General features: G+C 72.2%; 111 protein-coding genes and 3 pseudogenes (2 of these 114 running past the window's edge). 56 read left to right on the forward strand and 58 right to left on the reverse strand.

Annotated elements, in window-relative coordinates; translation table 11 throughout:
- Positions 1-1827: the 5' portion of a SpoIIE family protein phosphatase gene (locus ACQPXS_RS07405; RefSeq protein WP_433448134.1), read on the reverse strand. 714 nt of this gene lie to the left of the window's left edge; 1827 of the gene's 2541 nt are visible here — the first part of the coding sequence; the start codon lies at positions 1825-1827; the stop codon falls past the left edge of the window.
- Between the two features lie 287 nt (positions 1828-2114).
- On the opposite strand from ACQPXS_RS07405, the gene ACQPXS_RS07410 reads away from it, so the two are divergent.
- The 7 genes from ACQPXS_RS07410 to ACQPXS_RS07440 all read left to right on the forward strand — a co-directional run bounded on the left by ACQPXS_RS07410 (position 2115) and on the right by ACQPXS_RS07440 (position 9110).
- Positions 2115-3197 (forward strand): substrate-binding domain-containing protein, encoded by a 1083-nt coding sequence (locus ACQPXS_RS07410; protein WP_433448136.1) that lies wholly within the window; start codon positions 2115-2117, stop codon positions 3195-3197.
- Between the two features lie 40 nt (positions 3198-3237).
- Positions 3238-4008, forward strand: a complete 771-nt coding sequence (locus ACQPXS_RS07415; RefSeq protein ID WP_433448139.1) for an ATP-binding cassette domain-containing protein — start codon at positions 3238-3240, stop codon at positions 4006-4008.
- A 5-nt stretch (positions 4009-4013) separates the two neighbouring features.
- On the forward strand, positions 4014-5285 hold the full coding sequence (locus tag ACQPXS_RS07420; RefSeq protein ID WP_433448141.1) for a sugar ABC transporter permease: 1272 nt from the start codon (positions 4014-4016) through the stop codon (positions 5283-5285).
- Positions 5286-5542: 257 nt separating this feature from the next.
- On the forward strand, positions 5543-6610 hold the full coding sequence (locus tag ACQPXS_RS07425) for a sugar ABC transporter substrate-binding protein (RefSeq protein WP_433448143.1): 1068 nt from the start codon (positions 5543-5545) through the stop codon (positions 6608-6610).
- 427 nt (positions 6611-7037) lie between these two features.
- A complete protein-coding gene (gene dhaK, locus ACQPXS_RS07430) occupies positions 7038-8030 on the forward strand; it encodes a dihydroxyacetone kinase subunit DhaK (RefSeq protein ID WP_356308178.1) in 993 nt (330 codons plus the stop codon).
- 67 nt (positions 8031-8097) lie between these two features.
- Positions 8098-8703: a dihydroxyacetone kinase subunit DhaL gene (dhaL, locus tag ACQPXS_RS07435; protein ID WP_356308176.1), complete on the forward strand. Its 606-nt coding sequence runs from the start codon at positions 8098-8100 to the stop codon at positions 8701-8703.
- Positions 8700-9110: a PTS-dependent dihydroxyacetone kinase phosphotransferase subunit DhaM gene (locus tag ACQPXS_RS07440; protein WP_356308174.1), complete on the forward strand. Its 411-nt coding sequence runs from the start codon at positions 8700-8702 to the stop codon at positions 9108-9110. The genes dhaL and ACQPXS_RS07440 overlap by 4 nt, the downstream gene beginning before the upstream one ends.
- A 23-nt stretch (positions 9111-9133) precedes the next feature.
- Here the strand turns inward: ACQPXS_RS07440 and ACQPXS_RS07445 are convergent, their stop codons facing one another.
- Positions 9134-9907: a glycoside hydrolase family 75 protein gene (locus tag ACQPXS_RS07445; protein ID WP_433455742.1), complete on the reverse strand. Its 774-nt coding sequence runs from the start codon at positions 9905-9907 to the stop codon at positions 9134-9136.
- A 435-nt stretch (positions 9908-10342) separates the two neighbouring features.
- Between ACQPXS_RS07445 and ACQPXS_RS07450 the strand changes: the two genes are divergently transcribed.
- Positions 10343-11317: a fibronectin type III domain-containing protein gene (locus tag ACQPXS_RS07450; RefSeq protein ID WP_433448147.1), complete on the forward strand. Its 975-nt coding sequence runs from the start codon at positions 10343-10345 to the stop codon at positions 11315-11317.
- A gap of 265 nt (positions 11318-11582) precedes the next feature.
- Complete coding sequence (locus ACQPXS_RS07455) at positions 11583-12086, forward strand: hypothetical protein (protein WP_433448149.1); 504 nt, start codon at positions 11583-11585, stop codon at positions 12084-12086.
- A gap of 21 nt (positions 12087-12107) precedes the next feature.
- Here the strand turns inward: ACQPXS_RS07455 and ACQPXS_RS07460 are convergent, their stop codons facing one another.
- Positions 12108-12653: a PadR family transcriptional regulator gene (locus tag ACQPXS_RS07460; protein WP_433448152.1), complete on the reverse strand. Its 546-nt coding sequence runs from the start codon at positions 12651-12653 to the stop codon at positions 12108-12110.
- Positions 12654-12684: 31 nt separating this feature from the next.
- A complete protein-coding gene (locus tag ACQPXS_RS07465; protein WP_433448155.1) occupies positions 12685-14700 on the reverse strand; it encodes an FAD-dependent oxidoreductase in 2016 nt (671 codons plus the stop codon).
- A 162-nt stretch (positions 14701-14862) separates the two neighbouring features.
- Between ACQPXS_RS07465 and ACQPXS_RS07470 the strand changes: the two genes are divergently transcribed.
- Positions 14863-15276: a tautomerase family protein gene (locus ACQPXS_RS07470; RefSeq protein WP_433448157.1), complete on the forward strand. Its 414-nt coding sequence runs from the start codon at positions 14863-14865 to the stop codon at positions 15274-15276.
- A 10-nt stretch (positions 15277-15286) separates the two neighbouring features.
- Here the strand turns inward: ACQPXS_RS07470 and ACQPXS_RS07475 are convergent, their stop codons facing one another.
- Together ACQPXS_RS07475 and ACQPXS_RS07480 are read right to left on the reverse strand one after the other, a co-directional pair.
- Complete coding sequence (locus ACQPXS_RS07475; RefSeq protein WP_351604009.1) at positions 15287-15658, reverse strand: hypothetical protein; 372 nt, start codon at positions 15656-15658, stop codon at positions 15287-15289.
- Positions 15659-15762: 104 nt separating this feature from the next.
- On the reverse strand, positions 15763-16644 hold the full coding sequence (locus tag ACQPXS_RS07480; protein WP_433448161.1) for a hypothetical protein: 882 nt from the start codon (positions 16642-16644) through the stop codon (positions 15763-15765).
- Positions 16645-16959: 315 nt separating this feature from the next.
- Between ACQPXS_RS07480 and ACQPXS_RS07485 the strand changes: the two genes are divergently transcribed.
- Complete coding sequence (locus ACQPXS_RS07485; RefSeq protein ID WP_433448163.1) at positions 16960-19038, forward strand: SpoIIE family protein phosphatase; 2079 nt, start codon at positions 16960-16962, stop codon at positions 19036-19038.
- Between the two features lie 3 nt (positions 19039-19041).
- Here ACQPXS_RS07485 and ACQPXS_RS07490 read toward each other — a convergent pair whose 3' ends face one another.
- A complete protein-coding gene (locus ACQPXS_RS07490) occupies positions 19042-19845 on the reverse strand; it encodes a putative protein N(5)-glutamine methyltransferase (RefSeq protein ID WP_433448165.1) in 804 nt (267 codons plus the stop codon).
- Between the two features lie 223 nt (positions 19846-20068).
- Between ACQPXS_RS07490 and ACQPXS_RS07495 the strand changes: the two genes are divergently transcribed.
- The 3 genes from ACQPXS_RS07495 to ACQPXS_RS07505 are packed head-to-tail and all read left to right on the forward strand — an operon-like array spanning position 20069 to position 24178.
- The gene (locus ACQPXS_RS07495) at positions 20069-21658 is read left to right on the forward strand and encodes a hypothetical protein (protein ID WP_433448167.1); all 1590 of its coding nucleotides are present in this window, start codon (positions 20069-20071) and stop codon (positions 21656-21658) included.
- 55 nt (positions 21659-21713) lie between these two features.
- Positions 21714-22940 carry an AAA family ATPase gene (locus tag ACQPXS_RS07500; RefSeq protein ID WP_433448169.1) on the forward strand — a complete coding sequence of 409 codons (1227 nt, stop codon included), beginning with the start codon at positions 21714-21716 and terminating at the stop codon, positions 22938-22940.
- Complete coding sequence (locus ACQPXS_RS07505) at positions 22937-24178, forward strand: vWA domain-containing protein (protein ID WP_433448171.1); 1242 nt, start codon at positions 22937-22939, stop codon at positions 24176-24178. Before ACQPXS_RS07500 ends, ACQPXS_RS07505 begins: the two co-directional genes overlap by 4 nt.
- A gap of 51 nt (positions 24179-24229) precedes the next feature.
- On the opposite strand, the gene ACQPXS_RS07510 is transcribed toward ACQPXS_RS07505, so the two are convergent.
- On the reverse strand, positions 24230-25333 hold the full coding sequence (locus ACQPXS_RS07510) for a hypothetical protein (RefSeq protein ID WP_433448173.1): 1104 nt from the start codon (positions 25331-25333) through the stop codon (positions 24230-24232).
- Between the two features lie 126 nt (positions 25334-25459).
- On the opposite strand from ACQPXS_RS07510, the gene ACQPXS_RS07515 reads away from it, so the two are divergent.
- Positions 25460-25858, forward strand: coding sequence for a MarR family winged helix-turn-helix transcriptional regulator (locus ACQPXS_RS07515; RefSeq protein WP_433455744.1), 399 nt, complete (start codon positions 25460-25462; stop codon positions 25856-25858).
- 38 nt (positions 25859-25896) lie between these two features.
- Here the strand turns inward: ACQPXS_RS07515 and ACQPXS_RS07520 are convergent, their stop codons facing one another.
- Both ACQPXS_RS07520 and ACQPXS_RS07525 read right to left on the reverse strand, forming a co-directional pair.
- Positions 25897-26658 carry a GNAT family N-acetyltransferase gene (locus ACQPXS_RS07520; RefSeq protein ID WP_433448175.1) on the reverse strand — a complete coding sequence of 254 codons (762 nt, stop codon included), beginning with the start codon at positions 26656-26658 and terminating at the stop codon, positions 25897-25899.
- On the reverse strand, positions 26655-27578 hold the full coding sequence (locus ACQPXS_RS07525; protein ID WP_433448177.1) for an NADP-dependent oxidoreductase: 924 nt from the start codon (positions 27576-27578) through the stop codon (positions 26655-26657). Before ACQPXS_RS07525 ends, ACQPXS_RS07520 begins: the two co-directional genes overlap by 4 nt.
- 179 nt (positions 27579-27757) lie before the next feature.
- On the opposite strand from ACQPXS_RS07525, the gene ACQPXS_RS07530 reads away from it, so the two are divergent.
- The 6 genes from ACQPXS_RS07530 to ACQPXS_RS07555 all read left to right on the forward strand — a co-directional run bounded on the left by ACQPXS_RS07530 (position 27758) and on the right by ACQPXS_RS07555 (position 33235).
- Positions 27758-28363 (forward strand): sulfite oxidase-like oxidoreductase, encoded by a 606-nt coding sequence (locus ACQPXS_RS07530; RefSeq protein ID WP_351805008.1) that lies wholly within the window; start codon positions 27758-27760, stop codon positions 28361-28363.
- A 58-nt stretch (positions 28364-28421) separates the two neighbouring features.
- Entirely contained in the window at positions 28422-29180 is a 759-nt protein-coding gene (locus ACQPXS_RS07535; protein ID WP_433448179.1) for a ferredoxin reductase, read from the forward strand.
- Between the two features lie 218 nt (positions 29181-29398).
- Positions 29399-29983, forward strand: a complete 585-nt coding sequence (locus tag ACQPXS_RS07540; RefSeq protein WP_433448181.1) for an Rv1733c family protein — start codon at positions 29399-29401, stop codon at positions 29981-29983.
- A gap of 102 nt (positions 29984-30085) precedes the next feature.
- Positions 30086-31054 carry an acetylxylan esterase gene (locus ACQPXS_RS07545; RefSeq protein WP_433448183.1) on the forward strand — a complete coding sequence of 323 codons (969 nt, stop codon included), beginning with the start codon at positions 30086-30088 and terminating at the stop codon, positions 31052-31054.
- A 118-nt stretch (positions 31055-31172) separates the two neighbouring features.
- Positions 31173-32339 (forward strand): serine hydrolase domain-containing protein, encoded by a 1167-nt coding sequence (locus ACQPXS_RS07550; protein ID WP_433448185.1) that lies wholly within the window; start codon positions 31173-31175, stop codon positions 32337-32339.
- Between the two features lie 152 nt (positions 32340-32491).
- Entirely contained in the window at positions 32492-33235 is a 744-nt protein-coding gene (locus ACQPXS_RS07555) for a GntR family transcriptional regulator (protein ID WP_365326143.1), read from the forward strand.
- On the opposite strand, the gene ACQPXS_RS07560 is transcribed toward ACQPXS_RS07555, so the two are convergent.
- Positions 33205-33957 (reverse strand): class I SAM-dependent methyltransferase, encoded by a 753-nt coding sequence (locus ACQPXS_RS07560; RefSeq protein ID WP_433448187.1) that lies wholly within the window; start codon positions 33955-33957, stop codon positions 33205-33207. The two genes, ACQPXS_RS07555 and ACQPXS_RS07560, sit on opposite strands and share 31 nt — an antisense overlap.
- A gap of 4 nt (positions 33958-33961) precedes the next feature.
- Positions 33962-34525 (reverse strand): PadR family transcriptional regulator, encoded by a 564-nt coding sequence (locus ACQPXS_RS07565; protein WP_365326139.1) that lies wholly within the window; start codon positions 34523-34525, stop codon positions 33962-33964.
- A 94-nt stretch (positions 34526-34619) separates the two neighbouring features.
- Between ACQPXS_RS07565 and ACQPXS_RS07570 the strand changes: the two genes are divergently transcribed.
- Entirely contained in the window at positions 34620-35018 is a 399-nt protein-coding gene (locus ACQPXS_RS07570; RefSeq protein ID WP_351804993.1) for a nuclear transport factor 2 family protein, read from the forward strand.
- A 67-nt stretch (positions 35019-35085) separates the two neighbouring features.
- Here the strand turns inward: ACQPXS_RS07570 and ACQPXS_RS07575 are convergent, their stop codons facing one another.
- Complete coding sequence (locus ACQPXS_RS07575; protein WP_433448190.1) at positions 35086-36351, reverse strand: cytochrome P450 family protein; 1266 nt, start codon at positions 36349-36351, stop codon at positions 35086-35088.
- A gap of 365 nt (positions 36352-36716) precedes the next feature.
- Between ACQPXS_RS07575 and rho the strand changes: the two genes are divergently transcribed.
- Both rho and ACQPXS_RS07585 read left to right on the forward strand, forming a co-directional pair.
- Positions 36717-37865 carry a transcription termination factor Rho gene (rho, locus tag ACQPXS_RS07580; protein ID WP_433448192.1) on the forward strand — a complete coding sequence of 383 codons (1149 nt, stop codon included), beginning with the start codon at positions 36717-36719 and terminating at the stop codon, positions 37863-37865.
- A gap of 238 nt (positions 37866-38103) precedes the next feature.
- Positions 38104-38799: pseudogene (locus tag ACQPXS_RS07585) on the forward strand (D-alanyl-D-alanine carboxypeptidase family protein); the annotation flags it as partial.
- 59 nt (positions 38800-38858) lie between these two features.
- Here the strand turns inward: ACQPXS_RS07585 and ACQPXS_RS07590 are convergent.
- The 14 genes and pseudogenes from ACQPXS_RS07590 to ACQPXS_RS07655 form a co-directional block, all read right to left on the reverse strand.
- Positions 38859-40262: a glycosyltransferase family 87 protein gene (locus tag ACQPXS_RS07590; RefSeq protein WP_433448194.1), complete on the reverse strand. Its 1404-nt coding sequence runs from the start codon at positions 40260-40262 to the stop codon at positions 38859-38861.
- A complete protein-coding gene (gene mptB / locus ACQPXS_RS07595) occupies positions 40259-41662 on the reverse strand; it encodes a polyprenol phosphomannose-dependent alpha 1,6 mannosyltransferase MptB (RefSeq protein WP_433448196.1) in 1404 nt (467 codons plus the stop codon). The genes ACQPXS_RS07590 and mptB overlap by 4 nt, the downstream gene beginning before the upstream one ends.
- A 407-nt stretch (positions 41663-42069) precedes the next feature.
- Entirely contained in the window at positions 42070-43008 is a 939-nt protein-coding gene (locus ACQPXS_RS07600) for a glutaminase (RefSeq protein WP_433448198.1), read from the reverse strand.
- Positions 43009-43072: 64 nt separating this feature from the next.
- Entirely contained in the window at positions 43073-44485 is a 1413-nt protein-coding gene (aspA, locus tag ACQPXS_RS07605) for an aspartate ammonia-lyase (protein WP_433448200.1), read from the reverse strand.
- A gap of 156 nt (positions 44486-44641) precedes the next feature.
- A complete protein-coding gene (locus tag ACQPXS_RS07610; protein ID WP_433448202.1) occupies positions 44642-45658 on the reverse strand; it encodes an asparaginase in 1017 nt (338 codons plus the stop codon).
- A gap of 41 nt (positions 45659-45699) precedes the next feature.
- The gene (locus ACQPXS_RS07615) at positions 45700-47139 is read right to left on the reverse strand and encodes an amino acid permease (RefSeq protein ID WP_433448204.1); all 1440 of its coding nucleotides are present in this window, start codon (positions 47137-47139) and stop codon (positions 45700-45702) included.
- Positions 47136-47816 (reverse strand): FadR/GntR family transcriptional regulator, encoded by a 681-nt coding sequence (locus ACQPXS_RS07620; RefSeq protein ID WP_351805107.1) that lies wholly within the window; start codon positions 47814-47816, stop codon positions 47136-47138. Before ACQPXS_RS07620 ends, ACQPXS_RS07615 begins: the two co-directional genes overlap by 4 nt.
- A gap of 172 nt (positions 47817-47988) precedes the next feature.
- Positions 47989-48825: an undecaprenyl-diphosphate phosphatase gene (locus tag ACQPXS_RS07625; protein ID WP_365326125.1), complete on the reverse strand. Its 837-nt coding sequence runs from the start codon at positions 48823-48825 to the stop codon at positions 47989-47991.
- Between the two features lie 75 nt (positions 48826-48900).
- Positions 48901-49275: a fluoride efflux transporter CrcB gene (gene crcB / locus ACQPXS_RS07630; protein WP_433448206.1), complete on the reverse strand. Its 375-nt coding sequence runs from the start codon at positions 49273-49275 to the stop codon at positions 48901-48903.
- Complete coding sequence (locus tag ACQPXS_RS07635) at positions 49272-49652, reverse strand: DUF190 domain-containing protein (protein ID WP_433448208.1); 381 nt, start codon at positions 49650-49652, stop codon at positions 49272-49274. Before ACQPXS_RS07635 ends, crcB (ACQPXS_RS07630) begins: the two co-directional genes overlap by 4 nt.
- Positions 49649-50110, reverse strand: a complete 462-nt coding sequence (gene crcB / locus ACQPXS_RS07640; protein ID WP_433448210.1) for a fluoride efflux transporter CrcB — start codon at positions 50108-50110, stop codon at positions 49649-49651. The genes ACQPXS_RS07635 and crcB (ACQPXS_RS07640) overlap by 4 nt, the downstream gene beginning before the upstream one ends.
- Positions 50111-50177: 67 nt before the next feature.
- Positions 50178-51146 carry an SMP-30/gluconolactonase/LRE family protein gene (locus ACQPXS_RS07645; RefSeq protein ID WP_433448212.1) on the reverse strand — a complete coding sequence of 323 codons (969 nt, stop codon included), beginning with the start codon at positions 51144-51146 and terminating at the stop codon, positions 50178-50180.
- Between the two features lie 48 nt (positions 51147-51194).
- Positions 51195-51482, reverse strand: coding sequence for an ArsR family transcriptional regulator (locus ACQPXS_RS07650; RefSeq protein ID WP_433448214.1), 288 nt, complete (start codon positions 51480-51482; stop codon positions 51195-51197).
- A gap of 189 nt (positions 51483-51671) precedes the next feature.
- Positions 51672-51938 (reverse strand): annotated as a pseudogene (locus ACQPXS_RS07655) (glycosyl hydrolase 53 family protein); the annotation flags it as partial.
- A 41-nt stretch (positions 51939-51979) separates the two neighbouring features.
- Here ACQPXS_RS07655 and ACQPXS_RS07660 point away from each other — a divergent pair.
- Complete coding sequence (locus ACQPXS_RS07660; RefSeq protein ID WP_433448216.1) at positions 51980-52960, forward strand: LacI family DNA-binding transcriptional regulator; 981 nt, start codon at positions 51980-51982, stop codon at positions 52958-52960.
- A gap of 63 nt (positions 52961-53023) precedes the next feature.
- Here the strand turns inward: ACQPXS_RS07660 and ACQPXS_RS07665 are convergent, their stop codons facing one another.
- Together ACQPXS_RS07665 and ACQPXS_RS07670 are read right to left on the reverse strand one after the other, a co-directional pair.
- Positions 53024-53707, reverse strand: coding sequence for a response regulator (locus tag ACQPXS_RS07665; RefSeq protein WP_433448218.1), 684 nt, complete (start codon positions 53705-53707; stop codon positions 53024-53026).
- Positions 53704-54555 carry a sensor histidine kinase gene (locus ACQPXS_RS07670; RefSeq protein ID WP_433448220.1) on the reverse strand — a complete coding sequence of 284 codons (852 nt, stop codon included), beginning with the start codon at positions 54553-54555 and terminating at the stop codon, positions 53704-53706. Before ACQPXS_RS07670 ends, ACQPXS_RS07665 begins: the two co-directional genes overlap by 4 nt.
- Before the next feature lie 140 nt (positions 54556-54695).
- Here ACQPXS_RS07670 and ACQPXS_RS07675 point away from each other — a divergent pair, with 140 nt between their 5' ends.
- The 4 genes from ACQPXS_RS07675 to ACQPXS_RS07690 all read left to right on the forward strand — a co-directional run bounded on the left by ACQPXS_RS07675 (position 54696) and on the right by ACQPXS_RS07690 (position 58675).
- Positions 54696-55403, forward strand: coding sequence for an ABC transporter ATP-binding protein (locus tag ACQPXS_RS07675; RefSeq protein ID WP_433448222.1), 708 nt, complete (start codon positions 54696-54698; stop codon positions 55401-55403).
- On the forward strand, positions 55400-57712 hold the full coding sequence (locus ACQPXS_RS07680; RefSeq protein WP_433448224.1) for an FtsX-like permease family protein: 2313 nt from the start codon (positions 55400-55402) through the stop codon (positions 57710-57712). The genes ACQPXS_RS07675 and ACQPXS_RS07680 overlap by 4 nt, the downstream gene beginning before the upstream one ends.
- A gap of 118 nt (positions 57713-57830) precedes the next feature.
- Positions 57831-58181 (forward strand): VOC family protein, encoded by a 351-nt coding sequence (locus ACQPXS_RS07685; RefSeq protein ID WP_433448226.1) that lies wholly within the window; start codon positions 57831-57833, stop codon positions 58179-58181.
- 74 nt (positions 58182-58255) lie between these two features.
- On the forward strand, positions 58256-58675 hold the full coding sequence (locus ACQPXS_RS07690) for a MarR family winged helix-turn-helix transcriptional regulator (protein ID WP_356308106.1): 420 nt from the start codon (positions 58256-58258) through the stop codon (positions 58673-58675).
- Here ACQPXS_RS07690 and pqqB read toward each other — a convergent pair.
- The 3 genes from pqqB to ACQPXS_RS07705 form a co-directional block, all read right to left on the reverse strand.
- Positions 58672-59562 carry a pyrroloquinoline quinone biosynthesis protein PqqB gene (gene pqqB / locus ACQPXS_RS07695; protein ID WP_433448228.1) on the reverse strand — a complete coding sequence of 297 codons (891 nt, stop codon included), beginning with the start codon at positions 59560-59562 and terminating at the stop codon, positions 58672-58674. The genes ACQPXS_RS07690 and pqqB overlap by 4 nt on opposite strands.
- A 65-nt stretch (positions 59563-59627) precedes the next feature.
- Positions 59628-60740, reverse strand: coding sequence for a hypothetical protein (locus ACQPXS_RS07700; protein WP_433448230.1), 1113 nt, complete (start codon positions 60738-60740; stop codon positions 59628-59630).
- 105 nt (positions 60741-60845) lie between these two features.
- Positions 60846-61244, reverse strand: coding sequence for an SseB family protein (locus tag ACQPXS_RS07705; protein ID WP_351804949.1), 399 nt, complete (start codon positions 61242-61244; stop codon positions 60846-60848).
- Positions 61245-61468: 224 nt separating this feature from the next.
- Here ACQPXS_RS07705 and ACQPXS_RS07710 point away from each other — a divergent pair.
- Positions 61469-62723 (forward strand): annotated as a pseudogene (locus ACQPXS_RS07710) (alpha-L-fucosidase).
- 18 nt (positions 62724-62741) lie between these two features.
- Here the strand turns inward: ACQPXS_RS07710 and ACQPXS_RS07715 are convergent.
- The 5 genes from ACQPXS_RS07715 to ACQPXS_RS07735 all read right to left on the reverse strand — a co-directional run bounded on the left by ACQPXS_RS07715 (position 62742) and on the right by ACQPXS_RS07735 (position 66089).
- Positions 62742-63449, reverse strand: a complete 708-nt coding sequence (locus ACQPXS_RS07715) for a GntR family transcriptional regulator (protein ID WP_433448233.1) — start codon at positions 63447-63449, stop codon at positions 62742-62744.
- Positions 63446-63997: a cysteine hydrolase family protein gene (locus ACQPXS_RS07720; protein WP_433448235.1), complete on the reverse strand. Its 552-nt coding sequence runs from the start codon at positions 63995-63997 to the stop codon at positions 63446-63448. The genes ACQPXS_RS07715 and ACQPXS_RS07720 overlap by 4 nt, the downstream gene beginning before the upstream one ends.
- Complete coding sequence (locus tag ACQPXS_RS07725; RefSeq protein WP_433448237.1) at positions 63994-65508, reverse strand: purine-cytosine permease family protein; 1515 nt, start codon at positions 65506-65508, stop codon at positions 63994-63996. The genes ACQPXS_RS07720 and ACQPXS_RS07725 overlap by 4 nt, the downstream gene beginning before the upstream one ends.
- Before the next feature lie 103 nt (positions 65509-65611).
- Positions 65612-65935: a DUF2795 domain-containing protein gene (locus ACQPXS_RS07730; RefSeq protein WP_351804941.1), complete on the reverse strand. Its 324-nt coding sequence runs from the start codon at positions 65933-65935 to the stop codon at positions 65612-65614.
- 10 nt (positions 65936-65945) lie between these two features.
- Positions 65946-66089 (reverse strand): hypothetical protein, encoded by a 144-nt coding sequence (locus ACQPXS_RS07735; protein ID WP_433448239.1) that lies wholly within the window; start codon positions 66087-66089, stop codon positions 65946-65948.
- 205 nt (positions 66090-66294) lie between these two features.
- Here ACQPXS_RS07735 and ACQPXS_RS07740 point away from each other — a divergent pair, with 205 nt between their 5' ends.
- Positions 66295-66489, forward strand: a complete 195-nt coding sequence (locus tag ACQPXS_RS07740; RefSeq protein ID WP_433448241.1) for a DUF2795 domain-containing protein — start codon at positions 66295-66297, stop codon at positions 66487-66489.
- Positions 66490-66558: 69 nt separating this feature from the next.
- Here ACQPXS_RS07740 and ACQPXS_RS07745 read toward each other — a convergent pair whose 3' ends face one another.
- The gene (locus tag ACQPXS_RS07745; protein WP_433448243.1) at positions 66559-68265 is read right to left on the reverse strand and encodes a purine-cytosine permease family protein; all 1707 of its coding nucleotides are present in this window, start codon (positions 68263-68265) and stop codon (positions 66559-66561) included.
- A gap of 606 nt (positions 68266-68871) precedes the next feature.
- Between ACQPXS_RS07745 and ACQPXS_RS07750 the strand changes: the two genes are divergently transcribed.
- Both ACQPXS_RS07750 and ACQPXS_RS07755 read left to right on the forward strand, forming a co-directional pair.
- Entirely contained in the window at positions 68872-69945 is a 1074-nt protein-coding gene (locus tag ACQPXS_RS07750; protein ID WP_433448245.1) for an NAD(+)/NADH kinase, read from the forward strand.
- Between the two features lie 81 nt (positions 69946-70026).
- The gene (locus tag ACQPXS_RS07755) at positions 70027-70317 is read left to right on the forward strand and encodes a glycohydrolase toxin TNT-related protein (protein WP_433448247.1); all 291 of its coding nucleotides are present in this window, start codon (positions 70027-70029) and stop codon (positions 70315-70317) included.
- Here ACQPXS_RS07755 and msrA read toward each other — a convergent pair.
- Positions 70251-70772, reverse strand: coding sequence for a peptide-methionine (S)-S-oxide reductase MsrA (msrA, locus tag ACQPXS_RS07760; protein WP_351804933.1), 522 nt, complete (start codon positions 70770-70772; stop codon positions 70251-70253). The genes ACQPXS_RS07755 and msrA overlap by 67 nt on opposite strands.
- A 260-nt stretch (positions 70773-71032) precedes the next feature.
- On the opposite strand from msrA, the gene ACQPXS_RS07765 reads away from it, so the two are divergent.
- Together ACQPXS_RS07765 and ACQPXS_RS07770 are read left to right on the forward strand one after the other, a co-directional pair.
- Entirely contained in the window at positions 71033-72751 is a 1719-nt protein-coding gene (locus ACQPXS_RS07765; protein WP_433448249.1) for a carbohydrate binding domain-containing protein, read from the forward strand.
- A gap of 144 nt (positions 72752-72895) precedes the next feature.
- Positions 72896-73669, forward strand: coding sequence for an alpha/beta fold hydrolase (locus ACQPXS_RS07770; RefSeq protein WP_433448251.1), 774 nt, complete (start codon positions 72896-72898; stop codon positions 73667-73669).
- 13 nt (positions 73670-73682) lie between these two features.
- Here the strand turns inward: ACQPXS_RS07770 and ACQPXS_RS07775 are convergent, their stop codons facing one another.
- Positions 73683-74594, reverse strand: a complete 912-nt coding sequence (locus tag ACQPXS_RS07775; protein ID WP_433455746.1) for an SDR family oxidoreductase — start codon at positions 74592-74594, stop codon at positions 73683-73685.
- A gap of 42 nt (positions 74595-74636) precedes the next feature.
- A complete protein-coding gene (locus tag ACQPXS_RS07780) occupies positions 74637-75413 on the reverse strand; it encodes an SDR family oxidoreductase (protein WP_433448253.1) in 777 nt (258 codons plus the stop codon).
- Between the two features lie 79 nt (positions 75414-75492).
- On the opposite strand from ACQPXS_RS07780, the gene ACQPXS_RS07785 reads away from it, so the two are divergent.
- From ACQPXS_RS07785 to ACQPXS_RS07800, 4 genes are read left to right on the forward strand one after another with little or no spacing between them, the layout of a single operon-like run.
- Positions 75493-76269: an enoyl-CoA hydratase family protein gene (locus ACQPXS_RS07785; RefSeq protein WP_433448255.1), complete on the forward strand. Its 777-nt coding sequence runs from the start codon at positions 75493-75495 to the stop codon at positions 76267-76269.
- Between the two features lie 14 nt (positions 76270-76283).
- Positions 76284-77138 carry a CoA transferase subunit A gene (locus ACQPXS_RS07790; RefSeq protein WP_433455748.1) on the forward strand — a complete coding sequence of 285 codons (855 nt, stop codon included), beginning with the start codon at positions 76284-76286 and terminating at the stop codon, positions 77136-77138.
- The gene (locus ACQPXS_RS07795; RefSeq protein ID WP_433448257.1) at positions 77135-77908 is read left to right on the forward strand and encodes a CoA-transferase subunit beta; all 774 of its coding nucleotides are present in this window, start codon (positions 77135-77137) and stop codon (positions 77906-77908) included. Before ACQPXS_RS07790 ends, ACQPXS_RS07795 begins: the two co-directional genes overlap by 4 nt.
- Positions 77909-77919: 11 nt before the next feature.
- On the forward strand, positions 77920-78966 hold the full coding sequence (locus tag ACQPXS_RS07800; protein WP_433455750.1) for an NAD(P)H-dependent flavin oxidoreductase: 1047 nt from the start codon (positions 77920-77922) through the stop codon (positions 78964-78966).
- 88 nt (positions 78967-79054) lie between these two features.
- On the opposite strand, the gene ACQPXS_RS07805 is transcribed toward ACQPXS_RS07800, so the two are convergent.
- The gene (locus ACQPXS_RS07805; RefSeq protein WP_433448259.1) at positions 79055-80212 is read right to left on the reverse strand and encodes an acetyl-CoA C-acetyltransferase; all 1158 of its coding nucleotides are present in this window, start codon (positions 80210-80212) and stop codon (positions 79055-79057) included.
- A 99-nt stretch (positions 80213-80311) separates the two neighbouring features.
- Positions 80312-81100, reverse strand: coding sequence for an SDR family oxidoreductase (locus ACQPXS_RS07810; RefSeq protein WP_433448261.1), 789 nt, complete (start codon positions 81098-81100; stop codon positions 80312-80314).
- 159 nt (positions 81101-81259) lie between these two features.
- On the opposite strand from ACQPXS_RS07810, the gene ACQPXS_RS07815 reads away from it, so the two are divergent.
- Both ACQPXS_RS07815 and ACQPXS_RS07820 read left to right on the forward strand, forming a co-directional pair.
- A complete protein-coding gene (locus ACQPXS_RS07815; RefSeq protein WP_433448263.1) occupies positions 81260-82429 on the forward strand; it encodes an acyl-CoA dehydrogenase family protein in 1170 nt (389 codons plus the stop codon).
- Positions 82429-83418, forward strand: a complete 990-nt coding sequence (locus tag ACQPXS_RS07820; RefSeq protein WP_433448265.1) for an acyl-CoA dehydrogenase family protein — start codon at positions 82429-82431, stop codon at positions 83416-83418. The genes ACQPXS_RS07815 and ACQPXS_RS07820 overlap by 1 nt, the downstream gene beginning before the upstream one ends.
- Positions 83419-83479: 61 nt before the next feature.
- Here ACQPXS_RS07820 and ACQPXS_RS07825 read toward each other — a convergent pair whose 3' ends face one another.
- The gene (locus tag ACQPXS_RS07825; RefSeq protein ID WP_365326072.1) at positions 83480-83905 is read right to left on the reverse strand and encodes a CBS domain-containing protein; all 426 of its coding nucleotides are present in this window, start codon (positions 83903-83905) and stop codon (positions 83480-83482) included.
- Between the two features lie 184 nt (positions 83906-84089).
- Between ACQPXS_RS07825 and ACQPXS_RS07830 the strand changes: the two genes are divergently transcribed.
- Positions 84090-84548 (forward strand): archease, encoded by a 459-nt coding sequence (locus ACQPXS_RS07830; protein ID WP_351804911.1) that lies wholly within the window; start codon positions 84090-84092, stop codon positions 84546-84548.
- A gap of 67 nt (positions 84549-84615) precedes the next feature.
- Here ACQPXS_RS07830 and ACQPXS_RS07835 read toward each other — a convergent pair whose 3' ends face one another.
- Both ACQPXS_RS07835 and ACQPXS_RS07840 read right to left on the reverse strand, forming a co-directional pair.
- A complete protein-coding gene (locus ACQPXS_RS07835; protein WP_433448268.1) occupies positions 84616-86028 on the reverse strand; it encodes an RtcB family protein in 1413 nt (470 codons plus the stop codon).
- A gap of 34 nt (positions 86029-86062) precedes the next feature.
- Positions 86063-86704: a phosphoribosyltransferase gene (locus ACQPXS_RS07840; protein ID WP_351804907.1), complete on the reverse strand. Its 642-nt coding sequence runs from the start codon at positions 86702-86704 to the stop codon at positions 86063-86065.
- A gap of 289 nt (positions 86705-86993) precedes the next feature.
- Between ACQPXS_RS07840 and ACQPXS_RS07845 the strand changes: the two genes are divergently transcribed.
- Complete coding sequence (locus ACQPXS_RS07845) at positions 86994-87473, forward strand: hypothetical protein (RefSeq protein ID WP_433448270.1); 480 nt, start codon at positions 86994-86996, stop codon at positions 87471-87473.
- A gap of 40 nt (positions 87474-87513) precedes the next feature.
- Here ACQPXS_RS07845 and ACQPXS_RS07850 read toward each other — a convergent pair whose 3' ends face one another.
- Positions 87514-88467 carry a LysR family transcriptional regulator gene (locus tag ACQPXS_RS07850; RefSeq protein WP_433448272.1) on the reverse strand — a complete coding sequence of 318 codons (954 nt, stop codon included), beginning with the start codon at positions 88465-88467 and terminating at the stop codon, positions 87514-87516.
- 114 nt (positions 88468-88581) lie between these two features.
- Here ACQPXS_RS07850 and ACQPXS_RS07855 point away from each other — a divergent pair, with 114 nt between their 5' ends.
- Positions 88582-89277 (forward strand): type 1 glutamine amidotransferase domain-containing protein, encoded by a 696-nt coding sequence (locus ACQPXS_RS07855; RefSeq protein WP_433448274.1) that lies wholly within the window; start codon positions 88582-88584, stop codon positions 89275-89277.
- Between the two features lie 144 nt (positions 89278-89421).
- Here the strand turns inward: ACQPXS_RS07855 and ACQPXS_RS07860 are convergent, their stop codons facing one another.
- Complete coding sequence (locus tag ACQPXS_RS07860; protein WP_433448276.1) at positions 89422-91134, reverse strand: MFS transporter; 1713 nt, start codon at positions 91132-91134, stop codon at positions 89422-89424.
- Between the two features lie 238 nt (positions 91135-91372).
- Between ACQPXS_RS07860 and ACQPXS_RS07865 the strand changes: the two genes are divergently transcribed.
- Entirely contained in the window at positions 91373-92332 is a 960-nt protein-coding gene (locus ACQPXS_RS07865; RefSeq protein ID WP_433448278.1) for a phosphotriesterase family protein, read from the forward strand.
- Between the two features lie 48 nt (positions 92333-92380).
- On the opposite strand, the gene ACQPXS_RS07870 is transcribed toward ACQPXS_RS07865, so the two are convergent.
- Positions 92381-93601 carry an acyl-CoA dehydrogenase family protein gene (locus tag ACQPXS_RS07870; RefSeq protein WP_356308054.1) on the reverse strand — a complete coding sequence of 407 codons (1221 nt, stop codon included), beginning with the start codon at positions 93599-93601 and terminating at the stop codon, positions 92381-92383.
- A 41-nt stretch (positions 93602-93642) separates the two neighbouring features.
- Positions 93643-94290, reverse strand: a complete 648-nt coding sequence (locus ACQPXS_RS07875) for an HAD family hydrolase (protein WP_433448280.1) — start codon at positions 94288-94290, stop codon at positions 93643-93645.
- Between the two features lie 138 nt (positions 94291-94428).
- Here ACQPXS_RS07875 and ACQPXS_RS07880 point away from each other — a divergent pair, with 138 nt between their 5' ends.
- Together ACQPXS_RS07880 and ACQPXS_RS07885 are read left to right on the forward strand one after the other, a co-directional pair.
- Positions 94429-95379, forward strand: coding sequence for an alpha/beta fold hydrolase (locus ACQPXS_RS07880; RefSeq protein WP_433448282.1), 951 nt, complete (start codon positions 94429-94431; stop codon positions 95377-95379).
- A gap of 84 nt (positions 95380-95463) precedes the next feature.
- Positions 95464-96114, forward strand: a complete 651-nt coding sequence (locus tag ACQPXS_RS07885; protein ID WP_433448284.1) for a TetR/AcrR family transcriptional regulator — start codon at positions 95464-95466, stop codon at positions 96112-96114.
- A gap of 49 nt (positions 96115-96163) precedes the next feature.
- On the opposite strand, the gene ACQPXS_RS07890 is transcribed toward ACQPXS_RS07885, so the two are convergent.
- Together ACQPXS_RS07890 and ACQPXS_RS07895 are read right to left on the reverse strand one after the other, a co-directional pair.
- Positions 96164-96640 carry a (2Fe-2S)-binding protein gene (locus tag ACQPXS_RS07890; RefSeq protein ID WP_351804889.1) on the reverse strand — a complete coding sequence of 159 codons (477 nt, stop codon included), beginning with the start codon at positions 96638-96640 and terminating at the stop codon, positions 96164-96166.
- Between the two features lie 9 nt (positions 96641-96649).
- A complete protein-coding gene (locus ACQPXS_RS07895) occupies positions 96650-98968 on the reverse strand; it encodes a molybdopterin cofactor-binding domain-containing protein (protein ID WP_433448287.1) in 2319 nt (772 codons plus the stop codon).
- A gap of 173 nt (positions 98969-99141) precedes the next feature.
- Between ACQPXS_RS07895 and ACQPXS_RS07900 the strand changes: the two genes are divergently transcribed.
- Positions 99142-100356: a PucR family transcriptional regulator gene (locus tag ACQPXS_RS07900; RefSeq protein ID WP_433448289.1), complete on the forward strand. Its 1215-nt coding sequence runs from the start codon at positions 99142-99144 to the stop codon at positions 100354-100356.
- Positions 100357-100431: 75 nt separating this feature from the next.
- Here the strand turns inward: ACQPXS_RS07900 and ACQPXS_RS07905 are convergent, their stop codons facing one another.
- Positions 100432-100755, reverse strand: coding sequence for a hypothetical protein (locus ACQPXS_RS07905; RefSeq protein WP_433448291.1), 324 nt, complete (start codon positions 100753-100755; stop codon positions 100432-100434).
- Positions 100756-100822: 67 nt separating this feature from the next.
- Between ACQPXS_RS07905 and ACQPXS_RS07910 the strand changes: the two genes are divergently transcribed.
- Together ACQPXS_RS07910 and ACQPXS_RS07915 are read left to right on the forward strand one after the other, a co-directional pair.
- Positions 100823-101554 carry a hypothetical protein gene (locus ACQPXS_RS07910; protein ID WP_365326042.1) on the forward strand — a complete coding sequence of 244 codons (732 nt, stop codon included), beginning with the start codon at positions 100823-100825 and terminating at the stop codon, positions 101552-101554.
- A 609-nt stretch (positions 101555-102163) separates the two neighbouring features.
- Positions 102164-102901 carry a flavodoxin family protein gene (locus ACQPXS_RS07915; RefSeq protein ID WP_433448293.1) on the forward strand — a complete coding sequence of 246 codons (738 nt, stop codon included), beginning with the start codon at positions 102164-102166 and terminating at the stop codon, positions 102899-102901.
- Between the two features lie 68 nt (positions 102902-102969).
- Here the strand turns inward: ACQPXS_RS07915 and ACQPXS_RS07920 are convergent, their stop codons facing one another.
- The 4 genes from ACQPXS_RS07920 to ACQPXS_RS07935 form a co-directional block, all read right to left on the reverse strand.
- The gene (locus tag ACQPXS_RS07920; protein ID WP_433448295.1) at positions 102970-103299 is read right to left on the reverse strand and encodes a TfoX/Sxy family protein; all 330 of its coding nucleotides are present in this window, start codon (positions 103297-103299) and stop codon (positions 102970-102972) included.
- A complete protein-coding gene (locus ACQPXS_RS07925; protein WP_433448297.1) occupies positions 103299-103757 on the reverse strand; it encodes an SRPBCC family protein in 459 nt (152 codons plus the stop codon). The genes ACQPXS_RS07920 and ACQPXS_RS07925 overlap by 1 nt, the downstream gene beginning before the upstream one ends.
- 80 nt (positions 103758-103837) lie before the next feature.
- Positions 103838-104455 carry a TetR/AcrR family transcriptional regulator gene (locus ACQPXS_RS07930; RefSeq protein WP_433448299.1) on the reverse strand — a complete coding sequence of 206 codons (618 nt, stop codon included), beginning with the start codon at positions 104453-104455 and terminating at the stop codon, positions 103838-103840.
- An 80-nt stretch (positions 104456-104535) separates the two neighbouring features.
- Positions 104536-105249: an SDR family NAD(P)-dependent oxidoreductase gene (locus tag ACQPXS_RS07935; RefSeq protein WP_433448301.1), complete on the reverse strand. Its 714-nt coding sequence runs from the start codon at positions 105247-105249 to the stop codon at positions 104536-104538.
- A gap of 243 nt (positions 105250-105492) precedes the next feature.
- On the opposite strand from ACQPXS_RS07935, the gene ACQPXS_RS07940 reads away from it, so the two are divergent.
- From ACQPXS_RS07940 to ACQPXS_RS07965, 6 genes are all read left to right on the forward strand, one after another.
- Complete coding sequence (locus ACQPXS_RS07940) at positions 105493-106416, forward strand: LysR family transcriptional regulator (protein ID WP_433448303.1); 924 nt, start codon at positions 105493-105495, stop codon at positions 106414-106416.
- Positions 106400-106711, forward strand: a complete 312-nt coding sequence (locus ACQPXS_RS07945) for an aldo/keto reductase (protein WP_433455752.1) — start codon at positions 106400-106402, stop codon at positions 106709-106711. Before ACQPXS_RS07940 ends, ACQPXS_RS07945 begins: the two co-directional genes overlap by 17 nt.
- Positions 106712-107111: 400 nt before the next feature.
- A complete protein-coding gene (locus ACQPXS_RS07950; RefSeq protein ID WP_433455754.1) occupies positions 107112-108296 on the forward strand; it encodes a YbfB/YjiJ family MFS transporter in 1185 nt (394 codons plus the stop codon).
- 151 nt (positions 108297-108447) lie between these two features.
- Positions 108448-109059: an NAD(P)H:quinone oxidoreductase gene (gene wrbA, locus ACQPXS_RS07955; protein WP_433455756.1), complete on the forward strand. Its 612-nt coding sequence runs from the start codon at positions 108448-108450 to the stop codon at positions 109057-109059.
- Positions 109060-109175: 116 nt separating this feature from the next.
- Positions 109176-109478, forward strand: coding sequence for a muconolactone Delta-isomerase family protein (locus ACQPXS_RS07960; protein ID WP_433448305.1), 303 nt, complete (start codon positions 109176-109178; stop codon positions 109476-109478).
- A 64-nt stretch (positions 109479-109542) separates the two neighbouring features.
- Positions 109543-109914, forward strand: a complete 372-nt coding sequence (locus tag ACQPXS_RS07965) for an SgcJ/EcaC family oxidoreductase (RefSeq protein WP_433448307.1) — start codon at positions 109543-109545, stop codon at positions 109912-109914.
- Positions 109915-109948: 34 nt separating this feature from the next.
- Here the strand turns inward: ACQPXS_RS07965 and ACQPXS_RS07970 are convergent, their stop codons facing one another.
- Positions 109949-110377 carry the 3' portion of a hypothetical protein gene (locus ACQPXS_RS07970; RefSeq protein WP_433448309.1) on the reverse strand. It continues 378 nt past the right edge of the window, so 429 of the gene's 807 nt are visible here — the last part of the coding sequence; the start codon falls outside the window, past its right edge; the stop codon is at positions 109949-109951.

The following is a 110377-nucleotide window of genomic DNA, read 5'->3' on the forward strand; positions in this document are numbered from 1 at the left end:
CTCGGCCTCGACCTCCTCGGTGCTGCCGTCGGGATGGCGCAGCAGCGGTGCGAGGTGCCCGGCCCGGACGAACAGGACGTCGCCCTCGTCCATGTTCAGTTCGGCGTAGCAGCAGGTGGCGAAGAGATCCGTCTCCATACCGACAAGGAGGCGGTTGGCGTGCGAGACGACCACGTCGGGCGGATGACCCTCCACCGCGTACGCCCTGACCGCGGTACGCATCTGGCCCATGATCGTCGCGGCTGCGGCGCTGTGGCCCTGCACGTCGCCGATGACCAGCGCCACCCGGTCCTCGGAGAGGGCGATCACGTCGTACCAGTCGCCGCCCACCTGCAGTCCCCGCCGGGCGGGAAGATAGCGGGCGACGGCGATCCCGCCGGGAAGCTCGGGCAGACGTCGCGGCAGCAGGCTGCGCTGCAGCATCGTCGCGAGTTCCTGTTCGGCGTCGTAGGCGTGGGCGCGAGTGAGGGCCTGGCCGGCCAGTGAGGCGGTGGCGGTCAGCAGCGAACGTTGCTCGGGGACGAACTCGTGCGGCCGGTCCCAGCCGATCAGGCACACGCCGACGACCCGGCCCCTGGCGGGCAGCGGCAGGACCGCAAGGCCTCCGGGGCCGATGCCGTCGAGTCCCGGTTCGAAGGCGGTGCCTGTCTGCCACAGGTCCATGCGTCCGTCGCGCAGGGCCAGCTGCAGGGTGGGCAGGGCACCGAGGGGTGCGTCGGGCCACTCCGAACGCCAGTGGGGACGCCATGACTGCGGCCAGGCAGCGGGCTGCGGCGGGTCGAGCAGGGTGAACTGGAGCCGTTCGTGCTGCAGCTCGGCGAGCGCCACCCGGTCGGCGCTCAGGGATTCGCGCAGGGCGGTGACCACCACCTGGCTGACGTCGCGCACGGTGGTGGCCTTGTCGAGTGCGGCGGTCAGCCACTGGATCCTGGAGACGTCGGCGGCGCCCCGTTGCAGGACCGAGGTGGCCGTCACCACGCCCAGCACCCGCTCCGGCCGGTCGTCGGCACCCGCCGCGACGCGGCACCACAGTCTCAGCCAGCGCATCTCACCGTCGGGGCAGCGGACGCGGAAGTCCAGTCCCCGTCGGCCGAACGAACGGGTGGACGGCTCCAGCACCGACATCAGCGCGTGCAAGTCCTCCGGCAGTGCGTGCGCGAGCAGGGAGTCCGCCATGCCGTCGAAGTCGTCCGGCCCGATGCCGACCAGTTCGCGCAGCGTCTCGTCCGCGTCGATCACGCCGGTTTCCGGCACCAGGACGAAGGAGCCGACGCGCATTCGGCGCAGTGCGGAACTCAAGGGTGCCGGCGGCGCCCCTCCCCCGGCCCCGGCCTCCAGTACGTCGGCGACCGCGTCGGCATAGCATTCCAGGAAGCGCTGTTGCTCGGCATCGAAGCCGTTCTCACCGGCGCCGACGACGACGAGGCAGCCGAGCCGTCTGCCCTCGGCGCCGAGGGGCAACGCACCGAGCGATGTCCGAGCTCGCAGCGGCGCCGGACATCCCTCGGGGTAGGAGGCGAGTGCCGCGGGGGTCAGCCACACGGGATGGGGGGCACGGAAGGCGTGAGCCGCAGGCGAGCCGCCGGACAGGGCCAGGCGCTCCGGCAGTCCGTACTCGGCAGGGGCGCATCCGGCCGTGTCCGCCGATCGAAGGTCGTCAGAACCTGCGCCGGGCACATAGAGCACTGCCGACTCGACTCCGGCGAACGTCAGGGCGCGGACGCTCGCAGGGCTCTCCGGCTCCGGTGGTGAGCCGGTCTCCGCGACGCCGACCTCGGCTGTCCCCGGCTGCGAGAGTCCGGCCCGGGCACTGCCGTCGTGAGGCATGTCCGCATCTACCTCCCGTACGTGCCGGGGTGCCGACCGGCTGCCGCTGGGAACTCCCCCTACCAGAATCGCACAGAGGCACGAACCGGACAGATCGGCGTCGCGGCGGCTACGCGGCACCGAGTTCGCAGTTCACCATGGCCGGTGTCACACTGACGACGTGGTCGTTCTGCCACTTTCACCTGGTCCGGGCGGGTGCGGGCCGAGCCCCGGCGGCGCCCCGGTGAGCTGCGCTGTTGCACCCCGGTCGCAGCCGCGTGGCTCCAGGGAGGAGGGAGGCCTCGCGCATGAAAGTCTGCGTTCGGGACACCGCCCTCGCCCTGGCCGCGGTCTCGACGGCCGTGTCCCTCACCGCCTGCGGATCGGACGCCGGGAACACCTCAGGGAGCGCGCGGAAGATCGGCGTGCTGCTGCCGGACTCCACCACCGCACGCTGGGAGACGCGCGACAGGCCCCTGCTGGAGCAGAAGATCCGGCAGCTGTGCGGCGACTGCACGATCGAGCACGCCAACGCCAAAGGTGACGTGGCCATCCAGCAGGAACAGATGGACTCGTCGATCGCCAACGGAGTCGATGCCATCGTGCTGGCGGCCGTCGATGCCAGGGCCATGGGCGCCTCGGTCGGAAAAGCAGCTGCCGCACACGTCCCGGTCATCGCCTACGACCGCCTCGCCGAGGGCCCGATCTCGGGCTACGTCTCCTTCGACGGCCAGGAGATCGGCAGGCTCCAGGGCAAGGCGCTGCTGACGGGCATGAGCGCCAGGGCGCACGGCAGCCGGATCGTGATGATGAACGGCGACCCCGGCGACCCCAACGCGCTGTCGTTCAAGCAGGGCGCACTGTCCGAACTCCAGGGGAAAGTGACGATCGCCAAGGAGTACGACACACCCCAGTGGAGCACGGAGGCGGCGAACCTGAACATGTCCGGAGCCATCTCCGCCCTGGGCGCCGGCAGCATCGACGGCGTCTACGCCGCCAACGACGGCCTCGCCGCCGGCAGCATCGCCGCCCTCAAGGCCAACAAGGTGAGCCCGCTGCCCCCCGTCACCGGGCAGGACGCCGAGCTCGCAGCCGTACGGCGCATTGTCAGCGGCGATCAGTACATGACGGTCTACAAGCCGTTCGGACCCGAGGCTGCCGCCGGCGGCGCCATGGCCGTGGCCGCCGCCCGTGGTCAGCGCCTCGACGGAGTGACCACCAGGCGGATGAAAACGCGCGGCGGCGCGGAGGTTCCGGCCGTGCTGCTCACCCCGGTGCCCGTGACGCTTGCCACCATCAAGGACACCTTGGTCAAGGACGGCGTGTACACGCTCGAACAGATCTGCACCCCGCCACTCGCGGGCGACTGCCACAAGGCCCGGCTGACCTGACGGGCGAGGCCGGCCCAGGCTCGGGAAGGAGGTGATCCTCTTGCCGCCCCCCTTGCTCGCCCTGCACGGCGTGTGCAAGCGCTTCGGCGTCATAGAGGCCCTCCGGGACATCGAGCTGGAGATCCACGCCGGCCAGGTCCTCGCCCTGCTCGGCGACAACGGAGCCGGCAAGTCCACCCTGGTCAAGGTGATCTCCGGGGTCGCTCCCGCGGACAAGGGGACCATCGAGTGGGAGGGCCGGCCCGTTGACATACGGCGTCCCCAAGAAGCCCGGGACCTCGGCATCGCCACCGTCTACCAGGACCTGGCGCTGTGCGGAGGCCTCGACGTCGTCGGCAACCTCTTCCTCGGCCGAGAGCTCCGCAGGTTCGGCTTCCTCGACGAGGTGGAGATGGAGCGCCGCACCGGGCAACTGCTGGAGCGCCTGACCCGGAGCGTCCCCGATCTGCGCGCCCCCCTGGTGTCACTGTCCAGCGGTCAGCGGCAGACCGTCGCCGTCGCCCGCTCGCTCCTCGGCGACCCGCGCGTCCTTCTTCTGGACGAACCGACCGCGGCGCTCGGGTTCGAGCAGACCACCGAAGTCCTCGACCTCGTCGACCGTCTCCGGGATCAGGGCCTGGGGATCCTGCTCATCAGCCACAACATGGGCGATGTGAAGGCCCTCGCGGACCGGGCCGCCGTGCTGCGGCTCGGCCGCAACAACGGCTTCTTCGACGTGAGCACCGCCCCCCAGGAGCAGATCATCTCCTCCATCACGGGCGCCACGGACAACGCGCCCCGCCGGCCGGCCCACCCCGAGGCCGAGTGGTGAAAGGGATGCGTAACATGCCGGACGAGATGCGGGCCGATCCCGCGGCAGTCACCGCAGAAGCCCCTCAGCGCCGCGCCGGGCGGGCCGTCACCCGTGCCATGGCGCGCTGGATCGCCGTCCGGCGGCGCAGGCTGAGCGCCGGTGAGCTGGGCTACCTTCCCGTCACCCTCGTCCTCGCCGCGGTCTGGATCACCTTCCAGTGCATCAACTCCACGTTCCTCTCGCCCCGTAACCTGTCCAACCTCAGCGTGGACATCGTGGGCACGGGCCTCATCGCGGTCGGCATCGTCTTCGTGCTGCTGCTCGGTGAACTCGACCTGTCGGTCGGCTCGATCAGCGGGCTCGCCGCCGCAGTCTTCGCCGTGCTCAGCGTCAACAACGGCGTGCCGGAATGGCTTGCCCTGCTCGCCGCCGTGCTGACGGGCACCGTGGCAGGAGCCCTCCAGGGGTACTCCGTCGCCAGAACCCGGGTGCCTGCCTTCGTGGTCACCCTCGCCGGGCTGCTGACATGGAACGGCCTCATGCTCGCCATCCTCGGCACCAGCGGCACCGTCAACCTCGACGAGAACGGGCTCGTCGCCCAGCTGACCAGCTACTACTTCAGCAACGCCGGCGTCGCCTACGCGGTAGCGGGACTCGCCACAGCTCTGGTCTTCCTCGCCTCCTACCTGAACAGGCGCCGTCGCATGGCCGTCGGCATGCCACACCATCCGCTGCCCACCATCGGGGTGCGCACGGGAGTGGTGGCGGTGATCGCCTTCGCCTCCGCCTATCTGCTGAACCAGTTCCAGGGCCTTCCGCTGGCTCTGCTCATCTTCCTCGCCGTGGTGGCGGGCCTCGACATCATGCTGCGTCGCACGCCCTACGGACGGCAGGTCTACGCGCTGGGGAGCAGCGTGGAGGCGGCCCGTCGCGCCAGTCTCAACGTGACCGGCGTACAGACGGCCGTGCTCGCAGTCTCCGGCACCCTGGCAGCGACCGGCGGCCTGATCCTGGCGTCGCGCATCACGTCGGTGAGCCAGAACTCCGGCTCCGGCGTCCTGCTGCTCAACGCCATCGCTGCCGCCGTCATCGGCGGCACCAGCCTGTTCGGAGGACGCGGTACGACCTGGTCCGCAGTGCTCGGCATACTGGTCATCCAGTCGATCGCCTCGGGCATGGCCCTCACCGAGACGCCCACAGCCGTCCAGTTGGTGATCACAGGCGGGGTGCTCTTCACCGCGGTGGTCATCGACTCCCTGTCCCGGCACAAGCTGCAGGCGCACGGGCGTGCCTGACACTTGCACGGGCGGAACAGGTATGCAAAGACAACGGCTAGATATAATGAGAACGTTTCCGCCGTATGCATATTAGATAAAGAGGCAATTTGGTGTCGGTCGGATGTGGATCAAAATTTCGACACGATTGATGAGATGTGGCTCCCGCCCAAGTGAGCCCGCCACCATCCCCTGGCCCGGCTGAGCCGGGATTTCACAGTCGGCCTTTCCGAGGGGTAGACGGCAGGCGCTTCGGGACCCAGCGCGAGGAAATACCGATGAGGCTCAGATCCGTCCTCTGCTGCACTGCCTCCGCCCTCTCCGCACTGGTGCTGCTCAGCGCCTGCAGCGGCGGCGCCGGCATCACGGCCACGTCGAGCGACGACAAGCCGCTGGTCGGCGTCGACTACCCGCGCTCCGACACCGATTTCTGGAACGCGTACATCAAGTACACGCCAGACTACGCCAAGCAACTCGGCCTCTCGCTCAAGACCACCAACTCGCAGAACGATGTCGCCAAACTCGCCGCCAACGCACAGACACTCATCCTCCAGGGCGTCAAGGGCATCGCGATGGCCCCGCAGAGCACATTTGCCATCGCGCCGATCCTGGCGCAGTTGCAGGCGGCGAAGATCCCGGTCGTCACCATCGACACCCGCCCCGACACCGGCAAGGTCTACATGGTGGTCCGCGCCGACAACCGCGCCTACGGCGAGAAGGCATGCAGGTACCTGGGCACCAAGCTGGACGGCAAGGGCAAGCTCGTGATGCTCCAGGGCGACCTCGCATCGATCAACGGCCGTGACCGGACCGAGGGATTCAACGACTGCATGAGGAAGAACTACCCGGGCATCAAGGTGTTCGGCGAGGCCACCAACTGGGACGGCGCCGTCGCCGCGCAGAAGCTCCAGAACGACCTGACAGCCCACCCGGACATCAAGGGCATCTACCTGCAGTCCAGCCTGGCCCTGTCCGGCACGCTCCACGTGCTCAAGCGGGAAGGGCTGTTGGCCGGGCCCAAGGACAAGAAGCACGTGTTCGTCGTCTCCAACGACGGCATCCCCAGGGAACTCAAGAGCATCTCCAACGGCACCATCGACGCCACCGTGTCCCAGCCGGCCAACCTTTACGCCAAGTACGCCCTGTACTACCTGAAGGCCGCGATAGCCGGGAAGACGTTCAAGCCCGGCAAGACCGACCACGACAGCACCATCGTGCGGGCCCGCGACGGACTTCTGGAAGACCAGCTCTCCGCCCCGCTCGTCACCGCCGACGGCGGCACGTACGGTGGCGTCCCCAGCCTCAAGAGCACCGACACGTCCCTGTGGGGCAACAGCCTCGGCTGACACCGCGTCCGACCGCTGCGTGAACCGCCGGGTCTTCGGCCACCAGCGGTCGAGGGCAGCGGCAAGCCGCCTGGCCAGGTTCTCCTCGGCGATCCACGCCGTCAGCAGAAGATCACTCGTAGTGCCGACACCGACCTGCGACCGGCCGACGACACCAGTAGGCACTCGCAGGCATCCGCTCCACTCCACGTGACCTTCGCTGCTGCAAGGTCGATACTGCCGACAGCAGGATTTCGACCACAGGGCCGCCGATCACCGAAGGTTGCCTGACGCTTCGTCAGGCAAGTCGGCATCAAGTCAGCATCAGGACCGTCAGAACCCGCTTCCACTCACCATGGACCGCCAAGATCGATAACCGACCTTACCCAGCCTGACCAGCAAAGACATGCGTCAGAGGCCCATCTGTCAACCTCACCAGGAGGCACCCATGAAGATGCTGATCAACGTCCCGGAGACCGTCGTGGCGGACGCGCTGCGCGGGATGGCGGCCGCGTATCCCGATCTGACCGTGGACGTGGAGAACCGGGTCATCGTCCGGCGGGACGCTCCGGTGGCCGGGCAGGTCGCGCTGGTGTCCGGTGGCGGGTCGGGGCACGAGCCGCTGCACGGCGGGTTCGTCGGCCCGGGCATGCTCTCCGCCGCCTGTCCCGGAGAGGTGTTCACCTCCCCGGTGCCGGACCAGATGGTGCGGGCCGCCGCGGCCGTGGACAGCGGCGCGGGTGTGCTGTTCGTCGTGAAGAACTACACCGGCGACGTGCTGAACTTCGACATGGCGGCCGAACTGGCCGAGGACGAGGGCATCCAGGTCGCCAAGGTGCTGGTCAACGATGATGTGGCGGTCACGGACAGTCTCTACACGGCCGGACGGCGCGGCACCGGTGCGACGCTGTTCGTGGAGAAGATCGCGGGTGCCGCCGCGGCCGAGGGGCAGCCGCTGGAGCGGGTCGAGTCCATCGGGCGTCAGGTGAACGAGAACTCCCGGAGTTTCGGTGTGGCGCTCAGCGCCTGTACGACCCCGGCGAAGGGCAGCCCCACCTTCGATCTGCCGGACGGAGAACTGGAGTTGGGCATCGGCATCCACGGCGAGCCGGGCCGGGAACGGCGGCCGATGATGACCTCCGGGGAGATCGCCGACTTCGCGGTGAACGCGGTCCTGGAGGACATGCCGCCGCGCAGCCCCGTGCTGGTGCTGGTCAACGGCATGGGCGCCACGCCGCTGCTGGAGCTGTACGGCTTCAACGCCGAGGTGCAGCGGGTGCTGCGCGAGCGCGGGGTCGCCGTGGCCCGCACGCTCGTCGGCAACTACGTCACCTCCCTGGACATGGCGGGCGCGTCGGTGACGCTCTGCCAGGCCGACGAGGAACTGCTGCGGCTGTGGGACGCGCCGGTGAAGACTCCTGCGCTGCGGTGGGGGATGTGATACGGCGGACGAGGCGACCATCACCCGTAGCACGCCGGTCATCACCCCTACCACGCAAGGAGATCCAGTGCTCGACGCCGACTTCTTCCGCCGTTGGATGGCGGCGACCGCCGCGTCCGTGGACCGTGAGGCGGAGCGGCTCACCGCCCTCGACTCGGCCATCGGGGACGCCGACCACGGCAGCAATCTGCAGCGCGGCTTCACCGCCGTGCAGGCCGCCCTGGAGAAGGAGGCGCCGGACACCCCGGGCGCGGTTCTGGTGCTCGCCGGGCGGCTGCTCATCTCCACGGTCGGCGGCGCGTCCGGGCCCCTGTACGGCACGCTGCTGCGCCGGACCGGCAAGGCCCTCGGCGACGCCGCCGAGGTCAGCGAGGAGCAGCTGGCGGAGGCGCTGCGCGCGGGCGTGGACGGGGTGATGGCGCTGGGCGGGGCGGCCCCCGGCGACAAGACGATGATCGACGCCCTGGTGCCGGCCGTGGACGCGCTCGGCGACGGCTTCGCCGCCGCGCGGGCCGCCGCCGAGGAGGGCGCGGTGGCCACCACCCCGCTGCAGGCCCGCAAGGGCCGGGCCAGCTACCTCGGCGAGCGCAGCATCGGGCACCAGGACCCGGGGGCGACCTCGTCGGCGCTGCTCGTCGCCGGTCTCGAAGAGGCGGCGGAGGGCGGACGGTGAGTCAGGAGAAGGTGGTCGGCATCGTGCTGGTGTCGCACAGCGCGGAAGTGGCCGCCTCGGTCGCCGAGTTGGCGAAGGGCCTGGCGGGCGGGGCCCCGGCGGTGCCCGTGGCCCCGGCGGGCGGCACCGAGGGCGGCGGGATGGGCACGAGCGCCGAGCTGATCTCCGCCGCGGCGGCCTCGGTGGACCGGGGCGCCGGGGTGGCGGTGCTCACCGATCTCGGCAGCGCCGTGCTCACCGTGAAGGCGCTGATCGCCGAGGGTGACGAACTGCCGGACGGCGCCCGGCTGGTGGACGCGCCGTTCGTCGAGGGAGCGGTGGCGGCGGTGGTCACCGCCGCCACCGGGGCCGACCTGGACGCGGTGGAGGCCGCGGCGACGGAGGCGTACGGCTACCGCAAGGTGTGACACGGCCGCGGCAGGCCGGCTGGTCATCTGTTCGCGACGAACAGCCTGGCCAGCCGGACTCCTGCGGCGGCGGCCGCCGTGTGGTCCTCGATGGGGCGCACCCGGGAGTGCTTGAAGACGATGTAGGTGACCCCGGAGGGCACCCCGCCGCTGCGCGGGTTGGCCCGGATGCCGAGGGCCCGGGCGGTGGCGTAGGAGGCCTCGCCGATGATGTCGCGCGGGCCGGTGTCGCCGACCACGGCGTACTGCACCCGGCCCCGGTAGACCACGGCGGCGACCGAGCCGCCCCGTACGCCGTGCTCGCGGGGGTTCCAGATGCGGCTGGGGGCCGGGACGACGATGTAGGGCAGGGCCGCGGCGTTGAGATGCCGGCCGTCGGACTGCCGGTAGGCGGTCATGGTGGCGAACTGCGGGTCGGTGCGGCGGTTGCAGCGGGCGGTGGAGCGTCCGTCGCAGTCGATGTCCAGGTCGGCCTTCCAGAAGACGGCGTCCCCGGTGCCGCAGACGGGCACGGTCGCGGGTCTGGCGGCGTCGGTGCGGTACCGGCCGCGGGAGATCTGGTGGCATTCGCCCAGCCGGGCCAGCAGCGCGGTGGCGGCCACCGCGCTCCGGCCGGCGGTCGCGGGCCGGTCCCTGGGCGGGGCGACGGCAGCCGGGTGGTGGAGTGCGGCCGGGTCGTGCAGGGCGGCCGGGTGGTGCAGTTCGGCCGGGGCGTTCAGTGCGGTCGGGACGTGCAGGGCAGCCGGGGCGAGCAGGGCGACGCCGGCCAGGGCAGGCGTCAGCGACGGGACACGCACGATGAGGGGACCCTCTCGTCGGGGACGGGCGGACATCCAGCACACTCTGGTGCGGGTCCCGGCGTCCGTGCGTACCGGTCGCCCGGAAGGGGCTGGATGGAGCACGCTTCTGACGCCTGATGAGGGACAAAAGAACAGATCAGGACAACAGGGGCCGGGGATCGGGAACGAAGCCCGCCCCCGATCCCCCGGCCACCCGCGTCGGCGCGGCTTCGGCGACGACAGCGTGTCCGCGCCAGCGGCATGAACTCCCCTGCCCTCTCGGGAAGTTCAGCCGTAAGGAAGCTCAGCATACGAAACTTTCCGGCATGGTCACCATCGCGGGCCCCACAGGTCACCCGTGCGGCCCTCTTGCCGCATCCGCACCCGCCACGCCATATTGGTCCGGACCTTTACGTGATTGCCCATGCCGCCGGCCCCCGGGGAGGCAGAGCCGTGCGACGCGTTCCGTGGCCGCTCGTGCCGGTCTGCGGGGCCCTGCTGCTGGTCGCGTCCTGCGCCTTGGGCCAGGGCGGCGAAGCCGACGAGGGCCGGGCACCCGGGGCTCCGACCGGGGTCACCGCGCAGGCGGGCAGCGCCACCAGCGTGCACGTGATGTGGAATGCGGTGCCGGACAGCCCCGGTGTCCGCACTTACGAGGTGTACAGCGGCACCAGGAAAGTGCAGGACGTGCCGGGTTCGCGGCACATGGTGGACGTCACCAGGCTCAGGCCGTCCACCGTGTATGCCTTCACCGTGCGGGCCCGGGACACCGAGGGGCGGCTCGGGCCGCCGAGCCGTTCCGTGCGGGCGCGGACCCCGCCCGGCGCGACGGCGGACCGCTCGGCGCCCACCCGGCCGTCGCATCCCGCCGGGCGGGTGCTCGGCGCCCGGGAGGTCCAGCTGTCCTGGAGCGCCTCCCGCGACGACCGGGGCGTGGTGTCGTACGACGTGTACCAGGGCGGGGCGAAGATCCACAGCGTCGGCGGGAGCCAGACCGCGACCGTGGTCACCGGCCTGCGCCCCGGCACCGGCTACGTCTTCACGGTGCGGGCCCGCGACGCCGCCGACAACCTCTCCCCCGCGAGCGCCCCGGTCCGCCTCACGACCCCGGGCACCGACGACGGGCGGGACACCGCGCCCACCGGCTTCACCGCACAGACCCACCGGGCCGGCGGGGCGTACTACCTCGACCTGTCCTGGGATCCGCCGCGCACGGACGGCGTGATCACCGAGTACCAGATCCGGCTGGACGGCGCCGCGGCGACCTCGCTGGTGTGGGGCGGCACTCCCCCGCCCGGGCGGGCGGCCTACAGCTTCTACGTCGGCCGGGCCTCCGGGGACGAGCACCGGGTGCGGCTGCGGGCACGGCTGCCGGACGGCACGTGGGGCGGGTGGTCGCCGGAGCGAACGGTGACCACGGGCGGCTGACGGGCGCAGCAGCCACCCCAGGGGCGCGGGAACCGCGCGACCAGCCACGGACCATGCGCAGACCATGCGCACCCGCCGACACACGGCTCCCGGCAGACGAGTGGGCGACCTCCGCCGCCCGAAGGAAACCGTCACCTGACCGGCCGCCTCCCGGGTGCGGGCACCCCCGTCGCCCCGTTGGCTGCTGCCCAGGCAGCACGGACGCTTCCCGATCCCCGGCGGCGCATGGGACGTTCCGCCGACCGTGCCGCCGGAAGGCCGACCCATGCACACCTCGCCCCTCCTCGTCCGCTGCGGTCTGACCCTGGCGGCCGCCGCGGCGCTCCCGGCCGCCCTCGCCGTGCCGTCCGCCGCGGCCTCGGGCATCTCCGTCAGCACCACCGGGTCGGCCGTCTCGGTGGTCACCGGCGCGTGCTCCGAGATCAACGGCACCTGGGGCAACGCGGCCCTGCTCACCAGCAGGCAGGCGAACTTCTCCCAGGGCCGGCAGTCCGCCTTGTCGGGCACGACCGTCAGCCAGTCCGCGGCCTGGACGGGAGTGCGGCCGGGCACGTACACCGTGGTCGCGTCGGGCTCGGGCTCGGGTTCGGAACCGACGACCTCCTCCACGGCCTCGCCGGCGCCCTCCCGGGGTGTGCTGGGCGGCCTCGGCGGTGCCGCCCGGGACTACGGCACGCTGACGCTGGGCATCGGCGCGGCCCTGGTGAGCACCGGGGCCGTCGTCACGGGCTGGTATCTGCGCCGGCGTTCGAAGCCGCACCGGCTCTGAGGGACCGGCCGCGGGCCCGGTTCAGTGGCGCTCGGGCAGTTCGGGGAACTCCGCCAGGGCGTGGGTGAGCCACTGGGTCCAGAAGGTCTCCAGATCGATGCCGGCCCGCAGCACGAGATGGCGCAGCCGGTCCTCGGGGGCGTCGCGGTCCGGTGGGAAGTCGCGCTGCTCGATCTCCCGGTACTCGGCCAACTGCCGCCGGTGCAGCTCGAGATGGCGGCGCAGGTCCGTCTCCAGGCCCGCCGTGCCGACCACCGCCGCGGCCCGCAGCCGCAGCAGGAGCGTGTCCCGCAGCGGCTTGGGGTCCTGCCCGGCGGCGGTCCAGCGGGCCAGTTCGGCACGGCCCGCGGGCAGGACCTCGTAGCTCTTCTTCTGCCCGCGGGCCGGTGCCTGCGCCGGCAGGGTGCGGATGAGGCCGTCGGCCTCCAGCTTTCCCAGCTCGCGATAGATCTGCTGGTGCGTCGCCGACCAGAAGTAGCCGATCGACTTGTCGAACCGGCGGGTCAGCTCCAGCCCCGACGACGGCTTTTCCAGCAGGGCGGTGAGGATCGCGTGCGGGAGTGACATGGCCTCATCCTAGGGATCGCCCGTACGGGGCCTACAGCGCCGACGCCAGCTCCGTGCCCTGCTTGATGGCCCGCTTGGCGTCCAGCTCGGCCGCGACGTCCGCGCCGCCGATCAGATGGACGCTGCGCCCGGCGGCGGCCAGCTCCTCGTACAGGTCACGGCGCGGCTCCTGGCCGGTGCACAGCACCACCGTGTCGACCTCCAGCACGGTGCTCTCCTCGCCGACGGTGATGTGCAGGCCGGCGTCGTCGATCCGGTCGTAGCGGACGCCCGGGACCATGGTCACGCCGCGGTGCTTGAGCTCGGTGCGGTGGATCCAGCCGGTGGTCTTGCCGAGGCCCGCGCCGACCTTGGTGGTCTTGCGCTGGAGCAGGTGGACCTGGCGGGGCGGGGTGGGCCGCTGCGGCGCGGCGAGGCCGCCCGGAGCCTGGTAGTCCATGTCGACGCCCCAGTTGCGGAAGTACGTCCGGGGGTCCTCGCTCGCCTTGTCCCCGCCGTCGGTGAGGTACTCGGCGACGTCGAAGCCGATACCGCCGGCGCCGAGGATGGCGACCCGGTCGCCGACGGGCGCGCCGTCCCGCAGCACGTCGAGGTAGCCGAGGACGCGCGGGTGGTCGGCGCCGGGGATGTCCGGGGTGCGCGGGGTGACACCGGTGGCGACCACGACCTCGTCGTAGCCGGCCACGGTCTCGGCGGTGACCCAGGTGTCGAGGCGTACGTCGACCCCGTGGGCGTCGAGCTGGTGGCGGAAGTAGCGCAGCGTCTCGTCGAACTCCTGCTTGCCGGGGACCTTGCGGGCGACATTGAGCTGGCCGCCGATCTCGCTCGCGGCGTCGAAGAGCGTGACCTCGTGGCCGCGCTCGGCGGCGCTCACCGCGCAGGCGAGGCCCGCGGGTCCCGCGCCGACGACGGCGACGCGCTTCCTCAGCCGGGTCGGGGAGAGCTCCAGCTCGGTCTCGTGGCAGGCGCGCGGGTTGACCAGGCAGGAGGTGATCTTCCCGCTGAAGGTGTGGTCGAGGCAGGCCTGGTTGCAGCCGATGCAGGTGTTGATGGCCTCGGGCGTCCCGGCGGCCGCCTTGGCGACGAAGTCGGGGTCGGCGAGCATGGGGCGGGCCATGGAGACCATGTCCGCGTAGCCGCCGGCCAGCAACTCCTCGGCGAGTTCCGGGGTGTTGATGCGGTTGGTGGTCACCAGCGGCACGGACACCTCGCCCATGAGCTTCTTGGTGACCCAGGTGTAGGCGCCGCGCGGGACGGAGGTGGCGATGGTGGGGATACGGGCCTCGTGCCAGCCGATGCCGGTGTTGATGATCGTCGCCCCGGCGGCCTCGACCGCCTTGCCCAGGGTGATCACCTCCTCCAGGGAGGAGCCGCCCGGGACCAGGTCGAGCATGGAGAGCCGGTATATGACGATGAAGTCCTCGCCGACGGCCTCGCGCACCCGCTTGACGATCTCGACGGGGAAGCGCATCCGGTTCTCGTAGGAGCCGCCCCAGCGGTCGGTGCGCCGGTTGGTCTGCGCGGCGATGAACTCGTTGATGAGGTAGCCCTCGGAGCCCATGATCTCCACGCCGTCGTAGCCGGCCTGGCGGGCGAGGCGGGCGGCGCGGGCGTAGTCGTCGATGGTCCGCTCGACGTCGGCGTCGGTGAGTTCGCGCGGCACGAAGGGGCTGATCGGCGCCTGCAGCGGGCTGGGTGCGACGAGGTCCTGGTGGTAGGCGTACCGCCCGAAGTGCAGGATCTGCATCGCGATCCGGCCGCCCTCGCGGTGCACGGCCTCGGTGACCACCTTGTGCTGCTCGGCCTCCGCCTCGGTGGTGAGCCTGGCGCCGCCCTCGTACGGCCGGCCCTCGTCGTTGGGCGCGATGCCGCCGGTGACGATGAGACCCACGCCGCCGCGGGCGCGGGCCGCGTAGAACGCCGCCATGCGCTCGAAGCCGCGCTCGGCCTCCTCCAGGCCGACGTGCATGGAGCCCATCAGCACGCGGTTGGGCAGGGTGGTGAAGCCCAGGTCGAGCGGGGTCATCAGATGCGGGTAACGGCTCATCGGGCCCTCCGTGCGCGGTGTCGTCGCCTCTTGTTGTAGAGGACGCGAGAGCCTTTATGCAACTAGTTGCACAACCGTCGAGGGGTGACACCGGCCACTCTGTACCTACTAGTATGTACAGCACGAGCCCGATCCCTGCCCGCCCCGAAAGGACTCCACACCATGCCCTTCGTCCGCATCGACGCGCTCGGCTCCGACCCCGCCCGGCTCGACGCGCTCGGCCAGGCCGTCCAGGACGCCCTGGGGGAGACGCTCGGCGTCCCGCCCGAAGACCGCTTCCAGGTGCTGACCGGCCACGACGGCACCACGAGCACCCTGCGTTACGGCGACCACCTGGGCGTGCGCAAGGACGACGCGGTGGTGTTCGTGGCCGTCACCATGCGCTCGGGGCGCTCCCCGGAGCAGAAGCGCGCGCTCTACCGGCGGATCGCCGAGCTGGTGCACGAGCGCACCGGCACCGCGCCGCGCAATGTCGTCGTCACCGTCACCGAGAACACGTCCGCCGACTGGTCCTTCGGCAACGGCGAGGCGCAGTACGCCCCGGCCGGCGGGGAGCCGGCCGGGGCGTACTCGTAGCGCGAGAGGGTCAGCGGCTGCGCAGCCGCAGATGCAGGTCCCTCTCCTGGTCGCCGGAGGCCGTACAGGTCTCCTCGACGGTGAACATCGAGTCCAGGGTGTGCCGGAACCGGTCCACGGCCCAGTAGCCGCCCTGCACGTCCGCCTGGACGGACGCGTCGAGGTGGACCGGCGGGCAGCCCGGCCCCCGGGCGTCCGCGACGTCGTACGTGCCGAGCCAGACCATCGGCCGGACCTCGTGGAGCTGCTGAGGGATCTCGTCCGCGCCCCGGTCGGAGGCGAAGCAGGACCCCAGCGCGTCGAAGACGAGGCGGGCGTCCTCCTTGGAACCACTGATCTCCACCGTGACGGTTTCGGGATGCGACCGCTCCGTGTGTGCCATTGATCGCTCCTTTCGTGGCGCGCCGCGGTGGAAGGGAGTACCCCGCCGAACCGCGTCCACCCCCAGGAAAGCACCACCTGCCGGTCGGCACACCCCAGCCGGGCTCAGCCGCGGGAGAACTTGTAGGTCTTGCTGTCCGTCAGGATGCAGAAGCCCGGCGACATCACGATCACGCGCAGGATCCCGGTACGGCGGTCGTAGTCGATGCCCTCCGCCTCGAAGGTGCCGGAGCAGGAGCTGCGCAGCGGCAGCTGGCGCAGGGCGGTGACGTGGCCGGTGACGTCCCCGGTGCCGTTCGGCGGGGCGGACAGGTCGATCTGGAGCAGCGGCTTGGTGAGGCCGAAGAGATTGCCGTCCGGGTCGTCGGAGGAGCACAGCAGGGTGGTGGGGCCGGAGAAGTCGCAGCCCTGGACGTCGCGGACGGCGTGGTCGAGGTCGACCGCGGACACCTGCGGGAGGTTCGCCGACGGCGAGGTGGACGGGTTGACGCCGGGGGTGGGGAAGACCAGCAGCCGGTTCATCGTGCCCCACTCGCCCGAGAGCATCCACTGGCCGTCGGGCGAGACGGCGTCCCAGGAGTTGTTCAGGGCCTCGCCCGGGCTCAGCGTGTGGACGTACTCCGACCAGGTGCCGTCGGGCGCCTGCACGCGGTACATCTTCGAGTTGCCGGAGTCCTGCTGGTAGGGCTCGATGTAGTAGCCGTTGTACGAGGCGTCGGGATCGCCGACGTGGTTCCAGCCGCGGCTGGAGACACCGAGGGGAATGGTGCCGATACCGGTGTAGCGGTTGGGACTGTTCGCGGGGACCTCCACGGAGGTCAGTCCCTGGCTCTCGTCCAGCGGCCGGGCGCGGTCGGAGCCGGTCTCCGTCCAGGTGCCGGCGGCGGAGGCGGGCGCGGGTGCGGCGAGGGACACGACGGCGGCGGTGGCGAGGGTGACGAGTCCGCAGAGGACTGCGTGACAACGTTGCCGGGCGGACGCGGGCATGGCCGACTCCTTGGGCGGGGTGCGGGGGGCGGGAACCACTCGGTCGGCGGACAGTCTGGCGTGGCGCGTTAGTCATGTACAGGCCAATGCAGCAACATGAGCGTGAACTCTCCCCGTCCGCCGAACGGGCGTGCAGGATGTCCGGGACAGGAGTTCGGTCCCGGCGTGACGGCTTCGGCGGACGCGCACGGCTGTGGTGAGAGATGGTGGAGGTAACCGGCACGGCGTCGGAGAGTCGGGTGTGAGCGCGGTGGATCAAGGGGAGTCGGCACGGGGGACGGCGTGCCGTGCGGACGGGCGAAGGCGGTGCATGGCATGAGTGCAGCCGAGGCTCCGGTGACGGACGGCGGCGAGCCCGTGCGCGGGCCGGTGCGGCCGGGCGGCCTGCTCGACGTGCTCGGCGTGGCCTCGGTGGTGCTGGACACCACCGGGCGGATCGTGCTGTGGAGCCCGCAGGCGGAGGAGCTGTTCGGGTACAGCGCGGGCGAGGCCCTCGGACAGTACGCGGCCCGGCTCATGGTCCACGAACGCCATTTCGAGCTGGTCGGCAAGCTCTTCGCCGATGTCATGCGCACCGGGCAGAGCTGGGCCGGCGGCTTCCCGATCCGGCACAAGGACGGCAGCACCCGCCTGGTGGAGTTCCGCAACATGCGGCTGCTGGACGACCACGGTGACGTGTACGCCCTCGGTCTCTGCGCCGACCAGTCGACCGTACGGCGCCTCGAGCAGGACGTGGCGCTGTCCGAGCGGATGGTGAAGCAGTCGCCGATCGGTTACGCCGTCCTGGACACCGAGCTGCGGTTCGTCTCGGTCAACCCGGCCCTGGAGCAGATCAACGGGGTGCCGGCCGCCGAGCACGTGGGACGGACGATGCGCGAGGTCCTGCCCATGCTGGACTCCGAGCCGGTGGAGGCCGGCGCCCGGCGGGTGCTGGACACCGGCGTGCCGGTCATCGACAGCACGCTGGTCGGCCGCACCCCCGCCGACCCGGACGAGGACCACACCTGGGCGCACTCGCTGTACCGGCTCGACGACGCCATGGGCAATGTGCTCGGCGTCGCGGTCTCGGTCGTCGACATCACCGAGCAGCACCGGGCCTCCCTGGAGGCGGAGGCCGCACGGCGCCGGCTCGCGGTCATCGCCGACGCATCCGCCCGGATCGGTACGACGCTCGACCTGGACCGCACCGCCTGCGAACTGGCCGAGGTCGCCGTACCGGAACTCGCCGACGTGGCCGCCGTGGACCTGCTCGACTCGGTGGTGGACGGCCGGCGCAGCACGCTGGGACCGTCGGAGTCGGCGATGATCCGGGCCCTCGCGGTGCGCCCGCAGGACGACTCGGACGCGGTACGGGCCGCCGACCCGCCCGGCCGGATCGCGTGGTACGGACCCGACCGGCTGGTCACCGAGTGCGTGCGCTCCGGCGAGGCGGTGCTGGTGCCGCAGGTGAAGGACGAGGACCTGCCGCGCATCGCCCGCTGCGCCGAGTCGGCCGAACTGCTGGACCGCGCGGGACTGCACTCGTATCTCGCGGTACCGCTGATCGCGCGCGGTGAGGTGCTCGGGGCCCTGGACCTCAAACGGACCCGCAATCCGGCGCCGTTCGACAAGGACGACGTCCTGCTCGCCCGGGAGCTGGCCGCCCGCGCGGCCGTGCAGATCGACAACGCGCGCTGGTACCAGAACGCCCGCAACACCGCCCTCACGCTGCAGCGCAGTCTGCTGCCCAGCCGCCCGCCGGAGACGATCGGCCTGGAGGTGGCCTCCCGGTACCAGCCCGCCGGGGCCACCAGCGAGGTCGGCGGCGACTGGTTCGACGTCATTCCCCTGGAGGGCGGCAAGACCGCGCTCGTGGTGGGCGATGTGATGGGCAGTGGGCTCAGCGCGGCCGCGACCATGGGCCGGCTGCGCACGGCGACCACCACGCTGGCCGCCCTGGACCTCGACCCGGCGCTGCTGCTGGAGCACCTGGACAAGACGACGTCGGCCCTGGACCACTCCATCGCGACGTGCATGTACGCCGTGCACGATCCGCATCTGCGGGAGTGCCGGATCGCCAACGCCGGGCATCTGCCGCCGGCCCGTCTCCGCCCGGGCCGCCCGCCGGAACTGCTCGACCTGCCGACCGGGGTCCCGCTGGGCGTGGGCGGGGTCGCCTTCACCACCGTCACCGTCGACTTCGAGCCCGGCGACGAACTCGTCTTCTACACCGACGGTCTGGTGGAGACCCGCCGCCATTCCCTCGACGAACGCCTGGACTTCCTGCTGTCCCTGCTCGACGACCCGGCCCGTCCCCTGGAGGAGACCTGCGACTTCCTGCTGCGCACCCTGCACCACCCCGACAACCACGACGACGTCGCCCTGCTCATCGCGCGGGCGCAGGAACTGCCCTGACGGTTACGGCAGTACGCCGGTCACCACGTGCGCGGACAGCTCCTCCGACACCGCCAGACGGGCCGTCAGGCCTGCGTCGGTGAAGATCCGTGCGGCGGCCGGTGCCTGGCGCTCGCTGGTCTCGGTCAGCAGACAGCCGCCCGGTGCGAGCCACTCGGGCGCCCCGGCGGCCACCCGGCGCAGCACGTCCAGACCGTCGGCGCCGCCGTCCAGGGCGACGCGCGGTTCGTGGTCGCGGGCCTCGGCCGGCAGCAGGGGCAGTTCGGCGGTGGGGACGTACGGCACGTTGGCGGTCAGGATGCCGACGCGGCCGCGCAGCGCGGCGGGCAGGGCGTCGTAGAGGTCGCCCTGGTGGGCCCGGCCGTCGAAGGCGGCGAGGTTGCGCGAGGCACAGCGTACGGCGGCCGGGTCGATGTCGGCCGCGTGCACCTCGGCTCCGTCCAGGGCGGCGGCGAGGGCCGCGCCGAGCGCGCCCGAGCCACAGCACAGGTCCACGACGACACCCGCCCGCGGCGCCTGGGCCAGCGCCTGGTCGACCAGGAACTCGGTACGGCGGCGGGGGACGAACACCCCCGGTTCCACCGCGACCCGCACACCGTGGAACTCGGCCCAGCCCAGGACGTGTTCGAGCGGAAGCCCGGCGGCGCGCCGTTCCACCATCGAGGCCGCTTCCTCGGGCGTGCCGGCGGTGGCGAGGATCAACTCCGCCTCGTCCTCGGCGAAGACGCACCCGGCGGCGCGCAGCGCCGAGACGAGGGTGGCTTGGGAGGAAGGGGAAGAGGAGGACAGGGAACCAGAAGACGACATGGGCGCCGAAAGCCTTTCGGAGCGCGGGACTTCAGGGCGCTCTCGCGGTCACCGCTGCCGGTGCACCGTCCGCGACCGGACGGCCACCATACCGCAAGGGGTGCACCCGGTTTCCTGCGGGAAAAACACGTGGCGCGGTGCCGGGGCGGGCGGCTACGCTCGCCGCGATGACGACTCACGCCTCGCAGAGATTGGGGGTCCCGTCCGCGCAAGGTGAGCGCTGATGCTCCCTTCCACCGCGTACGGGGATTCCCGGCTTTCCTTGTGGCTACGCGTACGGACGTATGCCGTGCCACCGTCCATGATCGAGCTCGCCACCGGTCGCCGCGCCGCCGGGGACTGGGCGGGGGCCTGTGCCGCCGCCCGGATCGACGTCGACCTCGATCTGCGTTCCATTGCCCGCGCCCACGGCCGGGAGATCGCGGCCCGGCTCCGCGCCGACCTCCGCCGTCTCGCCCCGGACCTGCTGCGCTGGCACATGCCGAGGATCGCGCCCGACGGGCTGCTACGCCCCGGCCTGACCCTGACGCTGGCCCGGTACGAGCGGCCCGGCCGGGCCGGCCCGCTGCATCTCGTGGCCCGTACCCCACCGGCCTGGGCGGACGCCGGCCAGCGGATCACCCTCGCCCTGTTCGATCCGGCCGAGGCGCCCACCGGCCGCCATCCGCATCCCCGCCCGAACCGCCGCTACCGGCTCGATCTGCACAGGCACCTGTGGGACGCGACCAGGGCCGGCGAGCTGCGCGACCGGTCGGGCGCCGGCGGTCCCGCGCCGCCCGACCGCGATCCGCTGGGTCTCGTCCCGCCGGGGCACGGCTGTGCCGTCGGCCGGTGGACGGCCGAGGCGGGCATCCTGCTGCGCGCCGAAGGACACTCCGGCGGAACCTTCGCCGTACGACTCGGCGGCCGTCGCCGTCTGGTGCTGGCGGTGGCGGCGGACGGGAGCGACGCGCAGGATCCCGCCGAACACCGACGCGGGACCGACCCGGCCGGACCGCCCACGGACCCGGCGGCCGGCCCCCGGCGCCATGGCCGACCGCACCACCTCGCGGATGAGGGCAACGCCCCGAACCGGGCCGAGAACCGGCGCGGGGCCGACGCGGCCGGCGGGCCGCCGGGCCCGGGCGGGCTCCTGGACCAGGTCGCAGGCCGTGGCGGCGCGCCGGGCCTGCGGATCGTCGACGAGCCTCCGCCGGGCGGTCTGTCCGCCGTGCCGGTGCTGCCCGATGCGGCGACCTGGGTGGCGCCCGATCTGGAGTTGCTGCGTGCCGGGCTGCTCGGCGCGGACCGGCTGCATCCCCTGGTCGCCGCCGCGCTGTCGCCCGGCCACTCGGCGCCGGGTGTGGTCCGCGATCCGGATCCGGTGGAACAGGCGCGGCGGGTGGAGTGCCGGGGAGCCACGCACCGGATCGGCCTGGTCGACGGCGTCCTGGTGCCGCTGGACCACGACCCGGAGGAGATCCGGCGGGAGGAGCTGCTGGCCGCGCTCGGCGGGCCGCCGCTGCCCTGTCTGCGGGTCATCGACGAGGCGCACCGGCGCCCCGACTGCCTCGCCGGTGTCCGGGAACGGCTGGACCACGGGGACACCGAAGGCGCCCTCGTCGTGGTCGAGGGGCTGCTGGGTCCCGGCGCGGTGCTGCGCGAGGGACCCCTGCGGGACGAGCTCACGGCGGCCGCCGAGCGGCGTATCGCCTACGGGCTGTACCGGGCCGGTCTGACCGGCTCCGGCGGCACCTCCACCGACCCGGGCCGCCGCACCGGCCGAGGCCGCCGCCCCACCCGACGGCAGTCCCGCTCCGTCACCTTCTTCTGAACCCCTTTTCTTTCCACCGACTTCACCCCCTCCTACATCCTTCAGGTGATCCCACATGACCGCTGCCACCGCTCCTGTCTCCCTCGCCCCTCAACTCGATGTAGCCGAAGCCCTGTTGGACCTGCTCCGCGAGACGACCACCGAACCCCGCACCGACGTACAGCTGGAGGCGCTGACCCTGGCCGTGGCCGCCGATCTTCCGGTGCTGCTGTGGGGCGAGCCCGGCATCGGCAAGACGGCGGCACTGACCCAGCTGGCCGCCGCCCTGGACCTGCCGCTGACGACCGTGATCGCGAGCGTCCACGAGCCGTCCGACTTCTCCGGCCTGCCCGTCGTCGGAGACGATCCGGCGGTGCAGGGCGTCCCGATGGCCCCGCCGGACTGGGCCGTGCGGCTCGTACGGGCCGGGCGGGGCCTGCTGTTCCTGGACGAGCTGTCCACCGCTCCCCCGGCGGTGCAGGCGGCCCTGCTGCGGCTGGTGCTGGAGCGGCGGATCGGCGCGCTGCGGCTGCCGCCCGGGGTGCGGATCGTGGCCGCCGCCAACCCGCGCTCCTCGGCGGCCGACGGCTGGGAGCTCAGCCCGCCGCTGGCCAACCGGTTCGTGCATCTGCAGTGGGCCCACGACCACGACGTCGTCGTACGGGGTCTCGGCGGGACCTGGCCGCGGGCGGCCCTGCCCGCGCTCGACCCCGAGCGGCTGTCCGAGGCCGTGGCCTTCGCCCGGCGCGCGGTGTGCGCATTCCTCGTCGCGCGGCCGGGGTTGGTGCACCGGCTGCCGAGCGGCGAGAGCCGCCGGGGCGGCGCATGGCCGTCGCCCCGGAGCTGGGAGGCGACCCTGCGGCTGATCGCCTTCGCGACCGCCGCCGGATCGTCGCGGGACGTGCTGTCGCTGCTGGTCCGGGGCACCGTGGGGGACGGGCCCGGGCTGGAACTGCTGGCGAGTCTGGACCGGATGGACCTGCCCGACCCCGAGACGCTGCTCGCCGACCCGGCGGGTGCCGAACTTCCCGAGCGCGGGGATCTGCGGCAGGCCGTGCTCGACGGCGTGGTGGACGCGGTCCGAGGGCGCCCCGAGCGGGCGCGCTGGGACGCGGCCTGGGCCTTGCTGGTGCGGGCGATGGAGACCGGGGCACCGGACGTGGTGGTCGTCCCGGCGACCACGCTGGCCGCCCTGCGCCGGGAGGGCTGGGACGTGCCGGCGGCGGTCGAGCGGCTCGCCGGGGTGGTGTCGCTGTCCCGGCGGGCCGACCAGGCCGCCCGGGTCGCCGGGGCACGCCGATGACGGCGGACGCACCCGCCGCGCTGGACCGCGGCAAGCTGTTCGCCGCGCGGCTGCACGCGGCCCGGGCCCGCCCCTACCTGGCGACCGCCCTGTTCGCGCTGCGGCCGGTGGAGTCCCGGGAGGTTCCGACGATGGGCGTCGACCGGTACTGGCGGTGCTATGTCTCCCCGGCGTTCGTGGACCGCACACCGGTGGCGGAACTGGCGGCGGTGTGGGTGCACGAGGTGGCGCATCTGCTGCGCGACCATCACGGGCGCGGCGACCGGTTCGCCCGTGAGCACCAGCTGACCGGGCCGGCGGAGCGGCTGCGCATGAACATCGCCGCCGACTGCGAGATCAACGACGATGTGTACGGCGACGGGCTGGTGCGGCCCGAAGACGCCGTGACGCCAGGGACGCTGGGGCTGCGGCCGGGCGAGCTCATGGAGGACTACCTGCGGCAGTTCCGGCTCGGGCCGCGCCTTGCCCGGCTGGCCTGGCTGGACTGCGGCAGCGGCGCCGACGGGCGGGACCGCGGCTGGGAGCTGGGGCCGGACGGTGCGCACGGGCTGAGCGAGCAGGAGCGGGACGCGGTCCGGTTCCGGGTGGCGCAGGGCATCAAGGGCCACCCGGGCAGCGCCCCGCAGGGCTGGCGGCGGTGGGCGGAGGAGGTGTTCCATCCGCCGCAGCCGTGGCGGCAGTTGCTGGGCTCGGCACTGCGGTCGGCGGTCTCCGCTCCGGGGGTGGGCGAGGACTACAGCCACGGCCGGCCGGCGCGGCGTTCGGCGGCGCTGCCCGGGATCGTCCTGCCGAGTCTGCGGCGCAGGCCGCCCCGGGTGTGCGTCGTCATCGACACTTCGGGGTCGGTCAGCGACGCCGAACTGGGCAGCGCGCTGCTGGAGGTGACCGCGATCTGCCGGGCCGTGGGCGGCCGGCGGGACCTGGTCTCCGTGCTGTCCTGCGACGCCGCCGCCCAGACCGTGCAGCCACTGTGCCGGACGGAGGGCATCGAACTGGTGGGCGGCGGCGGGACGGATCTGCGCACCGGGTTCGCCCGCGCGCTGCGGACCCGGCCCGACGCCGTCGTGGTCCTGACCGACGGTCAGACGCCGTGGCCGGACGAACGGCCGCCGTGCCGCACGGTGGTGGGGCTGTTTCCGCGGGTCGGCGGCTCGTACGACGAGAACCGTCCCGACTACCAGCCGGACGCGCCGCCGGCGTGGGCGCGGGTGGTGACGATCGGGTCGGCGGCGGGGTGACGGGGTGGGACGCCGGCACCCGCGCCGCCGAAGTACCGGCACAGGGCTGGGTCAGACGCCGACCGTTTCCTCGACCTCTTCCTCGGCCTCCTCCTCGGCCGCCCGCGCCGCCTCCCGCTCGGTGGGCAGAACGGCCGGCGTGACGGTCGCCTCGGCCTCGGTCGTAGCGGTGCCGGGGTGGCCGACCGCGTGCCGGGCCCGGCGGGGACGCTCGTAGAGGGCCGCGATCCCGGTCACGACGAGGCCCACGAGCAGCCAGACCACGAGCGTCGACACGTTGCGCGACAGACCGTCGTCGCCGAAGTACAGCAGGCTGCGGACGCCCTCGACGAAGCCGGCGCCGTTCCAGAAGGCGTGCAGCGTGCCGAAGAAGCCGTTCTGCAGCTCGGGGCGGAACAACCCGCCGGAGCTGGTGAAGTTGAGCATCACGAACAGCACCATCATGGTGAGCGTGGTCCACCGCTTGAGGAAGGTGTGCAGGCCGACGCCGATGAAGAGGATGCCGGCCGAGTACAGCCAGGCCATGCCCCAGACGCCCGCGAGGTCGTGGCGGGCGAGGTGGAACACCGGTCCGGCGAGGAGCGCTCCGATGCCGCTGACCGCGGCGGAGACACCGAGCGTGAGCAGCGCCCGTACCCGCATCGAGAGGGCGGCGCCCGCGGCACCGAGGGCGGCGACCGAGGCGTAGGAGCCGATGCTGAGGGCGATCAGCAGGAAGAACAGGCCCTGGCCTGTGGGGTCGTCGGCGACCGGCTCGGCCACGTCGGTGACCTTCAGCGGCACGCCCTGCTCGGCGGCGACCGGCGTGAAGACCTTCTCGACCGCCGTCGCGCCCATGTCGGAGGCGGCGCTCGCCACCAGCAGCTCGGGCGCCTTGGCGCTGGGCACATAGGCGCCGGTCACCTGGCGGGACTCCAGCAGGTCGACGGCGTCGGCGCGGGTCGCGACCGTGCGGACGTCCAGCTTGTCCCCGGCGGTGTCCTTGACCGTCTGAGCGAAGACCTTGGCCTTCGGGGCGCTGCCGACGACGGCGACCGGCAGGTGGTGCGGCTCCGGGGTCACGAACGCCCCCATGTACGCGAGCCCCATGCCTATGCACATCAGCAGCGGGGTGATCAGGTGCGTGAGCACATGGCGCAGTGCCGGTGACCTCATCGCGCGCGAACCTCCAAAGGTTGGCTTATACAACTTTACATTCAAGTTGTACTATACAACTAGAACGCCGGAGGAGGTATTCCCGTGAGCGCAGCGGAGTCGGCCGTCGAGACGATCCAGCGCGAGATGACCATCTTCGCCCGCCGGGCCCGGGCCTCGGCGGGCCGTATGCACCCCGAGCTGTCCCTGGTGTCGTACACCCTGCTCGGCCACCTGGAGGAGCGGGGCGGCTGCCGGGCGACGGATCTCGCCGCCCACTACGCGCTGGACAAGTCCACCGTCAGCCGCCAGGTGGCCGCTCTGGAGCGGGCCGGGCTGATCGAGCGCCGCCTGGACCCGGAGGACCACCGGGTCCAGGTGCTGCATCTGACGGAGGCCGGCCGGGAGATCCTCGCCCAGGTCACCCGCAGCCGCCGGGCCGCGTTCCGCGCGCGGCTCGCGGGCTGGCCGGAGGAGGACCTGGTGCGCTTCGCGGCCTACCTGGAGCGGTACAACGCGGATCCCGGGGAGACCGGGGCCGGCTGAGGGTCACCGGGACCCGGGCGCGTCCCGGCCCGTGCCGGTCACGCCACCGGGACCTCGGCCCGCCCGCCGGCCAGCCGCTCCGGGGCGCGCGCCGCGAGGAACGCCGTACGGCGGCGCAGCCTGAAGCCGAGGGACTCGTACAGCCGGATAGCGCCCGTGTTCTGGGCGCTGGCGTGCAGGAAGGGCGTCTCGCCGCGCTCCCGTATGCCGTGCGCGACCGCGAGGATCAGCCGGGTGGCGAGGCCTTCGCCGCGGAAGGCGGGGTCGGTGCAGACCGCGCTGATCTCGGTGAAGCCCGGCGGGTGCAGCCGCTCCCCCGCCATGGCGATCAGCGCCCCGGCACGGCGGATGCCGAGGTAGGTGCCGAGTTCGACGGTGCGCGGCAGGAACGGCCCGGGCCGGGTGCGGGCCACGAGGTCGAGCATCTCGGGTACGTCCGCCGGGCCGAGGCGCACCGCCTCCGTGTCCGGCGCGGCGGCGAGGCCGTCGTCCACGAACTGCACGCCGTCGATCCGGAAGGTGATCTCCCAGCCGTCCGGCACCTCGCCGCCGTAGCCCGCCAGCGGGATCTCCGCGCCTGGACCGGCCAGCGCGGCCAGGTCCGCCCAGTCCCGGGCGTCCGGTTCGTCGGGCAGCGCCAGCCAGGGAGAGACGTCGACGGGGTAGCGCAGCACACGGCCGCGCCGCTGGGCGAAGTGGGCGTGCGGTCCGGTCAGCGAGGCGAGGGCGGGGTTGTCGAGGACGTGCGGGGCGTCGGCGGCGGGCCCGTCGCCGACGCCCGCTCCGGCTATGAGGCTCACGCGGCCACCTCGATCACGATCTTGCCGAGGGCGTGCCCGTCCTCGACGGCGCGCAGCGCCTGGCCGGCCTGCTCCAGCGGGAAGACGCGGGTGACGTGCGGATTCAGGGCGCCGCGTACGGCGAGGTCGGCCACCGCCTCGAGGACGGCGGCGGTGCGGACCCGCTGGACGGCGGCGCCGCCGAGCGCGGCCACGGCCTGCTGCGGCGAGCCCGCGGTGACCAGCTTGGCGCGGTCCTTCAGCAGTTCCGCGGCCTCGGTGAGGACCGGGCCGCCCACCAGGTCGTACACCCCGTCGATCCCGTCCGGCGCGGCGGACCGCACCCGCTCGACCAGATCGGGGCCGGAGGAGACGTGCACCGCGCCCAGCGACTCCACGAACTCCTTCTTGCCCTCGCTCGCCACGCCCACGACCCGCAGTCCGAAGGCGCGGGCGATCTGCACGGCCGCACTGCCGACGCCGCCGCCCGCGCCCGTCACCAGCAGGGTCGAGCCACCGGGCAGGTCGAGCTGGCGGACGCCGTCGTAGGCGGTGGCGGCGGCGACCGGGAGGGTGGCGGCGTCACGGAAGGACAGCGCGGCGGGTTTGTGGGCGGTCACGTCGGCGGTGAGCAGGGCGTACTCGGCGTATGCGCCGTGGGCGGCGCCGCCGAACACCTCGTCGCCGACGGCGAAGCCGGTGACTCCGGGGCCGACCTCCGCGACGACGCCGGCGGCCTCGCTGCCGAAGACCACCGGAAAGACACGCTCGCCCTCGCCGGGGCGGCGAAAGCCCTGGCGCAGCTTCCAGTCGACGGGATTGACGCCCGCCGCGCGGACCGCGATCAGGATCTCGCCCCGGCCCGGACCGGGGCGGTCCAGATCGATCAGCGCCTCGGCCTCCGGTCCCCCGTGCCGCGTGTAGACATACGCCTTGGACATGCAGTTTCCCTCGCTTCTGTCGCCCTGCCACCGGTGTACCGGTGCCGGCATCGAGCGCAAAGGAGAAGCGCCGCGAAGCTATTCCCCGGCCCCGAAAGAGTTCATACGGCCGCAATCATCCGGCCCTGACGTCGGTGACGAGGGACGGAGCACAAGGAAGGACACCGTACGGTTGAAGGATGAACGTTACGCGAGGCTTCACGGGCCGCCCGCGCGTCCACAACCCGGGGCTTCCGCCCGGGCAGTACGACGCGGGCGAGGACTGGCCCGTCCTGTCCGCCGAGGTCACCCCCGACCTCGCACCGGCCGACTGGTCCTTCCGGATCGACGGCTTGGTCGAGCTGCCGCACACGTGGGACTGGGACGAGGCGCACGCGCTGCCGGCGTCGGCGTACGACGGCGACATCCACTGTGTGACCGGCTGGTCGAAGTTCGGCGTGCGTTTCGGCGGGGTCTCGCTGGACGCGTTCTTCAATGTGGTGCGGCCCCATGTGTCCGCCACCCATGTGGTCGCCCGCTCCCACACCGGCTACACCACCAACCTGCCGCTCGCCGACGTCACCGGCGGGCGGGCCTGGATCGTCTGGGAGTACGACGGCGAGCCGCTGCCGGCCGAGCACGGCGGCCCGGCGCGGCTGCTGGTGCCCCACCTGTACTTCTGGAAGAGCGCCAAGTGGATCGCCGGCCTGACCCTCCTCGACCACGACGAGCCGGGCTTCTGGGAGGGCAACGGCTACCACGAACGCGGCAACCCCTGGCAGGAGCAGCGGTACTCCGGTGACTGACACGGTGACAACGAACCCGGACACCCACGCCACCCACCCGGAATCGGGGATTCCGACCATGCCTCAGGCCCCGGCCGCCCCCGCCGCGCGTTTCGCCGTGCCCGGGCGGATCGCGGTGAATGAGCAGGTGGCGGCCGTGTGGCAGCTCGCCACGGTGGTGGAGATCAGGCGTGAGACGCCGCGCGCGGCCACCTTCCGGCTGGCGGTGCCGGTATGGGCGGGTCATCTGCCGGGCCAGCATCTGATGCTGCGCCTGACCGCGCCGGACGGTTACGTGGCCCAGCGCCACTACTCGATCGCGTCGGCGCCGGACGACTCCGGGCACATCGAGCTGACCCTGGACCGGGTGCCGGACGGCGAGGTGTCCGGCTGGTTCCACACGGTCGCCCGCCCCGGTGACACGGTCGAGGTGCGCGGGCCGCTGAGCGGCTTCTTCGCCTGGCCCGGCGACCGGCCCGCGCTGCTGATCGGCGCCGGCTCCGGGATCGTGCCGCTGATGTCGATGGTGCGGCACCACCGCGACCGCGCTCTCACCGTGCCGTTGCGCATGCTGGTGTCCGCGCGCAGCCCCGAGGAACTGATCTACGCGGGCGAGCTGGGCCCGGAGACCACGCCCGTCTTCACTCGCAGCGCCCCACAGGGTGTGCCCGTGGGACGTATGGCGACCGCACATGTGACGCCGCTCCTGGCCGAACAGCCTCCCGGTGGGTGGGAGGCCTATGTGTGCGGATCCAACGGGTTCGCCGAGCACGCGTCCCGCCTGCTGGTCGCGGCGGGCCAGCCGGTGGACCGGATCCGGATCGAGCGCTTCGGCTGACCCCGGTCGCGCGCCGGGGTCGTTCGCGCGACCGTGGGGCGCATGGCGCGTTCCGTGCTCCAGGTGGGCTTGAACTCGCGGTTCCTCGGCGTGAGCGAGGTGCTCCGTACGGGGTACGAGACGGGTGTGGACGCTCGTGTGCGTGAGCGGCGGAGGGGATGACGGGCCACAGGACCGGCTCGTCGGCTCTCCGGCTGCGACGGTGCGAGGAGGTGGACATGCGGACCCGGGTGCGTGGCTGGCGCTGGCGGCGCAATCCGCTGCGGCGCCACTCGGATGTCGTGGAGGCGTGGACGGTGCTGATCGTCGCCGTCCTTCTGTTCGTGGTCACACCGCTGGTCGGCGTGGCCGCGGGTCTGCGCGCGCATGACACGGCCCGGAGCGTCGCGGCCACCCAGCGGGCCGAGCGCCACCAGGTGCGCGCGCAGGTGTTCGGCGACCCGCCCGAGCGGCTGCCCGGCACGCAGGGCGACCGCGCGTACCCGTACCGCGCCCACGTCCGCTGGACCGAGCCCGGCAAGGGGACCCGTACGGCGTGGACCCGGGTGCCGGCGGGGACCCGTACCGGTGACACGGTCCCGGTGTGGCTCGACGCCCGGGGCCGCGGTGTCGCGCCGCCGCCGAACAACGCGGCGGTCTGGCAGCACACGGTGACCGTCGGGCTGGTGGCGGCGGGCGGTACGGCGGCCGTCGTGCTCCTCGGACACGCCGTCGAGCGCCGGATCGCGCTGCGCCACCGGCTGGCGGAGTGGGAACGGGAGTGGGCGCGGACGGGACCGAGGTGGACCCAGCCGCGGGCGTGACAGGTGTCCGGCCGCCGGCAGGGGGCAACCGCTTACTGGTCAGCCATCCGGCACCCACGTACGGTGAGCTGACTCAGTCTCCCTTCGCAAAGGTGGTTGTAGATGGCCCTGTTCGACCTGCCCCTGGAGGAACTCCGCGAGCACCGCAGCGCGTCCGCCGAGCCCGAGGACTTCGACGCCTTCTGGGACAAGACCCTGGAGGAGGCACGCGCACACGAGCTGGACGCCCGCTTCGAGCCGGTGGACACCGGGCTGTCGACGGTCCAGGTGTACGACGTGACGTTCGCCGGGTTCGGCGGTCACCCGGTCAGGGGCTGGCTCCGGCTGCCGGCCGGCGCGACCGAACCGCTGCCGCTGGTCGTGGAGTTCGTCGGCTACGGCGGCGGGCGCGGCCTGCCGCACGAGAGCCTGCTGTGGGCCTCGACGGGCCGGGCACACTTCGTGATGGACACCCGCGGCCAGGGCAGCGCCTGGGGCGCCGGGGGCGGCACGGCGGACCCCGTCGGCGCGGCCCCGGCGTACCCCGGCTTCATGACCCGGGGCATCGACGCGCCCGAGAACTACTACTACCGCCGGGTGTTCACGGACGCCGTACGCGCCGTCGAGGCGGCCCGGTCGCATCCGCTGACCGACGCGGCGCGCACCGTGGCGCTCGGCGCGAGCCAGGGCGGCGGCATCACCCTCGCCGTCGGCGGTCTGGTCCCCGACCTGGTGGCGGTGGCGCCGGACGTGCCGTTCCTGTGCGACTTCCCGCGCGCGACCACGCTGACGGACCGGCACCCCTACCGCGAGATCGGCCTGTTCCTCAAGACGCACCGCGGCCGCTCGGCGGAGGTACTGCGCACGCTGTCCTACTTCGACGGGGTGCACTTCGCGGCCCGCGGCCGGGCCCCGGCCCTCTTCTCGGCGGCACTGGAGGACCAGACCTGCCCGCCGTCGACCGTGTTCGCCGCGTTCAACGCCTGGGCGCACGAGGACAAGGCGATCGAGGTCTACGACTTCAACGACCACGAGGGCGGCGGCCCCTTCCACGAGGTGGAGAAGCTGCGCTGGCTGCGGTCGTACGCCTGAGGCGGCGGGCGGGCACCGGAGTCCGCCGGGCACTTCCCTCCAGTCCGACCAGTCGGTATGTTCGGGGAACCCGGGTCGCAGCGTCGCGGCCCGGGTTTCCGGCGACGACGGAGGTCCCATGTCCGCGCACGAGACACAGGTCCACGGCCACTGCGACGCGCGCTTCGCGGCGGTGCGCGAGGCGTTCGAGGACAACTTCCGGGAGCGGGGCGAACTGGGCGCCGCGGTGGCGGTGACCGTCGACGGCACCACGGTGGTGGACCTCTGGGGCGGCTGGGCGGACGCGGCCGGCACCCGGCCCTGGGAACGCGACACGCTGGTGAACGTGTGGTCCACGACCAAGGGCCCGGTGGCCCTGTGCGCGCATCTCCTCGCCGACCGGGGCCTGCTCGACCTCGACGCGCCCGTCGCCGCCTACTGGCCGGAATTCGCGGCGGCAGGCAAGGAGAAGGTGCTCGTACGGCATCTGCTGTCGCACCGCGCCGGGCTGTCCGGGCTGCGCGAGCAGCACTCCCTGGCGGACCTGTACGACTGGGAGCTGACGACCGCCCGGCTGGCGGCGACCGAGCCGTGGTGGGAGCCGGGCACCCGCTCCGGGTACCACGCGTTGACGTACGGCTTCCTGGTCGGCGAGGTCGTCCGGCGGATCTCGGGGCTGCGGCCGGGGGCGTTCCTGGAGCGGGAGGTGACCGGGCCGCTCGGGATCGACTTCACGGTGGGGCTGCCGGCGAAGGAGGCGGGCCGGGCGGCCGAGATGGTGCATCCACCGGCCGCGTCCCGCAGTGAACAGGCGGCGATCTTCAGCCAGTTGACGCCCGCCGCGCTGGCGGCGCTGACCAATCCGGTGGTCGGGGCGGCGGAGGCGAACACGCCCGAGTGGCGCGCGGCGGAGATCCCCGCGGCGAACGGGCACGGCACCGCGCGCGCCGTCGCCGCGCTGTACGGCGTCTTCGCCGGTCGCGGCTCCCACGGCGGGCGGCGCATCCTGTCACCGCAGGCGGCGGAGCGGGTGCGGGAGGGCCAGGGGAGCTGCCGCGATCTGGTGCTGGGCGCGGGCTTGGACGGTGAGACCGAGATCGGGCTCGGCCTGTGGCTGAGCGGGTCGAACGGGTCGTACGGCCCGAATCCGCGGGCTTTCGGTCATGACGGCTTCGGTGGCTCGTGCGGACTCGCCGACCCGGAGGCCGGCGTGTCGCTGGGGTACGTGATGAACCGGATGGGGCCGCGCATCGCCGACGACCCACGGAAGATGGCGCTGATCGACGTCCTGTACAGCGCCTTGTGACGGCGTGACGGCCCGGGTGCGTTGCGGGTCGGTTGCGGGTGGGTTTCGGCCGAACCGGCGGGCCGCTCTTCCCTCGTGGTTTAGACCAATGCTAATTGTGGTCGCGCAACGAGCCCGCACGACTACGTCTTGTCACCACAGGAGGGCGCGGCATGGCCCGCACCACCCCGCACGAACCCGCGCAGAGCGACGACCGGCCCCTGTACGGGCGGATCGCGGCGCTGCTCCTCGACGAACTGCGCGCCGGCAGCATTCCGCCGGGTGAACGGCTGCCGGGCGAACGGCACTTGGCCGCGTATTTCCAGGTCAGCCGGGAGACCGTCCGGCAGGCGCTGGAGGTGCTGCGGCGCAGCGGTGCCGTCGCCACCGACCGGCGGGGCAGCCATGCGACGCTGCCCGCCCGGCCGGTCGCGGCGCCGGGGACGCCGGCCTTCCCGCTCGGCGCCCGCTCGGCGGACCCGTCCGCGGTCGACCGGGCCACGGTGACCTGGGAGACGCCTCCGGAGGAGCACGCGCGGGCGCTGGGTCTGGCCCCGCACCGGCCGACGCTCGTGCACCGCTACCGGTCGGCCACGCCGGACGGCCGGTCGCTGCGCACGGCGGTGACGTCGTTCTCGGCGGTGGCGCTGGCCGAGGTGGCGGAGCTGGCCCGCTACCGGGGCCGGGCCGACGGCAGCACCCCCGCGCAACTGCGCCGGGCCTACGACTGGATGCGCAAGGCCGGCCTGTCCCTGCACCACCGCGACGCCATCACCCAGGTCGACGGCGCCGCATCGGTACGGGTGACCCGGCGGGTGCACGACCAGTACGCCCGGCCGCTGGAGATCACCGATCTGGTGGTGGACGCCGAACGGGACGCGCTGGTCTACGAGTTCACACTGCCCGCGGCCGGCTGAACCCGCCGGGCCACCACCAGCCGGGCCCGTGGGCCGCCGTCGCCGCGCCGCCCGAACTCGGGCAGGGCGTGCAGCTCGACGGAGAACCCGGCACGGCCCAACTCGCCCAGCACACCGCCGAGCCGGAAGGCCCGGTAGTACATGACGAACGGCGGCCGCCACAGCGCGTTGCGCACCCGCATCACCGCGTCGAAGCCGAGCAGCATCCAGAAGCCGGCCTGGGTCGGACGGGGCGGGGCGAGCACCGGGAAGGCGAACCGGCCGCCCGGCCGCAGGACGGAGTGGACCTGGGCGAAGAGCCCCGGCAGTTCGCGCGGCAGGAAGTGACCGAACGCCCCGAAGGAGACCACGAGATCGAAGGCGTCCGCGAACGGCAGGGCCCGGGCGTCGCCGCGCACCCAGGCGACCTCGGGCCCGCCGGCGGGCCGCACCCGGTGCCGGGCGACGTCGAGCATGCCGGCGCTGAAGTCCACCCCGGTGACGCTCCGGCGGCACAGCCCGGTCAGCACCTCGGCGCCCGCGCCCGTGCCGCAGCACAGGTCCAGCCCGTCCTCGAACGGGCCGAGCGGGGTGAGCGCCTTCGCCACGGATCCCAGTACGTCGTCCGGCGTCCGGAAGGGCGTGTGGTCGAACTTCGGGGCGAGCAGGTCGTAGCCGTGCTCGACGGACGACAGCGCCTGCACGGCGAGTTCGCGCAGGCTGGGACCCTCGGGACCGAACATCTTCTCAGCCTAGGGCCACACGCTGCGCCAGGACCGCGAGAACCCGCTCGCACCAGCGCAGGTTCTCCTCCTCGAAGCCGATCCCGGCCATGAGGGTGAGGTAGGGGCCGACACGGTCGGTGGTGCTCAGGTACTCCTCCTCGGTCCGCCCGTCCAGGAGGCGGCGCCGCACCCGCCGGTAGCGGTCGAGCTTCCCGCGCGCCCAGCCCATGCGCTCCTCGATCAGCGCGCGGGTGACCTCCGGGTCGCCGCCGTCCATCGCCTGGATCTTGATGAGCAGTTCGTCGCGGACGGCGGTGGGCCGCTTCGGCGGCTCGGCGGCGAAGGCGGCCAGCTCGGCACGGCCGGCCTCGGTGAGCGTGAACATCCGCTTGTTCGGCCGCCGCTCCTGCTGCACCGTCCGGGCCTGGACCAGTCCGTCCTGAGCGAGGCGCTCCAGCTCGCGGTAGAGCTGCTGCGGGGTGGCGGGCCAGAAGTTCGCGAGCGAGACGTCGAAGGACTTCGACAGCTCGTAGCCCGAGGCCTCGCCCTCCAGCAGGGCGGCCAGGACGGCGTACTTGAGCGACATGTGGACAGGCTAGCAGCCGTTGATTAATCTCATCCGCACCTATTCAATTAATTGACTAGTCTCATTGAGCTCATCGACTCTTCGAGGTGATCCCATGCATGCGTTCCGTGCCGCGGTCGAGGCCGGCGACATCGATGCGGTCGAGGCACTGCTGGCCGAGGACGTCGTCTTCACCAGCCCGGTCGTCTTCAAGCCGTATCCGGGCAAGGCGATCACCGCGGCGATCCTGCGCGCGGTCTCCCAGGTCTTCGAGGACTTCCGCTACGTCCGGGAGATCGGCGACCCGGCCGCCCCCGACCACGCGCTGGTCTTCACCGCCCGGGTGGGCGACCGCGAGCTGACCGGCTGCGACTTCCTCCATGTGAACGAGGAGGGACTGATCGACGAGTTCATGGTCATGGTCCGCCCGCTGTCCGGGGCACACGCCCTCGCCGAGGCCATGGGCGCGCGGTTCGACGAGATAGCCAAGGAGGCGGAGGCGCGGTCGGCGTGAACGCGGGCCGACGGGCTGCGCCCGCGAGGACGCGAAGCCGATCAGCACCTGTCGGACTGTACGCCGCTCAGACTCCGGGGGATCCGGCGGGTGCGAGCCGGACCGGCAGGGTCCGCACGCTGTTGCCGACGAACCCGGCGTGCGGGGCCAGGCCGGCTTCGGGCGCGGCGAGTTCGAGGTCGGGGAAGCGGGTGAAGAGCCGCTCCAGCGCGATGCCCGCCTCCAGCCGGGCGAGCGGCGCGCCGAGGCAGTAGTGCGCACCGTGCCCGAGCGACAGATGGCGTACGGCACCGGGCCGGGCGGGACGGGTGACGTCGAAGCGGTCGGCGTCGGGGCCGTGCGCGGCGGGGTCACGGCCGGCGGCGGAGTAGCCGGCGAGGACGGGGGTGCCGGCGGGTATGAGGGTGCCGTCCACGGTCAGGTCGCGCACCGGGTAGCGGAACGGGAAGTAGCTGACCGGCGCGTCCCAGCGCAGGGTCTCCTCGACCACGTCGGCCCAGGTCGCCTCGCCCGCGCGCACGAGGTCGAGCTGGTCGCGGTGGGCGCACAGGGCGCGTACGGCGTTCGTGATCAGGTTGAGCGTCGTCTCGTGTCCGGCGACGATCATCAGCAGGAGGGTACCGATCAGCTCCTGGTCGCCGAGCCGGTCGCCGTCCTCGTCGCGGGCGGCGATGAGCGCGCTGGTGAGGTCGTCGGCGGGTGCCGCGGCCTTCGCCGCCGCGATCTCGCCCAGGACGGCGACGAGTTCGCGGTTGGCGGCGATGGCCTCGGCCGGCTCGATGTCGGTGGCCACGACCTGGTTGCTGAGATGGTGAAGCCGGTCACGGAACTCGGTCCCCACGCCGAGGAGTTCGCAGATGACCCCCATCGGCAGGGGCAGGGCGAAGTGCCGCCGCAGATCGGCGACGCCGTCCGCGTCCTTCGCGGCGGCGGCCAGGTCGTCCAGCAGGGCTGCGGTCAACTGCTCGATTGGGGGCCGTAGTTGCTCCACCCGGCGGGGCGTGAAGGCGCGGCCGGCCAGGGACCGCAGCCGCCGGTGGTCCTCGCCGTCCGCGGTGGTCATGCCGGGCACGGTGGCGAAGGTCAGCAGCGGCCAGCCCGCGGGAATCCGGCCCTCCCGCAGGTCCGTGAAGTGGCGTGCGTTCTTGGCGACTTCGGGATGCTGCAGGAACTCCTTCAGCGCCTCGTGCCCGAGTACGGCCATCCCCTCGATCCCGCCGGGCAGTTCCACCGGGGCCACGGCACCGCCCGCAAGCAGCCGCGCGTTGACGGTGTGCGGGCAGCCGCCCGCGGGGTCGAGTCGGTGCGGGGGCCGGGCGGGAGAGGTCTCCACGGGTTCTTCTCCTAACGGTCGGGCGGAAGCGCGGCGTGGCTCGGCGGAAGAACGCCGCCGGCTCGGGGCGGGAATAGACGCGGACGCCATCATGTTGACCCAACCGAGCGCACGGGTATAGTGCGATCAGCGCATGTGCGTGTCCCGTCGTACGGACACCGGTGCCGCTTCCTCTCCATCAGCCCCTCGGCCGAGGCTTTCCGCCGGCCCGGGCTTCCTCTCCGCACCACCTCGTGACCAGGGCGTTCCCGCCGTACCCGAGGTGGCGTTCCCGCCGCCCGGAGGCAGCTGTCAAGGCCTCCCGCTCGCGGCCTCTCCCCCTCCCCCGCTCTCTTCCCCCGTCCGTGAAAGGACCTCCCACCACCATGACCACCACACTCGAACACCCTCCCGCGGTCCAGCAGGCCCCGGCCGCCCGGCTCGTCACCGGTGTCCTCGACATCGACGCGCAGGGGAAGGGGTACCTGCGGGCCGCGCACCTGCTGGCCTCCCCCGCCGATCCCCAGGTCCCGCCGAACCTGATCCGGCGCCATGGGCTGCGCAAGGGCGACCTCGTCGAAGGCGTCCGGGGTGACCGGCGCGCGCTGACCGAGGTCACCCGCGTCGACGGACACGACCCGGCGGACCTGCGCGGCCGGCGTCACTTCCGCGACCTCACCCCGCTCCACCCCCGCGAGCGCATCCGCCTCGAACACCCCGGGTCGGGACTGGCCGGGCGCGTCACCGATCTCTTCGCGCCGGTCGGCAAGGGCCAGCGCGGACTCGTCGTGGCCCCGCCGAAGAGCGGCAAGACGGTGCTGCTGCAGCAGCTCGCGGCCGCCGTGGCCGGCAACCACCCCGAGTGCCGGCTGATCGTCCTGCTGCTGGACGAGCGCCCCGAGGAGGTCACCGAGGTGCGCCGCTCGGTGCGCGGCGAGGTGTACGCCTCCACCTTCGACCGGACGCCCAAGGAGCACATCGCCCTCGCCGAGCTCGTCGTGGAGCGGGCCAAGCGCCTGGTGGAGGCCGGCGAGGACGTCGTGATCCTGCTGGACTCGCTGACCCGGCTGTGCCGGGCGCACAACAACGCCTCCGCCGCCGGCGGCCGCACCCTGAGCGGCGGTGTCGACGCGGGCGCGCTGCTCGGCCCCAAGCGGTTCTTCGGCGCCGCCCGCCAGGCCGAGGAGGGCGGCTCGCTGACCATCCTCGCCACCGTCCTGGTGGACACCGGCTCCCGCGCCGACGGCTACTACTTCGAGGAGCTGAAGAGCACGGGCAACATGGAGCTGCGCCTGGACCGGGAATCCGCCGCCCGGCGTCTCTTCCCCGCCGTGGACCTCGACGCCACCGGCACCCGCCGCGAGGAACTCCTGCTCACTCCGGCCGAGTTGACGGCCGTACACGGTCTGCGCCGCGTCCTGCGCTCCCGCGAGGGCGGTCCGTCCGGTCTGGAGACCCTTCTGGAGCGGCTGCGCTCCACCCCCGACAACGCCGCGTTCCTGCGGCAGATCCGTCCCACCCTGCCCGCCGGCTGAGCCCGTATGCGGGCGGCCGGGTGCGGCTTACGGGTTGCTCGCGTGGGCCGAACGGCCCTTCCAGCGCGAGAGACGGCGAACCCGTTCGTACGTTGATCACATGATCACCGGACTTTCTCATCGGGTGGCCGAGTCGGCTTGTGCCCTGTGCGTGGCGGGCGTGCTGGCACTCGCCCCGGCCACCGCCTCCGCCGGGCCCCGTACCGGGGAACCCGCTCCGCCCGCGCCCCGGGCGGCGATGCCCGGGCCGAACCAGCTCTACCGCTCCGGCGTCCTGGTCCGGCCGCGCCGGGACGCGCCCGAGGTGCCGGACGTGTCGGCGCTGTCGTGGGTGGTGGCCGACGCCGGCAGCGGGGCGGTGCTGGCCGCGAGCAACGCGCACCGCAAGCTGCCGCCCGCGAGCACCCTGAAGACCCTGTTCGCCCTCACCGTGCTGCCCGCCCTCCCCGCCGGGATGCGGCACACCGTGCGCAACACGGAGCTGGCGGACATCGGCCAGGGCAGCAGCCTGGTCGGCGTCCGGGAGGGACTCACCTACCAGGTGTCCGACCTGTGGCGCGGGGTCTTCCTCAACTCCGGCAACGACGCCGTGCACGTGCTCGCCTCGATGAACGGCGGCTGGGAGGCCACAGCGGCCGAGATGCAGACCAAGGCCCGCACGCTCGGCGCCCTGGACACCCATGTCGTCTCCCCCGACGGATACGACGCCGACGGCCAGGTGTCCTCCGCCTACGACCTGGCGGTCTTCGGCCGGGAGGGCCTGCGCAATCCCGACTTCGCCCGGTACTGCTCGACCGCCGAGGCGTACTTCCCCGGTGACCGCTCGTCGTACGGCATCAGGAACACCAACCGGCTGCTCACCGGCCAGAGCGGCGTGAAGAAGTATCCCGGGCTGATCGGCATCAAGAACGGCTACACCACCAAGGCGGGCAACACCCTGGTGGCCGCGGCCCGGCACGGCGCCCGCACGCTGGTGGTGACCGTGATGAACCCTCAGGAGGGCGGCGGGTTGGCGGTGTACCAGGAGGCGCGCGAGCTGCTCGACTGGGGCTTCGCCGCGGCCGGCCGGGTGGACCCGGTCGGCTCGCTGGACGGGCTACGCGTCAAGTCGCGGCCGGCGTCGAAGGCCAAGCCGGTGGCCGCGGCCACGTCGCAGGCACCGGACGGCTGGGGCTGGCCGCACCCCGCCGTCGTCGCGGGGCTCGCGGGGCTCGTCGCCGGCGCCGCGGTGGTGGCGCTGCGGGCCGCCGTGGTGATGGCGCTGCGGGCCAGGAGCAGACGCGCCCCGCGCGGCTGACCCGTCGGCAGGCCGAGCAGCAACCCCAGCGTGATCCAGGTGTAGGTGTTGCTGCCGAGGAAGCCGCCGATGCCGGAGGCGTCGTCGAACCACAGCCAGACCACGCTCGTGCACAGCACCGCGTACAGGGCGCCCGCGATCCGCGGGTGCCCGGCGCGGACCAGCACCGCGAACGACGGCAGCAGCCACACCAGGTGGTGCACCCAGGTGATGGGGCTGACCAAACAGGCAGCCGCCCCGGTGAGCGCGAAGGCCGCCGTCCAGTCACCGGCCCGCACCGCCTGCCGGGTCCGCCACGCCCAGACGCACAGGGTCAGCAGGACCGCCGTCGCCCACAGCGGACGGCCCGGTTCGCCGAGACGGGCCAGCACACCCTGGACCGACTGGTTCGACACGTAGTCGAGCCGGCCCACCCGGCTGGTGTCCCACAGCGCCTCGGTCCAGTAGAAGCGCGACGCCCGCGGGTCCGCCCAGGCGGCCAGCGCGGTGGCCGCGAGGGCGACGGCCGTCGCGACGGCGGCCGCCCGGCGCCGCCCGGCGAGCAGCAGCAGGCCGATGAACAGGGCGGGCGTGAGCTTCACGGCGGCGGCGAGCCCGATCCCGGCGCCCGCCCAGCGCTCCCGGCCCGTCGCCAGCAGCAGGCAGTCCGCGAGGACGAGGGCGAGCAGCACCAGGTTGACCTGGCCGAAGCTGAAGGTGTCCCGCAGCGGCTCGAACAGCGCGAGCAGGCACAGGCACAGCGACCAGCGGTACCAGCCGTGCCGCCGCCAGCGCGGTCCGGCCAGGATGCGCAGGACGACCGCCAGCGCGGCCAGGTTGACCAGCAGGGACGCCACGATCGCCGCGTCCCGGCCCAGCAGCGCCAGCGGCAGCATGGCGAGCGCCGCGAACGGCGGATAGGTGAAGCCGTACGAGGTGCCCGGCACCTGGTAGTCGTAGATGCGCCCGCCGTGGTGCGCCCAGGTGTGCACGGTGCCGTAGTAGACGCGCAGGTCGAAGAAGTCGCGCAGCAGCGGCACGGTCGCCGTGAAGACGGTGACCGCGGCGCCGAGGACGAGGACCAGCAGCAGACGGCCCCTGGTCGTACGCGGCCCCCTCACGCCACGCGTCCCGGTGCCGGGGCCTGGGCCGCCTGGTGGGCCTGCCACAGGACGACCACGCCGAGCACGCCGCCGGAGACGGCGAGCACGAGTTGCCCGGCGTCGGCCGGGCCGCCGCTGGGCAGGACGGCGAGGGCGAGGACGCCGGCCAGGGCCGCGACCCGGTGCCGCACCGAGGTGCTGGGCGCGGCGGCGGCGATGAGGAACAGGCCCCACAGCACGTACCAGGGGCGGATCGCGGGGCCGAACACGGCGACCGTCAGCAGGCTGAGGCCGAGGGCGTAGACCGGTCTCACGCGCAGCCGTAGCCATATCGCCGCCACGGCGACGGCGGTGGCGGCGAGGCCGAGCAGATGCCAGGCCGGCACGGCCAGCGGGGCCAGGCTGCTGCCGAGGTGCTCCAGCACGGCGCCGGTGGCGCGGCCGAGCAGGCTGGTCAGGGCCCAGTTGTGCGGGGAGACGGGGGTGGCCAGGGCGCCGATCCAGCCGTAGCCGGTGCCGGCGACGGCCGTGGCGGCGACCGTCGTCACGGCGGAGGCGGCCGCCGCGGTCAGGACGGCCGGCAGCGGACGGCGGCCGGAGCGGACCTGGAGGGCCACGACCGCCAGCAGTCCGAGCGCGGCCGGCGCCTTGACCAGGGCGGCGAGGGTGACGAGGACGGCTCCGACGGCGCCGCCGGCCGGCCGTTCCCCGCGCGCGGCGACCAGGCCGAGCCCCAGCAGACCGAGCATCAGGGCGTCGTTGTGGGCGCCTGCGACCAGGTGCAGCAGGACGAGCGGGTTGAGGGCGCCGAGCCAGAGGGCGGCGGCCGGGTCGGCGCCGCTGTGCCGGGCGAGGCGAGGCAGCGCCACCGCCATCAGGGCCACGCCGAGCAGGGCGACCAGGCGCATGCCGAGCAGGCCGGCCGGCAGCTGGCCGCGGGTCAGGCCGGAGAGCGCGGAGGCCAGGGCCATGAAGGCGGGGCCGTAGGGGGCGCCGGTGTGCTGCCACATCGGGGCCACCTCGTCGGCGAGCGGGCCCCCGAGCTGGGCGGGGCCGTGGGCGTAGACGTCCATGTGGGCGTCGACCATGGCGCCCTGCGCGAGATAGCTGTAGACGTCCCGGCTGAACAGCGGCGGCGCGAGCAGCAGCGGTGCCGTCCACACGGCGAGCACCAGCAGCAGGGCGCGCGGGGTGGGCGGCTGGGGGCCGCGCACCAGGCGGCCGAGGAGCACCCAGGCCGCTATCAGCAGGACGACACCGAAGTACACCCCGACCAGGCCGAGCGCGGCCTGCACCGAGGCGGGTGCCAGGAGGTCCTGCACGGGCAGGGCACCGGCCGTCTCACCGCCGAGCGCGAGAAAGGCGGTGCCGGCCAGCCCGAGCACCTGGCAGCGGCGGAGATCGACGGGGAATGCCATGGCCAACACTGCTTCAGCGTGTCAACGCCGGGTGGCCGGAAGGCGACGCTCCTCTCACCGGCGGGCGGCCCGCATGTGACCGGCGTGTGAGCAACGATGACTTCCGGGCGTACGGGAGGTCACTTCTTCGCCCGTTTCGCAGGGAAAAGACATGATCACGGTGGCGAGCGGCTCCGCCCACGGCGCCGTCCTGCCCGCGGGCGTACCTGCTCGGCGCACTGACCTCGCTGGAGGTTCGCGGTACCCCAGAACCGGGTCGGGCGGCTGGTCGTCGCCTCCCGCTGCCGTGGAGCGCCGAGGACCTGCGCGCGCTGCGGGCGCCCACCCTGCTGGTCGTCGGCGGCCGGGACTTCGCGCGGATCGGGCACGCGGCCGGGATGCGCGCGCTGATCCCCGGCCCGGGCCGGTCAGAACACCGAGAGCCCGGTCAGCGTGGTGAACCGGTCGAGGGCCGCCACTCCGACCACCGAGTTGCCCCGCTCGTCCAGGCCCGGGCTCCACACGCACAGCGTGCACCGGCCCGGTACGACGGCGATGATCCCGCCGCCGACGCCGCTCTTGCCGGGCAGGCCGACGCGGTAGGCGAAGTCCCCGGCGGCGTCGTACGTCCCGCAGGTCAGCATCACCGCGTTGACCTGCTTGGCCTGGCTGCGGGTGAGCAGCCGGCCGCCGTCGGCGCGGATGCCGTGCCGGGCCAGGAAGCCGGTGGCGAGGGCCAGGTCGGCGCAGGATGCGGTGATGGAGCACTGCCGGAAGTACTGGTCGAGCAGGGTCGGCACGTCGTTGTCGATGTTGCCGTAGGACGCCATGAAATGTGCGAGGGCCGCGTTGCGGTCGCCGTGTGCGGTCTCGGAGGCGGCGACCTCCTTGTCGAAGTCCAGGGTGACGTTGCCGCTCTCGGTGCGCAGAAAGGTCAGCAGTTCGCCGGCCGCGTCTCCGGTACGGGTCTGGAGGCGGTCGGTGACGACGAGGGCGCCCGCGTTGATGAAGGGATTCCGCGGGATGCCGTTCTCGTACTCCAGCTGGACCAGGGAGTTGAAGGGGTTGCCGGAGGGCTCGCGGCCCACGTGCTCCCAGAGTTCGTCGCCCTCGCGGGCCAGGTCCAGGGCCAGGGTGAAGACCTTGGTGATGGACTGCGTGGAGAACGGCTCGCGCCACTCCCCCACCCCGTACACCGTGCCGTCCAGTTCGGCGACCGCCATGCCGAACCGGCGGGGATCGCAGGCGGCGAGGGCCGGGATGTAGTCGGCGGCCCGGCCGCGGCCGGGCGTGCGCTCGATCTCCTCGGCGATGCGCTCCAGGACCGGCAGGAAGGTGAGGGACGACGTCGTTGTCATGATCACCATTGTCCCTCCGGATCGGCCCTGGAGCCCACTCGCATGCGGGTTGATATCTGCCCGTAACCGCAGGTCAGGCGGCAGGCGCCCCGCTGCCGGCGACGACCTCGGGGCGCAGCAGGCCGGCGAGGCGCTCGGCCGGCAGGAGGCCCTTCTCCAGGACGAGTTCGGCCACGCCCCGGCCGGTGACGAGCGCCTCCTTGGCGATCTCGGTGGCGGCCGTGTACCCGATGTGCGGGTTGAGGGCGGTGACCAGGCCGATGGAGTTCTCCACGGTGGCGCGCAGCCGCTCGGTGTTGGCGGTGATGCCGGCCACGCACCGCTCGGCCAGGGTGAGGCAGGCGCTCTGCAGGTGGGTGACGGACTCCGACAGGGAGTGCAGGATGATCGGCTCGAAGGCGTTGAGCTGGAGCTGTCCGGCCTCGGCGGCCATGGTGATGGCGACGTCGTTGCCGATCACCTCGAAGGCGACCTGGTTGACCACCTCGGGGATCACCGGGTTGACCTTGCCCGGCATGATGGACGAACCGGCCTGCACCGGCGGCAGGTTGATCTCACCGAGGCCGGCCCGCGGACCGGAGGACAGCAGCCGCAGGTCGTTGCAGCTCTTGGAGAGCTTCACCGCGATCCGCTTCAGCACACCGGACATCTGCACGAAGGCACCGCAGTCCTGGGTGGCCTCGACCAGGTTGGCGGCGGTGACCAACGGCAGGCCGGTGATGTCGGCCAGGTGCCGGCGGGCGGCCTCGGCGTACCCGGCGGGCGCGTTGAGTCCCGTACCGATGGCCGTTGCGCCCAGGTTGATCTCATGGATCAGCTCGACCGCTTCGGCAAGACGGCTGCGGTCCTCCTCGATCATGACGGCGAACGCGGAGAACTCCTGACCGAGCGTCATCGGCACGGCGTCCTGCAACTGTGTACGGCCCATCTTGAGCACGTCACGGAACTCGACGGCCTTGCGGGCGAAGGCGTCCTGCAGTACGGCCATCGCCTTGAGCAGTCCACGGACCGCGAACACCGTCGCCACCTTGACGGCGGTCGGGTACACGTCGTTGGTCGACTGGCCGAGGTTGACGTCCTCGTTGGGGTGAAGATACGCGTACTCGCCCTTGGCGTGACCGAGCAGCTCCAGCGCCCGGTTGGCCACGACCTCGTTGGCGTTCATGTTGGTGGACGTGCCGGCGCCGCCCTGGATGACGTCGACGACGAACTGGTCGTGCAGCTTGCCCCCCCGGATCTCCTGGCAGGCGGCGACGATCGCACGGGCCTTCTCCGGCGCCAGCAGGCCGAGTTCCTCGTTGGCGAGGGCGGCGGCCTCCTTGACGGCGGCCAGGGCGTCGATCAGATGCGGGTAGGCGGAGATCGGGGTGCCGGTGATGGGGAAGTTCTCCGTCGCGCGCAGGGTGTGCACACCCCAGTACGCGTCGGCGGGTACGTCACGGTCGCCGAGCAGGTCGTGCTCACTGCGCGTGGTGGCGGCGGTCATGAGGAAACGGTCCTCTTTCTGAGGTACGGAAATGAGAGCGCCCGAAAGGGGCGCGGGGCTGTATCGATGTGCGGCTACCGCCGCGTGGGCGCGATCGACCTCGGACGGCCTGCGGACCGCGGCGGCCCGCAGTCCCCTTCTGGAATCGGCGAATCCCTACGCACAGGCCGGAAGCTCGACAGCGTCCAGCGCACGCACCGCACGGACACGGCCCACCGGCTCCCCGCCGCCCAGCAGCGGCTCCCCCGCGAACGCGGTCAGCGACTCGGGATCCACGCCCGCGCGAACGAGCGCCGCCGCCGCGACCGGAATCCGCGCCCGGTTCGCCCCGTCCGCGATCTTCACGGCGATGGCACGGCCGTCGGGAAGGGCAGCGACCTGCACGCCCTCGAAGCCGTCCTTCGCGAGCAACCCCGGCACGGCCCGCATCAGCGCCGCCACGTCACGCCCCGCACCGGAGGCCATCTCGGCGTGCGCGCGCATGGCGTCGGCTACCCGCGCCTCGGGCGTGCCGGGGGCGGCCGTGGTGATCCGGGACAGGGCGCGGGCGAGGCCGTGCAGGGAGATGGAGAACAGCGGCGCGCCGCAGCCGTCCACGGAGACCCGGGCGACCCGCTGTCCGGTCAGGTCCTCGACGACCTCCTGGATGGCCTGCTGCAGCGGGTGCCCGGGGTCGAGGTAGTCCTCCAGGGACCAGCCGTTGACCTTGGCGGTCCACAGCATGGCCGCGTGCTTGCCGGAGCAGTTCTGGGCGAGCCGGGAGGGTGTACGGCCCTCGCGCACCCAGGCGTCCCGGACGGCCGGGTCGAACGGCAGGTCGGGGACGTTGCGCAGATCGTCCTCGGTGAGCCCGGCGAGTTCGAGGATGCGCCGGGTGCCGGCGAGGTGGCGCTCCTCGCCGGAGTGGCTGGCGGCGGCCAGCGACAGCAGCGCGCCGTCGAGCGGCAGCCCGGCCCGCAGCATGGCCACGGCCTGGAGGGGCTTGACGGCCGAGCGCGGGTAGAAGGCGGCCTCGATGTCACCGAGCTGGAACTCCACCCGGCCGTCGGCGCCGAGGACGACGACGGAGCCGTAGTGGATGCCCTCGACGACTCCGCCGCGGACGAGGTGGGCGACCGGGGCGTGGAGGGGCTCGCGGACGACGGGTGCGTCCGCGGGGGAACTGCTGTACATCACTGCCTGCATCGTTGGGTCGGGGTCGGCCGGTACGCGGATCACGCGTCGGCGCCGGTGGACGTGCGGGATATCCGGCCGCGGATGCCGTACCAGCCCGCGACCAGGGTTGCGACGATCAGCGGCAGACAGAGCACGGTGGTGCGTCCGGCGCCGCCGTCGGCGTACATGAGGACCAGGACGGAGGCGAGGAACGCCAGCGTCACGACTTCGGTCCAGGGAGAGCCCGGCAGCCGGTACGACGGCCGGATCAGTTCGCCCTTCCGGGTCTTCTGCCAGAAGAGCAGGTGACACAGCATGATCATGCCCCAGGTCGCGAGGATGCCGATCGCCGCGAAGTTGAGGACGATCTCGAACGCGTCGGCGGGGACGACGTAGTTGAGGCCCACGCCGAGGACACAGATACCGCTGGTGAGCAGGATTCCGCCGTACGGTACCTGGCTGCGGCTCATCCGCGCGGTGAACTTCGGGGCCGACCCGCTCATGGCCATGGAGCGCAGGATGCGGCCGGTGGAGTACAGGCCGGAGTTCAGCGAGGACATGGCGGCGGTGAGCACGACCAGGTTCATCACGTCGCCGGCCGCGGGGATGCCGATGTGCGACAGGACGGTCACGAAGGGGCTCTCGCCGGCGCTGTAGGCGTTCCAGGGCATCAGCATGGAGAGCAGGACGACGGAGCCGACGTAGAACAGGCCCACGCGCCACATGATCGAGTTGATCGCCTTCGGCATGATCTTCTCGGGGCTCTCGGTCTCACCGGCGGCCACGCCGACCAGCTCGACGGAGGCGTAGGCGAAGACGACACCCTGGATGATCAGCAGCATAGGCAGCAGGCCGGTGGGGAAGATGCCGCCGTTGTCCGTGATCAGGGACGGACCGGGGTGGTGGCCGGCGACCGGGTGCTGGGTGACCAGCAGGAAGATGCCGATGCACATGAAGACGACGAGTGCGCCGACCTTGACGATCGCGAACCAGAACTCCAGTTCGCCGAAGATCTTCACCGAGATCAGGTTCACGGTGAGGACCACGGCCAGGGCTATGAGCGCGATCACCCACTGCGGGATGTCGGAGAACATGCCCCAGTAGTGGGTGTAGGTGGCGACCGCGGTGATGTCGGCGATGCCGGTGGTCGCCCAGTTCAGGAAGTACATCCAGCCCGCGGTGTAGGCGCCCTTCTCGCCCAGGAACTCCCGGGCGTACGACACGAAGGCGCCGGAGGACGGGCGGTACAGGACGAGTTCGCCGAGGGCGCGTACGACCATGAAGGCGAAGACGCCGCAGACGGCGTACGCGATGAACAGGGAGGGTCCGGCGTCGGCGAGCCTGCCGCCCGCGCCGAGGAACAGGCCGGTGCCGATGGCTCCGCCGATGGCGATCATGTTGACGTGCCGGTGCTTGAGGCCTTTGCTGTAGCCGGCGTCTCCGGCGTCGACATGGCCGGACGAGGGGCGCGTCTCGTCTTTGAGGTACTGCTCGCTCACGCCTCGGGTCCGCCTTCCGTGGGGAGATCGTCCGTCCGCTGGGGGCGCACGATGTCGGTGAGGGTCGTCTCGACGCGGTCCAGGTGGTGGCTCATGGCCTCCACCGCGTCGTGTTCGGAACCGTCGATCAGCGCCTCGACGATGGCCCGGTGCTCGCGGTTGGACTGCTCGCGTCGGCCGCCCAGCTCGTTGAGGAAGGCCGACTGGCGCGCCAGCGCGTCGCGGATCTCCTCGATGACCCGGCGGAAGACCGGGTTCTGGGCGGCCTCGGCGATCGCGAGGTGGAAGAGGGTGTCCATCGCGACCCAGGCCGTGGTGTCCGTCTCCCGCTCCATGCGGTCGAGCAGATGGGCCAGGTGGTCCAGGTTCTCCGGGGTGCGCCGCGCGGCCGCGTAGCCGGCGACGGGGATCTCGATGTGCCGGCGCACTTCCAGCAGGTCGCTGGCCGCGTAGTCGCCGAACGTGGGGTCCTCCACGGCGTTCGCGACGACGAAGGTGCCCTTGCCGGTCCGGGAGACCGTGAGGCCCATCGTCTGCAGCGCGCGCAGCGCCTCGCGCAGCACGGGCCGGGACACCTCGAGGGTGCGGCACAGTTCGGCCTCGGAGGGGAGCTTGTCGCCTACGGCGTACTCGCCGCGCTCGATGGCGCCGCGGAGGTGGGCGAGGACCGCTTCCATGGCGCTCACACGCCGGGGACCCAGACCACCTGTCTGGCTGTCTGACAGGTTCACGGGAGTGATCCTGCGGGTTGCGTGCCGGGACTGTCAAGGCGTTCCGTAAGGAAACATTCACGGGGTGCGGCGCCTGAATGCAGGCATCCGCACCCCGTGGGTGATCAGGAGGGTTCGGTCAGGCGTTGAGCACGCCCGCGCCGAGCAGGCCGAGCAGGCCCACGCCGATGACGATCCGGTAGATCACGAAGGCGTTGAAGGAGTGCTTGGCGACGAACTTCAGCAGCCAGGCGATGGAGGCGTAGGCGACCACGAACGACACGATCGTGCCGACGGCCAGCGGCGCCGCGCCCACACCCGCGCCGAGGGCGTCCTTGAGCTCGTAGACACCGGCGCCGGTCAGGGCCGGGATGCCGAGGAAGAAGGACAGCCGGGTGGCGGCGACGCGGTCGAGGTCCAGGATGAGCGCCGTCGACATGGTGGCGCCGGAGCGGGAGAAGCCGGGGAAGAGCAGGGCGAGGATCTGGGAGCAGCCGACCCACATCGCGTCCTTGAACGAGGTGTCGTCCTCACCGCGCTTGTGCCGGCCCATCTGGTCCGCGGCCCACATCACACCCGAGCCGACGATCAGCGAGCCCGCGACCACCCAGAGCGAGGCCAGCGGGCCGTCGATCAGGTCCTTGGCGGCCAGACCCACCAGCACGATCGGGATGGTGGCGGCGATCACCCACCAGGCGAACTTGTAGTCGTGGTGGTAGCGCTCCTCGCGGTTGGTCAGACCGCGGAACCAGGCGGAGACGATCCGCTTGATGTCCTTGAAGAAGTACACGAGCACGGCGGCGATGGCGCCGACCTGGATGACGGCGGAGAAACCGACGACGGACTTGTCGTCGACGGGGATGCTCATGAGCCCCTCGGCGATCTTCAGATGACCGGTGGAGGACACCGGGAGGAACTCGGTCACCCCCTCGACTACTCCGAGGACGACGGCCTGACCGACGGAGATGGCGCTCATGGGATCCAGTTCTGAGGAGAGTTGGTCGACATTGCTGTAGACAGTACTTGCTGCGCCCGGCGCTCTGGCAAGCGCCTAGGCCCACAGGGCGCCGGCGATCGAGACGCCCGCGAACGCGGCGGCGAGCCCCGCCACCACGCTCGCCGCGACGTTGGCGGCAGCGTAGAGGCCGGAGCCGGCCTCGGTCAGCCGCAGGGTCTCGTAGGAGAAGGTCGAGTACGTCGTCAGCGCTCCGCAGAACCCCGTGCCCACCAGCAGCTGCAGATGGGGCCCGGCCGCCCCGGCGGACAAGGCGCCCGTGAGCAGCCCGAGGACCAGCGAGCCCGTGACGTTCACCACGAAGGTCCCCCAGGGGAACACCGAGTCGTGGCGGGCCTGCACGGCACGGTCGGTGAGGTAGCGCAGCGGTGCGCCCACCACGGCTCCCGCGATGACGAGCAGCCAGTTCACAACGACTTCTTACCCTTCGGATCCGTGCCCTGGGTGCTGCCGGCGCGCCCCACGTACCGGACGACCTCGCACTCCTCCAGGGTCACGAGCCCCTCGTCGACGAGTTCGTCGAGCTGCGGCAGGAACGCCCGTACCCGCTCCTCGGTGTCCACGACGACGACCGCCACGGGCAGATCCTCGCTCAGGGACAGCAGGCGGGAGGTGTGAACGCGGGAGGAGGCGCCGAAGCCCTCGATGCCCCGGAAGACGCTCGCCCCGGCGAGTCCGGCCGCGTGTGCGCGGTGCACGATCTCGGAGTAGAGGGGCTTGTGGTGCCAGGTGTCGTCCTCGCCGATGTAGACGGTCAGCCTGAAGGCCCGGCCGGTGAGTGACGTCATCGCTTCCTCCCGATCAGCACCCGGCGGGCGGCGACGGAGGCGAGCCACACCGCGGCGAGGGCCGCGCACAGCGTCGCGGCGAGATAGGCGAGCCCGACGCCCGGGCGGCCGGCGTCGACCAGCTTGCGGATGTCGACGGCGTAGGTGGAGAAGGTGGTGAAGCCGCCGAGCACGCCGGTGCCGAAGAAGGGGCGCACGAGACGGTGGGCGGCCCAGACGTCGGTGATGAGCACCATGAAGACACCGATCACCGCGCAGCCGACGACGTTGGTCAGGAACGTCGCCCAGGGGAAGCCGCCCGGTGGCGTGGGCCAGGCGAGGGCGAGGCCGTAGCGGGCGCACGCGCCGAGGGCGCCGCCGAGGGCGACCACCGCGACGACGGGCGTCTGGGCACGCCACTCGGACCGCCGCCGTGGGGTGGGGCGGGCGCGGAGGCTCTGGGCTTCCGGGGCTGTCATGCGGTTGCGTCTCCTGTTCGGCCTGCCCCGACGGGTGATCACGGCCGGGCACCAGCGTACCGCCGTGTCAGCGGGCCGCGGTCCGCGCGCAGACCGCGACGCCTTGCTCACACAGGCTGCCGAGGACGAGGTGGTCCCCGCTCACGCAGACGCTGGTGACCATGCGGAAGCCGGAGCGGCGGCGGGTGAGGTGCCGGACGGTTCGTCCGCTGTCGTCGAGCGCCATCACCCCGATCGTCCCGCTCGGGCGGTACGGGGCGTGCACGGCGGCCCGGGCGGCGGCGGCGCGCACGGCGGGCGGTGTGCGGTGCAGCAGCTCCAGCGGCGGGACCCGGGGACTGGCGAGCGCGACCCAGAGCGGGCCGTCGGGGCCCTCGCGCCAGAGGTTGTCCGGCATGCCGGGCAGTGTGGCGAAGAGATCGGCGTGGCCGGCGCGCGGACCGGTGAGGTGGTAGCGGGCGAGGCGGCAGGCGCCGGTCTCGGCGATCACCAGGAAGGAGCCGTCGGCGCCGGCCGCCAGGCCGTTGGCGAACTGCAGCCCGTCCAGGAGGACTTCGGGCTCTCCACCCGCGGGCGGAAGGCGCAGCAGCCGTCCGGTGCCGGTGTGTTCGGCGATGTCGCCGATCCACTGCTCCAGTGGGTAGCGGCGGCTGGAGACGGTGAAGTACACGCTGCCGTCCGGCAGGGCGACGACATTGCTGCAGAAGCGGAGCCGCTCCCCCGCCGCCGAGTCCGCGAGAACGCGGACCGTGCCGGCCGCGTCGTCCGCGGGGTCGACGCGCAGCAGTCCACGTTCCGCGTCGCACACCAACAGACCGCCGTCCGGGAGCGGTTCGAGCCCGAGAGGACGGCCGCCGGTGTCCGCCAGCACCTCCACACGTGACGTGCGCGGGTCGCCGAGGCCGTGGACGCGCAGGATCCGGCCGTCCTCCACTCCGGTCAGCACGCGCCCGTCCGCGTCGGCCACCACGTCCTCGGGGCCACGGGCGCCCAGCGAGAGGTAGTGGAGCGGGACGAGTTCTGTGGGTCGGTCCATGCGCGTGCCCTTCGCGGTCGGTCGGCCCGTTCCGACTCTTTCGTCCCCTCACCACCCCTTCTCGAAAACCCGGGCCACCTCCGCGATGCGGATCTCGTCGCGCCGGTAGCACGTGCCCCGGCAGCTGCGGCGGGTGCGCAGCAGGCCGAGGCGGGTGAGGAAGTCCAGGTGGGCGACGGCGGTCCGGCGGGGAACGCCCAGCTTGGCGGCCACGGCACGCGCGGTGACTCCCCTCTCGGCGAGGTCGCGGCGACGGGGCGCCGGGAAGTGGGCCGTGGGATCCTTGAGCCAATCCAGAATCGTGTGCCGCATCCGGCCCGAGGGAGTTCCCATCATTCGTCCGCCTCCGTCCCGACCTGCTCGTTACGCAGTGTTCCCACTGTCGCGCGGCCGACTCCGCCGCGTCCCGGACTCGGCGGTCGTTGTCCGGTACCGAACGGCCGTACGGCCGAGGGCGGGGCATATGACCCCGGAAAATCGGCGAAGGCCCGGCCGCCCCTTGCGGCCGGGCCCGTCACCGGTGGTTCAGCGGTGGCTGAACCACGTCATGGAGGAGAGCGCCTTGTCGTCGTAGCCGAACAGGGCCTGGTTCTCCACGTCGTTCATCCACTTGGTCTGGCCGGCCACGGTCGCCGGGTAGCCGGAGACCAGCTCGCCTGTGGTGTCGATCTGGTTCTCCAGGGCGTCGTCCTGGGGCAGGGTGAACGGGTAGGCCGTCTCGGCGACGAACACCGGCTTGCCGTAGCGGGAGGCCGCGTCGTCCAGGGTGGTCCGGAAGTCGGAGAGCGGGCCGCAATTCGGGGGGCCGGCGCAAACCACCGACGATCCACGACGTGGCGCGCGAGGCGGGTGTCTCGCGCGGCACCGTCTCGCGTGTGCTCAACGGCGGGCACTACGTCAGCCCCGCCGCGGCCGAGGCGGTCAACGCCGCCATCCGCAACACCGGGTACGTCGTGAGCCGGCACGCCCGATCGTTGATCATCGGCCGCTCGGACTCGGTGGGCTTCCTGCTGACCGAGCCGCAGGAGCGGTTCTTCGAGGACCCCAACTTCAACGTCCTGCTGCGCGGTTGCACCCAGACGCTGGCCGCGCACGACATCCCGCTGCTGCTGATGCCGGCGGGCACCGAGGACGAACGGCGGCGCATCACGCGGTACATCACCGCCGGGCACGTCGACGGGGTGCTGCTGGTGTCCAGCCACTCGGGCGATCCGGTCGCGAAGGAGCTGCGGGAGGCGGGCGTGCCGCTCGTCGCCTGCGGCAAGCCGATAGGGCCGGGTGCGAAGGTGAGTTACGTCGCCGCGGACGACCGGGACGGGGCCCGGGACATGGTCCGGCATCTGCTGTCGCTGGGCCGGCGCCGGATCGGCGTGGTCACCGGTCCGCTGGACACCCCCGGTGGTGTGGAGCGGCTCTCCAGGTACAAGGAAGAGCTGGCCGAGGCGGGCATCGGGGTCGACGAGAGCCTGATCGTCTCCGGCGACTACAGCCGGGCGAGCCGTGAGGCGGGCGCGGAGCGGCTGCTGGCGCAGGCCCCGGACATGGACGCGGTGTTCGTCGCCTCCGACCTGATGGCGCAGGGCGTGCTGGCGGCGCTGCGCCGGGCCGGGAAGGGCGTGCCGGATGACATCGCTGTCGGCGGCTTCGACGACTCCCCGGCGGCTACGGCCGCGACCCCTCAGCTCACCACGATCCGGCAGCCGTGGGACCGGATCGGCAACGAGATGGTGCGGGTGCTGCGCGCGCAGACCGGCGGGGAGGACGCGGCGGCGGTGATCCTTCCTGCGGAGTTGGTGCGGCGCGAGTCGCCTTGAGCGGAATCGCACGCTGGGGTGCCGCGCCGCGCCGTCCGGCGTCGGCCGCGCCCCTGGGGCGCGTCATCGCGTCCCAGGTCTGACCAGCCCCGTCTCATAGGCGAGGACCACGGCCTGGGCGCGGTCGCGCAGGCCCAGCTTGGCGAAGATGCGGGCCACGTGCGATTTGACCGTGGCCTCGCTCAGGGTCAGCTCGGCGGCCAGTTCCGTGTTGGACAGGCCGCGCCCCAGCAGGGTGAGGACCTCCCGCTCGCGGGGTGTGAGCACGGCGAGGTCGGCGGGTACGGCCTCCGGAGTGCGCTCCGTCCCGGCCGCGTACCGCTCCACCAGGCGCCGGGTGATCTGCGGGGCGAGGAGGGCGTCGCCGGTGCCGACGAGCCGTACGGCCGCCGCCAGGTGCTCCGGGGTGACGTCCTTGAGCAGGAAGCCGCTGGCCCCGAGGGAGAGGGCCTCGTACACATACCGGTCCAGGTCGAACGTGGTCAGCATGAGCACCCGGCAGCCGGGAGTCCGCTCCAGGATGCGGCGGGTGGCCTCCAGGCCGTCCATGGCCGGCATGCGGATGTCCATGAGGACCACGTCCGGGCGCAGTTCACATGCCGCGGACACCGCCTCGGCGCCGTCGGCGGCCTCGCCGACCACCTCGATGCCCCGGGCGGTGAGGATCAGCCGGAAGCCGGTCCGGATCAGCGTCTGGTCGTCGGCGATCAGCACACGGGGCGAACGCTCGGGCGCTTTTGCCGTCACGGGCGGTCCAGGGGGATGCGGGCGCGGACGCGATAGCCGCCGCCGAGTCTGCGCCGGGCGTCCAGGTCACCGCCGTAGACGGCGACCCGCTCGCGCAGGCCGATCAGTCCGCGCCCGGTGCCGTCGGCCCGTGGTCTCGGGGCGGCCGGGGCGGCGCCGGTCAGCACGCTGGGGCCGGTGTTGAGGACCTCGACGCGCAGGGCGTGGTCGGCGTACCGCACGGTCACCTTCGCCTCGCCGCCGTCGCCGTGTCGGAGCGCATTGGTCAGAGCCTCCTGGACGATCCGGTACGCGGTCACGTCGATGCCCTGGGGCAGCGGGCGCGGTTCGCCGGAGATGCGGACCTCGACCGGCAGCCCGGCGAAGGATATCCGGTCCACGAGCGGACCGAGCCGGTCCAGGCCGGGCTGCGGGGCGAGCGGGGTGCTCACCGCGCCCGCGCCCGGTCCGGGGGCGGTGTCGCCGTCGGTGCCGTCCTGTGCGGGGGCCAGCAATCCCAGCAGGTGTCTGAGGTCGGTCATCGCGCCCCGGCCGGCGTCCTCGACGGCCCTGAGCGCCGTCGCCGCCTCGTCCGGCATCGTGCCCAGTACCTCGCGGGCGGCGCTCGCCTGGACGACCATGAGGCTGACGTTGTGACTGACGATGTCGTGCAACTCGCGGGCGATCCTGTCGCGTTCGGCCATGATCGCGGCCTCCGCGGCGCTCTCCCGCTCGCGCTCCAGCAGCCAGCCGCGCTCCCCGACCGCCGCCTGCCAGCGGTGCCGGATGCGCACCAGCGCCACCGCCAGCCCGAGAACGGCCGCGCACGCCACCGCGAGCGCCGCCGTCAGCACGTCGTACTCCCCCATGCCGTGCATGGTCGCAGACGGCACTGACATCCGCATCGACCTGGGGATTCAGCTCCCTGCATCCGGAGGATGAGTCCGGTGGCACAGTGCCATCCGGGGAGGGATGCCGGGGCCGTCGTCCCGCGTCTAGCGTCCTGCCCATGGTTACCCAGGTGGGAACGGGAGACACCGTCGTACGACTCGACGGTCTGCGCAAGGAGTACGGCGAGACGGTCGCGCTCGACGGCGTGTCGCTGGAGATCCGGGCCGGGGAGGCGGTCGCGGTCATGGGCCCCTCGGGGTGCGGCAAGTCCACGTTGCTCAACATGATCGCCGGTCTTGACCGGCCGACGGCCGGCCGTGTCGTCGTCCACGGCGAAAGCGTCGGGGAGTTGAGCGAGAAGGGGCTGGCGCTGTACCGGCGGCGCCGGATCGGCATGGTCTTCCAGTTCTTCAACCTCATCGACGATCTGTCGGCCCTGGACAACGTGGCGCTGGCCGCCCAGCTGACCGGAACACCGGCCCGGCAGGCCCGGCGGCGGGCGCTGGAGCTGTTCGAGGAGCTGGGCATCACGGACCGCCGCAACGCGTACCCGGCGGTGCTCAGCGGTGGTGAGCGGCAACGGGTCGCCGTGGCACGGGCGTTGATGAACCGGCCCGCGCTGCTGCTGGCCGACGAGCCGACCGGCGCGCTGGACAGCCGGGCCGGGGAGCAGGTGATGGACCTGCTGATCGACCTGAACCAGATCGGCCAGACCCTGATCATCGTCACGCACGACGAGCGGCTCGCGCAGCGCTGTGCGAGCCGGCTGGTGCAGCTGGCCGACGGCCGGGTGACGGGTGAGCACACCCTGGAGCCGTCGGTATGAGGGCGGTGTGGAAAGCCGCGCGGGCGGCGGTGCGCAGGCGGAGAATTCAGACGCTGGTGATCTGGCTGGTCACGCTGGTGTCGACGGGGTCGATCGTGGTCGCGCTGGGGTTGGTGGACGCGGCGTCGGCGCCGTTCGACCATGTCTTCGGCGCGCAGCACGGTCCGCATGTGGTCGCCGAGTTCGATCCGGCCAAGGTGTCGCACGCACAGCTGGCACGAACCGCGGGGCAGCCTGGGGTGGAGGCGGTGGCCGGTCCGTTCCCGCAGGCGACGGTGGACGTGCCGCGCGGCATGGAGGATCTGGGACTCGGCGGCGAGGTCACGGTCGTCGGCCGTTCCGGACCCGGCGGCGCGGTGGACCGGGTGGACCTGTGGGCCGGCCGGTGGCCGGCCCGGCCGGGCGAGATGGTCCTCAACCGCCAGTCCGACTGGACCGGTGACGACATCGGCAAGACGTTCCACCTGCCAGACGGGCCAACCCTGACCATCGTCGGATTCGCCTTCGATCTGAGCGACACGACGGACGTGTGGGTCGCCCCGGACCAGATCGCGGCCCTGCACCCGACCACCACGCAGATGTTGTACCGGTTCCGGGACGCGTCCTCGCAGAGCGCGCTGGCCGCCGGGCTGGCCCGGGTGACCGAGGGGCTGCCCAAGGGCTCGCTGAGCGGATCGCAGAACTACCTGACGCTCAAGCAACGGATCGGCAGCAACGCACGCGCGTACGCCCCGTACCTCATGGCCTTCGGCATCCTCGGCATCCTGGTGGCGGTGCTGATCGTCGCCAACGTGGTCGGCGGCGCGGTGGTGTCGGGCTTCCGGCACATCGGCATCCTCAAGGCCCTCGGGTTCACTCCGGGGCAGGTGCTGGGCGTCTATCTCGTGATGGTCTGCGTACCGGCCGTGCTGGGCTGCGCACTCGGCACGCTCGTCGGCAACCTGCTGGCCGGGCCGTTCTTCCGGTTCGTGTTCACGGGACCGGACTCAGGGGTGCTGCACGACCGGATCGGCATCGCGCCCTGGGTGAACGGGCTGGCCCTGTTCGGCATGCCGCTGGTCTGTGTGCTGGCCGCGCTCGGGCCGTCCGTGCGGGCCCAGCGGCTGTCGGCGGCGCGGGCGATCAGCGCGGGCAGCGCACCTCGTGCCGGGAGGGCGCTCGGCATCCAGCGACGGCTCGCGGGGCTGCGGTTGCCGCGGTCGATGAGCCTCGGCGCGGGGCTGCCGTTCGCCCGGCCCGCGCGCAGCGCGCTCACGCTGGCCGCGGTGGTCCTGGGGGTGACCACGGTGACGTTCGCGACGGGGCTGGCGACGACGATGACCCGCTTCGGAGACGGCGGCGAGGGTGCGTACGACGTCACGGTGTACGCAAGCAGCTACGTCCACGGCAAACAGGTACTGCCGGCCCACGGCGACCGCGAACTCCAGTCGCTGCTGGGCTCGTTGCCGGGCGCGGCACGGGTGACGGCCCGGGGGGACGAGGACGCGCGGCTCGAGGGTTCCACCCAGAGGATCATCTTCGAGGGCAGGCGGGGGCCGGACCTGCCCCTGGACGACGTGCTCGTCCGGGGGCACTGGATGCACCGTCCGGGAGAGGTCGTGGTCGGCTCGGCCTTCCTGCGCCGCAACGGGGTGCACATCGGTGACCACCTCCGGCTGCGCAAGAGCGGCCGCGAGGAGGAGGTCACCGTGGTCGGCGAGCTGATGCAGGACAACGACCGGGTGATCGCCGGTACCTGGCCGACGTTCACCGCGCTGGTCCCGGACGGAAAGGCGTTCGCCTATCACGTCAAACTGCGCAAGGACGCGGACGGGACGGCGTACGCGCGGGCCGCCCGAGCCGTCGACAAGGGCCTCAGTACCCAGCTGACCGGCCCGAGCAGCGGCGCCGAGACCATCATCGACTCGGCGACCGCCCTCACCCTGCTGCTGGCCCTGGTCGCCTCCCTCGGCGTGTTCAACACGGCCGTGCTCAACACCCACGACCGTCGTCGCGACCTCGGCATGCTCAAGTCGATCGGCATGACCCCGCGCCAGGTGACGGTGATGACGGTGACGTCGATGGCCCTGCTCGGCGTGATCGGGTCGGTGCTGGGTGTCCCGCTGGGCATCGCCGCCTACGAGGTGGTCGTCCCGCGGATGGCCGCGGGGATCGACATCACCCTGCCGTCGTACATGACGGACGTCTGGCACGCGCCGAGGCTGGCCGAAGTGGCCCTGGCGGGTCTGGTGATCGCCGTGCTGGGCGCCCTCGTCCCCGCCCGGCGTGCCGCCCGGCTCACCGTGGCGGAGGTGCTGCACAACGAGTGATCCACCGGGGAGCCCGCAACCGGTCAGGATCGAAGAAGCCGCGGCGGGCTCCCCCGCTCTAGCGTGAGGTGCACCGGCGGAAAACCCGTCGGGCCACGCACCTCAGAAGGAGAGTCCCATGACCGCCGGCGTGCAGACGATCATCTACCCCGTCAAGGACAAGGACCGCGCCAAGGCCCTGTTCACCGCTCTGCTGGGTGTCGAGCCGTACGCGGACCAGCCCTACTACGTCGGCTTCAAGGCCGAGGGGCAGGACGTCGGCCTCGACCCGAACGGACATGCCCAGGGCCTGACCGGGCCGGTGCCGTACTGGCACGTCACCGATCTCCGGGAGCGCCTCGCGGCCCTGCTGGCGGCGGGCGCCGAGGTGGTCCAGGACGTGCGCGACGTCGGCAACGGCAGGCTGATCGCGTCGGTGAAGGACCCCGACGGCAACCTGATCGGCCTCCTCCAGGACCCGGCCGCCTGAGCACCACGACCTCCGCTTGCACCCGCACTAGTTGCACACTCAACGATTGGCCGGATCGGTGCTACGGTGCGGGTATGGCAGTCAAGACGGCCGACGCGCGGCTCGAGGAACGGTGGCGGGACATACTCGCCGTGCACGCGCGCACGATGTGCGAGATCGACCGGGCCCTGCACCCGCACGGGCTGGGCGCCAGCGACTTCGAGGTGCTGGACATCCTGGCGGCCGAGTCGCCCGCGCAGGGCGACCAGTGCCGGGTGCAGAACCTGGTCGGCCGGGTTCATCTCAGCCAGAGCGCGCTGTCCCGGCTGATCGGCCGGCTGGAGAAGGACGGGCTGGTGGAGCGCTCGGTGTGCGCGGAGGACCGGCGCGGGGTGTGGGTGGCCCTCACCCCCAAGGGCCGCGCGCTGCACGCCGAGGTGCTGCCCCTGCAGCGCGAGGTGCTGGAGCGGATGCTGACCGGGCAGGAGCGCTGGAGCACCGGACGGGATCACTAGAGCACCAGCTCGGCCCCGTCGGCCAGGACCTCGACGCCCTCCTCGGCCACACGCGCGCGTGCCGGTGAGGCGGGGTCGAGCAGCGGGTTCGTGTTGTTGAGGTGGGTGTAGATCCGGCGGGCGCCGGGATGCCGGGCCAGGGCGGCGAGGGTGCCGTCCGGGCCGGTGACCGGCAGGTGCCCCATGGCGGCCTGCCCGGCCCCGGACCGAACGGTCGTGCCCATCTCGTCGGCCGCGTAGAAGGTGCCGTCCAGCAGCACGCAGTCGGCCTCGGCGCACAGCTCGTCCAGCTCCGGGCTCCAGCCGCCCACACAGGGCGCGTACACCAGCACTCCCCCACTGGCCAGGTCCTCGACGCGGTACGCCGTCACCCACGGGCCGGCCGGGCCCGGCGCCTGTGCCGGCACGTACTTCGGGATCTTCGCGCCCAGCGGATGGGCCGTGACCACCAGCCCGCCGGCCAGCACGAACCCGCCGTCGGCCAGGCTGTCAGCCCACTCCCAGGGCGCGTAGCGGTCCAGGGCGGCCCGGGCGGGCGCCAGCACGGAGCGGACCGGCGAGGTGGCGTACACCTTCAGGCCCGCGGCCCCGCGCAGTTCGGCGAGGCCGGTGACGTGGTCGGCCTCGGCGTCGGTGAGCACAACGCCGCGCAGCGGGGTGTCCCGGGGGCCGGGGCCTGGCCACAGCGCCGGTGTGGCGGCGAGCTGGGTGCGCAGATCGGGGGAGGCGTTCAGCAGCCACCAGTCGCGGCCGTTGCCGGTGACGGCGGCGCACTCCTGGGTGCGGGAGGGCAGCTTGCCGTCCCTGGCCGCCGTACACGGTGAGCACGCGCAGTTCCACTGCGGGAAACCGCCACCGGCGGCGGTGCCCAGCAGGACGACCCTCACGACCATCCGCTCCTTCACACGCGTCCGGACCTGTCCTCGCTGGATCTTCCCGCCTCGGGCGGGGACTATCCGGCGGCGGGGGGCAGTTCCGGCCGTCCTTCGCCCGGTCTGCGGTCCGCCGGGCGCTCGGGCGGGATCGACGCACCGGGGAAGTCACGGGGACCGGTCCAGAGCGCGGGGACGGCGTCGCAGCGCCGGCACAGTTCGTAGGCGATCGCCTCGTAGTTGACTCGCCAGCCCCGGAAGTGCCGCCAGGCCTCCTTCGGCGGGCGCTGGGCCCGGAACCCGGCCGACTCCAGCATGGCCACGGCCGCGTCGAACTCGGCGAAGGTGAGCCGGATGGTCGCGTCCGGCGACGGGTCGGCGTCGAAGGGGAGGCGCAGCGCGCGGGCGATGTCGCGCAGGGCGGTGAAGCCGGCCCGCAGCACCAGCCGCGCCTCCGGCGGGGCGAGCCGCGGGTCCAGGGCCAGCTGCATCGCGGCCGCGTCCATCACCGCGACGAGACCGACCAGCCAGCTGCGGTGCGGGCGGGGGGAGCGGAAGGTCAGCAGGATGGGGTACGTCGAGTGGCTCTCGCCCATGTCCGAGGCGAGGCGTTCCCAGGCGCGATACAGCGTCGGCAGCTCGGTCTCGGTGTCGACCAGCCACTGCCGGGCGAGGATCTCCGGCCCCCAGGCGGGCTCGCCGGCCCGTGCCTGGAGCAGGGTGACCTCCAGTTCGCGGCGGTTGTAGGCGGCGTACAGGGTGGGCAGGTAGGCGATCTGCAGCGCGATCAGGACCGGCCCGGTGGCCGCGGCGACGAAGTCGAGGACCGACAGCTTCAGCCGGGCGCCGCTGGCGAAGCCGAGGGTGAACAGGCTGGACCCCGCCTCCCGGAACGCGGCGGTCCAGGACAGCGGGGACAACGAGTACAGCAGGAGGCCGAAGCCGAGCAGCGCACCGGCGAGCCAGGTGGTGAGCATGCCGATGAGCATCAGCGGGGCCAGCCAGGTCTGGGCGCGGTCGATGGATGCGTAGTCCTTGCGGACGGCTGTCAGCCGGAGGATCCGGCGCAGGACCCACCAGAGGCGGAAGACCAGCGCGGAGTAGAGGCCTCGGGGGACCACGAGGGTGCGCAGGATGCTGGTCAGGACCAGCACCAGGACCAGTGCCCCGGCCGCGCCGGCGATGTATTCCATGGGCCTATTTTTGTCGCCCACGCGGTGGGGTGATCGCTTTCGTGCGCGGGTGCGGGTCGCTCGTGGTCTCTCGCCCCGTCCTCCGTGCCCCTTCGGGGCGCCTGGTCAGCGGGCCAGCAGCGTACGCACCCCCTGTGAGGTGAGGGTCAGGGCGTGGGTGGAGCTGCCGTCTATGGCCAGCGAGAGATCCTCGTCGGGCCACTGCGAGGCCAGGGCGCCGAGCGGGATGAGGCGGTAGCGGGAGACGAAGGGCAGCAGCCCGGCCATCTCGCCCTCCGTGGTGAAGACGGGGACGACCGGATCGCCTCCGGGCTGTTCCAGGACGGGCAGGGCCACGGTCGTGGCGTCGGCGCCCTCCCCGTCGACCGCGTCGTCCGGCACGGGGACGAGCACGTCACTGTGGGCGAGGACGTCCAGCGCGGCCTGGTCCTCGGCGTTCACGGTCAGCGCGTCCAGCGCCTGCTGGGCCGGCGTCGGCAGGTCGTTGTGTGCGGGTGTCTCCATGGCAGGTCCCCAGGTAGCGACGGTCGTACAGGCCACACCAGGGGCGAAACCGCGCCCCCGGGCGTGCTTCGCCTCGCGTACCCGGTGGACCGCGGGACATGCGTGAGGATCGGCGGGAGATCCGATGGCGGTCGGGCCCGGTGGTGGCCGGGATGGTGAAGGCCGGCCGGGGAGAATGGCCGTCATCCGCGCGGGACCGCCCGGACAGGCCCTGGCTTGACCGTATGCCGATGCAGCCATGGTTCCGCGACGCCAAACTGGGGATCTTCGTCCACTGGGGCGTCTACGCGGTGGACGGGGTCCCGGAGTCCTGGTCGTTCTACACCGGACAGGTGTCCCACGAGCAGTACATGAAGCAGCTCGACGGCTTCACCGCGTCCCGCTACGACCCGCGTGCCCGGGCGGACCTGTTCGCCCGTGCCGGTGCCCGGTACGCCGTGCTCACGGCGCGTCATCACGACGGTGTGGCCCTGTGGGACAGCGCCCACGGCGATCTGAACGTGGTGCGCCGTACGCCGGCGGGGCGCGATCTGATCGCCGGGTACGCCGACGCGCTGCGCGAGCGCGGCCTGCGGGTGGGCCTCTACTACTCCCACTCGGACTGGAACCACCCCGACTACGCGACCACCCGGCGCCCGGCCCCGGACGAGGATCCCCCCGAACCCCCTGGCGCATGCCCGGCCCGGCGAGGAGGATCCGGCGGCCTGGGCGCGGTTCCTCGCCTACCGGGACGGTCAGGTCGGGGAGCTGGTGGACCGGTTCCACCCGGATCTGCTGTGGTTCGACGGCGAGTGGGAGCGGACGGAGCAGCAGTGGGGGCTGGACGCCCTGGCCGCGCGGATCCTGGCCGGCCATCCGGAGACGGTCCTCAACGCGCGCATGCTGAGCCACGGCGACTACGCCACCCCGGAGCAGGGCGTGCCGCTCCAAGCGCCCGACGACCCCAGGGAGTTGTGCCTGACCGTCAACGACTCCTGGGGATTCCAGCACCGCGACCACAACCACAAGTCGGTGCGCCAGCTGGTGCGTTACTTCACGGAGACGATCGGCGCGGGCGGCAACCTGCTGCTCGACGTGGGCCCGCGCGAGGACGGCACGATCACCGCGGAGCAGGCGGAGCGCCTGACGGGGCTCGGGGCGTGGATCGGCCGGCACGCCGAGGCCGTGTACGGCACGGTGGCCGGCCTGCCGCCGGGACATCACTACGGCCCGAGCACCCTGTCGGCCGACCGGCGGACGCTGTACCTCTCCTGCTTCGACCCCCCGCGCGAGACCGTCTCCGTACGCGGCCTGCGCAACCGGGTGCGCCGGGTGAGCGTGCTCGGGACGGGCGCCGAGCTGGGCCACCGGGTCACCGGCGGGCTGCACGAGGTACCGGGGGTGACCTGGCTGGACGCTCCGGCGGCGGGGGACGCGAACGAGTACGCCACCGTGCTCGACGGGGAGCTGGACCTCTACCGGGGGACGGGGCGCTCCTGACGGGGCAACGCGTCGGCGTCAGCCGAACGTGAGGGTCAGCTCGAAGTGCTCGGGGTCGAGCAGGCCGACGACATGCTCGACGAAGGTGCCGTCGGCCGCCCGGCTGGTCCGCCGCGTCTCCAGGAACCAGTCCCCCGGAGCGCGGCGCAGCAGCTCCGCCTCCCGGGCGTCGACCGGCCGCCCGGAGACCCGCTGTTCACCGTGGTCGGGCCTGAGCCCCGCGCGCCGCAGCAGCTCGCCGACCGACTCCTGGCCGAGGCCGCGGGCGGGCAGCTCGCGGATCATCGGCACCGGCGGCAGGAAACGGCGTTCGTACGACACCACGGTCCCGTCCGCGACCAGTTCACCGGCCCGCTCCACGCACACGAACTCATCTTCCTCCAGGCCGAGTTCGGTGGCGAGGGCGCCCTCGTGCGCCTCGCGTACGGCGAGGGTCCGCACGGCGGTGCCCGCGCCCCGCACCACCCGGGCGCGGGCCCAGCCGAACCGGTCGTCCGGCGGGCGGCCGTCGAAGAGGACGTACGAGCCCTTTCCGGTGCGGGTGGTGATCAGGCCCTCCTCGGACAGTTCGGCGAGGGCCGCGCGGATGGTGGTACGGCTGACGCCGAACCGCTCGGCGAGGGTGTGTTCGCCGGGCAGCCGCTCGCCGGCTCGGCGGCTGCCGGCGCGGATCTCCCGGGCGAGGATCCGGCTGATCCGCTGGTGCTTGAGCGGGACGCCGGTCACGGCCCGGCCTCGGCGAGCAGCTCGTCGACGGTGGTGACCCGGACCAGCGGCCGGTACAGCTCCATGATCTGCAGGGCCTTGAGGTGGGAGTCGTCGTCCGCGCCCGCGCAGGCGTCCGCGACCACCAGCACCTCGGTGCCGGCGTCGGCGGCGGCCAGGGCGGTGGAGAGCACGCAGCACTCGGTGCTGACACCGGCCAGGACCAGGCGGTCCTCCGGGCCGACGCGGGCGGCGAGCTCCGGGGTCCACTTGCCGAAGGTGGTGGCGTCCACGACCTGGCCGGCGGGGTCGGCGAACTCATCGGAGAGGTACCAGAGTTCGGCGTCCGGGGGCTGCAGGGCGAAGGGCCACGCCTCGTAGTAGGCGCGCCAGGCCCCGGCCGGTGTCGCGGGGGCCAGGAAGCGGGTGAAGGTGACGCGGTCGGCGAAGGCCGGCAGCAGGCTGCGTACGCCCGCCACCGCGTCGGCGTACCGGGGGGTGGCCCATGGGCTCGCCGGGTCGGCGAAGACGCGCTGCATGTCGATGACGGCGAGGTGTCCGGCGGTCATGGCTGGAGCACCCCCTCGTCGGTCACCGGGCTCGGCGCCTGCGCCTCCTGGGCACGGACCCGTCCCCGGCCCGTCAGCAGGGTGCAGAGGAAGGCCAGCGCCAGCGCCACCAGGACGCCGAGGTTGGCGTACGCCCAGGCACCGGTCTTGCCCCCGAGGCCGAACGGACCGAGGAGATACCCCTGCCAGGTCAGCCAGCTCGCCGCGGTGTTGGTGACCAGGCCCCAGCCGACGGCCGTGGCGGCGAGGGTGAGGAGCAGGGGCGGCAGGGGCATGTCGCCGTAGCGGCCGTGCGGGCGGTAGAGGTCGCCGTCGTCGTAGTCGCGGCGGCGCAGGGCGAGGTCGGCGAGGACGATGCCGCACCAGGCGGCGATGGGGACGCCGAGCGTGGTGAGGAAGCCCATGAACTGGCCGAGGAAGTCACCTGCGAAGAACACGATGTAGACCGCGCCGGCGATCATCAGGACGCCGTCGAGCAGGGCGGCCAGATAGCGGGGCACCCGCAGGCCGGCCGAGAGCAGGGCGAGGCCCGAGGAGTAGATGTCGAGGACGGCGCCGCCGACCAGACCGAGGACGGCGACCACGGCGAACGGCACGAGGAACCAGGTCGGCAGGATCGTGGTGAGCGCGCCGATCGGGTCGGCCGCGATCGCCTTGCTGAGCGCTTGCGAGGAACCGGCCAGCAGCAGGCCGAAGACCAGCAGGAGCAGCGGGGCCGCCGAGGCACCGAACGTGGTCCAGCCGATCACCCCGCGGCCGGACGAACTCCGGGGCAGATAGCGGGAGTAGTCGGCGGCGGCGTTCACCCAGCCCAGGCCGAAGCCGGTCATCATGAACACCAGCGCCCCGATGAACTCCTGCGCGGAACCCGGCGGGACGGCGCTCACCGTGCTCCAGTGGATGTGGTCGGCGACGAGGCCGACGTAGACGACGGTGAGGACGCCGGTGATCACGGTGATCGCCGTCTGCAGCCGCATGATCAGGTCGAAGCCCATGACTCCGCCGACGACGGTCAGCGCGGCCACGAGTACGAGGGCGGCCACCTTGGTCTCCGTGCCGCCGCCCCAGCCGAGGCGGCCGAAGACGGTCGCGGTGGCCATCGTGGCGAGCGCGGTGAGGACGGTCTCCCAGCCGACGGTGAGCATCCAGGAGATCACCGACGGCAGCCGGTTGCCGCGCACTCCGTACGCCGCCCGGCTGAGCACCATCGTGGGCGCCGATCCGCGCTTGCCGGCGACCGCGATGAACCCGCACAGCAGGAACGAGACGACGATGCCGAGCACGCCGGCGGCGAGGGCCTGCCAGAAGGAGATCCCGAAGCCCAGCGCGAAAGCGCCGTAGCTCAGACCGAGGACGGAGACATTCGCGCCGAACCAGGGCCAGAACAGCGTCCGCGGGGTTCCCTTGCGCTCGGCGTCCCCGATCACGTCGAGTCCGTGCGTCTCCACCTGCAACGGGCTGCCGGTGGATCTGCCGTCGGCTGTTCCCGTCGGGTCCTGCGGTTGCGTCATCCCCGAGCCCCCTGTCCACCTGTCTAGACGTGTCTACTCACGCTAGAGACCCCCCTCCGGGCCGTCAACGACGGCTGCCCGACGGCCCGGCGGTGCTCGCGGTTCAGCGGTCGAACTCCTCCTGGATGGGCGTCTTGGGCTCCTCCCGCAGGTGCTGGGAGAGGCCGGGCTTGCCGCCTTCCCGTGCCTGTTCCGCGCGCTGTGCCGCGGTGCGGCCGATGTCCGAGTCCGGATCGACCCGTACGGACCTCGCCACGTCGTCACGGCCCCTGTACTGCTCGGCGGGGATGCCGCGCAGGGCCTTGACGACCTCGTCCGACGCGCCCGCCTCACGCGCGGCCGTGACCAGGCGGTCCTTGTCGGCCGGGTACGACACGTCCTTCAGCGCCGCCAGCACCTCGGGGACGCTGGTGTGTGCCGTGCTCATGACGCCTCCCTCACTCCTCGTCGCCTTCCTCGGCGTTCTCGTCCGCGGTGTCCTCGCCCTCTGCCTGGGACGGAGTCGTACGCGGCGGCTGCTCGGCCTCCGCGATGCCCGGCTCCCGCTCGCCCTCGGCCTGCGAAGGGGTGCTCTCACTCATCGGGCCTCCCACACGCGTCCGTGCCGGTTTTCGAAGACCCCGAGTACCCGTCCGTCCCGCCTCCCATGACCGGGGAGCCCCCTCACCTCGCATGGACAGGCGGAATCCGTGAATCCGCGGCACGGGGATGGGTACCTGACCGGTCCCGGCGCAGTATGCGGCGCCGGCGTACGGACCCAGCACCGTCTCACCGCCTGGAGGAGCCATGGCGGGTATCAGGCCCCCAGATCTGCAGAAAGCCCTGTCCGGCGCCGAATACCCGGCCGACACGGAGCAGCTCAAGAAGGTCGCCAAGGACAACCATGCGCCCAAGGAGATCACCGACCGCATCGCCCACCTCGGGAAGAAGGAGTTCCAGAACCCGGCCGAGGTGAGCAAGGCGGTCTTCCAGAACGAGTGACGATCACGACCGTGCGTCGGCCGGGGCACACCGCCCCGGCCGACGCACGCTCCGCACTCGCGCCGGCGCTCAGTCCACGGCGCGGACGGCGGGCACGCCGAGGTCGACCGGGCCCCCGGCTTGCCCGGTCTTGCAGGAGTCGTGGCAGTCCTTCTCCAGACTGCAGCACAGCGAACAGACCGCGCCCTGGTGGAAGGGGCAGCCGGCCATGTCGGGCCGTTCGAAGTCGGTCGCGCACACCGAGCAGGTCAGCGTTGCCGCCGAGGGCAGCCCGTCGGGTCCCAGCAGCGGCTCGTCCAGGACGTCCGCGCGGGCGATGTAGTACCTGCCCCTGGTCAGCACGGCGAACAGCGGTGACAGCACCATGGCCAGGAGCAGCGCGATGAAGGGCGAGAACGCCTTGCCATAGGCACCGAAGGCGTCGAAGTACGCGGCGATGGACACCGCCGAGGCGATCAGCATGGAGCCGAATCCGACCGGGTTGAAGTGGTGGAGATGGGCCCGCTTGAACTCGATGTACGAGGGGCTCAGCTTCAGCGGCTTGTTGACGACCAGGTCGGCGACGACCGCGCCGATCCAGGCGATCGCCACGTTGGAGTAGAACCCGAGGACCGTGTTGAGGAAGCCGAAGACGCCGCCCTCCATCAGGGCGAGGGCGATGCCCACGTTGAGGAAGATGTAGACGACGCGACCGGGGTGACGGTGCGTCAGCCGGGAGAAGAAGTTGGACCAGGACAGCGAACCGGAGTACGCGTTCGTCGAGTTGATCTTTATCTGGGACAGGATGACGAAGAAGGTGGCCAGTCCCAGGGCGACGGGCGCGGCGAACGTCCCGAAACCGTGGACGTACTGCTGGATCGGCTCGTTGGCCTTGGTGAGTCCCACGCTCCCGGCGATGAAGAAGGCCAGGAAGGCGCCGCCGATCTGCTTCAGCGCGCCCAGCACCACCCATCCGGGTCCGGCGCCGAGGACCGCGGCCCACCACTGCCTGCCGTTGGCGGCCGTCCTGTCGGGCATGAAGCGCAGATAGTCGACCTGCTCCCCGATCTGCGCGATCAGCGACAGGGCGACGCCCGCGCCCGCCCCGACCCCGAGCATGCTGATGCCGGACCCGGTGGGCGAGTCACCCGCGAAGTGCGTGAACTCCGCGAACTTTCCCGGGTCCTGGATCGCGATGGACACGAACGGCGCGACCATCAGCACCAGCCAGACCGGCTGGGTCCACACCTGCATCTTCGACAGCGCGGTCATGCCGTAGACGACGAGCGGCAGGATGACCAGCGAGCAGATGACGTAGCCCACGGGAAGCGGTATGTGCAGGCCCAGTTCGAGGGCCTGTGCCATGATCGAGCCTTCGAGGGCGAAGAAGATGAAGGTGAAGCTCGCGTAGATCACCGAGGTCAGCGTCGAGCCCAGGTACCCGAATCCGGCGCCCCGGGTCAGCAGGTCCATGTCGATGGAGTACTTCGCCGAGTAGTACGAGATCGGGATGCCGGTGAGGAAGATGACCACCGCCGCGGTCAGGATCGCCACCATGGCACTGGAGAAGCCGTGGGAGACGGCGATCGAGCCGCCGATCGCGAAGTCCGCGAGATAGGCGATGCCGCCGAGGGCCGTGGTGGCCACGACGTACGGCGTCCAGCGGCGGAAGGACTTGGGCGCGTAACGCAGCGAGTAGTCCTCCAGCGTGTCGTTCCGGGCCCACCCGTTGTACGTCCGGCCGCCCGGGGAGGACGGCGGGGCTGGCGGCGCCTGCTTGTCGACGGTCTCCGTCACGGCTGCTCCCTCTTCCTGCGGTCCGCCCCGGTGGGGCCCGGGGCGTTGCAGGGAAGGTTCGCGCCGCGCCATTACCCCGCCGTTTCGCCTGCTTTACGACGGCGGACACGATGAGGGGGATCGCCGCTGGTCACCGGGGCGGGGCCGTCGGCGGGGGCGCGTTTCGCCGTTCTTCTCGGCTCGTTCGGGCTTCTTCTCGGCCCGTTCCGGAGGAACTGCCGCCGGGTATCGCGGAGTTGCGGGCTCGGGCAGGGTGCGCAGGAGCAGCCGGCTCAGGACCGGCATGAGGACGAGCGGGGCGAGGGCCGTCCGCAGGGACGTGGCGTCGGCAAGGCGGCCGATGAGCGGACGCACGAGACCGCCGACGCCGACGGCCGGTCCGAGGGCGATCCCGCCGGCGTACCGACGCGGGCTGCCGGGGACCGTGCGGCTGACACGCGCGCCCGGGCGTCCGCGAACACACCGGCGAGGCTCCGGCGGCCGCAGCGGCTGTCCTCACGCTCCGCGCAGGCCTGCCCAGGTGGCCGTGTCGGCGGCGTGGCGTGTGCGGCGCCGGAGCGGTACGCGGTGAGGATGGCGGGCGGGAACAGCCGGCTGGAGGTGGGTATGACGGTGAACCGTATCGGCCTGGTGGTGCACGGCGGCCGGGCCGAGGCCGTGGCCGCCGCGGGTGTGGTGCGCGAGTGGTGCGCGGAGCACGCCGTGGGATGCGCGGACATCGACGTGTGGCGGGAAGGAGCGCGGCACAGTGCCCGGGAGGAGGTCGACTCGGCGGGCGATCCCGACCTCATCGTGACCCTCGGCGGGGACGGCACCTTCCTGCGCGGCGCCCGGCTGGCGGCCGAGAACGACGCCCTGGTTCTCGGCGTCGACCTCGGCCGCGTCGGTTTCCTCACCGAGGTCCCCGTCTCGGCGGTGCGCTCGGCGCTGGACGCGGTCCGGTCCGAGCGGATCACCGTGGAGAGCCGGATGCTGCTGACCATGCGGGCGTCCTGCCGGCTGGAGGTGCCCGCGCAGATGGAGGCACTGCTGAAGTACGGCCGCGGGCCGATGCTGCCGCCGCCCCGGGTGCGCGGGGAGTGCGAGACCGGCAGTGAGTGGGGCGTCGCGCTGAACGTCACCGCGCTCAACGACGTCGTCGTGGAGAAGCTCGCCCGGGACCGGCAGGTGTCGGTCGCCGTCTATCTGGCCGGCCGGCTCCTGGCCAGCTACTCCGCCGACGCGCTGCTGGTGGCCACGCCCACGGGCTCCACCGCGTACAGCTTCGCCGCCGGCGGCCCGGTGGTCTCGCCGCGCGCGGAGGGCCTGGTCTTCACGCCGGTCGCCCCGCACATGGTGTTCAACCGCTCGGTCGTGGCCGCCCCCGACGAGCCCATCGCGCTGCGGATCCTCGACCGGTCGGGCGAGGCCGCCGTCAGCATCGACGGCCAGCTGCGCGGAGTACTCAGCCCCGGGGACTGGATCGGCGTGTACGCCGCACCACGCCGGCTGAAGGCGGTCCGGCTGGGCCCGATGGACTTCTACGGCCGGCTGCGCGAGCGGATGAACCTCACCGACGCGCCCGCCGCGCTCGCCGACGGCAAAGCCGCTCCCCTGTGGCCGGTGACCACACCCCGGCCCGGCGACCTGGCGCACCTCGCGCTGCCCCCGGCTCCCGAGGACGGGCGACGGCTGTCCTGAAATCCGGCACGGACACAGGAGCCGGCCCCGGGTGCGCGCCCTCACCGTGATCGCCCCACTCCTGTTGCCGGCTTCACGCCGGTGCCAACCGAGTACAGCGCTTCCAGCCCCCCGTTCAACTACCACCGTTACGAGGTCACCGTGCCGTTCACGGTCGAGGCCGGGCCGATCAGACCCTGGTTCAACCAGCACCACCGTCGGGGAACTGATCCAGGCCCGGAAGCTGGGGGGAAATCCCCGTCACATGACCGCGACGGGGGCGGCGCGCACCGCGGGTCCCCGCCCCTGTCCCCCCTGGCCTCCGCTCAGTCCGTCGTGGACGACTCCCGCCGCGGCAGCTTCCAGTTCGGGCGCGGGAAGTGGCAGGTGTAGCCGTTGGGGTAGCGCTCCAGGTAGTCCTGGTGCTCGGGCTCGGCCTCCCAGAAGTCGCCCACCGGCTCCACCTCCGTGACCACCTTGCCCGGCCACAGCCCGCTCGCCTCGACGTCCGCGATCGTGTCCTCGGCGACGCGGCGCTGCTCCTCGTCGGCGTAGAAGATGGCGGACCGGTAGCTGCGGCCGATGTCGTTGCCCTGGCGGTCCCGCGTGGTCGGGTCGTGGATCTGGAAGAAGAACTCCAGGACGTCGCGGTAGCTCGTCACGGTGGGATCGAAGAGGATCTCGATGGCCTCGGCGTGGTCACCGTGATGGCGGTACGTGGCGTTCGGCGTGTCGCCGCCGCTGTAGCCGACGCGGGTGGACACCACGCCGGGCTGCTTGCGGATCAGATCCTGCATGCCCCAGAAACAACCGCCTGCCAGGACGGCCCGCTCGGTTCCCACGGTCATCGGTCACTCCCTGAAGCTCGGGCCCGGCGCGGTCGTCGACCTGCCGGTTACACGGTCACCCAGCCTAAACAACCCGCGCGCGATGAAACTTCCCGGCCCCCACGCGCTCCCGGGCATCGGAAATCCGGAGGGACCGAGTTGGTCTAGTCCTCTTGACGAGGTGACGCGCCGGCGCTTTGGTATGTACCAACTCGGTCCCGCGACATCACGGCACCACACCACCACTCCACGCCCGAGGCATCCCCGGAAGGGGCACTGTCATGTACCTGGCAAGATATGCGGCTTCCGCCTGCGCGCTCGTCCTCTCGGCCACCGGCGCCGTCGTCGCCCCGGCCCCGGCCGCCGGCGCCGCGACGGCGGCGAGCAGCGTCTACTCCGTGGCTCCCTACGTCGACATGTCCAACAGTCAGGAAGGACTCCTCGACACCGCCATCACCGGACACCAACTCAAGGCCTACACAGCGGCGTTCGTGCTCGGCGAAGGCTGCAACCAGATCTGGGGCGACACCCTCCCCATCGGCAACGACCCCTACACCGACCCCGAGATCGCCAAGGCGAAGTCCGAGGGCGCCTCCGTCATCATTTCCTCCGGCGGGGCGAGCGGCGAACCGCTGGCCTGGACGTGCTCCACCCAGAGCAGCATCGACGCCGGGTACCAGGCCCTCATCAACGACTACGGCGTCACCCGGCTCGACTTCGACGTCGAGGGCGCCGCCGTCGCGGACACCGCGGCCGCCGCCCGCCAGATGCAGGCGATGAAGGATCTCAAGGCGTCCAACCCCGGTCTACAGTTCTCCATGACCCTGCCGGTCCTGACCAGCGGCCTGACCAACGACGGCGTCAACATTCTCAAGGCCGCCAAGAACGCGGGCATCAAGATCGACGTGGTCAACATCATGGCCATGGACTACTACGCCGGCACCGGCACCGAGATGGGCCAGGGCGCGATCGACGCGGCCAGGGCCACACTGGCGCAGATGCAGTCCGTGGACTCCGGCTACACCTACGCCAACCTCGGGATCACCCCGATGATCGGCAAGAACGACGACGGGTCGACGTTCACCCTGGCCGACGCCCGGACCGTGGAGAGCTTCGCCGCGCAGAACGGCGTCGGACGGCTCGCCTTCTGGTCCGTCAACCGCGACCAGCCGTGCAGCGGAAGCGCCAACTCGCTGCCCACGTGCAGCGAGATCAGCCAGAACAGCCTCGCGTTCACGGACGCGTTCGTGCCGTACGAGGGCGGCTCGGGCGGCGGCGGAGGCACGACGAGCGACTTCTCCTTGTCCCTGTCACCGGGCTCCGCCTCGGTCGCCCAGGGCGGTTCCGCCACCGCGACCGTCGCCACGGCCGTCACCTCCGGCAGCGCCGAATCCGTCAGCCTGTCGGCCTCCGGCGCGCCGTCCGGCGTCGGCGTCTCCTTCAGCCCGGCGACCGTGACGTCCGGCGGCACCTCGACGCTGACGGCGACGGTCGGCTCGTCCGTGGCCGCGGGCACCTACCCGATCACCGTCACCGGCACCGCCGGCGGCGGCGGCAGCCACAGCGCGACCTACACGCTGACCGTCACCTCGACCGGTGGAGGCGGAGGCGGTGGCGGCGGCTCACTCACCAACGCCGGCTTCGAGACGGGCCCCCTGAGCCCCTGGACCTGCACGGGCGGCAGCACGGTCGTATCGAGCCCGGTCCACAGCGGCAGCCACGCCCTCCAGGTCACCCCGAGCTCCAGCAGCACCGGCGAATGCGATCAGACCGTCACCCTGTCCCCCAACCACAGCTACACGCTCACCGGCTGGGTCCAGGGCCCGTACGCCTACATCGGGGTCAGCGGCGGCGCCACCGCCAGCACCTGGTCGAACAGCACGAGCTGGAACCGGCTGACCGTCAACTTCACGACGGGCGGCAGCGGAACCGTCACCGTGTACGTCCACGGCTGGTACGGCCAGTCCGCGGTCGACGCCGACGACTTCACGCTCGGCTAGGCACCTCCCCGACCCCTCAAGCATGCGGCGCACTCCTCCGGCAGAGGCGGTGCGCCGCACGCACCGGCGGGGCCTCCGGATCGCCGAGGCAGCCGGCCGACACCCGAGCCGACCGGCGGAACCGCCAGGTACACGCTCCGGCCCATGCCGAATCCCGCCGTGTCCTTCTTCTCCGGCCGTGACGGTGTGCGCCTCGCCTACCGGGAGACGGGTGAGGGCCGGCCGCTGATCCTCCTGCACGGAATGACCGGAGACGCGACGCTGTGGCTGCTCAACGGCCAGGCCGAGACGATCGCGGCGGCCGGTCACCGTGTGATCATGCCGGACTTCCGCAGGCACGGCAGCAGCGAGAAACCCCATGACGCCGCCTTCTACCCCCGGGACGTCCTGGCCGACGACGGCCTCGCCCTCGTCGAGCACCTCGGACTGAGGGAGTACGACCTCGGGGGTTACTCACTCGGCGCCCGGATCGTGGCGAGGATGCTGGTGCGTGGCGCGGCACCCGGCCGGGCGGTGGTCGCGGGCCAGGTCCTGCGTCAGGTGCTCGGCTCCGGCGGCGGGGCGGGCGCGTCCCTGCGCCCGCTGCTGACCGGCTGGGGGGCGTTCGAGCCGGGATCGCCGGAGGAACGCTCCGAACAGTGGCTCCGCTCCGGCGGCGCGGACCCGGTCGAGCTCCTCCGTGTGCTGGATTCGCTCGTCGCCACGCCGGCCGAGCAGCTCGGCCGGATCACGGTGCTCACGCTCGTCGCGGTGGGCGCCGACGACAGCGGTGCCACCTCCTCGGCCGGCCACCTGGTCACGGCGCTGCCGCAGGCAACCGGGACCGTGGTGCCCGGAAGACCACTGGACGGCCGCCGGCGCGCCCGAACTGGTCGCGGCCATCGGTCACGCGCGAGGCGCGCACCACGGGGCCGCTGACGGCCCGTCGGGGCTATCCCGCGCCGTACACGGGCTGTGGGGCCCGTGTCTCGGCGAGGAGTTTCAGGGTCGCCTCGCCCGCCTCCCTCGGGGTCCAGCGGGCGCCCTTGTCGATGGTCGGGCCCGGGTGCCAGCCCTCCATGACGGTGATGCGGCCGCCCTCGGTCTCGAAGACCCGGCCCGTCACCCCGGCGGAGGCGGCGGAGCCGAGCCAGACGACGAGCGGGGAGACGTTCTCCGGGGCCACGGCGTCGAAACGGCCGCTCTCCGGGGCGGCCATGGTCTCGGCGAAGGTCCGCTCGGTCATCCGGGTCCGGGCGGCCGGGGCGATGGCGTTGACCTGGACGCCGTAGCGGCCCAGTTCGGCGGCGGCGACCAGGGTCAGGCCGACGATCCCGGCCTTGGCGGCGGAGTAGTTGCCCTGGCCGACGCTGCCCAGCAGTCCCGCCCCGGAGCTTGTGTTGATCACCCGGGCCTCGGGCACCCGGCCCGCCTTCGCCTCGGCGCGCCAGTGCGCGGCGGCCTGCCTGAGCGGCAGGAAGTGGCCCTTGAGGTGGACGCGCACGACCGCGTCCCAGGCGTCCTCGTCGAGGTTGACGAGCATGCGGTCCCGCAGGAACCCGGCGTTGTTGACCAGGGTGTCCAGGCGGCCGAAGGCGTCCAGGGCGGTGGCGACGAGGGAGGCCGCGCCCTCGGTCGTGGCGATGTCGCCTCCGTGCGCGACCGCCTCGCCGCCGAGCGCGCGGATCTCCTCGACGACCTGCTGCGCCGGTCCTGCGGTGCCGCCCGTGCCGTCGAGGCCGACACCGAGGTCGTTGACGACCACCTTGGCTCCCTCGGCGGCGAAGGCGAGCGCGTGGGCACGGCCCAGGCCGCGGCCCGCGCCGGTGACGACGGCCACGCGTCCGGTGCACAGTCCGGTCACGGTCATGGGTGGAGGTCCTTTCGTCGGGTGTCGCCGGGCGTGCTACGTGTTGACCCCGGCGGCGTCGAGGAACGCGGGGCGCTCCCCTCCGCCGTGGACGTGCAGGCTCGCCCCGCTGATGTAGGCGGCCCGCTCGGAGGCGAGGAACACGCAGGCGTCGCCGACGTCCTCGGGCGTGGCGAGGCGGCCGAGCGGGACGGTGCGGGCCACGGCGGCGACGCCGTCCTCGTCCCCGTAGTGCAGGTACGACAGTTCGGTCCGGACCATGCCGGGGACGACCGTGTTGACCCGCACGCGCGGGGCCCATTCCACAGCCATGGACCGGGCGAGGCCCTCCAGCCCGGCCTTCGCCGCACCGTACGCCGCGGTGCCCGGTGACGGACGCGCTCCGCTGACGCTGCCGATCATCACGATCGACCCTCCGCTCCGCTGACCACGCATCAGCTCGTACGCGGCGAGCGACGCGGTGAGAGGGGTGAGGAGGTTCAGCTCCACGACCCGGGCGTGCCGTCCGGCTCCGCCCTCGCCGAGCATCCGGAAGGGGGTGCCCCCGGCGTTGTTGACGAGGGTGTCGAGGCGGCCGTACTCGGTGCGCAGCCGCTCGAAGAAGGCGCCGACCGCGTCGGCGTCGCGCAGGTCGACGGGGAGGAAGCGGGCCGTGCGGCCGGCCGCCTCGACCGGCTCGTCCGGGGGACGGCGCGCGCAGGTCACGACGTCGGCGCCCGCCTCCAGGAACGCCCGGGCGATGCCGGCACCGACGCCGCGTGTTCCGCCGGTGACCACCGTGACGCATCCGCTGAGATCGATGATCGTGGCCACCCGGCACCTCCCGCAGCGCGCCCTCCGCTGCTACCTTCTCGCCTAACAAACGTTTGGTGGAAAGGTAGCTGATTGGCTCATGGGTGTCTCCACCTCCGTCCCCGAAGAGGGCGTCGCCGTTGTCACCGTGGACTTCCCGCCGGTCAACGCCCTTCCCGTGCGCGGCTGGTACGCGCTGGCCGACTCGGTGCGCGCCGCCGGCGCCGACCGGGAGGTCCGGTGTGTGGTGCTCACCGCCGAGGGCCGCGGTTTCAACGCCGGCGTCGACATCAAGGAGATCCGGCGCGCGGCCGGGCACGATGCCCTCATCGGCGCCAACCGCGGCTGCTACGAGGCGTTCGCCGCGGTGTACGACTGCGAGGTCCCGGTGGTCGCCGCCGTACAGGGCTTCTGTCTGGGCGGCGGCATCGGACTGGCCGGAAACGCGGACGCGATCGTCGCCGCCGACGACGCGGTGTTCGGCCTGCCCGAACTGGACCGCGGCGCCCTGGGCGCGGCCACCCATCTCGCCCGGCTGGTGCCCCAGCACCTGATGCGGGCCCTGTACTACACCTCCCGCACCGTCACCGCGGAGGAACTGCACCGGCACGGCTCGGTGTGGCGGGTGGTCCCGCGCCCACAACTCAGGGATGCCGCACTGGAGTTGGCCCGCCAGATCGCCGCCAAGGACGGGTCCCTGATCCGGCTGGCCAAGGCGGCGATCAACGGCATCGACCCGGTCGACGTGCGCCGCAGCTACCGCTTCGAGCAGGGCTTCACCTTCGAGGCCAGCCTCAGCGGCGTCGCCGACCGCGTCCGCGGCACCTTCGGCGGGGACGACGGCACCTTCGGCATGGACCGGGAGCAGCGGTCGTGAGCAGGGACAAGACGATGACCGCCGAGGAGGTCGTCGGCCGGCTGGAGAGCGGCATGACGATCGGCATCGGCGGCTGGGGTTCGCGGCGCAAGCCGATGGCGCTGGTGCGGGCGCTGCTGCGTTCGGACGTGACCGACCTGACCGTCGTGTCCTACGGCGGTCCGGACGTCGGGCTGCTGGCCGCCGCGGGAAGGATCCGCACGCTGGTCGCGGCCTTCGCCACCCTCGACTCCATTCCCCTGGAGCCGCACTTCACGGCGGCCCGGCAGCGCGGCGCGCTGGACCTGGTGGAGCTGGACGAGGCCATGTTCATGTGGGGACTGACGGCGGCCGCGCACCGGCTGCCCTTCATGCCGGTCCGGGCCGGTCTCGGATCCGACGTGATGAGGGTCAACCCCCGCCTGCGGACCGTACGTTCGCCGTACGAGGACGGCGAGGAGCTCGTCGCGGTACCGGCCCTGCACCTGGACGCCGCGCTGGTGCACCTCAACCGCGCGGACGTGCACGGCAACGCCCAGTACCTCGGCCCCGACCCGTACTTCGACGACCTGTTCTGCGAGGCCGCCGACGCCGCCTACGTCTCCTGCGAGCGGATCGTGGACAGCCCCGACCTGCTCAAGGACGCGGGACCGCAGACCCTGCTGGTCAAGCGCGCGTTCGTGAACGGCGTCGTGGAGACCCCGAACGGCGCCCACTTCACCTCCTGCGTGCCCGACCACGACCGGGACGAGGCGTTCCAGCGGGCCTACGCCCGAGCCGCCCGCGAGCCGGAGGCCTGGCGGGCCTTCGCCGAGCGGTTCCTGTCCGGGGACGAGGACGCGTACCAGGCCGCGGTGGCGGCGTTCCACGAGGAGGAGGCGGCGGCATGAGCGGCACCCGTACGACGGCGGCGGTGACGCGCGCCGAGTACTGCGTGGTGGCCTGCGCCGAGGCCTGGCGCGATGCGGGGGAGGTCCTGGCCGCTCCGATGGGCACCGTCCCGACGATCGGGGCCCGGCTGGCGAGACTGACCTTCTCCCCCGACCTGCTGCTGACCGACGGCGAGGCACTGCTGATCGGTGACGTCCCGGCGGTCGGCGCCAGGGCCGAGGTGGTCGAGGGCTGGCTGCCGTACCGGCAGCACCTGGCCCTGGTCGCGACCGGACGGCGGCACGTGATGATGGGCGCGAGCCAGCTCGACCGGTACGGCAACCAGAACATCTCCTGCATCGGCGACTGGGCGAGGCCCGCCCGGCAGCTGCTGGGCATACGCGGCGCCCCCGTCAACACCCTCAACAATCCGACCAGTTACTGGGTGCCACGACATTCGAAGCGGGTCTTCGTCGAGCGGGTGGACATGGTGTGCGGCGTCGGCTACGACCGTGCCGCCGCGGCCGGTCCCGCCGCGTCCCGCCACCACCGCATCGCGGGCGTCGTCAGCGACCTGGGCGTCTTCGACTTCCCGGCGCCGGACCGGACGATGCGGCTGCGCTCGCTGCACCCCGGCGTCACGGTCGGACAGGTCGTCGAGGCCACCGGCTTCCCGCTCCACATCCCGGACCAGGTGCCGTACACCCGGGAACCCACCGCCGCGGAGCTGCGGTTGATCCGCGAGGTCATCGACCCGAAGGCGCTGCGCGAGCGCGAGGTCCCCGCGTGAACGACGTCGCGATCGCCACCCCGCTGACCGAGCTCGTCGGCGTGCGGCACCCCATCGTGCAGACCGGCATGGGCTGGGTGGCCGGTCCCCGTCTGGTGTCGGCCACCGCCGACGCCGGCGCGCTGGGGATCCTCGCCTCGGCCACCATGACGACCGACCGGCTCCGTGCGGCGGTCCGCGAGGTGAAGTCCCGTACCGACGCGCCCTTCGGGGTCAATCTGCGGGCGGACGCCTCGGACGCGGCCGAGCGGGTGCGGATCATCGTCGAGGAGGGGGTGAAGGTCGCCTCGTTCGCGCTCGCGCCCTCCCGGGAGCTGATCGCCCGGCTCAAGGACGCCGGTGTGGTCGTCGTCCCGTCCGTCGGCGCCCGGCGGCACGCCGAGAAGGTCGCCGCGTGGGGCGCCGACGCGGTGGTGGTGCAGGGCGGGGAGGGCGGCGGGCACACCGGGAAAGTCGCCACCACCGTCCTGCTCCCCCAGGTCGTGGACGCCGTGGACATCCCGGTGATCGCGGCCGGCGGCTTCCACGACGGCCGCGGTCTGGTCGCCGCACTCGCCTACGGTGCCGCCGGGATCGCCATGGGCACGCGCTTCCTGCTCACAGCCGACAGCACCGTTCCCGAAGCGGTCAAGGCCCGGTACCTGGCGGCCACGGTGGACGACGTCACCGTCACGACCAAGGTCGACGGACTCCCCCACCGGATGCTGCGCACGGAGCTGGTCGACTCCCTCGAACGCTCGGGCCGGGCGCGGGCACTGCTGCGCGCGGTACGGCACGCCGCGTCCTTCAAGGCGCTGTCCGGCACGAGCTGGGCGCGGATGGTCCGCGACGGCCTGGCGCTGAAGCACGGCAAGGAGCTGACCTGGAGCCAGGTCCTGCTGGCCGCCAACACCCCCATGCTGCTCAGGGCCTCGATGGTCGAGGGCCGGACCGACCTCGGCGTGATGGCCTCCGGTCAGGTCGCCGGACTGATCGACGATCTGCCGTCCTGCGCCGAGCTCGTCGACCGGATCATGGCGGAGGCCCGGGCCACGCTCCACGGACTGCCCCGGGCATAGCCGTCCCTCCCGGGGGAGCTGATCCGCCGCGCGCTGCCCGTTTCCGCCGCCGGCCGACCGAGGTGGTGATGTCCGACGCCGCCGTCTGTCAGAGCCGCTCGACGATGGTGACGTTTGCCTGGCCGCCGCCCTCGCACATGGTCTGCAGGCCGTAGCGTCCGCCGGTGCGCTCCAACTCGTGCAGCAGCGTGGTCATGAGCTTGGTGCCGGTGGCGCCCAGCGGGTGGCCGAGGGCGATGGCGCCGCCGTTGACGTTGACCTTGTCCGGGTCGGCGCCGGTCTCCTTCAGCCAGGCGAGCACCACGGAGGCGAAGGCCTCGTTGATCTCCACGAGGTCGATGTCGGCGAGGGTCATCCCGGCCTTCTTCAGGGCGTACGCCGTGGCCGGTATCGGCGCGGACAGCATCCGGATGGGGTCCTCGCCGCGCACCGAGAGGTGGTGGACGCGGGCGCGGGGCGTCAGACCGTGCTCCCGTACGGCTCGTTCGCTCGCGATCAGCAGGGCGGAGGCGCCGTCGGAGACCTGAGAGGAGACGGCGGCGGTGAGCCGGCCGCCGTCGACCACCGGCTTCAGTCCCGCCATCTTCTCCAGCGTGGTGTCGCGGCGGGGGCCCTCGTCGGTGGTCACCTCGCCGTAGGGGACGAGTTCGCGGTCGAAGCGGCCCTCGTCGATGGCGCGGACGGCCCGCTGATGGGAGCGCAGTGCGAACTCCTCCATGTCACGGCGCGAGATGCCCCACTTGTCGGCGATCATCTCGGCGCCGGCGAACTGGTTGACCGGCCGGTCGCCGTAGCGGGCCCGCCAGCCCTCGGAGCCGGCGTAGGGGCCCTGGGTGAGCCCGAGAGGCTCGGCGGCCTGGCGGGTGGCGAAGGCGATCGGGATCATCGACATGTTCTGCACGCCGCCCGCGACGACCAGGTCCTGGGTGCCCGAGAGTACGCCTTGCGCGGCGAAGTGCAGGGCCTGCTGGGAGGAGCCGCACTGACGGTCCACCGTCACCCCCGGCACCTCCTCGGACAGCCCGGCGGCCAGCCAGCAGGTGCGGGCGATGTCGCCGGCCTGCGGGCCGACGGTGTCCAGGCAGCCGAGGACGACGTCCTCGACGGCGGCGGGGTCGACGCCCGAGCGCTCCATCAGCGCCGTCAGCACATGGGCGCCGAGATCGGCCGGGTGGACGGCGGCGAGCCCGCCTCCGCGCCTGCCGACCGGGGTGCGAACCGCTTCGACGATGTATGCCTCGGCCATGGCCACTCCTTGGGGATCGGTTCCGGGATCGGTGACGTCCGCGGTCTCGTGCGCGCACGGCGATGCCCTGGTTCATCCGGTGCCTGGACTCCTTCTGGCTCAGGCGTGCTGGCTGCTGACGGACAGGACCTCCCCGGTCAGGTACGAGGAGTACCCGCTGGCCAGGAAGACGATGACGTTGGCCACCTCCCACGGCTCGGCCCAGCGGCCGAACGCCTCGCGGGCGGTGAGTTCCCCCAGCAGTTCCGGCGTGGTGACCTTCACCAGGTGCGGGTGCATGGCGAGGCTGGGCGAGACGGCGTTCACCCGCACCCCGTACTCCGCGGCCTCCACGGCGGCGCAGCGGGTGAGGGCCATGACCCCGGCCTTGGCGGCGGCGTAGTGGGCCTGGCCCCGCTGTGCCCGCCAGCCGATCACCGAGGCGTTGTTGACGACGACGCCCCCGGCGCCCGCCGCCTTCATCCGGCGCAGCGCGGCGCGGGTGCACCGGAAGGTGCCGGTGAGGGTGACGTCGAGGATCTTTTCCCACTGCTCGTCGGTCATCTCGACCAGGTCGGCGGTGCCGCCGAGTCCGGCGTTGTTGACGACGACGTCCAGGCGTCCGTGCCGCTCCGCCGCGAAGTCGAACAGCGCCGCGACCTGGTCCTCGTCGGTGACGTCGCAGGGCAGGGCCGCGACGCGGTCCGCGCCGAACTGCGCGGCGAGCGCCGCCTCCGACTCCTTGAGCCTGCGGGCGTGGGCGTCGGAGAGCACGACGCGGGCGCCCTCCTCCAGCAGCCGGCGGGCGGTCGCACCGCCGATGCCGGCGCCCGCGGCGGCGGTGACCACGGCGGTACGGCCGTGCAGGAGGGCGTGCCCGGGGACGTAGGGCGGCGGGGGCGTGGTCACGGGCGGGCCTCCTTCGGCGGGCCGGGGACGCGCTCGGCGACTAGGGCTCGGGTCGGCTCTCGACGGCTGACGGCTCGTCAGGTTAACCTACCAAACAGTTGTTAGGGAAGGAGGGCGGATACCCGCCGCCCGGAACCGCACCAGGAAGGCCCGCAGTTGATGGACCTCGACTTCTCCGCCGCGGACGACGCCTTCCGTGCCGAGGCCCGCGCCTGGCTCGCCGGCCATGTGCCCGGCACCCCGCTGCCCTCGCTGGAGACGGCGGAGGGGTTCGCGGCCCACCGGGACTGGGAGCGCACCCTGTTCGCCGACCGCTGGTCGGTGGTGTCCTGGCCCGAGGAGTACGGCGGCCGGAGCGCCTCGATCCTCCGGTGGCTGATCTTCGAGGAGGAGTACTACGCGGCCGGTGCGCCCGGCCGGGTCAGCCAGAACGGCATCAACCTCCTCGCGCCCACCCTCTTCGAGCACGGGACCCCGGAGCAGTGCGCGCGTGTCCTGCCGTCCATGGCGAGCGGCGAGGTGATCTGGGCCCAGGCCTGGTCCGAGCCGGAGTCGGGCTCCGACCTCGCCTCGCTGCGCTCCACAGCCGTGCGCACCCACGGCGGCTGGCGCCTGAGCGGCCAGAAGACCTGGTCGTCGCGGGCGGCGTTCGCCGACCGCGCCTTCGGGCTGTTCCGCAGTGCCCCGGCCACCGAGCGGCCGCACCAGGGGCTGACGTACCTGATGTTCCCGCTGGACGCGGAGGGGGTGACGGTACGGCCCATCGGGCGGCTCGACGGCAAGCCCGCCTTCGCCGAACTCTTCCTCGACGAGGTCTTCGTGCCCGACGACGACGTCATCGGCGAGCCCGGACAGGGCTGGCGGGTGGCGATGAGCACGGCGGGCAACGAGCGCGGGCTCACCCTGCGCAGCCCCGGCCGTTTCACGGCCGCCGCCGAGCGTCTGACCGCGCTGTGGCGCTCCACCGCCGACCCGGGCGACACCGCGCTGCGCGACCGGGTCGCCGATGCGGTGATCGGCGCCCGCGCCTATCAGTTGTTCACCTACGCGGCCGCCTCGCGCCTGGCGGCAGGGGGCTCGATCGGCGCGGAGTCGAGCCTCAACAAGGTGTTCTGGTCCGAGCTGGACATCGCCCTGCACGAGACCGCCCTCGACCTGCTGGGCCCCTACGGCGATCTCGCCGACGACGCCCCGGACGCGCCCGGACACGGCGCCTGGGCCGAGGGCTACGTCTTCTCCCTGGCCGGACCCATCTACGCGGGCACCAACGAGATCCAGCGCGACATCATCGCCGAGCGGCTGCTCGGCCTGCCGAAGGGACGCCGGTGATGCGCTTCCTCCTCGACGCCGAGCAGCGCGACTTCGCCCGCTCGCTGGACGCCCTGCTGACGGCGGCGGGCACTCCGGCCGTCGTACGGTCCTGGGCCGCCGGGGACACCGAGCCCGGCCGCGCGCTGTGGACCAGGCTGGCCGAGGCCGGGGTGTTCGCGCTCGCCGTACCGGAGCGGCACGCCGGGCTGGGCCCACTGCCGGTCGAACTGACGGTGGCCTTCGTGGAGTTGGGCCGCCACGCGGTGCCGGGTCCACTGGCGGAGACGGTCGCGGCGGCGGCCCTCCTGGACCGACTGGGCGATGCGACGACGGCCGCGGCATGGCTGCCGGGGATCGCCGCCGGCAAGGTCGTCGCCTCCCTGTGTCCGGTCTCCCCCGACCGTCCCTACGCCCTGGACGCGGACACCGCCGACGCGGTGTTCGTCGTCGAGGGCGACACCCTGCGCCTGGCCGAGGCGCACGGCCCCGTACAGCGCTCGCTCGACCCGGCCCGGCGGCCGGCCCGCCCGCTCGGCGGCACCGTGCTGGCCCGGGGACCGGCCGTCGCCGTCGCCGCCGCGCAGGCGACCGAGGTCGCGGCCCTGACCACCGCCGCGCAGGCCCTAGGCCTGGGCCGCGCCCTGCTGGAGCGGACCGTCGAATACGCCCGGCAGCGCAGGCAGTTCGGGGTCCCCATCGGCTCCTTCCAGGCCGTCAAGCACCGGCTGGCCGACACGCTGATCGCCCTGGAGTTCGCCCAGCCGCTGATCCACGCCGCCGCGTTGGCGCTGGAACGTGCCGACGCCGGGTGCGGGCGCGACATCGCCGCGGCGAAGGTCACCGCCTGCGAGGCCGCGTACGCCGCGGCGCGCACCGCCCTGCAGGTGCACGGCGCCCTCGGCTACACCGAGGAACTGGACCTGTCCCTGTGGATCCGCAAGGCGCGCGCGCTGCGGACCTCCTGGGGCACGCCGGCGGCCTGCCGGTCCCGGGTGCTCGCGCCCTGACCGGCTGTCGCCCGGTCGCCCCCTGGTCCCCGTGGAAGAGCGAGCGCGGGCCGGCGACGGTTCAGTGGTTGGGTTTCGCCGTGCTGATCTCCCCCAGCGCCGAGTGCGGGTCCTCGACGGCCGCCAGGTCGCCGAGGCTGATGAAGCCGACCGGGCAGCCGCCGTGTTCCACGACGGGGAGCCGGCGCAGGCCGTGCCGGCGCATCAGCTCGGCGGCCTGGTCCGTGGTGTCCTCGGGTGTCAGGGTCACCACGGGCGGCCGGCTGCACACCCTGCCGACCGTGGTGGTGTGCGGGTCCAGTCCGGCGGCGAGCGTCCGCACCACGATGTCGCGGTCGGTGAGCACACCGAACAGATCGCAGTCGTAGGCGACCAGGACGTCGCCGATGTCGTGCTCCCGCATGAGGAGCGCCGCCCGTTCCACCGTGGTCATCGGCTCCACCGCCACCGCGCCGGGCGACATGACCTCGCGTATCCGCCGTGTCATCGGGCACCTCCCGGATCCGAGATGGTGAGGCGTTCGGCCTCGCCCGCCCGCGTAGCCCGGGACGGCGCGGGCAAACCGCCTTTCCCGCCGCCGGTACCGGTGGGAGAGGAGCAGACATGGCGCAGCCGCCCCCGGCGAGTGACGATGGAACCCGAGGGGGGCCGGAGAAGGGATCACGGCGGCCATGGTGGGTGACATCAGCGACGAACTACGGGCACGGCGCGAGGGCGAGAACGGTCACCGCTCGATGCCGCACACCGCGGACACCCGTCTGCAGGCCTGGGGCACGACCCGGGAACAGTGCCTGACCGAGGCCGTGCGTGCCATGGTCGAGGCTTTCGCCGATGTGTCCGGGGCGCATCCGGCCACCATGGAACGGGTCCGTCTCGCCCCCGGCGACGACGCGGACCTGCTGGTCGCGCTGCTGGAGGAGGTGGTCTACCGGCTGGAGGTGGCGGGCCGGATCCCCGTCGACGTGGAGGCGGAGCCCACCTACGACGGTGGACTGGCGGTACGGCTGTCGCTCGCCGATCTCGCGGACGTCACCGTCATCGGTGCCGCGCCCAAGGGTGTCTCCTGGCAGGAGTTGCACATCGCCCCGGACGCGTACGGATGGTCCTGCACGGTGATCGTGGACGTGTGACCGCACCCGCGCACCCCTGCCGTACGGGCACCCGTCGGCCCAGGCCGTGAGCCGCCGGCCACCGCGGTCAGCCCTTCACCACCCCGAGCGGCACCAGCCGGGCGACCTTCCGGCACAGCCCCGCCCCCTCGCTCGCGGTCACGACGGCGTCGACGTCCTTGTACGCCTCCGGCGTCTCCTCCGTCAGGCCGCGCCAGGACTTCGGGCGCGCCGCGATGCCGGCGTCGCGCAGCCGCGACCGCAGCTCGCTGCCGGTGATGCTGCGCGCGGCCTGATGGCGGCTCATGGTGCGGCCCGCACCATGGCAGGTGGAGTGGAAGGCGTCGCCCTCGGACACGCCGGTCAGCACGTACGAGGCCGTCCCGAGGGTGCCGGGGATCAGCACCGGCTGTCCGAACTCCCTGATGTCCTCGGGCAGTTCGGGATGCCCGGGCGGGAAGGCGCGAGTGGCGCCCTTGCGGTGCACGCACAGCCGCCGCCGCTGACCGTCCACCGGATGGCTCTCGATCTTGGCGAGGTTGTGGGAGACGTCGTACACCAGCGTCAGCCCGGTACCGGCGGTGCGCCGGAACACGCCGCGTGCCGCGTCGGACAGCAACTGCCGGTTCGCCCGGCCGTAGTTGGCGGCCGCGGCCATAGCCCCGAGATAGTCCTGCCCCTCGGGCGAGTCGACCGGCGTACAGGCGAGCTGCCGGTCGGGCACGGAGATGCCGTAGCGGGCCATGGCGCGGTCCATGAGCCGCACATGGTCGGTGCAGATCTGGTGCCCCAGCCCGCGCGAGCCGCAGTGGATCATCACGCACACCTGACCCGGCTCGATCCCGAAGGCGGCCGCGGCCGGGCCGTCGTACACCTCGGCGACCCGCTGCACCTCCAGGAAGTGGTTGGCGGAGCCCAGGCTGCCCACCTGGCCGAGGCCCCGCTCCCGGGCCCTCTGCCCGACCTGTGTCACGTCCGCGTCGGCGACCGCGCCGCCGTCCTCGCAGCGCAGCAGGTCGCGCTCCTCCCCGTGGCCCCGCTCCACGGCGTAGCGGGAGCCCCCGGCCAGCAGCCGTTCCAGCTCGCCGGGGCCGTCCGGCCGCCACACGCCACCGGGGCCGGCGCCGCGCGGGATCGCCCTGTCGAGGCCGTCCATCACCGCGGTCAGTGCCGGCCGGAGCGTGTCGGCGTCGCAGTCGGCGGCCAGCAGCCGCACCCCGCAGGAGATGTCGAAGCCGACGCCGCCCGGCGAGACCACCCCGCCGGCGTCCACGTCGGTGGCGGCGACACCGCCGATGGGGAAGCCGTACCCCCAGTGGATGTCCGGCATCGCGTAGGAGGCGGTGACGATGCCGGGCAGGGTGGCCACGTGCACAACCTGCTCCAGGGACTGCTCGGCGTCGGCGAGCAACTCCCGGGAGGCGAACACGACCCCGGGCACGCGCATGCCCGCGTGCGGCTCGATGCGGTAGCGGAAGGAACGTTCCTCGACCAGCTCCATCGCGGTCTCCGCTCCGGCTCGGCGCGCCTGGGGGTCACTGCCCGTGCAGCACGGCGAGCACGTCGTCGTCGGTCAGCTGCTCGAAGTCCTCGTACCACTCCCCCACGGCCAGGAAGACCGTCGGCCGCTGCAGGCACAGCACCTCGTCGGCCTCGCCGCGCAGCAGCTCGGACGCCTGCGGGGAGCACACCGGAACCGCCAGCACCACCCGCTCCGGGCCCTGTCGGCGCAGCCAGCGCAGGGCCGCCCGCGCGGTCGCCCCCGTGGCCACCCCGTCGTCCACCAGGATGACGGTACGGTCCCGCAGCTCGGGCGCGGGACGGCCCTGCCGGTACCGCTCCTCCCGGCGGTGCAGCTCCGCCCGCTCGCGCTCCACCACGTCGTCCAGGGCCGTCACGTCCAGACCGAGTTCGTCCAGGGTCCGGTCGTCGAACAGCGGAGGATCGTCACCCGCGAGCGCCCCGACGCCCAGCTCCTCCTGGAAGGGCGCGCCGATCTTGCGCGCGACCAGCACGTCGAGCGGTGCCTCCAGTGCCCGCGCCACCTCGCGGGCGACCGTCACCCCGCCGCGCGGCAGGGCCAGCACGACCGGATGCGTCAGCGCCCCTGCCTCCTGCCGGATGCGCAGCCGCTCGGCCAGCTCCCGGCCGGCATGGACGCGATCATGAAACCGCATGCCCCGTCGACTCCTTCCACACCTGCGCCGTGCTCGTCGCCGGGCCACGGCGTGCGGTCGTACCACGGCTCGCGCCCGGGGGCAGGTGCGCCTGCTCGCACTCGGACGACCGGACGGACACCACGGCACCTCGCTCCGGGCCCTGGCCGGGTACCCGGGCCGGGCCGCCACGACACCGGACGCACCGACGGGACTGCGGCTCCGCGCTCGTGTGACCAGCGGCAGCGCCCGCGGCCGTGTCGGCGGCCGCCGGGAAGAGCGACGAATATGGAACGGAGGAGCTGAGAAGATGGCACGCATTCTCGTCGACGGGGACGACCTGGTCCTGCACCTGGCGTGGTGGCAGCGGGTGGCCGCCCGCCGCCGTGATGTGCGGGTGCCGCTGACGGCGCTGTGCCGGGTGACGGCCGAAGCCGAGTGGTGGCGCGCCCTGCGCGGAGTCCGGCAGCGCGGCACCTGGATTCCGGGCGGTTGGTCCATCGGCACGCGCGCTCACCCCGGCGGGACGGACTTCGTGGCCCTGCGGCCGGGCAGGCCCGTCGTGGTCGTCGAACTGCGCCCCTCTGCCCCCTTCCGGCTCCTCGCGGTGTCCGTGCCGGACGATGACGAGGCGCGGGCCACGGCTCAGCGGCTCGGCCGGACCGCACCGAGGATCGACACCTCCACGCGCTATCGGCAGCCGGTTCCGGTCGCCGAGGAGACCTCCGCCGGGAGCACCCCTCCTGCCCTGCCCATGGCCGGCGGGAGGCGTCCGGACGGCAAGCCCTGAGCCGGGGTCCGGGACCTGGCGGTGCCCCCTGTCCCGGTCGTCACCCGCCGCGGAAGGCCCGCAGAAGGTGGTCGCGGACGCGGATCACGTCCGGGTTGTCGGGGACGCCCGGTCGCTGGACCAGGTAGCCGGTGTTGATCGGGGGATCGTCGGGCTCGTGCAGCAGGACGAGGGCCCCGCAGGCCAGTTCGTCGGCGCACAGGTAGCGGGGCAGCACGGTGAAGCCCGCGCCGGCCACGACCGCGGCCTTCACTCCGCGCAGGTCGGGCACGGTGACGGCGGCGGGGCAGGAGAGCCGGCGACCGAAGACGTGACGCCAGTAGCGGCGGGCGATGGGCAGGTCCTCGGCGTACGTCACCAGCGGGACGGAGTGCAGGACCGCCGGGCCCTCGGCGGCGAGCGGCTCCTTCAGGCGCTCGGCCCATGAGGGCGCGGCCACCAGCACGAACTCCTCGTCCGCCAGCGCCACCGCGGACAGCGTACGGCCCCGGGGGCGGTGCGTGGCGATCACCAGGTCGTGGCGGCCCGCCCGCAGCTCGTCGAGCAGCGCGTCGGTCAGCCCCGCCGCCACCCGCAGCCGCACCCCGTCAGCCACGAGCGGCGCCAGCGCGGGCAGCACGCGGGTGCACAGCAACTCGGCGGGACCGGCGAGGTGCACCGGTTCGGCCGTACGGCCTTCCGCCGTGTCCGGGCCGGCCACGGCGGCGAGCATGTCGAGCCCCGGCGCGACGCGCACCGCGAGTTCGTCGGCCACGGCCGTCGGCGCGACCCCGCGCGGCAGCCGCTCGAACAGCTCCCGCCCCGTCTGCCGCTCCAGGGTCCGCATCTGTGTCGTCACCGTCGGCTGCGACAGCCCCAGCAGCTGGGCGGCGCCGGTGAACGAACCCGACCGGTACACCGCGAGGAACGTGCGCAGCAGGTTCAGATCGAACGCATGCGGGGCGGCGGCCGGGCGCGGAGCCGGGGACCTGTCACCGGAGTCGGTATCGCTCACACTCCCAATGTAGCCATAGAAGTTCCAATGCCTGACATTGGAATGCTCATTGGAAACAAATGGCTGGGGGGCCTACGTTCGAGACCGATGTCAGCTCCTGACGAAAGAAGCACCATGTCGAAGATCCTCTTCGTGATGACCGGCGTCGACCACTGGACGCTGGCCGACGGCACCAAGCACCCCACCGGCTTCTGGGCCGAGGAGGCCGTCGCCCCGTACGAGGCGTTCAAGGCCGCCGGTCACGAGATCGTCGTCGCCACGCCCGGCGGTGTCGTTCCGGCCGTCGACCGCGGCAGCCTCGCCCCCGAGGTCAACGGCGGCCAGGAGGGCGCCGACCGGATCGCCGCCGTCCTCGCCTCCATGGCCGAGATCGAGAACCCGATCCGCCTGGAGGACGTCCGCCTGGACGACTACGACGCCGTCTTCTACCCCGGCGGCCACGGTCCCATGGAGGATCTCGCCGTCAACGCCACCTCGGGCGGGCTCCTGATCGACACCCTCGCCTCCGGCAAGCCGCTGGGCGTGGTCTGCCACGGCCCGGCCGCGCTGCTCGCCGCCGAGAAGAGCGACGGTTCCAACGCCTTCGCCGGTTACCGGGTGGCCGCGTTCACCAATGCCGAGGAGACGCAGGCGGGTCTGGCCGAGAGGGCCAAGTGGCTGCTGCAGACGCGGCTCGAAGAGGCGGGCGTCGACGTCCGGGCCGGCGAGCCGTGGGCGCCCAACGTGGTCGTCGACCGCAATCTGATCACCGGTCAGAACCCCGCCTCATCGGCCCCGCTCGCCGCCGAGCTGCTGAGGAAGCTGAGCTGAACCCGGGTCGTGTCCCGGTCAGGGGTCCAGCCCTACTCCGCGACCGGACACCACCCTGACCAGTCGTCCCGAGGCCGCCTGCGCCACGGGCGACGCGTGCGGACGACGAACCGCGCGCGACGCCCGTGCCGGGCGACGCCTCCCTCATTCCATCCGCATGCCCGGGCTTTCCAGCAGTGCCAGTTCCCGTTCGACGGACCGCCGGTGTTCCTCGGCGTCCTGCCGTGCCCGTCTCGGGCTCCAGCGTCCGTGCATGAGGAACATCAGCGGCAGGAAGACGGCCTGGCCACCGACGCACACCCACCACCAGGTCTGCCACTGCCCGGGACCCTCGTCCGCCGCCTGCGCGACCTCGGCTCCGTGCAGGCGGAGCGTGCGCAGCGCGGGCCGGGCCTCGCTCACCAGCGCCAGGTCCGCGGCGCCCACCTCCTTCAGGGCCCGTGCCTGGAGACCGGCGGGAATCTCACCCGCGGGGTACTTCTCCAGTTCGGCGAAGAGGGCGGGATGCGCGCTGATCACGCGCCGCGCGGGTGCCGCCGCGCCGGCGGCGGCCTGCACCTCGGCGCCGTGTTCCACGAGCGGGGTCACCGAGGTGACCACCACGGGAACACACGCGGCCGAGACGGTCACCACGACCCGCAGGAGCCATGCCCAGACCGCGAGTCCCGTCGCCGTAGCCGCCGGATTGCGCCGTTCCACCGTCTCCGTGAAGCTCGCCATCCACGGGGCGTAGGTGAGTCCCGCGCACACGCCGATGCCGACGAACAGCGCGGCGAAGTGGTAGTAGCCGGTGTCCTTGTCCGTCGCGGCGAGGGCGAACAGCGAGGTCACCACGATCGACCCGACCGCCCCGACGAGCATGAACGGCTTGCGTACGCCGAGCTTGTCGGAGAGCAGGCCGACGAGCACCAGTGCTATCGCGTTGCTGGCCCAGTACCAGTTCGCGAGGGCGTTGGCCCGCTGCTCGGTGTAGCCGAAGACGGTCGAGTAGTAGATGACCAGGTTGCCGACCGCGGAGTAGTAGAGGAGCAGGTAGACGCTGATCGCGAACGCCGACCCGACGACGTCCGGACGCAGCATCTGCCGCCAGTGCCCAGCCTGGCCGGGTGTCGCCTGCTGCCGGCGCGCCCGCGCCTCGATCAGCGCGCGGTCGCGCACGCTCACCATGAGCTGGTCCCGCAGCCGCGGGGAGAGTTCGCGCAGTCCGAACAGGGCGAGCAGGAACACGGCGAGCGTGGCGAGACCCGCGAACCGCAACTGGTCGCGCCAGGACGTGGAGTCGAGGGTCGCGCTGGTGACGACGGTGACCACGAGGGAGCCGACCACCGGACCCATCGTCCAGAAACCCATCGCGCCGGCCCGGCCGAGCTGGGGTGAGAAGTCCCTGATCAGTGCCGGGGTCGCCACCAGCACCAAGCCCTCGACGAAGTAGATCCCCTCGAACATGGCCAGATAGATGCCCTTGTCCGGGGCGTGCGGCAGCGCGAGCATCAGGGCGCCGACCACCAGAAGGCCGTAGACGACGAGATTGGCTCGGCCCCACCGGTCGGCCAGGCCGGCCACGAGTGAGGCGACGGCTCCCACGGCGTTGCCGATGACGGACATCCACACGAAGTAGAGGAAGCTCATGTGGAATTCGGCCATGATCGACGTGCCGACGCCGTACTGGATGTACAGCGCGTAGTAGAGGACGATCGTCGACAGGACGACGATCGCGAGGCAGCTGTACCGGGCCAGGGGCGCCGGGTAGGCGGGAAGTTGGCGGCGCCACAGGCGTCTCAGGGCGGCGCTCGATCGGGCCTGTGCGGAATCAGGTGTGGTGGCGGACTCGTCCGTGGCGGACGGAATCGTGCTCATGACGGCTCCAAGGTGTCGGTGGGTCGTGTCGCCCGTTCTTGCACCAGGGCAGCGAGCATCTGCGGATGCGGAGCGCGCGGGGCACCGCCTCGTCACACGGCTCCGCCCGCTCGGCTGTCGACGGTATTCGAAGGTGAATCCACCTTCAATATCCGTGCCGCGATCCTTGACGGCCTGTTCCGGCGGCGGCACGCTCGGCTCATCCTGAACCCGACGTCAACACCGGAAGGGCGGATCGATGACGGAGGTCTGGACGGTCCGGGGCCCGGTCGACGCCGGCGAGCTCGGCAACGTCCTCGTCCACGAGCATGTCGTGGTGGTGGGCGAGGAGTTCCGGCAGAACTACGCGGACTGGGACGAGCAGGCGGTCGTCGACGCCGCGGTCGCCCAGCTGACCGAACTCAAGGGGCTGGGCATCGACACCATCCTCGATCCGACGGTGCTGGGCCTCGGGCGGTACATCCCCCGGATCCAGAAGATCGCCGCCCGCACGGACCTCAACATCGTCCCGGCGACCGGGCTCTACACCTACAACGACGTCCCGTTCCAGTTCCACAACACCGGACCGGGGCTGATGTTCGACATGCCGGACCCTTTGGTGGACCTGTTCGTCAAGGATCTCACCGAGGGCATCGCGGACACCGGTGTGCGGGCGGCGTTCCTCAAGCGCGCCATCGAGGAGCCGGGCCTCACGCCCGGGGTCGAGCGGGTGATGCGGGCGGTGGGCCGGGGGTCCGTGCGCACGGGCGCGCCGATCACCGTGTACACCAACGCGCACACCGAGTCCGGTCTTGTCGCGCAGCGTGTCCTCGCCGAGGAAGGCGTGGATCTGACCCGGGTCGTCATCGGTCACGCCGGGGATTCCACCGACCTCGACCACCTGATGCGGCTCGCCGATGCCGGCTCCTTCCTCGGTATGGACCGGTTCGGCGTCGAGGCGGTGCTGTCCACCGAGGAGCGCGTCGACACCATCGTCGAGCTGGTGCGTCGCGGCTACACCGACCGGATCATCATCTCGCACGACGCCGCGTGCCACATCGACTGGTTCGGCGCCGTGGACCGCGCCGCGCTCGCTCCGCGGTGGAACTTCCGGCACATCAGCGAGGACGTCCTGCAGGCCCTGCTGGCGAAGGGTGTGTCGAAGGACGACGTCGACACCATTCTCCGCGTCGACCCGCGCCGGTACTTCGAGGGCTGAGGGCTGCGTCGCGAGCGCCCACAGCCCTCGGAAGGACACGTCCTCAGCTCACCTCGGGCCTCGCTCGGCCTCGCGACGGCGCAGTTCCCGGTGGGCGATGGTCCGCTTGTGGACCTCGTCGGGGCCGTCCGCCAGGCGCAGGGTGCGCAGGTGGGCGTACATGCTGGCCAGGGGGAAGTCGTCGGAGACGCCGGCTCCCCCGTGGACCTGGATGGCACGGTCGACGACCCTGAGGGCGATGTCCGGTGCGGCCACCTTGATGGCGGCGATCTCCGTCCGCGCCTCCTTGTTGCCCACGGTGTCCATCAGATGGGCCGCCTGGAGGGTGAGCAGCCGGGCCATGTCGATCTCGATACGGGCCTCGGCGATCCAGTCCTGGATGTTGGCCCGCTCGGCGAGCGGGGCCCCGAACGTCGTGCGCTGCTGGGCCCGGTCGATCATCAGGTCCAGCGCCCGCTCGGCCATGCCGATGGTGCGCATGCAGTGGTGGATGCGCCCGGGACCCAGCCGGGCCTGACTGATCATGAAGCCGTCGCCCTCGCGGGCGAGCAGGGCCGTGGAGGGTACCCGCACGTTCTCGAAGAGGACCTCGCCGTGGCCTTCCCGGTCCTGGTAGCCGAACACGGGCAGGTTGCGCACGACGGTGACGCCGGGGGTGTCCAGCGGCACGACCATCATGCTCTGCTGACGGTGGCTGGGCGCGTCCGGGTCGGTCTTGCCCATGACGATGAGGACCTTGCAGTTCTTGTGCAGGACGTTGGAGGTCCACCACTTGCGTCCGTCGAGGATGTAGTCGTCGCCGTCGCGCCGCATGCGCAGCTGGATGTTGCGTGCGTCGGAACTGGCGACGGCCGGTTCGGTCATCGCGAACGCGGAGGCGATCTCGCCGGCGAGCAGCGGCCTGAGCCACCTCTCCTTGTGCTCCTCGGTGCCGAAGAGCGTGAGCACCTCCATGTTCCCGGTGTCCGGGGCGTTGCAGTTGGTGGCCTCCGGCGCCAGGTGCGGGCTGCGGCCCATGATCTCGGCCAGCGGGGCGTACTCGAGGTTGGTCAGGCCCGGTCCCCACTCGGGATGCGGGTGGAAGAGGTTCCACAGGCCCTGCTTCCTGGCCTCGGCCTTCAGCTCCTCCAGGACGGGAGGATGGAAGTGCGGATCACCCGACTGCGCCATCTGCGTCTCGTAGACGGGCTCTGCGGGGTAGATGTGCTCGTCCATGAAGGCGAGCAGCTTCTCCTGGTAGGCCTTGGCCCTGTCGGTCGCCTGGAACACGGTTTCACCTCGGTGGGCTCGTGGTGGTCACGGAAGGAAGGTCACCGCGTCTGCGCGGACGGGCGCAGTACGGACTTCAGCGCCGCGGCGGTCGCTTCGGCGTCCGTGTGCACGATCCCCGCGAGACCCGCGCGTTCGGCGGCGTTGACGTTCTGCTCCAGGTCGTCCACCATCACCGCGTCCGGCGGGCGGACGCCCAGCCGTTCGCAGGCGATCTCGTAGGCCCGGCGCGAGGGTTTGCGGACGCCTGTCTCCCCCGAGACGGTGACGGCGTCGAACATGGCCGGCAGGTCGAAACCGGCGTAGCAGTCGTCGCCGAGCGAGTTGGACAGCAGCCCGACGCGATACCCGGCGCCTCTCACCCGCGCCACCAGCTCGACCATGGCGCGGTCGGGCCGCATCGCGCCCTGGATCCGGCCTACGATGCCCGGCTCGGCAGGGTCGATCGCCACTCCGTGGGCCCGGAGCCGCTCGGCGAAGCCCCGCTCGAACTCCAGCTCGCCGATCCGGCCCTCCTCGTGCGCCACGAGCAGGGCGCCGCTCGCCCTGTCCCCGGCCAGGAGCCGCAGCGGCAGCCGTGGATCACAGCCCAGGTCGGCCCCCAGCCGCTCGAAGGCTGCGAGCACGCTGGTGGTGAGCACCCCTCCGAAGTCGAACAGGACGGCGGTGCGGGTCCCGGACGGCGCCATGTGACCTCCTCGTCCCGTCGATGTGTGGGGCCACAACCCTGTATATTTGAATCCAACGTCAAGTTCAATACTTTCAAGTCCCGGCTGAGCAGGCCCGTTCGGCTCGAAGGGATCAGCCGATTGGCGGTGTGCTGGCACATGACGACGAAGGCTTCACTCGCGGACTGGGAGCGCCTCGAGCCGCGTGATGTCGCGACGAACGGCATCACCCTGCGCGTCTTCGAGCACGGCGAGCCCAGGCCCGGCACACCGCCCGTCGTGCTGTGCCACGGCTTCCCCGAGCTGGCCTTCTCCTGGCGCCATCAGGTCTTCGCACTGGCCGAGGCCGGATACCGGGTCCTCGCGCCCGACATGCGCGGCTACGGGGGAAGCTCACGGCCGCAGGACGCGGAGGCCTACGACGTGGTGAACCTGTGCGCCGACCTCGCGGGTCTCCTGGACGACGTGGGTGCCGAGGACGCAATCTTCGTGGGACACGACTGGGGGGCGAACGTCGTCTGGCACATGGCCTGGCTGCACCCCGAACGGGTGCGCGCCGTCGCCGGCATGAGCGTCCCCGCCACCCCGCGCTCCCCCGTCCCGCCGCTGCCCGTCCTCCGTTCGCGTCTGGGCGACGACTTCTACCTGGTGTGGTTCCAGGAGCCCGGAGTCGCGGACCGGGCGCTGGCGCGGAACGTCCGCAGGACCCTCGTCGCACGGGAGGTCTACTCCGCCGAGTGGGCGTCCCGCGACGAGGCGGAACTCGCGCCGCCGCCGTGGCTCGGCGAGGACGAACTGGCCTACTATGTCGAGACGTTCGAGGAGACCGGCTTCACGGGCGGCCTCAACTACTACCGCTCCATGGACCGCAACTGGGCACTGACCCGCGAACTGGCGGGCCGCCCCATCACGCGGCCGTCCTTCTTCCTCACCGGCTCCCGGGATCCCGTCGCCAGGTTCATGCCCGCCGACAGCCTGGGGACGGTCCTCACCGACCTGCGTGAGCACGTCGTGCTGGAGGGCGCCGGTCACTGGGTCCAGCAGGAGCGGCCCGAGGAGGTCAACGCGGCGCTGCTCCGCTTCCTGGGATCCCTCGGCCCGGGAGAGTGAGGCGGCTGCCGGGGCCGATCCGCCCGGCGGCGACTATCATCGGCTGCCACCTGCACGTGTGCGAACGACGGCGAATGGACTGCATTGGTTTCCCAGGCCCCGGCTCATGACGGCTCCCGGCAACCGCTCGCCCCGCGCAGCCGGCGGGGCGAGCGTACGCGCAGCGCGCTCATCGCCGCGGCGCGCGAGGTCTTCGAGCGCGACGGCTATCTCGACGCCCGGATCACCGACATCACCGCGGCCGCCCATGTCGCGTCCGGCTCGTTCTACACCTACTTCAACGACAAAGAGGACGTCTTCCGGGCGCTCGTGGAGATCGTGCAGGAGGAGATGCTCCACCCGCACCTGCGCGAGCGCACCGGCATCACGGACACCCGGCAGCTCATCGACGCGGCCAACCGCGACTATCTGCGCTCCTACAAGAAGAACGCGCGCCTGATGGCCCTGTTCGAGCAGGTCGCCCACATCGACGACAACTTCCGGGCGCTGCGCATCGAGCGCGGCAACGCCTTCGCGCGCCGCAACGCCAAGATGATCCGCGCCCTGCAGGACAACGGCGAGGCCGACCCCACGCTCGATCCGCTGGTGACGGCCCACGCCCTGTCCGGCATGGTGAGCCGCATGGCCTACAGCGTGTTCGTGCTCGGGCAGCGGATCCCCTTCGAACGGCTGGTGACCACGCTCAACAAGATCTGGGAGAACGCACTCCAGCTGAAGCCCGCCGGCCCCCAATAGGCCCGCCGCTCCCTGGCGCCGGTAGCCCGGCGAGAGACGGCACGGCGCCTCAGTACTTCTTGGCACCGGCCGTGATCGCCTGCCGTATGCGGTGGTAGGTGCCGCACCGGCAGACGTTGCGGATCTCGTCGAGGTCGGCCTCGGTGATCTCCCGGCCCTCCTCGCGGGCCTGGCGGACCTTGGCGACGGCGGTCATGATCTGACCGGGCTGGCAGTAGCCGCACTGGGCGACGTCGTACTCCAGCCAGGCCTCCTGCATGGGGTGCAGGTCCTCGCCGACCGTGCCGGGCAGGCCCTCGATGGTGGTGATCTCGTCATCGCTGCCGATGTCCTTCACCGGCACCGAACACGGGTTGAACGCCTTGCCGTTGATGTGGCTGGTGCAGGCCTGGCAGACGCCCAGCCCGCAGCCGTACTTGGGTCCGGTGACGCCGAGGACGTCTCTGAGCACCCACAGCAGCCGGACGTCGTCCTCGATGTCGACGGTCACCCGCTTGCCGTTGAGGATGAAGGTGTGTTCGGGCACGGGGGTCTCCTAGAAGGCGCGGTCGAGGCCGTCGGTGGGGGAAGCGGGGATCGGCGGCGTGGTGGGCAGCGGCTCGAAGCCGAGCGGTCCGCCGTGATTGAGCGGGAAGCTCGTCGGCATGGTGCCGGTGGCGCGGCCGTAGGCGCAGGCCACGCCGGCGGCCGCACCCGCCACGGCCAGTTCGCCCGCACCGCCGGGCTGCCCGGTGGTCGGCGGCATGACGACGATCTCCAGCTCGGGCGGGGTGTTCCACTGCCGGGTGTAGAAGTAGTTGTCCCAGCTTCCTTCCAGGAAGTGGCCGTGGTCGAGATGGAGGCCGGAGCTGAGAGTGATCGCGATGCCGTCCATGATGCCGCCCATCATCTGCGCCTCGAGACCTCGCGGGTTGACCGCCAGACCCACGTCGACGGCGCACACGACCTTGGTCACGCGGGGACCGGTGTAGGCGTCGCGGACCGTGCGGCCGGTGGTCTGCGGGCGGCAGTCGATCTCGGCGAGGACGGCGACGCAGGCGTGGTACTCGGGATGCAGCGCGATGCCCTGCGCCGTCCCGGCGGGCATGGCCCGGCCCCAGTTCCCGGCGTCGGCCACCTTGTCGAGGACGGCCCGCGCCCGCTCGTCCCTGAGGAAGTCCCGGCGGAACCGGTAGGGGTCCTTGCCCATCCGCTTGGCCAGCTCGTCCACGACCAGCTCCTGCGCACAGCGGACGTTGGGCGAGTAGATGTTGCGCATCGAGCCGGTGTTGAAGCCCTTGTCGGTCTCGCCCAGCACCTGGGTGACGACACCGAAGTCGTACGGGGTCTGCTGACTGAGCGCGAAGATCGTCTCGGAGAAGGTGAGATCGCCGACGGGCAGCCGCGCGGCCTGCGCGGTGATGATCTCGCCGACGCCGTGGCCGAAGTCGGTGGCGACGGAGGTGTGCCGCTGGTCGTAGGTGAGCACCTGGCCGAGCGCGTAGGTGGCGCGCACCCGCGAGGTGGCCATCGGGTGCGTGCGGCCCTGCCGGAAGTCGTCGGTGCGGTGCCACATGAGCTTGACCGGCTTGCCCATCGCCTTGGAGATCTCGGCGGCCTCGGCGGCGGCGTCGTGGAAGAGTTTCCGCCCGAAGGAGCCGCCGCCCTCGGTGACGTGGACCCGCACCGCGGAGGTAGGCAGCCCCAGCTTCAGCGCGATCTGTTCCTGGGCGGTGATCGGGGACTTCAGGCTCCCCCAGATCTCGGCCGAGTCCGCTCGTACGTCGGCGATGGCGCAGTTGGTCTCCAGTGCGCTGTTGCTCGCGAAGTGGAAGGTGAACCGGGCGTCCACCGACTTCGTCAGCAAGCCCAGGGCTGGAAGCGGGAGTTCGGCCTCGCGGAGTTCGTCGCGGACGGTGTCGTCGCTGTGTGCGTCGGCCGTTCCGGGGCCCCAGGTGACCTTCAGCGCGCGCACAGCGTCGATGCACTGGCCGAACGTACGGCCGCGGACGGCGACTCCGGTGGAGACGGCCACGACGTCCGTGATGCCGGGCATGGCCCGCACCTCGGCCGGGTTGTCCACCGAGCGCACGGTGCCGTTGATCGTCGGCGGCCGGCACACCATCGTCGGCAGGGCGTCGGGGATGTGCAGGTCCATGGCGAACTTCTTGCGTCCGGTCACCGCGTCCCGCGCGTCGATGCGCCGCTGCGCGGTGCCGATGATCTCGAACTCCGTGGCCTCCTTGAGGGCGACCGACACCTGGCTGGACGTCACCGCTGCCGCCTTTTCCGCGAGGTCACCGTAGGTGAGACTGCGTCCGGTGGCCGAGGAGGTGATGACCCCGGCCTTGGCGGTCAGGGTGCCCAGTGCCTCCCCCAGCTCCAGGGCCGCCGCCCGCAACAGCCGGCCCCGGGCCACCGCGGCAGCGACCCGGATCGGTGTGAACGTCGAGATCGTGGTGTTGGAGCCACCGGTGAGCTGGTTGAACAGCAGCTCCGGCCGCGCGTCCGCGAGCGTGACCCGGACCCGCTCCAGCGGCAGGTCCAGTTCCTCGGCGATCAGCATGGCGCTGGACGTCGTGATGCCCTGCCCGACCTCCGCCCGGGGCAGCGCGAAGGAGGCCGTGCCGTCGCCGTCGATCCGGATCGTGATCAGGTTGGCCGTCGGCAGTGCCGCATCGGTGAGCATGTCGTTGAGGTCGTAGATCTCCGCGGGGCCCGGCACGGAGGGGACGACGGCCGCCGCCTCCTCGGGCGCGAGCACGGCCTCACCGAGTTCGGCGGCCACGGTCAGGGTCGAGGCGGCCAGCACGTACCCGAGGAATCTCCGGCGTCCCATCCCGGCCGTACCGGGTGCGTGCCCCCAGTTGTCCATGCGATCTCCTTCGATCCGCCACGACTTGTGCACATGCCCGATCCGTGTGAGCACGGTGAGACACGCCGCCGGTGATTCCACCGCTCGGAACCGGTTTCGGCCATAGGCAGGGGGCGGGAAAAGGCGACGCCGGACTGTGCCGGTGCACAGTCCCGCCGGACTACACTGCGCGCGTGACGACGCAGCCGATGGCCGCCGACCGGGTCGTCGAACTGGTCGGCCGCCTGCTGACCGAGGTGGACCGGCTCGCGGAGGACCTCACCGACGAGATCCTCGGAGGCGAGCACTCGTACGCCGGGAGCACGCTGCTCGTCCGGGACCAGTTGCGCGCCGTGGTGCGCGACAACCTGACCACGATGTTCGCGGCACTGCAGGGGCGGCCCACGACGCTTCAGGCGCCCCGCGCCGCCGGACGGCTGAAGGCGGCACAGGGCATCCCGCTGGCCGCACTGCTGCACGCCTACCGGCTGGCCGGCCGTTTCGTCTGGGACCGGCTGCTCGCGACCGCCGTGGACGAGGAAAGCACCGTCCAGCTGCTGCACATGGCCTCCGACATCTGGGCGGCCGTCGACGACTACTCCAGCGCGGCCGCCGAGGCATACCGGGCCGCCGTCGAGGAACAGTCGCGTCGCGACACCACGGCCCGGAGCATGATGCTCACCACCCTGCTGGACGGCAGGGCCGGTACCAGCGCGAGCGCCTGGGAGATCGCGCGGGTCCTGGACCTCGACCGGCAGGGCCCCTTCCTGGTGGTCTGCGCCGAGGTCCACGACGGGGTCGAGCCCCTGCCCAGCGTGCGAAGCCGGCTGGGTGCCGCTGGAATCGGCTCCGAGTGGATCCAGCCGATAGGGGCCTGGGTGGGCCTGCTGTCCCTCCCCAACGAGCAGGCCGTCGCACATGCGGTCGACCGGCTGTCCGACATCGCGCTGTCCCGGGTCGGGGTCAGCCGCGCCTTCACCTCGCCCGTGAACGCCCCGGCTGCCTGGCGGCAGGCCCAACTCGCCGTGCAGTGCCTGCCGCACGGCACGGGCGGCACCCATCTCTACGGCAGCGCGCCGGTGTCGCTCCTGGCGGCCGCCGCCCCCGACATGGCGCAGGAGGTCGCCCGTGCGGTCCTCGGCCGGCTTCTCGCCCTGCCCCGGCAGGAACAGGCGACCCTGCTGGACACCCTGCACGCCTGGTTCGCCTGCGGCGGGTCGACGACGGCGGCGGCCGGCCGGCTGCACTGCCACCGCAACACGGTCCTGTACCGCCTCAACCGCATCGCCGAGCTGACCGGCCGCCGCACCACCGACGCGGAGGCCTCGGCCGAGCTGTACATCGCCCTCGAGGCCGTACGCCTGAGTGGCAGGCCGGGCTCGTTCGACAGGCACGGCACGCCGGACTGAGCCCGGCGTTCCGCACCACGCACGCGCGGACGACGAGCGGCCCGGTGCCGTCGGCGGCGCGGGCCTGGTGGGCCGTCACAGGATGCGGGGACGTACCGGACGGGCCGTCGCTGCCGCGTCGTACAGGGCGAGTTCCTCGGTCGGGCCGTGCGCCACGACGGAACCCACGCTGCCGCGCCAGTCGGTGGTGCGGTCCACGGCCTGGCCGCGGGAGCGGGACGGGAACAGCCGGGCGAGCCCGGGTGGCCGGCCGAGGTGGTCCTCCGACATGCTCCGCAGGGGTGTGAGGGGTGCGTCGAGCAGAGCGGGACGCCACCCGAGCGCCATGAGGATGAAGGCGTGGCACAGGTCGCCCAGGTCGCCCGAGCGCTGAGGAAGAAGGCCCGCCCCTCCCGCCACGCGAAAAGGAAGTGCGCGCCTTCGGGCCGGTCAGGTACGTTCCTGCCTGTTCGAAGGGGGACCCGAAGTGGCGAAGTTGAACCAGATCATCGCTGTCGAGAAGGGTGTCAAGAGCAAGTCGCTCCAGGACATCACCGCAGCGCACCACAAGGTGCAGAAGCCGGCACTGCTGGCCGGTATCTCGCGTACGTACCAGCCGAAGGACGAGGAGGGCGAGCAGCTGCCGCCGGAGTCCACGCGGGTACAGGTGCAGGCGGAGGACGTGCTGCGGGAGATGTCCGCGTCGCTCACCCGGCTCTTCGACGTGACCGCCACCAAGGACTGGGCGAACTGCACGGCCCGCGCGGACGTCACGGTCGACGGCCGGACGATCCTCACCGACGTCCCGGTCAGCTATCTCCTCTTCCTGGAGAAGCAGCTCACCGACCTGCACACGTTCGTCAGGAAGCTCCCCACGCTCGACGCCGCCGAGTCCTGGTCGCACGACCCGTCCACGGACTGGTGGAAGACGGACGCGGTGCGCACGATCCGCACCAAGAAGGTGCCGCGCAACCATGTCAAGGCGGAGGCCACCGACAAGCACCCGGCGCAGGTCGAGGTGTACTACGAGGACGTGCCCATCGGGTACTGGACGACCGTGAAGTTCTCCGGAGCGCTCCCGGCGCGGCGGGTGAACGAGCTGGTGGAGCGCGTCGAGAAGCTCCAGCAGGCGGTGAAGTTCGCCCGCGAGGAGGCCAACGGCGCCGAGGTCACCGACCAGCGGGTCGGCGACGCGGTGTTCGGCTACCTGCTCGGCTGACGCCGGCCACGGGTAGCATCCACGATCGCCCCCGCGTGCGAGCGCGGGGGTGCGCAACAGGCGCGGGCCGGATTGAGGCCTGGTCCGCGTGATGAGCGCAAGCTGACACTGAAGTTCAGCCTGAAGACACGGTGACAGTGAAGGTTCGAGTCCTTCCCCCGGCACAGTACGTGCGACGAGCCGGGGTAGCCCAACATGGCAGAGGCAGCCGCGGTCAATCTCAGACTCTCGCTCCAGTCTCAGCATCGCCGCCGATCGCCGGATCGACCGAGGCCGGGCTGACGCCGTCGGATGCGAGTTCGAATCTCGCCTGCAGCTCTGACGTGCTGCGGTAGTTCAAAGGAAGAACACGACGGCATGATGACTGATCCGTCCTCTTAAACGCCGCCGGCGTGCGCAATTGGGTGGCAACCCCAGGGGCCCGGGAGCTGGATACGACTCCCGGGCCCCGCCACGTTCCCCGGTGCGGCCTGCTCCGTACTCTCGGCCCGTGGTCGCCGGGGCCATTCGGAGGCGTTGTGGTGGCGGCCGCCACGGCGGGCCCGCACGCTGAGGGAGGTTGGACGAGTCGCCGCGCACGGGACGGCGGCAAGGCTCTGGGAGGACCGTGTGACCGCTTCGTCGCCCGCCACCGAGACACCGCCTGCCCGGTACGACGACCTGCGGGCCCTGGTGATCAACTGCACCCTCAAACGCTCGCCGGAGACCAGCAACACCCAGGGCCTGATCGAGCGCAGCACCGCCCTCATGGACGCGCAAGGGGTGCACGTCGACGTCGTACGCGCGGTGGACCATGCCATCGCCACGGGGGTCTGGCCCGACATGCGGGAGCACGGCTGGGAGACGGACGCCTGGCCGGAGCTGTACCGGCAGGTCATGGCGGCCGACATCCTGGTGCTCGCCGGACCCATCTGGCTCGGCGACAACAGCTCCGTGATGAAGCAGGTGATCGAACGCCTCTATGCGTGCTCCAGCCTGCTCAACGAGGCGGGCCAGTACGCGTACTACGGCCGCGTCGGCGGCTGTCTGATCACCGGCAACGAGGACGGCGTCAAGCACTGCGCCATGAACGTCCTCTACAGCCTGCAGCACCTGGGTTACACCATCCCTCCCCAGGCGGACGCCGGATGGATCGGCGAGGCGGGCCCCGGCCCCTCCTATCTCGACCCCGGCTCGGGCGGCCCGGAGAACGACTTCACCAACCGCAACACCACCTTCATGACCTGGAATCTGCTCCACCTCGCCCGTGCCTTGAAGGACCTGGGCGGCATTCCCGCCTACGGCAACCAGCGCACCGCATGGGACGCCGGCTGCCGACGCGACTACGAGAACCCCGAGCACCGGTAGGGGTACCCCTGCCCCGGTGATCCAGCGAGCGGCCGGTCCGTCCGCGGATCCCCCGCGATGGCGTGCCTCTACTTCGGCGGCAGACTCGCCGCGAACGCGTGGCCCTCGCCGATCCACCGGCCGAGCACCTCGTCCTCCGCGACAGCGGAGCCCGCGACCACGACCCAGCCGCGCATGGGGCGGCCGGTCATGTCGAAGTTCCGCGCGCCCGGCCGGGCCAGAGCCGCGTCCATGGCTTCGGGGCCGACCCGGACGATGAGGTCGTCGCCGGTCACGCCGACGGCCATGTTGCCGCGGTGGAGGAACCCGATGCCACCGAACATCCGCTTCTCGGTGATCCCGGGGTCCGTAACCAGCCGCTCCCGGATGCGCTCGGCCAGCCCTTCGTCGTACGCCATCACGCGTCCCCTTCCCGTCCGGTGAGCCGGCGCTCGAGATCGCGCAGGTCCTTCGTGAGGCTGGCCCGGACCTGGCGGGCGAGCAGGGGAGCCGCGAGACGGAAGAGGCCGCCGGGTCCTCCTCGGACACGGATGCGGGCCAGGGTGCCGCGCGAGTGGGGCTCGAAGGAGTAGGTGACATGCATGGGCATCGGGCCGGCGACGGAGGTCATGTCGAGCAGCCGCGGCGGCTCATAGGCGGCCACGCGCAGGACATAGTGGATGCGCCGGGTGAGGAAGTACGCCGTACGCGTGACCTCGGCGCCCACGCCGAAGCCACCGCCGTCCGCCGGCCGGGTCAGCTCGGCCGTGCGGATCCCCTGGGTCCACTCGGCGTCGTGGCGCCAGTCCATGGCGTAGGCGGCCACCTGCCCGGGCGGTAGCGGGATCACACGCCGTACCGTCACATCGATGGCCACGGAGCCAGGATCCCAGCCGCCGCCCGCGGACGCGCGCCGATGGGACATTCCACCTGCGGCTTCCTCGCCGTTGGATGCGGTCAGGGACCGACAGCGGCCTTGTCCGCGCGCGCGGAGAGCAGCGACAGGCAGTTCTCCCACAGGGCTTGCAGGTGATGGGTGTTGTTGTAGAGCTTGGCGAACAGCACCTGCCCCTCCAGCTGGGCGACGATCGACCGGGCGGCCTCATGGGTGTCGCCGACGGTGACCTCCCCACGCTCCCGGGCCTCGGCGATGACCTTCTCGACCATCTCGACCTGGGCGCCGAAGATCTGCTGGAGGCGCTCGCGGATGGGCTCGGTCTGGTTGCTCAGCTCCAGGGTGAGGTTACCGAACATGCATCCGGAGACGGTTCCGCAGCTCTGCTGCCCCGCCCGCAGGCCGGCCTCGGTCTCCTCGAACAGCCGGCGCAGCCGCGACAGGGGCTCCCCCTCGCCGCTCAGCACCCGGGCCCAGTCGCTGCGCTGGGCCTCCCAGTGCTCGTCGAGGACGGCCAGGGCGAGGGACTCCTTGGACTCGAAGAAGTAGTAGAAGCTCCCCTTGGGCACGCCGGCGGTCTTGCAGATCTCGGCGACACCCAGCGCCGAGTAGCCACGCAGCTCGATGAGCGACTGCGCGGCGGTGAGAATCTTCTCCCTCGCATCACTGGTGCGTCCCATGACGGCAAGTGTACGACCGGTCGTCTAGCCCGGTGCGCCGCGGTCCCCGGGCGCCTGGTACGGCGCCCGGGGACGACGCATCAGTGGCCGGCGTTCTGGCCGCCGTCGACGTGGAGGATCTCTCCGGTGACGAACGGCGCGTTCTCGAGGTAGACGACCGCGTCGACGATGTCTCCGATCTCGCCCATCCGCCCCATCGGGTGCAGAGCGGCGAGCGTCTCGTGGAACCCCTCCTCGTGCATGGGGGTCTTGATGATGCCGAGGGCGACGGCGTTGCTGCGGACGCCTCGGGTGGCGTACTCGATGGCCAGGGACTTGGTGGCGGACTGCAGGCCGCCCTTGGTGAGGGAGGCCAGGACCGAGGGGACCGCGGAGTAGGCGTGGTCGACCAGGCTGGTGGTGATCTGGACGACGTGGCCGCCGCCCTGGCGGAGCATCTGCTCGATCGCGAGCTGGGTGATCCGGAAGAACCCGGTCAGGTTCACGCCGGTGACGGCGTCGTAGTCCTCCTGCGTGTACTCGGTGAACGGCTTGGCGACGAAGATGCCGGCGTTGTTGACCAGGCTGTCGATGCGGCCGAAGCGCTCGAGCCCGGCGGCGATGACACGCTCGGCGGTCGCCGGGTCGGCGATGTCGCCCTGAACGGTGAGGACGTTCGGGTCCTCGGAGGCGGCGATGCCGCGCGAGGTGGCGACGACGGCGTAGCCGAGCTTGCGGTAGGCATCCACCAGCCCGGCGCCTATGCCCTGCGACGCACCGGTGATGACAACGACCTTCTGAGCGGAAACGCTCATCATGACCTTCTTTGCGAGTGATTGGCGGGACCGGCTCTCTCGGCCGGTCGTCACAGTGAACCAGTAGACCGGTCGGCTATCTTCCGGGGCGCTTCCGGCCGCGGATCCCACGCCAGGCGCCCGACCTGCGATGGGAGCCCGCGCCTCTCAGGTGGGAGGAAACTTGTCCGTACCGCTCGGGCTCCAGAGGAGGCTCGGGCAGCCAAGGCGCACTGGTAGGTTCGTCCTCTCAGCGCGCGTAGCATGGCGAGGGTGGAATTGCGCCAGTTGCGGTATTTCGTCGCGGTCGCCGAGGAGCTGAACTTCGGTCGGGCCGCAGGCCGACTCCTGATCGCGGGTCCGTCCCTGTCCCAGCAGATCAAGGCGCTGGAACGCGACCTCGGGCTGCGCCTGTTCGACCGGGACCGCCGCTCGGTCGCCCTCACACCGGCCGGAGCAGCGCTCCTCCCGCACGCCCGCGCCCTTCTGGACAGCGCCGACGACCTGCGCCGGCGGGCGGCGAGGATGGCCGGCTCGGCGCCGGTCCGGCTCGGTTACGTCAGCTGGCTGCCCCCGGACCTCACCGCGCGGGCCTCGGCCGCGGCACATGTGCATGTCGACCCCTGGGTCGCGCCCTCGCACACGCAGGCCGCCCGGGTCGCGGAGGGCAGCCTCGACCTCGCGGTGTGCTGGGTTCGCCGCGAAGACCTGGACGCGAAGGACCTGAGTTCCCGGCTCATCGGCGCCGACCGCCTGTACGCGGTCTCCGTCGGCCAGGAGGCGGATGAGGTCCGCGCCCGGGACATCACCGTCCTTCTGGACAGCGACACCACCACATGGCCCTCCTGGAACGCCTACGCCCAGCAGTTCGTCCACGACACCGGCGCTCACGCGGCGCACATCTCCGACGGTGGCGTCACAGGGCCGGCGTTCTTCGATCATGTGCGCCGATCGCGCCGGCCGATTCTCAACTCGCCGAAGGGCCAGTCCACTCCGCTGCCGCCCGGACTGGTCGCGCGCCCCGTGGTCGGGCCCAAGGTCTACTGGACCTGGTCCCTGGTGTGGCGGCGCAGCGAGGCGCGTACGGCCGTACTGAACACCGTCGAAGCGCTCACGGACGGCGTCGGCGACCTCGGCATCCACGGCCCCGACGCCTGGCTTCCGGACGACGATCCGTACAAGCGGTGAGCCTGAGGCGCCGACGTGCACTGGGAGTCCGCGCCTCTCACAGCGGGGAAACAGGTCTCAGCCCAGGCGCTCTTGGCCTTTGAAGGTCCGCGAGGTCGCCGACCGCATCGGGGGCAGCGCGGCGCAGGTCGCCCTGGGCCGGCTCGTCGCCCAGGGCGAGCACGTGGTGCCCATCCCCGGCACCAAGACTCCGAAGTACCTCGTGGACAACGCCGCCGGCGCCGACGTCCGGCTCTCCGCGGCCGACCTCGCCGACCTCGACGCCATCCCGGCCCCCGTCGGCGCCCGCTACTGACCGCCGACACCAACCGGCACATCCCCACCACGAGGGCGCGGCATCCTGCCGCGCCCCGGGAGCTGTCCGGCGCGTCGGCCCCGCCGAAGGCTCCGGCCCCCCTGGGAGGCTCAGGCTCCCAGCACGGAGGAAGCCGGTCCTGGAGTCCGCCCAGGCGGTGGGCGCAGTCTGGGCCCATGGGAAACCGACGGCGCGTCAACACGAGGACGCGGGCAGCGGCCCGCAGTCGGTGACCGCCTCGCGTGACTTCGCCCCGCCGTTCCGAGCAATGCATCGAGCATCCCCCGAGGTTGACCGCATGACCGCAACACCGCCGCGAGACCCGGCCGCCACCGCGGGAGGCGCGACCGGTTCGCCCTGGGGCCACGTCGTGCGGGCCGCGGCCGCGCTGGCGACGGGCATGGGGGTGGGCCGCTTCGTCTACACCCCGATCCTCCCGCTGATGCACGCACAGGCCGGGCTGTCGGCCGGGGCAGGGGCGAACCTGGCCACCGCCAACTACGTGGGATACCTGGTGGGCGCTCTCGCCGGAACCTTCCTGCCGCGGCTGGTGCGTTCCGCGGCCGTGCTGCGCGGCAGCCTGCTGGCGCTGGTCGCCTCGCTGGCCGCCATGCCGCTGGCGCACTCCACCACCCTGTGGGTGCTGCTCAGGCTGGGTGCAGGAGTCTTCAGCGCGCTGATCTTCGTCATCGCGGCCAGTTCGCTGCTCAGCCATCTGCGCCACCACCCGGCCCACCTGCCCGGTTGGGCGTTCGGCGGAGTCGGGGCCGGGATCGCCCTGTCGGGCCTGCTCGTCCTGGTGCTGCGTACGGTCGGCACCTGGCGGGCCGCGTGGTGGGCCTCCGCAGCCCTGGCCGCGACACTCACCCTGGTCGCCTGGGGCCTGCGACCCGAGCCCGCCCCCGGGCCGGCTCCGTCCACGGCGGGAACGCGGGGGAACAGGGCCGGGCCGCGCACCCATCGCTGGTTCAGCACCCTGTTCGCGTCCTACACGTTGGAGGGCATCGGCTACATCATCGCCGGCACCTTCCTGGTCGCGGCCATCGAGCAGACCTCGCCCGGCTGGATCGGCAGCGGCGCCTGGGTGCTGGTGGGCCTGGCGGCCGTTCCGTCCTCGGCGCTGTGGGCCGCTCTGGGACGCCGATGGTCCCGCCCCGACCTGCTGCTCGCCGCGCTCGGCGTGCAGGCCGTGGGCATCGCCCTGCCCGCGCTGATGGGCGGGGTCGCGGCCGCACTGATCTCCGCGGTGCTCTTCGGGTCGACCTTCATCGGCGTGAGCACACTGGCCCTCGCGGCCGGCGCGCACCTGCGGTTCCCGCGCGCCGTGGCCCTGCTGACCGCCGGATACTCGGTCGGCCAGATCCTCGGCCCCCTGGTCGCCGCCCCCTTGCTCCACCGCGGCTACCACCAGGCCCTGATCCTGGCCGCCGCCGTCGTCCTGACCGCCGCGCTCGCCGCCCTGGTGCTCCGCATCGGATTCCCGCACCACATGCCGGCGCAGGGTCACGCGGCCCGGCGCCCGGACCCCGCCGCCGGCCGCCGGCTGGACTCCCCCGACGCCGCCGAAGCCCGGGCGGCCGAGTGACCGACGGCTATTCGTTCGCCCGCAGAAGCCCAACGAAAATGCACACCCATGCCGATCATCTGTAGCCGAAACTAGCCGACCGGTCTACTATTCACGGACCGGTCGTGCTGACGACCGCCTCTACAGACACCCCATGAACCGGAGAACCCCCATGGCCACCCCCATCAACCTCGCCGTCGTCTACTACTCGGCCACCGGCACGATCACCGAGATCGCCAAGGAGCTCCGCGACGCGGGCGTCAAGGCCGGCGCCGAGGTCCGCCTGCTCAAGGTCGCCGAGCTCGCCCCTCAGGCGGCCATCGACTCCAACCCCGCGTGGGCCGCCAACCATGCCGCCACCGCTGACATCCCCGAGGCCACCCCCGAGGACATCGAGTGGGCCGACGCCGTACTCTTCGGCACCCCCACTCGCTTCGGCAACGTCTCCTCCCAGCTCAAGCAGTTCATCGACACCCTCGGCGGCCTCTGGGTCCAGGGCAAGCTGGCCGACAAGGTCTACAGCGGTTTCGTCTCCAGCGCCACCGCCCACGCGGGCCAGGAGTCGACCCTGCTGGCCCTCTACAACTCCATCCACCACTTCGGCGGCATCACCGTCAGCCCCGGCTTCACCGACCCCGCCAAGTTCACCGACGGCAACCCTTACGGCACCTCGCACGTCGACGCCCAGGGCAACAACCCCGTGGACGACACCACCCGCACCGCCGCCCGCATCCAGGCCGAGCGCGCCGTCAAGATCGCCGCTTCCCTCAAGGCCGCAGCCTGATCAACCCGCTCGACGCAGGCCTGTCGGGGCCGCCCCGGTGGCCCCGACGGGCAGCGTCACCGCCCTCGGCGGCGCGGTGCCCCGTCCCGCCCACAGAATTGAGAGAGGAAAGAACCATGAACGAGTTCCTGGTCGAGCTCACCACCACCGTGCCCGAGGGCACGGACCCCGCCGAGGCCGGCCGGCGCCGCGCCGCCGAGGCGGTCCGGGCGAAGGAGCTCGCCTCCGCGGGCCACTTGGTCCGGCTCTGGCGCCCGGCGGGCGAACTCCGCAGCATCGGTGTCTGGCGCGCCGACGACGAGGCGGACCTGCACGAGAAGGTCCTCGGAACCCTGCCCCTGTGGCCCTGGATGACCGCGGTGGTCACCGCCCTGCAGCCGCACCCCAACGACCCGGGCCCGACCGGCCGCACCGCCTGATCCGGCGAGGCAACGCTCACCGACGGGTGCCGCCCGTGCGGCCCCTTCACGAGAGGAGACACTGATGAACAGCACAGCAGCGCGGGAAGACGTCCTGAGTGGCGTCATGAACCGGTGGAAGTCCGCGGTCGACGCACACGACCCTGAGCGGGTCGCCTCCTGTTTCACCGAGGACGCCGTCTTCCAGGGCCTTCATCCCTACAGCCTCGGCCGTCAGGGGGTCGCCGAGTACTACGACTCCCAGCCTCTCGGCATGCGGGCGGACTACCAGGTACTGGAGACACGGCAGTTGGCCGAGGACGTCCTGCTCGGTTACCTGGATGTGGACTTCTCGTTCACCGACCGGCCGGCCATCAGGGTCAATCTCGGTGTGGTCCTCAGGCGCGCCGACGGGCAATGGCACATCGCCCATTACCAGGTCTCGAAGCTGAACTGACGGGGCGTCGTCACCACCCGGTTCAGCGCGCCGGTCACCGACCGCCGCTCCGACGCCGCCGCATCCATGCGCTGGCACCCCCGGCCATCAGCACGTCGGCCTGGCGCGGCGAAAGGTCGTGGCGGGCGGTGAAAGGGTCGCCGTCGCACTCCACCGTGACCTCGCCCGAACCGTCGCGCAGCGCCGCGTGCAGACCCGACACACGCAGTACGGAGTCGCGCTGGAAGCGGGCCCGGTCGGCGGGGTCGGCGAAGACCAGGGGCAGGACGCCGTAGTTGACGAGGTCGGCGCGGTGGATGCGGGCGATGGATTGGGCCGGCGCCAGGTGCAGGCCGAGGTGGCGCGCGGCCAGGGCGGCCTGTTCACGGCTGGAGCCCTGGCCGTGGTTGCGGCCGCCGACCACGGCGTGGGGGCCGGTGTCACGGGTGCGGTCGGTGCAGGAGTCGTCCAGGCGGCTGAAGGT

Source organism: Streptomyces sp. CA-142005, from assembly GCF_050942335.1.
In the GTDB taxonomy this organism is placed as follows: Bacteria; Actinomycetota; Actinomycetes; order Streptomycetales; family Streptomycetaceae; genus Streptomyces.

What these genes read in the sequence shown, in the direction of transcription:
- ACQPXS_RS07490 (WP_433448165.1), bottom strand. Translation starts at nt 19,845, where the DNA reads ATGTCGTCTTCTGGTTCCCTGTCCTCCTCTTCCCCTTCCTCCCAAGCC.
- ACQPXS_RS07920 (WP_433448295.1), bottom strand. Translation starts at nt 103,299, where the DNA reads ATGGCGTACGACGAAGGGCTGGCCGAGCGCATCCGGGAGCGGCTGGTT.
- ACQPXS_RS07470 (WP_433448157.1), top strand. Translation starts at nt 14,863, where the DNA reads ATGCCCTTCGTCCGCATCGACGCGCTCGGCTCCGACCCCGCCCGGCTC.
- ACQPXS_RS07620 (WP_351805107.1), bottom strand. Translation starts at nt 47,816, where the DNA reads ATGGAAGCGGTCCTCGCCCACCTCCGCGGCGCCATCGAGCGCGGCGAG.
- ACQPXS_RS07610 (WP_433448202.1), bottom strand. Translation starts at nt 45,658, where the DNA reads ATGTACAGCAGTTCCCCCGCGGACGCACCCGTCGTCCGCGAGCCCCTC.
- ACQPXS_RS07625 (WP_365326125.1), bottom strand. Translation starts at nt 48,825, where the DNA reads ATGAGCGCCATCTCCGTCGGTCAGGCCGTCGTCCTCGGAGTAGTCGAG.
- ACQPXS_RS07930 (WP_433448299.1), bottom strand. Translation starts at nt 104,455, where the DNA reads ATGGGACGCACCAGTGATGCGAGGGAGAAGATTCTCACCGCCGCGCAG.
- ACQPXS_RS07700 (WP_433448230.1), bottom strand. Translation starts at nt 60,740, where the DNA reads ATGGAATACATCGCCGGCGCGGCCGGGGCACTGGTCCTGGTGCTGGTC.
- ACQPXS_RS07650 (WP_433448214.1), bottom strand. Translation starts at nt 51,482, where the DNA reads ATGATGGGAACTCCCTCGGGCCGGATGCGGCACACGATTCTGGATTGG.
- ACQPXS_RS07880 (WP_433448282.1), top strand. Translation starts at nt 94,429, where the DNA reads ATGACGACGAAGGCTTCACTCGCGGACTGGGAGCGCCTCGAGCCGCGT.
- ACQPXS_RS07410 (WP_433448136.1), top strand. Translation starts at nt 2,115, where the DNA reads ATGAAAGTCTGCGTTCGGGACACCGCCCTCGCCCTGGCCGCGGTCTCG.
- ACQPXS_RS07805 (WP_433448259.1), bottom strand. Translation starts at nt 80,212, where the DNA reads ATGGCCGAGGCATACATCGTCGAAGCGGTTCGCACCCCGGTCGGCAGG.
- wrbA (WP_433455756.1), top strand. Translation starts at nt 108,448, where the DNA reads ATGGCCACCCCCATCAACCTCGCCGTCGTCTACTACTCGGCCACCGGC.
- ACQPXS_RS07790 (WP_433455748.1), top strand. Translation starts at nt 76,284, where the DNA reads ATGACCGCCGAGGAGGTCGTCGGCCGGCTGGAGAGCGGCATGACGATC.
- ACQPXS_RS07835 (WP_433448268.1), bottom strand. Translation starts at nt 86,028, where the DNA reads ATGGAGCTGGTCGAGGAACGTTCCTTCCGCTACCGCATCGAGCCGCAC.
- ACQPXS_RS07770 (WP_433448251.1), top strand. Translation starts at nt 72,896, where the DNA reads ATGCCGAATCCCGCCGTGTCCTTCTTCTCCGGCCGTGACGGTGTGCGC.
- dhaK (WP_356308178.1), top strand. Translation starts at nt 7,038, where the DNA reads ATGAAGATGCTGATCAACGTCCCGGAGACCGTCGTGGCGGACGCGCTG.
- ACQPXS_RS07845 (WP_433448270.1), top strand. Translation starts at nt 86,994, where the DNA reads ATGGCACGCATTCTCGTCGACGGGGACGACCTGGTCCTGCACCTGGCG.
- ACQPXS_RS07855 (WP_433448274.1), top strand. Translation starts at nt 88,582, where the DNA reads ATGTCGAAGATCCTCTTCGTGATGACCGGCGTCGACCACTGGACGCTG.
- ACQPXS_RS07950 (WP_433455754.1), top strand. Translation starts at nt 107,112, where the DNA reads ATGGGGGTGGGCCGCTTCGTCTACACCCCGATCCTCCCGCTGATGCAC.
- ACQPXS_RS07535 (WP_433448179.1), top strand. Translation starts at nt 28,422, where the DNA reads ATGCCTCAGGCCCCGGCCGCCCCCGCCGCGCGTTTCGCCGTGCCCGGG.
- ACQPXS_RS07825 (WP_365326072.1), bottom strand. Translation starts at nt 83,905, where the DNA reads ATGACACGGCGGATACGCGAGGTCATGTCGCCCGGCGCGGTGGCGGTG.
- ACQPXS_RS07530 (WP_351805008.1), top strand. Translation starts at nt 27,758, where the DNA reads ATGAACGTTACGCGAGGCTTCACGGGCCGCCCGCGCGTCCACAACCCG.
- ACQPXS_RS07895 (WP_433448287.1), bottom strand. Translation starts at nt 98,968, where the DNA reads ATGGACAACTGGGGGCACGCACCCGGTACGGCCGGGATGGGACGCCGG.
- ACQPXS_RS07705 (WP_351804949.1), bottom strand. Translation starts at nt 61,244, where the DNA reads ATGGAGACACCCGCACACAACGACCTGCCGACGCCGGCCCAGCAGGCG.
- ACQPXS_RS07685 (WP_433448226.1), top strand. Translation starts at nt 57,831, where the DNA reads ATGACCGCCGGCGTGCAGACGATCATCTACCCCGTCAAGGACAAGGAC.
- ACQPXS_RS07525 (WP_433448177.1), bottom strand. Translation starts at nt 27,578, where the DNA reads ATGTCCAAGGCGTATGTCTACACGCGGCACGGGGGACCGGAGGCCGAG.
- ACQPXS_RS07675 (WP_433448222.1), top strand. Translation starts at nt 54,696, where the DNA reads ATGGTTACCCAGGTGGGAACGGGAGACACCGTCGTACGACTCGACGGT.
- ACQPXS_RS07420 (WP_433448141.1), top strand. Translation starts at nt 4,014, where the DNA reads ATGCGTAACATGCCGGACGAGATGCGGGCCGATCCCGCGGCAGTCACC.
- ACQPXS_RS07860 (WP_433448276.1), bottom strand. Translation starts at nt 91,134, where the DNA reads ATGAGCACGATTCCGTCCGCCACGGACGAGTCCGCCACCACACCTGAT.
- ACQPXS_RS07750 (WP_433448245.1), top strand. Translation starts at nt 68,872, where the DNA reads ATGACGGTGAACCGTATCGGCCTGGTGGTGCACGGCGGCCGGGCCGAG.
- ACQPXS_RS07540 (WP_433448181.1), top strand. Translation starts at nt 29,399, where the DNA reads ATGCGGACCCGGGTGCGTGGCTGGCGCTGGCGGCGCAATCCGCTGCGG.
- ACQPXS_RS07840 (WP_351804907.1), bottom strand. Translation starts at nt 86,704, where the DNA reads ATGCGGTTTCATGATCGCGTCCATGCCGGCCGGGAGCTGGCCGAGCGG.
- ACQPXS_RS07555 (WP_365326143.1), top strand. Translation starts at nt 32,492, where the DNA reads ATGGCCCGCACCACCCCGCACGAACCCGCGCAGAGCGACGACCGGCCC.
- ACQPXS_RS07635 (WP_433448208.1), bottom strand. Translation starts at nt 49,652, where the DNA reads ATGACGTCACTCACCGGCCGGGCCTTCAGGCTGACCGTCTACATCGGC.
- ACQPXS_RS07505 (WP_433448171.1), top strand. Translation starts at nt 22,937, where the DNA reads ATGACGGCGGACGCACCCGCCGCGCTGGACCGCGGCAAGCTGTTCGCC.
- ACQPXS_RS07500 (WP_433448169.1), top strand. Translation starts at nt 21,714, where the DNA reads ATGACCGCTGCCACCGCTCCTGTCTCCCTCGCCCCTCAACTCGATGTA.
- ACQPXS_RS07690 (WP_356308106.1), top strand. Translation starts at nt 58,256, where the DNA reads ATGGCAGTCAAGACGGCCGACGCGCGGCTCGAGGAACGGTGGCGGGAC.
- ACQPXS_RS07960 (WP_433448305.1), top strand. Translation starts at nt 109,176, where the DNA reads ATGAACGAGTTCCTGGTCGAGCTCACCACCACCGTGCCCGAGGGCACG.
- ACQPXS_RS07600 (WP_433448198.1), bottom strand. Translation starts at nt 43,008, where the DNA reads ATGGTGATCATGACAACGACGTCGTCCCTCACCTTCCTGCCGGTCCTG.
- ACQPXS_RS07455 (WP_433448149.1), top strand. Translation starts at nt 11,583, where the DNA reads ATGCACACCTCGCCCCTCCTCGTCCGCTGCGGTCTGACCCTGGCGGCC.
- ACQPXS_RS07550 (WP_433448185.1), top strand. Translation starts at nt 31,173, where the DNA reads ATGTCCGCGCACGAGACACAGGTCCACGGCCACTGCGACGCGCGCTTC.
- rho (WP_433448192.1), top strand. Translation starts at nt 36,717, where the DNA reads ATGACCACCACACTCGAACACCCTCCCGCGGTCCAGCAGGCCCCGGCC.
- msrA (WP_351804933.1), bottom strand. Translation starts at nt 70,772, where the DNA reads ATGACCGTGGGAACCGAGCGGGCCGTCCTGGCAGGCGGTTGTTTCTGG.
- ACQPXS_RS07565 (WP_365326139.1), bottom strand. Translation starts at nt 34,525, where the DNA reads ATGTCGCTCAAGTACGCCGTCCTGGCCGCCCTGCTGGAGGGCGAGGCC.
- ACQPXS_RS07820 (WP_433448265.1), top strand. Translation starts at nt 82,429, where the DNA reads ATGCGCTTCCTCCTCGACGCCGAGCAGCGCGACTTCGCCCGCTCGCTG.
- ACQPXS_RS07865 (WP_433448278.1), top strand. Translation starts at nt 91,373, where the DNA reads ATGACGGAGGTCTGGACGGTCCGGGGCCCGGTCGACGCCGGCGAGCTC.
- ACQPXS_RS07425 (WP_433448143.1), top strand. Translation starts at nt 5,543, where the DNA reads ATGAGGCTCAGATCCGTCCTCTGCTGCACTGCCTCCGCCCTCTCCGCA.
- mptB (WP_433448196.1), bottom strand. Translation starts at nt 41,662, where the DNA reads ATGGCATTCCCCGTCGATCTCCGCCGCTGCCAGGTGCTCGGGCTGGCC.
- ACQPXS_RS07935 (WP_433448301.1), bottom strand. Translation starts at nt 105,249, where the DNA reads ATGAGCGTTTCCGCTCAGAAGGTCGTTGTCATCACCGGTGCGTCGCAG.
- ACQPXS_RS07720 (WP_433448235.1), bottom strand. Translation starts at nt 63,997, where the DNA reads ATGACCGCCGGACACCTCGCCGTCATCGACATGCAGCGCGTCTTCGCC.
- ACQPXS_RS07830 (WP_351804911.1), top strand. Translation starts at nt 84,090, where the DNA reads ATGGTGGGTGACATCAGCGACGAACTACGGGCACGGCGCGAGGGCGAG.
- ACQPXS_RS07815 (WP_433448263.1), top strand. Translation starts at nt 81,260, where the DNA reads ATGGACCTCGACTTCTCCGCCGCGGACGACGCCTTCCGTGCCGAGGCC.
- ACQPXS_RS07545 (WP_433448183.1), top strand. Translation starts at nt 30,086, where the DNA reads ATGGCCCTGTTCGACCTGCCCCTGGAGGAACTCCGCGAGCACCGCAGC.
- ACQPXS_RS07730 (WP_351804941.1), bottom strand. Translation starts at nt 65,935, where the DNA reads ATGAGCACGGCACACACCAGCGTCCCCGAGGTGCTGGCGGCGCTGAAG.
- ACQPXS_RS07560 (WP_433448187.1), bottom strand. Translation starts at nt 33,957, where the DNA reads ATGTTCGGTCCCGAGGGTCCCAGCCTGCGCGAACTCGCCGTGCAGGCG.
- ACQPXS_RS07965 (WP_433448307.1), top strand. Translation starts at nt 109,543, where the DNA reads ATGAACAGCACAGCAGCGCGGGAAGACGTCCTGAGTGGCGTCATGAAC.
- ACQPXS_RS07645 (WP_433448212.1), bottom strand. Translation starts at nt 51,146, where the DNA reads ATGGACCGACCCACAGAACTCGTCCCGCTCCACTACCTCTCGCTGGGC.
- ACQPXS_RS07670 (WP_433448220.1), bottom strand. Translation starts at nt 54,555, where the DNA reads ATGGGGGAGTACGACGTGCTGACGGCGGCGCTCGCGGTGGCGTGCGCG.
- crcB (WP_433448210.1), bottom strand. Translation starts at nt 50,110, where the DNA reads ATGACAGCCCCGGAAGCCCAGAGCCTCCGCGCCCGCCCCACCCCACGG.
- ACQPXS_RS07465 (WP_433448155.1), bottom strand. Translation starts at nt 14,700, where the DNA reads ATGAGCCGTTACCCGCATCTGATGACCCCGCTCGACCTGGGCTTCACC.
- ACQPXS_RS07480 (WP_433448161.1), bottom strand. Translation starts at nt 16,644, where the DNA reads ATGCCCGCGTCCGCCCGGCAACGTTGTCACGCAGTCCTCTGCGGACTC.
- ACQPXS_RS07940 (WP_433448303.1), top strand. Translation starts at nt 105,493, where the DNA reads ATGGCGAGGGTGGAATTGCGCCAGTTGCGGTATTTCGTCGCGGTCGCC.
- ACQPXS_RS07495 (WP_433448167.1), top strand. Translation starts at nt 20,069, where the DNA reads ATGCTCCCTTCCACCGCGTACGGGGATTCCCGGCTTTCCTTGTGGCTA.
- ACQPXS_RS07510 (WP_433448173.1), bottom strand. Translation starts at nt 25,333, where the DNA reads ATGAGGTCACCGGCACTGCGCCATGTGCTCACGCACCTGATCACCCCG.
- ACQPXS_RS07765 (WP_433448249.1), top strand. Translation starts at nt 71,033, where the DNA reads ATGTACCTGGCAAGATATGCGGCTTCCGCCTGCGCGCTCGTCCTCTCG.
- ACQPXS_RS07725 (WP_433448237.1), bottom strand. Translation starts at nt 65,508, where the DNA reads ATGACGCAACCGCAGGACCCGACGGGAACAGCCGACGGCAGATCCACC.
- ACQPXS_RS07515 (WP_433455744.1), top strand. Translation starts at nt 25,460, where the DNA reads ATGACCATCTTCGCCCGCCGGGCCCGGGCCTCGGCGGGCCGTATGCAC.
- ACQPXS_RS07460 (WP_433448152.1), bottom strand. Translation starts at nt 12,653, where the DNA reads ATGTCACTCCCGCACGCGATCCTCACCGCCCTGCTGGAAAAGCCGTCG.
- ACQPXS_RS07680 (WP_433448224.1), top strand. Translation starts at nt 55,400, where the DNA reads ATGAGGGCGGTGTGGAAAGCCGCGCGGGCGGCGGTGCGCAGGCGGAGA.
- ACQPXS_RS07735 (WP_433448239.1), bottom strand. Translation starts at nt 66,089, where the DNA reads ATGAGTGAGAGCACCCCTTCGCAGGCCGAGGGCGAGCGGGAGCCGGGC.
- ACQPXS_RS07740 (WP_433448241.1), top strand. Translation starts at nt 66,295, where the DNA reads ATGGCGGGTATCAGGCCCCCAGATCTGCAGAAAGCCCTGTCCGGCGCC.
- ACQPXS_RS07485 (WP_433448163.1), top strand. Translation starts at nt 16,960, where the DNA reads ATGAGTGCAGCCGAGGCTCCGGTGACGGACGGCGGCGAGCCCGTGCGC.
- ACQPXS_RS07795 (WP_433448257.1), top strand. Translation starts at nt 77,135, where the DNA reads ATGAGCGGCACCCGTACGACGGCGGCGGTGACGCGCGCCGAGTACTGC.
- aspA (WP_433448200.1), bottom strand. Translation starts at nt 44,485, where the DNA reads ATGACCGCCGCCACCACGCGCAGTGAGCACGACCTGCTCGGCGACCGT.
- ACQPXS_RS07475 (WP_351604009.1), bottom strand. Translation starts at nt 15,658, where the DNA reads ATGGCACACACGGAGCGGTCGCATCCCGAAACCGTCACGGTGGAGATC.
- ACQPXS_RS07785 (WP_433448255.1), top strand. Translation starts at nt 75,493, where the DNA reads ATGGGTGTCTCCACCTCCGTCCCCGAAGAGGGCGTCGCCGTTGTCACC.
- ACQPXS_RS07570 (WP_351804993.1), top strand. Translation starts at nt 34,620, where the DNA reads ATGCATGCGTTCCGTGCCGCGGTCGAGGCCGGCGACATCGATGCGGTC.
- ACQPXS_RS07875 (WP_433448280.1), bottom strand. Translation starts at nt 94,290, where the DNA reads ATGGCGCCGTCCGGGACCCGCACCGCCGTCCTGTTCGACTTCGGAGGG.